This is a genomic window from Pseudomonas sp. GW821-FHT09A09 (assembly GCF_059418405.1).
On sequence record NZ_JBWKPU010000020.1, the window covers coordinates 1 to 111,790 of the forward strand.

General features: G+C 61.3%; 91 protein-coding genes. 38 read left to right on the plus strand and 53 right to left on the minus strand.

From position 1 onward, the window contains the following. Positions 1–97: 97 nt before the first annotated feature. From dctM to AC07OV_RS18100, 8 genes are all read right to left on the minus strand, one after another. Positions 98–1,378 carry a C4-dicarboxylate TRAP transporter large permease protein DctM gene (gene dctM / locus AC07OV_RS18065; RefSeq protein ID WP_495092701.1) on the minus strand — a complete coding sequence of 427 codons (1,281 nt, stop codon included), beginning with the start codon at positions 1,376–1,378 and terminating at the stop codon, positions 98–100. Beyond that, the gene (locus AC07OV_RS18070) at positions 1,378–2,010 is read right to left on the minus strand and encodes a TRAP transporter small permease (RefSeq protein WP_495092702.1); all 633 of its coding nucleotides are present in this window, start codon (positions 2,008–2,010) and stop codon (positions 1,378–1,380) included. The genes dctM and AC07OV_RS18070 overlap by 1 nt, the downstream gene beginning before the upstream one ends. A gap of 126 nt (positions 2,011–2,136) precedes the next feature. After that, positions 2,137–3,126, minus strand: coding sequence for a TRAP transporter substrate-binding protein (locus tag AC07OV_RS18075; protein WP_176995822.1), 990 nt, complete (start codon positions 3,124–3,126; stop codon positions 2,137–2,139). A 239-nt stretch (positions 3,127–3,365) separates the two neighbouring features. Beyond that, on the minus strand, positions 3,366–4,181 hold the full coding sequence (locus AC07OV_RS18080; RefSeq protein WP_495092703.1) for an HpcH/HpaI aldolase/citrate lyase family protein: 816 nt from the start codon (positions 4,179–4,181) through the stop codon (positions 3,366–3,368). 124 nt (positions 4,182–4,305) lie between these two features. Then, positions 4,306–5,499 (minus strand): CaiB/BaiF CoA transferase family protein, encoded by a 1,194-nt coding sequence (locus AC07OV_RS18085; protein WP_495092704.1) that lies wholly within the window; start codon positions 5,497–5,499, stop codon positions 4,306–4,308. Between the two features lie 9 nt (positions 5,500–5,508). Next, positions 5,509–6,858 carry an MmgE/PrpD family protein gene (locus tag AC07OV_RS18090; RefSeq protein WP_495092705.1) on the minus strand — a complete coding sequence of 450 codons (1,350 nt, stop codon included), beginning with the start codon at positions 6,856–6,858 and terminating at the stop codon, positions 5,509–5,511. Between the two features lie 10 nt (positions 6,859–6,868). Further along, on the minus strand, positions 6,869–8,032 hold the full coding sequence (locus AC07OV_RS18095; protein WP_495092706.1) for an acyl-CoA dehydrogenase family protein: 1,164 nt from the start codon (positions 8,030–8,032) through the stop codon (positions 6,869–6,871). A gap of 28 nt (positions 8,033–8,060) precedes the next feature. Further along, positions 8,061–8,879: an HTD2 family dehydratase gene (locus AC07OV_RS18100; RefSeq protein ID WP_495092707.1), complete on the minus strand. Its 819-nt coding sequence runs from the start codon at positions 8,877–8,879 to the stop codon at positions 8,061–8,063. Between the two features lie 243 nt (positions 8,880–9,122). On the opposite strand from AC07OV_RS18100, the gene AC07OV_RS18105 reads away from it, so the two are divergent. The 4 genes from AC07OV_RS18105 (at position 9,123) to AC07OV_RS18120 (ending at position 13,261) form a co-directional block, all read left to right on the plus strand. Next, positions 9,123–10,013 (plus strand): LysR family transcriptional regulator, encoded by an 891-nt coding sequence (locus AC07OV_RS18105; protein WP_494998028.1) that lies wholly within the window; start codon positions 9,123–9,125, stop codon positions 10,011–10,013. Positions 10,014–10,045: 32 nt separating this feature from the next. Further along, positions 10,046–10,534 carry a GFA family protein gene (locus AC07OV_RS18110; RefSeq protein ID WP_495092708.1) on the plus strand — a complete coding sequence of 163 codons (489 nt, stop codon included), beginning with the start codon at positions 10,046–10,048 and terminating at the stop codon, positions 10,532–10,534. A gap of 94 nt (positions 10,535–10,628) precedes the next feature. Further along, on the plus strand, positions 10,629–12,452 hold the full coding sequence (locus AC07OV_RS18115; protein ID WP_495092709.1) for a serine hydrolase domain-containing protein: 1,824 nt from the start codon (positions 10,629–10,631) through the stop codon (positions 12,450–12,452). A gap of 17 nt (positions 12,453–12,469) precedes the next feature. After that, positions 12,470–13,261 (plus strand): MipA/OmpV family protein, encoded by a 792-nt coding sequence (locus AC07OV_RS18120; RefSeq protein WP_176995813.1) that lies wholly within the window; start codon positions 12,470–12,472, stop codon positions 13,259–13,261. Positions 13,262–13,509: 248 nt separating this feature from the next. On the opposite strand, the gene AC07OV_RS18125 is transcribed toward AC07OV_RS18120, so the two are convergent. Both AC07OV_RS18125 and AC07OV_RS18130 read right to left on the minus strand, forming a co-directional pair. Beyond that, on the minus strand, positions 13,510–14,787 hold the full coding sequence (locus tag AC07OV_RS18125; protein ID WP_495092710.1) for an ATP-binding protein: 1,278 nt from the start codon (positions 14,785–14,787) through the stop codon (positions 13,510–13,512). Beyond that, on the minus strand, positions 14,788–15,495 hold the full coding sequence (locus AC07OV_RS18130; protein WP_176995811.1) for a response regulator: 708 nt from the start codon (positions 15,493–15,495) through the stop codon (positions 14,788–14,790). A 157-nt stretch (positions 15,496–15,652) separates the two neighbouring features. Between AC07OV_RS18130 and AC07OV_RS18135 the strand changes: the two genes are divergently transcribed. Then, the gene (locus AC07OV_RS18135; RefSeq protein WP_495092711.1) at positions 15,653–16,852 is read left to right on the plus strand and encodes an MFS transporter; all 1,200 of its coding nucleotides are present in this window, start codon (positions 15,653–15,655) and stop codon (positions 16,850–16,852) included. Here the strand turns inward: AC07OV_RS18135 and AC07OV_RS18140 are convergent. Further along, on the minus strand, positions 16,808–17,410 hold the full coding sequence (locus AC07OV_RS18140; RefSeq protein WP_105697059.1) for a MiaE family protein: 603 nt from the start codon (positions 17,408–17,410) through the stop codon (positions 16,808–16,810). The two genes, AC07OV_RS18135 and AC07OV_RS18140, sit on opposite strands and share 45 nt — an antisense overlap. A gap of 153 nt (positions 17,411–17,563) precedes the next feature. Between AC07OV_RS18140 and AC07OV_RS18145 the strand changes: the two genes are divergently transcribed. Next, positions 17,564–18,427, plus strand: a complete 864-nt coding sequence (locus tag AC07OV_RS18145) for a universal stress protein (protein ID WP_495092712.1) — start codon at positions 17,564–17,566, stop codon at positions 18,425–18,427. 89 nt (positions 18,428–18,516) lie between these two features. Here the strand turns inward: AC07OV_RS18145 and AC07OV_RS18150 are convergent, their stop codons facing one another. Further along, positions 18,517–18,990, minus strand: a complete 474-nt coding sequence (locus AC07OV_RS18150; protein WP_494998034.1) for a DUF1289 domain-containing protein — start codon at positions 18,988–18,990, stop codon at positions 18,517–18,519. Positions 18,991–19,384: 394 nt separating this feature from the next. Here AC07OV_RS18150 and acnB point away from each other — a divergent pair, with 394 nt between their 5' ends. Beyond that, positions 19,385–21,994: a bifunctional aconitate hydratase 2/2-methylisocitrate dehydratase gene (gene acnB, locus AC07OV_RS18155; protein WP_176996174.1), complete on the plus strand. Its 2,610-nt coding sequence runs from the start codon at positions 19,385–19,387 to the stop codon at positions 21,992–21,994. A 51-nt stretch (positions 21,995–22,045) separates the two neighbouring features. Here acnB and AC07OV_RS18160 read toward each other — a convergent pair whose 3' ends face one another. From AC07OV_RS18160 to AC07OV_RS18170, 3 genes are all read right to left on the minus strand, one after another. After that, positions 22,046–23,689: a SulP family inorganic anion transporter gene (locus AC07OV_RS18160; RefSeq protein ID WP_495092713.1), complete on the minus strand. Its 1,644-nt coding sequence runs from the start codon at positions 23,687–23,689 to the stop codon at positions 22,046–22,048. Beyond that, positions 23,679–24,296, minus strand: a complete 618-nt coding sequence (locus AC07OV_RS18165) for a ParB-like protein (RefSeq protein WP_494998036.1) — start codon at positions 24,294–24,296, stop codon at positions 23,679–23,681. The genes AC07OV_RS18160 and AC07OV_RS18165 overlap by 11 nt, the downstream gene beginning before the upstream one ends. Positions 24,297–24,972: 676 nt before the next feature. Further along, positions 24,973–26,250, minus strand: a complete 1,278-nt coding sequence (locus AC07OV_RS18170) for a serine/threonine transporter (protein ID WP_494998037.1) — start codon at positions 26,248–26,250, stop codon at positions 24,973–24,975. A gap of 284 nt (positions 26,251–26,534) precedes the next feature. On the opposite strand from AC07OV_RS18170, the gene AC07OV_RS18175 reads away from it, so the two are divergent. Both AC07OV_RS18175 and AC07OV_RS18180 read left to right on the plus strand, forming a co-directional pair. After that, positions 26,535–27,134: a TetR/AcrR family transcriptional regulator gene (locus AC07OV_RS18175; RefSeq protein ID WP_494998038.1), complete on the plus strand. Its 600-nt coding sequence runs from the start codon at positions 26,535–26,537 to the stop codon at positions 27,132–27,134. Between the two features lie 198 nt (positions 27,135–27,332). Then, positions 27,333–27,857, plus strand: coding sequence for a cysteine hydrolase family protein (locus AC07OV_RS18180; RefSeq protein WP_494998039.1), 525 nt, complete (start codon positions 27,333–27,335; stop codon positions 27,855–27,857). A 17-nt stretch (positions 27,858–27,874) separates the two neighbouring features. Here the strand turns inward: AC07OV_RS18180 and AC07OV_RS18185 are convergent, their stop codons facing one another. Further along, positions 27,875–28,195 (minus strand): hypothetical protein, encoded by a 321-nt coding sequence (locus tag AC07OV_RS18185; RefSeq protein WP_494998040.1) that lies wholly within the window; start codon positions 28,193–28,195, stop codon positions 27,875–27,877. A 514-nt stretch (positions 28,196–28,709) separates the two neighbouring features. On the opposite strand from AC07OV_RS18185, the gene AC07OV_RS18190 reads away from it, so the two are divergent. From AC07OV_RS18190 to AC07OV_RS18200, 3 genes are all read left to right on the plus strand, one after another. Continuing rightward, positions 28,710–29,663, plus strand: coding sequence for a 2-hydroxyacid dehydrogenase (locus AC07OV_RS18190; RefSeq protein WP_176995799.1), 954 nt, complete (start codon positions 28,710–28,712; stop codon positions 29,661–29,663). A gap of 129 nt (positions 29,664–29,792) precedes the next feature. Continuing rightward, a complete protein-coding gene (locus AC07OV_RS18195) occupies positions 29,793–30,860 on the plus strand; it encodes a phosphotransferase family protein (protein WP_176995798.1) in 1,068 nt (355 codons plus the stop codon). A 9-nt stretch (positions 30,861–30,869) separates the two neighbouring features. Beyond that, on the plus strand, positions 30,870–31,637 hold the full coding sequence (locus tag AC07OV_RS18200) for an SDR family oxidoreductase (protein ID WP_495092714.1): 768 nt from the start codon (positions 30,870–30,872) through the stop codon (positions 31,635–31,637). Positions 31,638–31,840: 203 nt separating this feature from the next. Here the strand turns inward: AC07OV_RS18200 and AC07OV_RS18205 are convergent, their stop codons facing one another. After that, positions 31,841–32,284, minus strand: a complete 444-nt coding sequence (locus tag AC07OV_RS18205; RefSeq protein WP_494998043.1) for a carboxymuconolactone decarboxylase family protein — start codon at positions 32,282–32,284, stop codon at positions 31,841–31,843. A 154-nt stretch (positions 32,285–32,438) separates the two neighbouring features. On the opposite strand from AC07OV_RS18205, the gene pdxR reads away from it, so the two are divergent. After that, the gene (pdxR, locus tag AC07OV_RS18210; protein WP_495092715.1) at positions 32,439–33,872 is read left to right on the plus strand and encodes a MocR-like pyridoxine biosynthesis transcription factor PdxR; all 1,434 of its coding nucleotides are present in this window, start codon (positions 32,439–32,441) and stop codon (positions 33,870–33,872) included. Between the two features lie 85 nt (positions 33,873–33,957). Then, positions 33,958–34,359: a cupin domain-containing protein gene (locus AC07OV_RS18215; RefSeq protein ID WP_176995795.1), complete on the plus strand. Its 402-nt coding sequence runs from the start codon at positions 33,958–33,960 to the stop codon at positions 34,357–34,359. Between the two features lie 109 nt (positions 34,360–34,468). Here AC07OV_RS18215 and AC07OV_RS18220 read toward each other — a convergent pair whose 3' ends face one another. Beyond that, positions 34,469–35,098 (minus strand): DNA-3-methyladenine glycosylase I, encoded by a 630-nt coding sequence (locus AC07OV_RS18220; protein WP_176995794.1) that lies wholly within the window; start codon positions 35,096–35,098, stop codon positions 34,469–34,471. A 217-nt stretch (positions 35,099–35,315) separates the two neighbouring features. Between AC07OV_RS18220 and AC07OV_RS18225 the strand changes: the two genes are divergently transcribed. The 4 genes from AC07OV_RS18225 (at position 35,316) to AC07OV_RS18240 (ending at position 39,451) form a co-directional block, all read left to right on the plus strand. Continuing rightward, the gene (locus AC07OV_RS18225; RefSeq protein WP_495092740.1) at positions 35,316–36,641 is read left to right on the plus strand and encodes a C4-dicarboxylate transporter DctA; all 1,326 of its coding nucleotides are present in this window, start codon (positions 35,316–35,318) and stop codon (positions 36,639–36,641) included. A 186-nt stretch (positions 36,642–36,827) separates the two neighbouring features. After that, positions 36,828–37,529: a FadR/GntR family transcriptional regulator gene (locus tag AC07OV_RS18230; RefSeq protein WP_176995793.1), complete on the plus strand. Its 702-nt coding sequence runs from the start codon at positions 36,828–36,830 to the stop codon at positions 37,527–37,529. Between the two features lie 16 nt (positions 37,530–37,545). Further along, the gene (locus AC07OV_RS18235; RefSeq protein WP_176995792.1) at positions 37,546–38,232 is read left to right on the plus strand and encodes a GntR family transcriptional regulator; all 687 of its coding nucleotides are present in this window, start codon (positions 37,546–37,548) and stop codon (positions 38,230–38,232) included. Positions 38,233–38,422: 190 nt separating this feature from the next. Next, the gene (locus tag AC07OV_RS18240; RefSeq protein ID WP_494998045.1) at positions 38,423–39,451 is read left to right on the plus strand and encodes a tetratricopeptide repeat protein; all 1,029 of its coding nucleotides are present in this window, start codon (positions 38,423–38,425) and stop codon (positions 39,449–39,451) included. Positions 39,452–39,538: 87 nt separating this feature from the next. Here the strand turns inward: AC07OV_RS18240 and AC07OV_RS18245 are convergent, their stop codons facing one another. Continuing rightward, positions 39,539–44,398, minus strand: coding sequence for an NAD-glutamate dehydrogenase (locus AC07OV_RS18245; protein ID WP_494998046.1), 4,860 nt, complete (start codon positions 44,396–44,398; stop codon positions 39,539–39,541). A gap of 480 nt (positions 44,399–44,878) precedes the next feature. On the opposite strand from AC07OV_RS18245, the gene AC07OV_RS18250 reads away from it, so the two are divergent. The 10 genes from AC07OV_RS18250 to AC07OV_RS18295 all read left to right on the plus strand — a co-directional run bounded on the left by AC07OV_RS18250 (position 44,879) and on the right by AC07OV_RS18295 (position 57,955). Next, positions 44,879–45,232, plus strand: coding sequence for a hypothetical protein (locus AC07OV_RS18250; RefSeq protein ID WP_176995789.1), 354 nt, complete (start codon positions 44,879–44,881; stop codon positions 45,230–45,232). Positions 45,233–45,534: 302 nt separating this feature from the next. After that, on the plus strand, positions 45,535–46,494 hold the full coding sequence (locus AC07OV_RS18255) for an AAA family ATPase (RefSeq protein WP_123718598.1): 960 nt from the start codon (positions 45,535–45,537) through the stop codon (positions 46,492–46,494). Between the two features lie 5 nt (positions 46,495–46,499). Beyond that, on the plus strand, positions 46,500–47,432 hold the full coding sequence (locus AC07OV_RS18260) for a DUF58 domain-containing protein (RefSeq protein WP_049712996.1): 933 nt from the start codon (positions 46,500–46,502) through the stop codon (positions 47,430–47,432). Then, positions 47,429–47,923 carry a DUF4381 domain-containing protein gene (locus tag AC07OV_RS18265; RefSeq protein WP_176995788.1) on the plus strand — a complete coding sequence of 165 codons (495 nt, stop codon included), beginning with the start codon at positions 47,429–47,431 and terminating at the stop codon, positions 47,921–47,923. The genes AC07OV_RS18260 and AC07OV_RS18265 overlap by 4 nt, the downstream gene beginning before the upstream one ends. Continuing rightward, positions 47,916–49,004 carry a vWA domain-containing protein gene (locus tag AC07OV_RS18270; protein WP_494998048.1) on the plus strand — a complete coding sequence of 363 codons (1,089 nt, stop codon included), beginning with the start codon at positions 47,916–47,918 and terminating at the stop codon, positions 49,002–49,004. The genes AC07OV_RS18265 and AC07OV_RS18270 overlap by 8 nt, the downstream gene beginning before the upstream one ends. Further along, entirely contained in the window at positions 49,001–50,740 is a 1,740-nt protein-coding gene (locus AC07OV_RS18275; protein WP_495092716.1) for a tetratricopeptide repeat protein, read from the plus strand. Before AC07OV_RS18270 ends, AC07OV_RS18275 begins: the two co-directional genes overlap by 4 nt. Beyond that, positions 50,737–52,377: a BatD family protein gene (locus tag AC07OV_RS18280; protein ID WP_494998050.1), complete on the plus strand. Its 1,641-nt coding sequence runs from the start codon at positions 50,737–50,739 to the stop codon at positions 52,375–52,377. Before AC07OV_RS18275 ends, AC07OV_RS18280 begins: the two co-directional genes overlap by 4 nt. Before the next feature lie 111 nt (positions 52,378–52,488). Further along, entirely contained in the window at positions 52,489–53,730 is a 1,242-nt protein-coding gene (locus AC07OV_RS18285; RefSeq protein ID WP_494998051.1) for an exonuclease SbcCD subunit D C-terminal domain-containing protein, read from the plus strand. Next, a complete protein-coding gene (locus AC07OV_RS18290) occupies positions 53,727–57,365 on the plus strand; it encodes an AAA family ATPase (protein WP_495092717.1) in 3,639 nt (1,212 codons plus the stop codon). The genes AC07OV_RS18285 and AC07OV_RS18290 overlap by 4 nt, the downstream gene beginning before the upstream one ends. Continuing rightward, a complete protein-coding gene (locus AC07OV_RS18295; RefSeq protein WP_495092718.1) occupies positions 57,362–57,955 on the plus strand; it encodes a glutathione S-transferase in 594 nt (197 codons plus the stop codon). Before AC07OV_RS18290 ends, AC07OV_RS18295 begins: the two co-directional genes overlap by 4 nt. Positions 57,956–58,082: 127 nt before the next feature. Here AC07OV_RS18295 and AC07OV_RS18300 read toward each other — a convergent pair whose 3' ends face one another. From AC07OV_RS18300 to AC07OV_RS18320, 5 genes are all read right to left on the minus strand, one after another. Continuing rightward, positions 58,083–58,262, minus strand: a complete 180-nt coding sequence (locus AC07OV_RS18300; protein WP_016980181.1) for a hypothetical protein — start codon at positions 58,260–58,262, stop codon at positions 58,083–58,085. Between the two features lie 156 nt (positions 58,263–58,418). Next, positions 58,419–59,594, minus strand: coding sequence for a lactonase family protein (locus tag AC07OV_RS18305; protein WP_495092719.1), 1,176 nt, complete (start codon positions 59,592–59,594; stop codon positions 58,419–58,421). Then, positions 59,581–59,877, minus strand: a complete 297-nt coding sequence (locus AC07OV_RS18310; protein WP_176995780.1) for a DUF5629 family protein — start codon at positions 59,875–59,877, stop codon at positions 59,581–59,583. Before AC07OV_RS18310 ends, AC07OV_RS18305 begins: the two co-directional genes overlap by 14 nt. A 79-nt stretch (positions 59,878–59,956) precedes the next feature. Further along, the gene (locus AC07OV_RS18315) at positions 59,957–62,332 is read right to left on the minus strand and encodes an efflux RND transporter permease subunit (protein ID WP_176995779.1); all 2,376 of its coding nucleotides are present in this window, start codon (positions 62,330–62,332) and stop codon (positions 59,957–59,959) included. A 15-nt stretch (positions 62,333–62,347) separates the two neighbouring features. Further along, complete coding sequence (locus AC07OV_RS18320) at positions 62,348–63,388, minus strand: WD40/YVTN/BNR-like repeat-containing protein (protein WP_495092741.1); 1,041 nt, start codon at positions 63,386–63,388, stop codon at positions 62,348–62,350. A gap of 306 nt (positions 63,389–63,694) precedes the next feature. On the opposite strand from AC07OV_RS18320, the gene AC07OV_RS18325 reads away from it, so the two are divergent. After that, positions 63,695–64,810, plus strand: coding sequence for a Gfo/Idh/MocA family protein (locus AC07OV_RS18325; protein WP_494998055.1), 1,116 nt, complete (start codon positions 63,695–63,697; stop codon positions 64,808–64,810). Between the two features lie 112 nt (positions 64,811–64,922). Here AC07OV_RS18325 and AC07OV_RS18330 read toward each other — a convergent pair whose 3' ends face one another. From AC07OV_RS18330 to AC07OV_RS18380, 11 genes are all read right to left on the minus strand, one after another. Next, positions 64,923–66,626: an AMP-binding protein gene (locus AC07OV_RS18330; protein WP_495092720.1), complete on the minus strand. Its 1,704-nt coding sequence runs from the start codon at positions 66,624–66,626 to the stop codon at positions 64,923–64,925. A gap of 31 nt (positions 66,627–66,657) precedes the next feature. Then, positions 66,658–67,956, minus strand: a complete 1,299-nt coding sequence (locus tag AC07OV_RS18335; RefSeq protein WP_495092721.1) for an acetyl-CoA C-acetyltransferase — start codon at positions 67,954–67,956, stop codon at positions 66,658–66,660. Continuing rightward, positions 67,953–68,843, minus strand: a complete 891-nt coding sequence (locus tag AC07OV_RS18340) for a MaoC/PaaZ C-terminal domain-containing protein (protein ID WP_494998058.1) — start codon at positions 68,841–68,843, stop codon at positions 67,953–67,955. Before AC07OV_RS18340 ends, AC07OV_RS18335 begins: the two co-directional genes overlap by 4 nt. Before the next feature lie 3 nt (positions 68,844–68,846). Continuing rightward, on the minus strand, positions 68,847–70,190 hold the full coding sequence (locus AC07OV_RS18345) for a 3-oxoacyl-ACP reductase (protein WP_495092722.1): 1,344 nt from the start codon (positions 70,188–70,190) through the stop codon (positions 68,847–68,849). A gap of 158 nt (positions 70,191–70,348) precedes the next feature. Then, positions 70,349–72,874 carry an acyl-CoA dehydrogenase gene (locus AC07OV_RS18350; protein WP_494998060.1) on the minus strand — a complete coding sequence of 842 codons (2,526 nt, stop codon included), beginning with the start codon at positions 72,872–72,874 and terminating at the stop codon, positions 70,349–70,351. Between the two features lie 279 nt (positions 72,875–73,153). Continuing rightward, complete coding sequence (locus AC07OV_RS18355; protein ID WP_495092723.1) at positions 73,154–74,611, minus strand: outer membrane protein transport protein; 1,458 nt, start codon at positions 74,609–74,611, stop codon at positions 73,154–73,156. A gap of 107 nt (positions 74,612–74,718) precedes the next feature. Then, positions 74,719–75,237, minus strand: coding sequence for an alkane oxidation protein activator PraB (gene praB / locus AC07OV_RS18360; RefSeq protein ID WP_494998062.1), 519 nt, complete (start codon positions 75,235–75,237; stop codon positions 74,719–74,721). A 140-nt stretch (positions 75,238–75,377) separates the two neighbouring features. Continuing rightward, entirely contained in the window at positions 75,378–75,884 is a 507-nt protein-coding gene (gene praB, locus AC07OV_RS18365) for an alkane oxidation protein activator PraB (protein ID WP_495092724.1), read from the minus strand. 136 nt (positions 75,885–76,020) lie between these two features. Continuing rightward, the gene (gene praA, locus AC07OV_RS18370) at positions 76,021–76,515 is read right to left on the minus strand and encodes an alkane oxidation protein activator PraA (protein ID WP_176995769.1); all 495 of its coding nucleotides are present in this window, start codon (positions 76,513–76,515) and stop codon (positions 76,021–76,023) included. Between the two features lie 132 nt (positions 76,516–76,647). Further along, a complete protein-coding gene (locus AC07OV_RS18375; RefSeq protein ID WP_495092725.1) occupies positions 76,648–77,928 on the minus strand; it encodes an alkane 1-monooxygenase in 1,281 nt (426 codons plus the stop codon). 318 nt (positions 77,929–78,246) lie between these two features. Beyond that, positions 78,247–79,245, minus strand: coding sequence for an alpha/beta fold hydrolase (locus AC07OV_RS18380; protein WP_494998065.1), 999 nt, complete (start codon positions 79,243–79,245; stop codon positions 78,247–78,249). 277 nt (positions 79,246–79,522) lie between these two features. On the opposite strand from AC07OV_RS18380, the gene AC07OV_RS18385 reads away from it, so the two are divergent. Genes AC07OV_RS18385 through AC07OV_RS18395 form a run of 3 tightly spaced genes read left to right on the plus strand, consistent with a single transcriptional unit; the run spans position 79,523 to position 82,812 of the window. After that, complete coding sequence (locus AC07OV_RS18385; RefSeq protein WP_495092726.1) at positions 79,523–81,061, plus strand: flavin-containing monooxygenase; 1,539 nt, start codon at positions 79,523–79,525, stop codon at positions 81,059–81,061. After that, positions 81,058–81,948, plus strand: a complete 891-nt coding sequence (locus AC07OV_RS18390) for an SDR family NAD(P)-dependent oxidoreductase (RefSeq protein ID WP_495092727.1) — start codon at positions 81,058–81,060, stop codon at positions 81,946–81,948. The genes AC07OV_RS18385 and AC07OV_RS18390 overlap by 4 nt, the downstream gene beginning before the upstream one ends. Before the next feature lie 15 nt (positions 81,949–81,963). Then, positions 81,964–82,812 (plus strand): metal-dependent hydrolase, encoded by an 849-nt coding sequence (locus AC07OV_RS18395; RefSeq protein WP_494998068.1) that lies wholly within the window; start codon positions 81,964–81,966, stop codon positions 82,810–82,812. Here AC07OV_RS18395 and AC07OV_RS18400 read toward each other — a convergent pair. Beyond that, the gene (locus AC07OV_RS18400) at positions 82,809–84,881 is read right to left on the minus strand and encodes a PTS sugar transporter subunit IIC/EAL domain-containing protein (protein ID WP_495092728.1); all 2,073 of its coding nucleotides are present in this window, start codon (positions 84,879–84,881) and stop codon (positions 82,809–82,811) included. The genes AC07OV_RS18395 and AC07OV_RS18400 overlap by 4 nt on opposite strands. 268 nt (positions 84,882–85,149) lie before the next feature. On the opposite strand from AC07OV_RS18400, the gene AC07OV_RS18405 reads away from it, so the two are divergent. Then, positions 85,150–85,482, plus strand: coding sequence for a DUF6388 family protein (locus AC07OV_RS18405; RefSeq protein WP_494998070.1), 333 nt, complete (start codon positions 85,150–85,152; stop codon positions 85,480–85,482). Here the strand turns inward: AC07OV_RS18405 and AC07OV_RS18410 are convergent. The 16 genes from AC07OV_RS18410 to tssA are packed head-to-tail and all read right to left on the minus strand — an operon-like array spanning position 85,475 to position 105,283. Continuing rightward, complete coding sequence (locus tag AC07OV_RS18410; RefSeq protein ID WP_495092729.1) at positions 85,475–86,305, minus strand: serine/threonine-protein kinase; 831 nt, start codon at positions 86,303–86,305, stop codon at positions 85,475–85,477. The two genes, AC07OV_RS18405 and AC07OV_RS18410, sit on opposite strands and share 8 nt — an antisense overlap. Continuing rightward, positions 86,302–87,015: a PP2C family protein-serine/threonine phosphatase gene (locus AC07OV_RS18415; protein WP_495092730.1), complete on the minus strand. Its 714-nt coding sequence runs from the start codon at positions 87,013–87,015 to the stop codon at positions 86,302–86,304. The genes AC07OV_RS18410 and AC07OV_RS18415 overlap by 4 nt, the downstream gene beginning before the upstream one ends. Continuing rightward, positions 87,012–90,392: a type VI secretion system membrane subunit TssM gene (tssM, locus tag AC07OV_RS18420; RefSeq protein ID WP_494998072.1), complete on the minus strand. Its 3,381-nt coding sequence runs from the start codon at positions 90,390–90,392 to the stop codon at positions 87,012–87,014. Before tssM ends, AC07OV_RS18415 begins: the two co-directional genes overlap by 4 nt. 15 nt (positions 90,393–90,407) lie before the next feature. Next, positions 90,408–91,271, minus strand: coding sequence for a type IVB secretion system protein IcmH/DotU (gene icmH / locus AC07OV_RS18425; RefSeq protein WP_495092731.1), 864 nt, complete (start codon positions 91,269–91,271; stop codon positions 90,408–90,410). A gap of 5 nt (positions 91,272–91,276) precedes the next feature. Continuing rightward, on the minus strand, positions 91,277–92,605 hold the full coding sequence (gene tssK, locus AC07OV_RS18430) for a type VI secretion system baseplate subunit TssK (RefSeq protein ID WP_495092732.1): 1,329 nt from the start codon (positions 92,603–92,605) through the stop codon (positions 91,277–91,279). Between the two features lies 1 nt (position 92,606). Next, positions 92,607–93,101 (minus strand): type VI secretion system lipoprotein TssJ, encoded by a 495-nt coding sequence (gene tssJ, locus AC07OV_RS18435; protein WP_494998075.1) that lies wholly within the window; start codon positions 93,099–93,101, stop codon positions 92,607–92,609. Then, positions 93,098–94,282: a type VI secretion system-associated FHA domain protein TagH gene (gene tagH / locus AC07OV_RS18440; protein ID WP_495092733.1), complete on the minus strand. Its 1,185-nt coding sequence runs from the start codon at positions 94,280–94,282 to the stop codon at positions 93,098–93,100. Before tagH ends, tssJ begins: the two co-directional genes overlap by 4 nt. A 15-nt stretch (positions 94,283–94,297) precedes the next feature. Beyond that, a complete protein-coding gene (locus AC07OV_RS18445; protein WP_176995754.1) occupies positions 94,298–94,429 on the minus strand; it encodes a type VI secretion protein in 132 nt (43 codons plus the stop codon). 51 nt (positions 94,430–94,480) lie between these two features. Then, positions 94,481–96,001 carry a sigma-54 interaction domain-containing protein gene (locus tag AC07OV_RS18450; protein ID WP_494998077.1) on the minus strand — a complete coding sequence of 507 codons (1,521 nt, stop codon included), beginning with the start codon at positions 95,999–96,001 and terminating at the stop codon, positions 94,481–94,483. Next, positions 95,998–98,526 (minus strand): type VI secretion system ATPase TssH, encoded by a 2,529-nt coding sequence (tssH, locus tag AC07OV_RS18455; RefSeq protein ID WP_495092734.1) that lies wholly within the window; start codon positions 98,524–98,526, stop codon positions 95,998–96,000. The genes AC07OV_RS18450 and tssH overlap by 4 nt, the downstream gene beginning before the upstream one ends. Positions 98,527–98,538: 12 nt before the next feature. Next, positions 98,539–99,546 (minus strand): type VI secretion system baseplate subunit TssG, encoded by a 1,008-nt coding sequence (tssG, locus tag AC07OV_RS18460; RefSeq protein WP_494998079.1) that lies wholly within the window; start codon positions 99,544–99,546, stop codon positions 98,539–98,541. Continuing rightward, positions 99,510–101,297 (minus strand): type VI secretion system baseplate subunit TssF, encoded by a 1,788-nt coding sequence (tssF, locus tag AC07OV_RS18465; RefSeq protein ID WP_494998080.1) that lies wholly within the window; start codon positions 101,295–101,297, stop codon positions 99,510–99,512. Before tssF ends, tssG begins: the two co-directional genes overlap by 37 nt. After that, positions 101,287–101,706 (minus strand): type VI secretion system baseplate subunit TssE, encoded by a 420-nt coding sequence (tssE, locus tag AC07OV_RS18470; protein ID WP_494998081.1) that lies wholly within the window; start codon positions 101,704–101,706, stop codon positions 101,287–101,289. Before tssE ends, tssF begins: the two co-directional genes overlap by 11 nt. Continuing rightward, positions 101,703–103,178: a type VI secretion system contractile sheath large subunit gene (gene tssC, locus AC07OV_RS18475; RefSeq protein WP_495092735.1), complete on the minus strand. Its 1,476-nt coding sequence runs from the start codon at positions 103,176–103,178 to the stop codon at positions 101,703–101,705. Before tssC ends, tssE begins: the two co-directional genes overlap by 4 nt. A gap of 27 nt (positions 103,179–103,205) precedes the next feature. Next, a complete protein-coding gene (tssB, locus tag AC07OV_RS18480; RefSeq protein WP_494998083.1) occupies positions 103,206–103,703 on the minus strand; it encodes a type VI secretion system contractile sheath small subunit in 498 nt (165 codons plus the stop codon). 32 nt (positions 103,704–103,735) lie between these two features. After that, positions 103,736–105,283: a type VI secretion system protein TssA gene (gene tssA / locus AC07OV_RS18485; RefSeq protein ID WP_495092736.1), complete on the minus strand. Its 1,548-nt coding sequence runs from the start codon at positions 105,281–105,283 to the stop codon at positions 103,736–103,738. Between the two features lie 477 nt (positions 105,284–105,760). Between tssA and AC07OV_RS18490 the strand changes: the two genes are divergently transcribed. Continuing rightward, positions 105,761–106,276 carry an Hcp family type VI secretion system effector gene (locus AC07OV_RS18490; RefSeq protein WP_495092737.1) on the plus strand — a complete coding sequence of 172 codons (516 nt, stop codon included), beginning with the start codon at positions 105,761–105,763 and terminating at the stop codon, positions 106,274–106,276. A gap of 52 nt (positions 106,277–106,328) precedes the next feature. On the opposite strand, the gene AC07OV_RS18495 is transcribed toward AC07OV_RS18490, so the two are convergent. Further along, a complete protein-coding gene (locus AC07OV_RS18495) occupies positions 106,329–107,150 on the minus strand; it encodes an aldo/keto reductase (RefSeq protein ID WP_176995745.1) in 822 nt (273 codons plus the stop codon). 106 nt (positions 107,151–107,256) lie between these two features. On the opposite strand from AC07OV_RS18495, the gene AC07OV_RS18500 reads away from it, so the two are divergent. From AC07OV_RS18500 to AC07OV_RS18515, 4 genes are all read left to right on the plus strand, one after another. Further along, on the plus strand, positions 107,257–107,751 hold the full coding sequence (locus AC07OV_RS18500; RefSeq protein ID WP_494998085.1) for a DUF1543 domain-containing protein: 495 nt from the start codon (positions 107,257–107,259) through the stop codon (positions 107,749–107,751). A gap of 104 nt (positions 107,752–107,855) precedes the next feature. Beyond that, positions 107,856–108,956 carry a polyamine ABC transporter substrate-binding protein gene (locus tag AC07OV_RS18505; protein ID WP_495092738.1) on the plus strand — a complete coding sequence of 367 codons (1,101 nt, stop codon included), beginning with the start codon at positions 107,856–107,858 and terminating at the stop codon, positions 108,954–108,956. A 25-nt stretch (positions 108,957–108,981) separates the two neighbouring features. Beyond that, complete coding sequence (locus tag AC07OV_RS18510; RefSeq protein WP_495092739.1) at positions 108,982–110,400, plus strand: aminotransferase; 1,419 nt, start codon at positions 108,982–108,984, stop codon at positions 110,398–110,400. Between the two features lie 65 nt (positions 110,401–110,465). Beyond that, the gene (locus AC07OV_RS18515) at positions 110,466–111,314 is read left to right on the plus strand and encodes a response regulator transcription factor (RefSeq protein ID WP_176995741.1); all 849 of its coding nucleotides are present in this window, start codon (positions 110,466–110,468) and stop codon (positions 111,312–111,314) included. The last annotated feature ends 476 nt before the right edge of the window (positions 111,315–111,790 follow it).

Consider the following 111,790-nt stretch of genomic DNA (forward strand, 5'->3'; position numbering starts at 1 on the left):
CCCCCCCCCCCCCCCCCCCCCCCCCCCCCCCCCCCCCCCCCCCCCCCCCCCCCCCCCCCCCCCCCCCCCCCTGCTCCCACATTGTTTGGGGTATAGGTTACATACCGAGCCAGTGCGGAAGCGCCAGCGAGATGAACGGCAGGTAGGTCACCATGATCAGGAACACCAGCAAGATCATCAGCCACGGCAGCGCCGCACGGATGGTCTGCCCCAGGCTCAGCCCGGTCACGGCGGATGTCACGAACAGGTTCAACCCCACCGGTGGGTGCACCAGCCCAATCTCCATGTTCACCACCATCACGATGCCCAGGTGAATCGGGTCGATGCCCAGCTTCATGGCAATCGGGAAGAAGATAGGTGCCAGGATCAGCACAATCGCCGAGGGCTCCATGAAGCTGCCCGCCACCAGCAACACGATGTTGACCATGATCAAGAAGCCGATCGGCGTCAGCCCTTCGGAGATCACCCACGCGGTGATTTCCTGGGGTATCTGCTCGGTGGTCAGCACATGGGCGAACAACATGGCGTTGGCGATGATGAACATCAGCATGATCGCCAGGCGCCCGGACTCCAGCAGCACCTTGGGGCAATCACGGAACTTCATGTCCTTGTAGATGAACAAGGCCACGAACGCCGAGTACACCGCTGCCACGGCCGCCGCTTCGGTCGGGGTGAACATGCCGCTGTAGATACCGCCAAGGATGATCACCAACAGCAACAAGCCCCAGAATGCGCGGCGTGCGCAGGTCAGCCACTCGCGCAAGGTCGCCCGTGGCTGGGCCGGCAGTTTCTTGATGCGCGCGACAATGTAGATCGCCACCATCAGCATCAAGCCCAGCAACAGCCCCGGGATGACGCCCGCCATAAACAGCTTGCCCACCGAGGTCTCGGTGGCCGCCGAGTACACCACCATCACGATCGACGGCGGAATCAGGATGCCTAAAGTACCGGCGTTACAGATGATCCCCGCGCCGAACTCCTTCGGGTAACCGGAACGCACCATGCCCGCCACCGCAATCGAGCCCACGGCTGCCACCGTGGCCGGCGATGAACCGGACAGCGCCGCAAACAGCATGCACGCCAGCACCGCCGCAATCGCCAGGCCACCGCGAATGTGCCCGACACAGGCGTTGGCAAAGTCGATCAGCCGCTGCGCCACGCCGCCGGTGGTCATGAACGCACCGGACAGCAGGAAGAACGGAATCGCCAGGAAGGTATAGGCGTCAGAGGTTTCAAACAGCTTGATCGCCAGGGAACTCACCGAGTCCTGGCTGAACATCAGGATCGACACCGCGCCGGACAACCCGAGGGAAATCGCGATCGGCACGCCAAGGAACATGAACACGAACAACAGCAGAAACAGACAGAGCACGGCCATCAGTGACGCTCCTCATGGCTGCCGGCCAACTTGCTGGCCTCACCGGCTTCATCGGCCAGCCCCAACCCGACCTGACGGTGGGTGAAGATGCGGTAGAAAATTTCCAGGTAGCGGATGAACACCATGGCGAAACCGATGGGCACGATCACCACGATGTCGCCGACGTCGACGCCGTACTGGTCGAGGTCTTCGGCACCGATGTGGGCAGTCATCACCGCGCTCACCCATTTGTAGCTGGCGAGCATGAACAGCCCGGCATAGGCCAGGCAGCACAGGCACGCGAGCATGCCGAGGATGCGTTGCACCGGGCGTTTGGTCAGCTTGACCAGGGCGTCCACCCCCAGGTGGCCGGCGGTGCGCACGCCGTAGGAAATGCCGAAGAAGATCAGCCAGCCGAACATGGCCTTGGTCAGCGCTACGCTCCAGGTCATGTCCTGGGCCCAGGTCATGGTGCCGTCGCCCAGGGCGTTGAAGAAGCCGCTGCTCAAGGCCCACTTGTCAGCCAGGGCGAAAAACAGTGTGTAGATGTTGTTGAGCATGACGTAGACGAACGTCACCAGGGTCATGGCGGCCAGCAGGAAGGCGATAAAGCCTTCCTCCAGGTGCTCCCAGACGCGCCTTAGGGTTTGCATGGCAAAACCTCGCAAAAGGACGGGAATTCGGATGGCTTTTGTAGGAGCCGGCTTGCCGGCGATGAGGCCCTTGAGCCTTGCGGCGACCTTGCGGCTGCCATCGCCGGCAAGCCGGCTCCTACAGGGTTATTGGGGCTGGTTGGAGGCGTCCGCCGCCTTGATCAGGTCAGCGCCGATCTCACCCTCGAACTTCTGCCACACCGGGCGCATGGCTTCGCGCCAGAGCTGGCGTTGCTCGGGGGTCAGTTCGATGATTTCGCTGGTCTTGGCGTCGATGATCTTCTGCTTGGCCGACTGGTTCAGCGCTTCGGCCTGTTTGTTCACCTCGACGGTGACCTCGACCATGATCTGCTCCAGGGTGGTGCGGATATCCGGTGGCAGGCCGTTCCAGAACTTGGCGTTGGTGATCACCATGTAGTCGATCAGGCCATGGTTGGATTCGGTGAAGTACTTCTGTACTTCGTTGACCTTCTGGCTTTCATAGTTCGACCAAGTGTTCTCGGTGCCATTCACGGTGCCGGTCTGCAAGCCTTGGTACACCTCGGCAAAGCTCATCTTGCGCGGGTTGGCGCGGATCGCCTTGAACTGTTCTTCGAGCACGCTGGAGGCCTGAACGCGGAACTTCAGGCCACGGGCATCCTTGGGTTCATGCAGGGCCTTGTTCGACGACAGTTGCTTGAGGCCGTTGTGCCAATAGGCCAGGCCGAGGATGTTCTTGTCCTGCATGGAGGTCAGCAGGGCCTTGCCCTGGGCCGCCTGGAAGCGGTCGACCGCCGCCAGGTCGTTGAACAGGAACGGCAAGTCGTAGATCTGCACTTGCTTGGTGTATTGCTCGAACTTGGCCAGGGACGGCGCCAGCATCTGCACATCCCCGAGCAACAGCGCTTCCATTTCCTTGCCATCGCCGAACAACGACGAGTTGGGGTACACCTCGACCTTCACTCGCCCCGGCAGGCGCTCTTCCGCGAGCTTTTTGAACAGCAGCGCACCTTGACCTTTAGGGGTGTTTTCGGCGACCACGTGGGCAAACTTGATGACAATCGGGTCCGCCGCCTGGGCCAGGCCTGCGGCAAACAAGGTGGCGGCGCACAGCAGCGCCCGGGAAAGCTTGAGCATGGGAAATCACCTTCTTATTGTTGTGTTGTAGGGCAAGGTGCCTGATGTGGCGCGTGTAGTGAATTTCGATTTTTTGATACCTGCGTTCGGCCTGGCCGAACGCAGATCCGAGGCGCAACATCAATCCAATGTGGGAGCTGGCTTGCCTGCGATAGCGGCATGTCAGGCAGAGCAGTTTTTGGCTTATACACCGCTATCGCAGGCAAGCCAGCTCCCACAGTTTGATTCGGTGGTGTCAGCTAGGGTTGGGCGGCCAGCAGTCTCTGGGCACGCAGCAACACCGGGGCATCCACCATTTGCCCATCGATCTGGTAGGCGCCTGCCCCGCTGGCACCGCCCTCTACCACGCGCTTGGCCCAGGCCAAATCCTCGGCACTGGGCGCCAGCGCCTCGTGAATCACCGCCACCTGTTTGGGATGAATACACAGCGCCCCGGCAAAGCCCATTTCATAGGCATGCCGGATCGAGCGGCGCAGGCCCTCGGGGTCGTCGATGGCCGGGTGCACACCGTCCAGCGGTGCCACTAACCCGGCAGCGCGGGAATGTACGATCAGCGCCAGGCGCGCCTGGTTCAGGGCGAACTCGGCGGCCGGTGAATGGCTGCTCAGGTTCAGGTCCAGCGCCAGGTCCAGGCCGCCGAACGACAGGCGTTCCACCTGAGGGGCGCGGGCAATCTCGGCCACGGCCAACAGGCCGCGTGCACTTTCGATGATCGGCCATATCACTTTGCCGGTGGCGGCCACCACGGCCACCTGGGCCGCGCTTTCGACCTTCGGCAACAGCACGCCCGCCACATTCGAGTGGGCTTTACAGAACGCCACGTCCTCGAAGTGCTCGGCATGTTCCGGCGCATTGATGCGCACCCAGACCTGGGCCGCCGGGTTGGCGCTGAGGAAGACGCCGAGGTTGTCCCGCGCCTGGCGCTTGAGGGGCTCTTCCACCGCGTCTTCGAAATCCACGATCACCGCATCGGCACCACTGGCCAAGGCTTTGGAAAATCGCTCCGGGCGGCTGCCGGGTACAAACAGCGCAGAGCGCACTAATGGCTTGGGCATCACACAATTTCCTTGTTATCACACACCTTGTAGGAGCCGGCTTGCCGGCGATGAGGCCCTTGAGCCTTGTGGCGACCTTTTGGCCGACATCGCCGGCAAGCCGGCTCCTACAGGGGGTGGCGGGTCAGATGACGCCGCGGGTTTTCAGGGTTTCGATGGCGTCGGCGCTGTAACCGAGCCTGTCGAGGATGGCCTGGCTGTGCTGCCCCAGTGCCGGTACGGCGTCCATGCGCGGGGTAAAAGCCGCGTTGCGGGCTGGTGGCAGTAGCGAAGGCAACGGCCCGGCCGGGCTGTCAACCTCACGCCAGCTGCCGCGGGCCTTGAGCTGCGGGTGCTCCCACACGCCCTGCATGTCGTTGACCCGCGCACTGGCGATCTGCGCATCCTCCAGGCGCTGGATCACCGCCTCGGCATCCAGTTGCGCAAAGCGGTCGACGATGATCTGGCGCAGCACCTCGCGGTTGGCCGAACGCTTGAAATTCGCCGAGAAACGCTCATCCGTCGCCAGCTCCGGCGTGAGCAGCACCTTGTCGCAGAACGCCGCCCACTCGCGTTCATTCTGCAAACCGAGCATCACAGTGCCGCCGTCACCGGTGGGAAACGGCCCATAGGGGTAGATCGTCGAATGCGCAGCGCCCGCACGCGGTGGCTGCGGCGCGCCGTCGAACGCGTAGTACATCGGGTAGCCCATCCACTCCACCAGGCTTTCCAGCATGCTCACGTCAATGCGGCTGCCCTTGCCGGTTTTGCCGCGCAGCAGCAAGGCCGAGAGGATGCCGCTGTAGGCGTACATGCCCGCCGAGATGTCGGCGATGGAGCAGCCGGCCTTGGCCATCTGCTCTTCACCCGGCCCGCCCGTCACCGACAGAAAGCCGCCTTCGCTCTGGATCAGCAGGTCATAGGCCTTCTTCTTTTCATACGGCCCGCCTTCGCCATAACCGGAAATGTCGCAGACAATCAGCCGCGGAAAACGCTCATGCAGCGCCTCGAACGACAGGCCCATGCGTGCCGCCGCGCCGGGCGCCAGGTTCTGCACCAGCACGTCGGCGTCGCCCAGCAGGGTCTCGAGAATAGCGCCCGCCTCGTCCTGCTTGAGGTCCAGGGTCAGGCTTTCCTTGGAGCGGTTGGTCCACACGAAATGCGAGGCCAGGCCGCGCACGCGTTCGTCGTAGCCCCGGGCAAAGTCGCCGGCGCCCGGGCGCTCGACCTTGATCACCCGCGCCCCCAGGTCCGCCAATTGGCGGGTGCAGAACGGCGCGGCAATCGCATGTTCCAGGCTGACGACGGTGATGCCGTCCAGTGGTCGTTGGTTAGTCATGATGATCCCTCAAAGCCAATCGGCCATGGACGCGGCGTTGCGCAAGTCCCAGACCTTCTCGATCAAGGCGCTGGCCTGGGCCGGCGTGCGGGCCGCGCTGAAGTGGATGAGGCGCTGGAACTTGTCCGCCAGCTCGGCACGGCTCAGGGTGTTGCCCGGGTCGCCCTTGGGTTCGTCGATGGCACCACGCAGCGTGCGGCCATCCGTGGTGGTGACCGTGACGCGGCCGAGCCAGCGCTGGGGGTAGGCGCCGTCGACTTCGGGGTCGAGGGACATGCTGACCTTGTCGCGAAAGGTAGCGACAGCCGGGTCGTTCAACGCCCGTTCATGAAACTCGGTGAGGCCCGCCTTGCCATGCACGGCGATCAGGCCAAGCACGGTGCCCATGGAGAACTTGGCCTGATGCACAGAGGCCGGCACCTTCACCCGGCCGAGCACGTCGATGGCGCCTTGGTGCACGTGGGTTTGCACGCGAACAATCTGCTCGGCGTGCAGGCCTTCGCGCTGCATCAGGTCCAGCAAGGCATCGGCGGCCGGATGGGTGTGGCGGCACGAGGCGTGGAACTTGAACGAGGTTTCCAACAGCGCCCAACGGCTGCCGAGGTTGGCGGACAGCTTGGCGGGTTCGGCATCCGTGGACATGCCTGCGGCCAACCCTTGATCACCTTCAAGAATGTTGCGCGCACCGGTCAGCCCGTCGGCCGTCAGGTAAGCGGCCAGCAGACCATCCGCCGCTGCCTTGGCGGTGTGCAGTTGCTTGGAGTCGGCGGCATCACGCAGGAACTCCCACAGCCCAGCCGCCTGGGTGCCGGCGCTGCCGAGCAGGTTGATGAATTGTTCTTCGTTGAAATCCAGCAGCTTGCCCACCGCCACAGCGGCGGCGAGCGTGCCGACAGTGGCCGTGGTGTGGAAGATGCGGTAGTGGGAACGCCCCATGAATTCGCCGATGCGAATACCCGCCTCATAACCGGCCACCGATGCCAGCAGCAGGTCGCGGCCGGATTTGCCGAGGTCTTGTGCTGCGGCCAACGCCGCCGGAAACACCACGGTGGCCGGGTGCAGCACCGAGCTGTTGTGCAGGTCGTCCTGCTCCACCAGGTGGGATGAGGCACCGTTGACCAGCGCAGCAAAATAGGCGCTGCTGCTGCCGCCACTGACAATCACTTGGGCTGGGCCACTGGCAGGGCCCATCTTCTGCGCATAACGTTCGAACAACGGGATCGGGTGCGCACCTTTACTGGCCAGAGCTGAAGCCAGCCAGTCCAGGTAAAGGTCTTCGGTGCGCGCCAGCACGTTTTCAGGCAGTTGCGCGTAATTGAGCTCCGCGAGGAACCGGCACAGCGCTTGGGTATGGCTCATGGTCGGCCCCTCAGAAGCTGCGTGGCAGTTCGAGCAGGTGCTCGGCCACGTAGGACAGGATCAGGTTGGTGGAGATCGGCGCCACCTGGTACAGGCGGGTCTCGCGGAATTTGCGTTCCACGTCGTACTCGCAGGCAAAGCCGAAACCGCCGTGGGTTTGCAGGCAGGCGTTGGCCGCTTCCCAGGACGCCTTGGCCGCCAGGTACTTGGCCATGTTGGCGCTGGCCCCGGCATTACGGCCGCTGTCGTATTCCTCGCAGGCACGCCAGCGCATCAGGTCGGCCGCTTCGATTTCGATATGGGCTTCGGCAATCGGGAACTGCACGCCCTGGTTCTGCCCGATGGGCCGGCCGAACACCACGCGGTCGCGGGCATAGGCGCTGGCTTTTTCGATGAACCAGCGGCCGTCACCGATGCATTCGGCGGCGATCAGCGTGCGCTCGGCGTTGAGGCCGTCGAGGATGTACTTGAAGCCCTTGCCCTCCTCGCCAATCAGGCTGTCGGCGGACAGCTCCAGGTTGTCGAAGAACAGCTCATTGGTTTCGTGGTTGACCATGTTGGCGATGGGCTGCACGGTGAGGCCGTTGCCGATGGCCTCGCGCAGGTCCACGAGGAAGATCGACATGCCTTCGGATTTTTTCTTCACCTCGGCCAACGGCGTGGTGCGCGCCAACAGGATCATCAGGTCGGAATGCTGGATGCGCGAGATCCACACCTTCTGGCCGTTGATCACGTACTTGTCGCCGCGCTTGATCGCGGTGGTCTTGATCTTGGTGGTGTCGGTGCCGGTGGTGGGCTCGGTTACGCCCATCGACTGCAGGCGCAATTCGCCGCTGGCCAGCTTGGGCAGGTAGAAACTTTTTTGTGCTTCGCTGCCATGACGCAGCAGGGTAAACATGTTGTACATCTGGCCGTGCACGGTGCCGGAGTTGCCGCCGCAACGGTTGACTTCTTCAAGGATCACCGAGGCTTCGGCCAGGCCCAGGCCCGAACCGCCATACGCTTCGGGGATCATCGCCGACAGCCAGCCTGCGTCGGTCAGGGCCTTGACGAAGGCTTCCGGGAAGCCTTTTTCTTCATCGATCTTGCGCCAGTAGGCGGCATCGAATTCGGCGCACAAGGCGCGCACGCCTTCGCGGATGGCATTGAGTTCTTCATTGTCATGGGGGTTCATTTACGGCTCTCCGCCTGTTGTTCTCTGATTATTCGAAATGCACGTGTGCGGTCTGCGCCAAGCCATCGCCGTTACCCGCCCACAGCTCGGCAACGCCGTTTTCAGTGAGGCGTCCGCCCACTTCAAAAGCCTGCGGCGCGATCAACGGGCGCACACCGCGATAGGCGAAACGGCGCAGGGTCTTGTCGGGGTGGGCACGGCAGAAGGCGCGCAGGTTCAAGGTGGCGATCAGTGGCCCGTGCACCACCAGCCCGGCGTAGCCTTCGGTGCCGGTGACGTAGGGGTAGTCGTAGTGAATGCGGTGGCCGTTGAAGGTCACGGCGCTGTAGCGAAACAGCAAGGTAGGGGTGGGTTCGACGCCTTCGCGCCATTCGCCCGCCGCCAGGGCCTCACCATTGCCTTGTTTGGGTGGCGTGGGCTCGCGGTAGACGATGTCCTGTTCTTCGCGGATGGCCAGGCGGCCTTGCTGGGAGTAGTCGTGGCGCACGGTGACGAACAACAGCGAACCGCTGCGACCGGTTTTTTCTTCGACCTGGGTGATGGTGGATACGCGGGTGGCTGCCTCACCGGCACGCAGGGGGTGCAGGAATTCGAGGCGCCCACCGGCCCACATGCGGTTGCGATTGTCGGCCGGCGGCAGGAAGCCGCCTCGGGCCGGATGGCCGTCGCTGCCCAGCGCCGCTTCTGGCACCGGGTCCTGGAAAAAACACCACTGCCACAGCGGGGGCACGGGCGCGCCGTCTTCAGGCACGCGTTCACCGAACGTGGCGGCAATGCGTTTGAGCAGGTTATGGCTCAAATGGTCGTGGGCGGTTTCGCTTCGGCCGATCCAGTCTGTGACGCTCATCGGGTGCAGATCCTCTGGCAGTGGGTGTCTGCCCCGGATCATGCAAGCGCGTGCCCGTTCTGAGAATTTGCATTTCAATAAAGCAGCGTTCGGTTATGCTGAACGCCACCTACCCTGTAGGAGCCGGGGTGGGGGGGGGGGGGGGGGGGGGGGGGGGACGGAACCACCAGGAAGGAAGTGTCAGGGTGGCCGCAATCGCCGGCAAGCCGGCTCCTACAGTTCTGGAATGCCTGGGAGTTTTGCATGCACTTCGATCTTGCCGACCTGCGCCTGTTTATTCATATCGCCGAATCCCCCAGCCTCACCCAGGGCGCCAAGCGGGCGTTCCTCTCACCAGCCGCCGCGAGTGCGCGGATCAAGGCGCTGGAAGGCCAGTTGGACACGCGCCTGCTCTACCGTGACAGCCGGGGCGTGGAAATCACCCCGGCCGGCGAGCGGCTGCTGCACCATGCGCGGTTGATCATGCGCCAGGTGGATTACCTCAAAAGCGAGTTCACCCAATACGGCGTGGATTCGGCCGGGCACATCCGCATCTTCGCCAACACCACGGCCGTCACCGAGTTCCTGCCGGAAGTGCTGGCGGGTTTCCTGTCCAAGCGCCCCGGGGTGACGGTGGACCTGCAGGAGCGCCTGTCCCGCGATATCGTGCGCGGCGTGCTGGACGGTACCAGCGACATGGGCATCATCGCCGGGCCCGTGGAAGCAGCGGGTTTGCAGGTGCTGCATTTCAGCACCGACGAACTGGTGCTGATGGTACCCGTGGACCACCCCTTGGCCGGCCACGCCAAGGTCACCCTGGAACAGACCCTCGCCTTCCAGCACATCGGCCTGCACGAAGGCAGCACGCTGCTGAGCTTTTTGCGCGAACACGTGGAGCGCATCGGCAAGCATTTGTCGCTGCGTATCCAGGTCTCGAGTTTCGAGGCGATCTGCCGGATGGTCGAGGCGGGCGTGGGGATCGGGATTATTCCGGAGTCCGCTGCCGTGCGGCACAGCCGGACCATGCAACTGGTCGCGGTCAAGCTGGACGAGCCCTGGGCGATTCGCGAGCGCAGCATCCTGGTGCGCGAGCTGGAAGCCTTGCCGGGGACGATCCGCGCACTGATCGCCACCTTGATGCCCGAGAGCGCCTAAGCTCAACAGTCACCTTGCCAAAGGAGACAACCATGCATTTAGAAGGATCCTGCCATTGCGGCGCCGTGACGTTCAGCCTAACGAGTGATCACCCCTACCCTTACCAGCGTTGCTACTGCTCGATCTGTCGCAAGACCGGCGGCGGTGGCGGCTACGCGATCAACTTGGGCGGCGACGCTTCAAGCCTGAAAGTACGCGGGCGCAAATACATTTCGATCTACCACGCCAGGCTCAAGCCGGACGGCGCCAGCCGCGCCCATGCGAGCACGGCCGTACGACACTTCTGCTCGCAGTGCGCCAGCGCCTTGTGGGTGTTCAGCCCCGAGTGGCCGGAGCTGATCCACCCGTTTGCCTCGGCCATCGACACGCCGTTGCCGGTGCCGCCGGAGCACACGCACCTGATGCTGGGCTCCAAGGCACCCTGGGTTGAAGTGAGCGTGCGCAAGGGCGACCTGCAGTTCGACGAATACCCCGAAGAGTCCATCGCCCAATGGCATGAGCGATTGGGACTGGCCCGTTAACAGTCTTTGACAGTTTCCCGACAAAGCTCTCAAAGATTGTGGGCAAGCGCGGCCCTAGCATTCGAGCATCCAAACCACCATCCGGGTGCTCTTCATGTTTCGCACATTGCGCGGTATTCCACTGCTGGGTTGCCTGCTGGGCAGTATCGGTTGCCACGGGCAACCGCCTGCCCCGCCGCCGATTCCCAAGGGTGACTACGGCGCGATCATTCGCTACCTGCAGGCGCGCATTCCCCGGGACATGGCCCGGGAGAATGTGCCCGGGCTGTCCATTGCCCTGGTCAATGGCCAGGAACTGATCTGGGCCCGAGGGTTTGGGCTGGCCGACAAAGCCCAAGGCGTGCCGGTCACGCCCAATACGGCGTTTCGCGCCGGGGGTATTTCCAAGCTGCTGACCGCCACGGCGGCCCTGCAACTGGTGGAGCAGCAACGCCTGGCGCTGGATGCGCCGATCCAGCAGACCCTGCGCGAGTTCTATGTGCGTTCGCGCTTTCACACCGATCAGGCCGCCGCTGACCGCGATATCACCCTGCGCCGTTTGCTCAGCCACCAATCCGGCTTGCCCAGCGAACACCTGCGCGACCTGCGCAGCAGCTTTGCCATGGGGCAGATGCCGGCACGCGTGTCGGGCGTGTGGCTGAGCAGCCCGCCCGGCTCTCAGGTGGCCTATTCCAACCTAGGTTACTCGCTGGTCGGCGCCGCCATAGAGCGCAGCAGCGGCAAAAGCTTTGAAACCCAGTTGCAAAACAGTCTGCTCAAGCCGCTGGAGATGAAGCAGTCGAGCTTTGTCGGCACCCGCGCCGAACTCGGCTACCGCGCCCTGGGTTACGAGGATGGCGTCGCGAGTACCGACGCCCAGGTGCGCGACCTCGCTGCGGGCGGTCTGTGGACCAGTCCCAAAGACCTCGCGCATTACGTGCAGATGTTGTTCGCCCAAGGCGTCTACAAAGGCAGCCCGGTGTTGAGCCGTGCTTCGATCGACGACATGTTCACCCAGCAAAACACCGGCAACGCCCTGGACTTCGATTGTCAGGTAGGGCTGGCCTGGTTCCTTGCGCCCTGTGGCGACGAGCCGATTGGCCCAGGCGTGCGCACCTATCAGCACAGCGGTGGTGGCGATGATTTTGCCGCGCAACTGACCCTGCTGCCCGACCAGCAACTGGCCGTGATCATCATGGCCAACGACAGCAACGCCGAGGACATGGTGGTGTCGTTGTCCACTGACACCCTGCGCATGATGCTGCAGGCACAAACCGGCGACCCGGTATGCGCCGACGACTGCCAGGCGCCCACCCACGGCCTCAAGCTGCGCCATGTGCCGGCGGCCGTCGACCGCAAGCGCCTGGCCGGTTTTTACGCGACGGCGTGGGGCGTGTTCCGGATCAAGGATGAACCTGATCGGTTGACCGGTGAGTTGGCCGGGTTTGATTTCGAATTGCTGCGTGACGATCACGGCTGGCTGCGGGCGCAGAAGAAAATCCTCGGTTTCTGGCTAAAAGACCTCGGCGAACTGGGCCGCGTGCAGCTGGACGTGGTGACGGTACAGGGCCGCCAGATGCTCACCGCCCGCAGCCACGGCCAGCGCATTGCGATTGGCGAACGCATCGACCCGCCGCCCCTGCCCCTGGCCTGGGCCGACACCATCGGCACCTATCAAGTGCTCAATACCCATGAACCCGACGCGCCCTTGAGCGGGATCAGCGTGCGCCTGGAAGAAGGTTTCCTGGTGATTCGCGGCCAACTGCATGACGAGCCACTGACCGACTACATCCTGCTCCCCGTCGACAACGCTCACGCAGTACTGGCCGGCAACGGCTATGGCCTGGGCGACACCGTGAGCCGTCAGGTCAACGGTTTGAGCGCTTCGGGCTACTCCTTCAAACGCACGCATTCCCCCAACAACTCTCTGATTTTCTAATACGGAAGACCACCCTGATGCGCTCAAGAAACCTTTGCCTGTCGCTGACCTCGCTGTGCCTGCTCGCGGGGGCCAATACGGCATTTGCCGACGACTGGGAATACAGCCTCAAGGCTGGCGTGGCCAATGCGCCGCGCTACAGCGGCAGCGACGAACGCATGACCGCGCCGCTGCTGGGCGGCAAAGTCGTCAGCCCCTGGGGCATCTTCCTCGACACCGATAAGGGCCTGGGCTGGGGTTATGAAGGTAATGCCTTGAGCTTCAGCGCCTATGTCGGCGCCAGCGGCTCGCGCAAGGATAAAAATGACAGCCTGCACGCAGGCTCCAAGCGCCTCAAAGGCATGGGCGAGATCAAGTCACGCCCGCAGTTGGGTGTGAGCGCCAGCTACAACCTGGGCGGCGTGATCGTGGGGGCGACGCTGGAACATGCGCTCAAGGAAAACGATCGCAAGGACACCGGCAAGGCCTATACCCACCTGGAGTTGAGCCTGGGTACCAACCTGTATGAAGGCCGCTATGGTTCAGTCGATGCCGGCCTGAGCAGCCACTTCGGCGACCGCGAGTACTTGCAGACCTGGTACGGCGTGACCACCGGCCAGGCGGCGCAAAGCCGCTTCAAGGAATACAAGGCTGGCGCGGGCAACATCAGCAATGGTATGAACCTGACCTGGAGCGTGCCGATCAGCGAACACACCCAGTTCTCGACCTTGCTGGACGTGCAGTACCTGGCAGATGAAGCGGGCAAGAGCCCGATTGTGGAGCGACGGTTGCAGACGTCGGTGATGGGAATGGTCGAGTACACCTTCTGACCTGACAGCTGTGAGCTGGCTTGCCGGCGATGGCGGTGTATCAGTGACGAATGATGCTGTCTGAACCACCGCTATCGCAGGCAAGCCAGCTCCCACATTTGATCGCAGCCGCTTCCGAGCCCCCACCTTTCCCTGTAGGAGCCGGCTTGCCGGCGATGGCGGGGCATCAGTGACGAATGAGCTGGCTGAACCGGCGTTATCGCCGGCAAGCCGGCTCCTACAAGGGGGTGGCGTTCACGAGGTCGAGGTTATTCGGCGTACGCCCAGGTCATGCGGAACGATGCCCCGCCCCATTCCGAATCCAGCACTTCCACCTGCCCGCCGTGCCACTGGCTGACGCGCTGCACCAGCGCCAGGCCCAGGCCGAAGCCGCCGGTGCGCCGGTCGCGGCTGGCGTCCAGGCGCATGAAGGGTTCGAAAATCTTGGCCCGGCCGTCCAGCGGTACGCCCGGGCCATCGTCGTTGACCCGCACTTCGTAGCCGCTGCCGAACTTGATCAGCGACACCTCCACGCGTCGCTCGGCATAGCGGATGGCATTGCGCAGCAGGTTGATCACCGCACGCGCCATGAAGCGCGGTTCGATCTGGATGAAATCCACCTCGCAGGTGCGCAACGACAACTGCACACCGGCCGCCTCGGCCTCCAGCGCCACGCTGCCGATCACGCTGTCGAGCCAACTGTGGGCCTCGATGCTTTCCCGGGTGACCTGGGTGGCACCGCGCTCCAGACTGGCGTAGGTCAGCAGTTCCGAGACCATTTCCTCCAGCTCGCCGAGGTCGGCATACATGTCGGAAATCAGCTCGCGGCTCTGGCGCGGATCAGCCTGTTGCTTGAGTTGGTCCAGCTCGAACGACAACCGCGCAATCGGTGTACGCAGCTCGTGGGAGACCGCATTGGTCAGTTCGCGCTGGTTGGCGATCAGGCTTTCGATACGCTCGGCCATCTGGTTGAAGTGCCCGGCCAATTCGCGCACGGTGGAGCGGCGCGGCAGCAGGATGCGTGAACCCAGGTCGTTGTCGCCGAACCGTTGTGCGGCCAGGCGGATATGCTCCAGGTCGCGCCAATGGGGGCGTACCCAGAAATACAACACGATCGCCAGGCTCACGCCGAGGAAACCGTAGGCCCACAGGTACAGCCACTTGGGCTCTTCCGGCAGTTTGATGTCCAGCAGTTGCGGGCCACCGTCGATATTCGTGATGAACTCCATGAAGTCCCCGCGCACCACCAACTGGCCGTCGGCGAGCAGCTTTTGCTCGCGCTCGTTGAGGGCCATGGCATCGCGTTCCACCAGTTTGAGGTGCAAGCCGTAATGGGGTTGCAACTCGGCCAGGCGCGCCTCACGGGCCGCGCCCTGCAACGGGCGCAGTTGCTCCACCACGCCATAGGCCGGGCCGCGCAGCGCTTCGCGGTTATAGACTTCGTTGGCTTCGGGCAGCAGTTCGTCGAAGGTGTAGTTGACCAGCCAGATCGCCCCGGCCAACCCCAGCGCCAGGATCACATACAGGCGCAAAAACAGCCGTAGCATCTAGACCTCCCACGCAAAGGGATTGAACAGGTAGCCCTTGCCCCAGATGGTCTTGATGCACACCGGTTCCCGGGGGTTGTCGTTGAGCTTGCCGCGCAGCTTGCTGATGTACACGTCAACGCTGCGGTTAAGGCCGTCGAAGGCGATGCCACGCATGCGGTTGAGGATGTCATCGCGCGAGAGGATGGTGCCGGAGTGGCTGGCCAGCAACCACAGCAGTTCGAATTCCATAGTGGTGAGGTCGACCTTCTCGTCGCCCAGGCTGACCACCCGGCAGCTGCGGTCGATCGACAACCGGCCGAACTCCAACGAGCCGCGTACCGTGGGTTCGGGCACTTGGCGACGTTGCAAGGCACGCAAACGGGCGAGCAGCACGGGCGGCTTGATGGGTTTGATCACGTAGTCGTCGGCACCAGACTCCAGGCCCAGGATATGGTCCAGGTCATCTTCCTTGGCGGTGAGGATCACGATGGGCGTGTCGGACACGTTGCGGATTTCGCGGCACACGTGCAGGCCGCTCTGGCCCGGCAACATCAAGTCGAGCACGACGATTTTTGGCTTGAAATCGAGAAACGCCGCCAAGGCTTCATCACCCCGGTGCACCACCCGCACCTCAAAACCGTGTTGCGACAGAAAGTGCGCGATCAGCCCCGCCAGCTTTTCATCGTCCTCGACGAGCAGGACCTTGCCCAGACCCAGGTTTTCCATAAATTCTCAGTGTGGATGCGCGAATTGAAGTGTGCGCATTATAGGTGGCAAGCCGATACACAGAAGCGGTTGGCCATTACGCGCCGACGAAGCTTCATGCTTTTAAGAGTTTTTAACAAATACCCCGCACTCTTTAACGCCATTCACAGGGAGTTGTATGCGCAAGGATTACCTGGCGTTCTTCGTTTCGCTGTTTTTGTCGCGGCTGGCAGACCAGATCCTGCTGTTTATCGTGCCGTTGATCGTGTTCCAGAGCACCGGCAGCGTTTCCTGGGCCGGCCTTGCGTTTTTTGTCGAGTCGCTGCCGCGCTACCTGGCTTTTCCGGTGTGCGGGGCATTGTGCGACAAGTACCCGCCTGCGCGCATCCTGCATATCAGCCAGGTATATCGGGCACTGGCCTGTGTGGCGGCGGTGGCGCTGTACGGGGTATTCGACGGTATCTACTGGATCGTACTGCTCTCGGCGTTGTGCGGGGTATTGACCACCCAGGGCATCATGGCCCGCGAAGTGCTCATGCCCCACGTCTTCGCGCAGTACAGCTATGCCAAGACCCTGTCCTATTCACAAATCGCCGACCAGAGCGGGCTGGTGCTGGGCCCGCTGGTGGCGGCGCTGATGCTGGAGGTGTGGGCGTGGCACCTGGTGGTGCTGGGGGTGGCCGGGCTGTTTGTGATGGCCGATGTGGCGATGCGCGTGTGGCAACGCCACAGCACGGTGAACCTGCAAGTCTTTGCCCAGCATCGGGATATCTGGCTGCAACCGTTGCGCACGGCGCTGGGGCATATCCGCAACCTGGCGGAGTTGAAGCGCGTAATCACCCTGGCCGTGGGCGTGAACCTGATCATCGGCGTGACCCTGGCCACTTCGGCGGCGATGGTCACCGGCCAGTTTGGTGCGGGCAAGGACGGCTATGCCGTGCTGCAGGCGGCCGGCGCCGGGGTGACCATCGTCATCCTGTTTTACCTGGCGCGCGCGACATTGCCCCTGAAGGTGCTGGGCGGCCTGTCGTATTCGATGATTGCCGTGGGTGCACTGATCATGGCGATCAGCCCCAACCTGTGGGCCTACGCCCTGGGGTTCCTGCTGGTGACCGGCTTCGACAAGATGTTCAACGTGTACATGCGCAGCACGCGGCAACGGGTGATCCCGGTGCAGGACTTCGGCAAGACGGTGGGCGTGATCACCCTGTTCAACAACTTGGCCCAACCACTGGCCGGTTTGCTGATTGCCGTGTTGGCGGCGCCCCTGGGCACGCAGACGGTGATCCTGCTGCTGACCGGGATCACCGCGCTGATCGGTGTGGCCGTGGCGTCAGGCTGGCACGCCACTGTGAAAGCGGAACTCGACGTCGGGTGACTCGATCAGCTCCTGCTCGGCCGCCCTCACCCGCTCGATCACTTGGGCGACATCCTTGGCGTCACCGTACTGGTAGGCCAGTTTCAGGTACCCCTGGAAGTGCCGGGCTTCGCTTTTCAGCAAACCGAAGTAGAACTTGCCGAGTTCTTCGTCCAAATGCGGCACCAGTGCTTCGAAACGCTCGCAACTGCGCGCTTCGATAAACGCGCCGACCACCAGCGTGTCCACCAACTTGACCGGCTCGTGGGTGCGCACCACTTTGCGCAATCCCGAGGCATAACGCCCGGCATTCAGTTGGCGCAGCTCTATTTTGCGCTTTTTCATCAGGCGCATGACTTGTTCGTGGTGCACCAGTTCTTCCCGGGCCAGGCGCGACATCATGTTGATCAGGTCGACATGGCTGTAGTACTTGGCGATCAGGCTCAGGGCGGTGCTGGCGGCTTTGAATTCGCAGTTCTTGTGGTCGATCAGCAGGGTTTCCTGATCGGCCAGTGCGGCCTGGACCCAGGCGTCGGGGGTGCGGCAGCCGAGGAATTCGTGGATTTCGGGCAGGTTCATCGGGCTCACGGGCAAAAGGATCACAAAAGGCCGGCGATTATACCGACCACGCCGCAGACCACCAGCCACCGCCCTTGATGTGCATCAACATGACGGCGGCGTGGCAGCAACTATAGTTGTTGCACGCCCGCCCTCTTCCTGGAGTCCCCGATCATGCAAGCCATCCGCAGCATCCTGGTGGTCATCGAGCCCGAGCATTCGGAAAGCCTGGCCCTCAAGCGTGCCAAGCTGATCGCCGGGGTGACCGGCGCGCACCTGCATTTGCTGGTGTGCGACAAGAAACACGAGCACTCGGCGCTGCTGAGCCTGCTCAAGGCCGGCTTGCTGGAAGACGGCTACAGCGTGACCACCGAACAGGCGTGGAATACCAGCGTGCATGAAACCATTGTCGATGTGCAGCAGGCCGAAGGCTGCGGGCTGGTGATCAAGCAGCACTTTGCCGACAGCCCGCTGAAAAAGGCCCTGCTGACCCCGGCCGACTGGAAACTGCTGCGCTACTGCCCGACACCGGTGCTGCTGGTCAAGACTGCCACGCCGTGGGCGGGCCGGGTGATCCTGGCGGCGATCGACGTGGGCAACAACGACGGTGAGCACCGTTCGCTGCACAATTCGATCATTGACCATGGCTTTGATATCGCCCACCTGGCCAAGGCGCAACTGCATGTGATCAGTGCCCACCCGTCGCCCATGCTGTCGGCGGCCGACCCTACCTTCCAACTCAAGGAAACCATCGAGGCGCGCTATCGCGAGCAATGCAGGGCGTTTCAAGCGGAGTTCGATGTGGATGACAAACACCTGCACATCATGGAAGGACCTGCGGATGTGCTGATTCCGCATACCGTGCACCAATTGCAGGCGGCAGTGACGATTATCGGCACGGTGGCGCGTACGGGTATTTCGGGGGCGTTGATCGGCAATACGGCCGAGGTGGTGCTGGATGCGGTGGAGAGCGATGTGCTTGTGCTCAAGCCGCAGGCGTTGATGGATCATCTGGAAGAACTGGCGTCTCAGCAATAACGCGTCCTCTGTAGGAGCCGGCTTGCCGGCGATGGGGGCCTTTGTCTTTGCGCAAAACAAACAGGCCCCATCGCCGGCAAGCCGGACTCCTACAAAGAGCTGAGTGCATCCTTGAGAAACCCGGGGGCGATGTAGCGCTGGTAATGCGCCTCGGAGAGGATAAAAAACTCGCGATCAATGGCATCGCGCAAATCCGGCAAAGGCCAATCGCGAAACTCGGGCAACAGCACCATGCCATAGGCCTCCAGATTATTGATCACCCGAGCCCCGCGAGCGATCAACTGGTAGGCCCAGCAGTATTCGGACTGGTGCGGCACGAAGCGGATCTTGCGCTGCTCCAACTGCCCGCGCAGGGTCTTGGGGTCAAAAACCTCCAGTTTTCCGGCCATCACCTGCACCAACAGCTGCTCCAACCGCAGCCAGACCGCACGTTTTTCCTCTTCGCCGTAGCCATTCCACTGGATCACCTCATGGTGGAAGCGCTTGCAGCCTCGGCACACGAGATCGCCGTAGACCGTGGAGCACAGGCCGACGCAGGGGGTCTTGATGGTTTGGTTGGACATGGGCAACAACACGCCGATCAGCGAAACAATGCGCCATGTTAGCCCTTTGTCTAACGGCGATCACCCCGCAAACTTGGTTAGGCAACTTACCTTTAGAAATTTTTTGCCGTAGAATCATCCGGCCTTGTAAGGCGCCAATAATCCATTGGAAGCTGTTTTCAAAGCGTCACGAGCACAGTCGTTCCTTCAGAGCGGTGTTGGCGACGGTTATTTACGCGGTAAATAGCCAGCGCCAACCCTCATCAGCTCCGCTCTGCAGGCGTAAAACTTTGAAAGCAGCTTCTGTGAGGAATGCCGGCAGCGCTGGCTTTGCGGCCCAAAAAGCCCCCGAGCGCATGCGTGCCGTTCATTTCTGGATGAGCGTCCCGTGGGACCACTGATGAGGGTAATAACTGTGCTTGAAGCCTACCGCAAACATATCGAAGAGCGTGCAGCACTGGGTATCGTTCCCCAGCCGCTTAACGCCGAACAAACCGCAGGCCTGGTCGAGCTGCTGAAAAATCCTCCGGCTGGCGAAGAAGAATTCCTCGTTGACCTGATCACCAACCGCATTCCACCAGGTGTTGACGAAGCTGCCTACGTCAAGGCCGGTTTCCTGTCTGCCCTGGCCAAGGGCGAAGCCACTTCCCCCCTGATCAGCAAACAGCGCGCCGTTGAACTGCTTGGCACCATGCAAGGCGGCTACAACATCGTGACCCTGGTCGAGCTGCTGGACGACGCCACCCTGGCTCCTGTCGCCGCCGCCCAACTCAAGCACACCCTGCTGATGTTCGATGCGTTCCACGACGTGGCTGAAAAAGCCCGTAACGGCAACGAACACGCCAAAGCCGTGATCCAGTCCTGGGCTGACGGCGAGTGGTTCCGCAACCGCCCTACCCTGGCCGACAAGATCAGCCTGCGCGTCTTCAAGGTCACCGGCGAAACCAACACCGACGACCTGTCCCCTGCGCCTGACGCCTGGTCCCGCCCAGACATCCCGCTGCACGCCCTGGCCATGCTGAAAATGGCTCGCGAAGGCATTGTGCCGGACGAGCAAGGCAAGACCGGCCCGATGAAGCAGATCGAAGAAATGCGCGGCCAAGGCTTCCCGATCGCCTACGTGGGCGACGTGGTCGGCACCGGTTCGTCGCGTAAGTCGGCCACCAACTCCGTGCTGTGGTTCTTCGGCGACGACGTTCCGTACGTGCCGAACAAGCGCGCCGGCGGCTTCTGCTTCGGCAGCAAGATCGCTCCAATCTTCTACAACACCATGGAAGATGCGGGCGCACTGCCAATCGAATTCGACGTTACCAACATGAACATGGGCGACGTGATCGACCTGTACCCGCATGCTGGCAAAGTCTGCAAACACGGCACCGACGAAGTCATCACCACCTTCGAAATGAAGACTCCGGTGCTGTTGGACGAAGTCCGTGCTGGCGGCCGTATCCCGCTGATCATCGGTCGCGGCCTGACCGACAAGGCACGTGCCGAACTGGGCCTGGGCCCAACCGACCTGTTCAAGCTGCCTGAAGCGCCTGTCGATACCGGCAAAGGCTTCACCCTGGCACAGAAAATGGTGGGCAAGGCGTGTGGCCTGCCGGAAGGCAAAGGCGTTCGTCCTGGCACCTACTGCGAGCCGAAGATGACCACCGTGGGCTCTCAGGACACCACTGGTCCCATGACCCGTGACGAGCTGAAAGACCTGGCGTGCCTGGGCTTCTCGACCGACCTGGTGATGCAGTCCTTCTGCCACACCGCGGCCTATCCAAAGCCGATCGACGTGACCACCCACCACACCCTGCCTGACTTCATCATGACCCGTGGCGGTGTATCGCTGCGTCCAGGCGACGGCATCATCCACAGCTGGCTGAACCGCATGCTGCTGCCGGACACCGTGGGTACCGGTGGTGACTCCCACACCCGTTTCCCGATGGGCATCTCGTTCCCGGCCGGTTCTGGCCTGGTCGCGTTCGCCGCAGCCACTGGCGTCATGCCACTGGACATGCCGGAATCGATCCTGGTGCGCTTCAAAGGCAAGATGAAACCTGGCATCACCCTGCGTGACCTGGTTCATGCCATTCCTTACTACGCGATCCAGTCGGGTCTGCTGACCGTAGAGAAGAAAGGCAAGAAAAACGCCTTCTCCGGCCGCATCCTGGAGATCGAAGGCCTGAACGACCTGACGCTGGAACAAGCGTTCGAGCTGTCCGACGCCTCGGCTGAACGTTCGGCTGCCGGTTGCACCATCAAGCTGTCCAAAGAGTCCATCACCGAGTACCTGAACTCCAACATCACCCTGCTGCGCTGGATGATCGGTGAAGGCTACGGCGATGCACGTACCCTGGAACGTCGTGCCCAAGCGATGGAAGCCTGGGTCAAGAACCCTGAGCTGATGGAAGCCGATGCCGACGCCGAATACGCCGAAATCATCGAGATCGACCTGAACGACATCAACGAGCCTATCCTCTGCGCACCGAACGACCCGGACGATGCCCGTCTGCTGTCGAGCGTTGCTGGCGAGAAGATCGACGAAGTGTTCATCGGTTCGTGCATGACCAACATCGGTCACTTCCGCGCTGCCGGTAAGCTGCTGGAACAGGTCAAGGGTCAGCTGCCAACCCGTCTGTGGCTGTCGCCGCCGACCAAGATGGACGCTCACCAACTGACCGAAGAAGGCTACTACGGCATCTACGGCAAGGCTGGCGCGCGCATGGAAATGCCGGGCTGCTCGCTGTGCATGGGTAACCAGGCACGTGTAGAGCCGAACTCGACGGTTGTGTCGACTTCCACCCGTAACTTCCCGAACCGCCTGGGTGACGGCGCGAACGTCTACCTGGCCTCGGCTGAGCTGGCGGCGGTTGCCTCCACCCTGGGTCGCCTGCCGACTGTCGAAGAGTACATGGGCTACGCAGCGAAACTGGACACCATGGCCAGTGACGTCTACCGCTACCTGAACTTCGACCAGATCGCCGAGTTCCGTAAAATCGCAGCAAGCGCCAACATCCCGGTGATTCAAGCCTAAGGTGTGTTGACGTAAAAGGACGCCGCGTATTCCACGATACGCGGCGTTTTTTTAAGGCTGGGATTTGGCCAGTTGCACCGCGCCATCGACACTCAAGGCGCTGAGCTGAACCTGCGGTGCCTGTGCTTCGGGCAAGGCCCGCAACACGTCCATCGCCGGATGCCGCACACGCGCCAGCACCAGGCGCTTGCCCTCCCCGCGCACCTGGGCAAAGAACGCCGCCAGGGCTTCAATACTGGTGCCATCCAGGTCCGGCGACTCTTCCAGGCTCAACACCACGGCGTCCACCGGCGACTGGCGCATCAAGCGCAAGGCGGCGCCGAGGATACGCTCGGCATTGGCGAAGAACAGCGCCTCGCTGGGCCGCACGATCAATACACCGGGCACTGCCACCACATCGGCGTGGTGCTGGCAATCGACAAAGTCATGGCTGTTACCCAGACGCCCGAGCACCTGGATGTCCGCCGACGACATCTGGCGCAGCATCAATACCACGCTGATCGCCACCGCCAGCAGCAAGCCATCCAGCACGCCCAACACCAGCACCGCCGCCACAGCACAGACCACCAGCAAACGGTCGCGCCGCCACAGGAAATAACGCCCCAGGGGTTGCAAACTCAAGCCCCGCGCCAAGGCATACACGACGATAGCTGCCAACACCGGCTCCGGGGTCAGCGCCACATACGGCAGCACGGTCAACACGATCGCCAGCACCACCAAGGCCGCGACAATACCCGACAGGCGCGAGTTGGCCCCCGCCGCTTCATTGGCCGAGGTGGCCGAATACCCGGCACCGGCCGGCATGCCATGGAACAACCCGGACACCAGGTTGGCCGCGCCCAAGGCCAGCAGGTCGCGGTTGGATGACACGCGATCGCCGTGTTTAAGCGCAAACGAGCTGATGGAGCCGTAGGACTCCGCATACAGGATCATCACCAAGGCAAACGCCAGTTCGCCCAACCGCAGCCAGTCGGCGAACGGCAAATCCGGGAAGTGCCCCAACGCCAGGCGCAGGTCGATCAGACCGATCAGTGCAACGCCGTGGGCCTGCAGGTCCAGGTATTGCCCGGCAACGATGCCCAGCACCACCACCAACAGCCCGCCCGGCAAGCGCGGAATCCGCGCGCACACCCACAGCACCAGCAAGGCCACCCCGGCCACCGTCGCGGCCGGCCAGTTCCAGCGGGGCAACTGCTCGAGCAATTGCGGCAGGAAGCGGATCAGGTTGTTGTCGGTCAGGTGCACGCCGACCACGCTGGCCAACTGTTTGAGGATGATGGTCAGCGCCAATCCGAAGGCAAAGCCGCGCAACACCGGTTTGGCGATGAACGACGTCACGCCTCCGAGCTTGAACAACCCCGCCAGCAGGAACAGTAGCGCAGTGATCAGCACCAGGCCGAACGCCAGGGACAACCTCAACGCCGGGTCACCACCGGCCAAGCTGGCCGTAGCCGCCGCCAAGACTGCCGCCGAAGACGAGGTGGCCGAGACAATCGCAAAGCGACTGGTGCCGAACAGGCCGTAACACAGCAGCCCTGCAAACAGGGCAATCACCCCAGCCTGGGGCGGCAATGCGGCGATGCTGGAATACGCCACCGCTTCGGGCAGCAGCAACCCGGCAATGGACAACCCGGCAAGCAGGTCCTGGATACGGTTGGGCGATGCAACAACAGGCGTATTGGTTTCAGTTTTCAATCGGCCCTACCCATCCCGGCAAATAACGTGCTTCCTGGCTGCGCGCCAGGACCATGGCCTTGGCCAACACCTTGGCACTCGGCTGGCTGACCACATCGCTACCGATACGGGTGCGGAAAAAGTCAGCCCAGAGAAACTCGCTGAACGGCGTAGCATCCTTGGCGTAACCACCCGCCGTACGCAACAGGCCGGCCAGACTCCGGTAGGGATCGTCCTGCAAGTCGGTAATCTTTCGGGGGATAGCCTCGTAGGAGCGACGCAGCCCCCGGGCATCGTAGGGGTGCACCCATTGGTTGAAGGCCATGACATTCCAGAACGTGCTGCGCTCGACAAACGACAAGTCCTTGAGCATCAGCAACGACACGCTCTTGACCTCCTCAAGCAGCAGGGCCAGCCCAAAGTGGTGGTGATCGGTAATGTAATAGCGCTCGTCCGGCCCCAGCACGCAGGGAAACCAATGTCTATCCAGCGCAGCGGCGCGCTCCTTGCGCTTGAGCTTGGTCCAGGCTTCGCGCTTGGCAGCGACCTCAGCCAGACCGACGGTGAGTTGCGTGGGGTGCAGCTTTTCCAGCTTGCCGGTGACCAGTTGCGGGCGGGGCCGAGCCATGGACAACTCCAAAAAGGAATCTATAAGCCGACAAGCTTAGCCCTCATTGCAACGCAGGTATCTACAGAAGTTCTGGCTTTGGCTTTGGCTTTGGCTTTTGATCTTGATCTGAGGCGCCCCGTCAACCACGCTGGCCGAACGCAGGCTTGAATCCGTGGGTAACCCGGCAGGACGCCGGGTTAGCCGTCCTGGGCCAAGGATGGCCCATGACGGCGGCCCACGGATTCAAGCCGGAGTGAGGGCATGTCGAGCCTAGGCGAGACACCGAGTGGTGGGGCAAGAGCGCTTTGGTTACTTTCGCGCTTTTCGAAAGTGACCCGCCGTAAGGGCGGAACCCTAAGCCGCCGTTACCGCAGCAACGGATATGTACTCCGGCCAAAAATTTATAGCGCCCAGCCCACAGTCATCGCAGGCAAGCCAGCTCCCACAGTTGGAATGCGGGGGTGTCAGGTAGGGGTGGGTTGGCTGAGTGACCGCCATCGCTGGCAAGCCAGCTCCTACATTAGAGCGCAGTACATCCAATCAAGCTTAGTCGCCTGACAGGCCGCCTTCGCGAGCAAGTCGAATCGTCGCAACGCCGCTCCCACAGTTTGAATCGATTGACACCCATGCCGCACGCACAAAAAAGGCCGATTCGCGGTGCACGCGAATCGGCCTGTGTCGTTGCCGCCTGGAATCAGGACAGCAGCGAGTAAATCAGCGCAGTAATCGCCACCAGGCCCACCGCCGTGACAAACACATTGGACGCCTGCCCACGGTACTTGGCCATGGCCGGCACCTTGCGGATGGCATACATCGGCATCAGGAACAGAATCGACGCGATGACAGGGCCGCCCAGGGTCTCGATCATGCCGAGGATGCTCGGGTTAAGCGTGGCGACGATCCAGCACACCACCAGCATGAAGGCTGCGGTCATGCGGTCCAGGGTCTTGGGTGCCGGACGGCGACCGGTCTTGACCACCAAGCCCTTGAGGCCTTCGCTGGCGCCGATGTAGTGGCCCAGGAACGACTTGGCAATCGCAACGAACGCGATCAGCGGCGCGGCGAAGGCGATGGTCGGGTTGTCGAAGTGGTTAGCCAGGTAGGACAGGATCGACAGGTTCTGCGCTTTCGCCTCGGCCAACTGCGCCGGCGACAGGGTCAGCACGCAGCTGAACACGAAGAACAGCACCATCACCACCATCAACAGGTGGGCGCGGGACAGGATCTGCGAGCTGCGCTCATCGGCGTGGGCACCGTACTGGCGCTTCTGGTCCACCGCAAACGCCGAGATGATCGGCGAGTGGTTGAACGAGAACACCATCACCGGAATGGCCAGCCACAAGGTGTTGAGCAGCGCCGAGGGGGCCGGCACTTCACTTGCCGTGCTGAGGATGCCGCCGGTCCAGTGGGGGATCAGGTACACGGCCAGGAACAGCAAGGCCACGATAAACGGATACACCATCAGGCTCATGGCCTTGACGATCACTTGCTCGCCGCAACGCACTACGGCCAACAGGCCGAGGATCAGCACAAACGCCAGGATCGCCCGGGGCGGCGGCATGATGTGCAGCTGGTGCTCCATGAAGCTGCTGACGGTATTGGTCAGTGCGACGCTGTAGATCAACAGGATCGGGAAGATCGCAAAGAAGTACAGCAAGGTGATCAGCGCGCCGGCCTTGATGCCGAAGTGTTCTTCAACCACGTCAGTGATGTCGGAGCCTTCACGGCCGGACAGGACGAAACGGGTCAGGCCACGGTGGGCAAAGAACGTCATCGGGAACGCCAGCACGGCCAGGATCAGCAGCGGCCAGAAGCCCCCCAGGCCGGCGTTGATGGGCAAGAACAAGGTGCCGGCGCCAATGGCGGTGCCGAACAGGCCAAGCATCCAGGTGGTGTCCTGGCGGCTCCAGCTTGTGAGGGTTGCAGGTGTCGTCTCATAACGTTGGTCGACGCTATTGGCCTGATCATTCATCCGGTCGGATCTCCGCATTTCCATAGCCGGGACGAGTCAGAAAAACCTGACAGGCAGCGCCCCGACCATAACAGGGGCGCGATTGTCCGGGATTCTCCTGAATAAGCAAAGACTTAGCTGAGGAACGGTTGTGCGGTGCAGACGTTCAAGGGTGGCTAAAAGCGCCGGTTTACGCTGGCTCCAGCGCCGCTGCCAGAATACATTCCCCAACAAATCTATTTTAGATTGCCGGGCATTCCTGTACTTTTTAGCGCAGTGCCCGCCTTTCTCCCGAGAACCCCGCCATGCCTCGCGTCTCCCGCAAACAAGCCGAACTCAACCGCGAAATCATCGTCGAGGCCGCCACGCGCCTGTTCCGTGAACGCGGGCTGCATGGCATCAGCCTGTCGGACGTGATGGCCGCCGCCGGCCTGACCCACGGCGGTTTCTACGGGCACTTTGCCTCCAAGGAAGCCCTCGCGACCGAGGCGTGCCAAAAAGCCTTCGAGCAATCGAACCTCGGCTGGCAGGACAAGATCAGCGCCAGCGCTGACGCCCAGGCCGCCCGGGAAGCGATCCTGCGCCCGTACTTCTCGACCCACCACCGCGACAACCCCGGCGACGGCTGCCCGATCTCGGCCTTTACCCCGGACATGTGCCATGAACCGGCCGACACCGCCTTGCAGCACAGTTTCATCAACGGCGTCGAGCAGTCGCTGGAGGTCTTCGACCAACTGCGGGATGACCGCCGTGAGGCCATGCTGGCGGATTACGCAATGATGGTCGGCGCGTTGGTGCTCGCCCGTGCGACTCGAGGCAGTGGCTTGTCAGAAGAATTCCTCAGCGCCGCCCGAAACACGCTTCTGCCCGAGAAGAAAACGGACGCATCCGTTGACAGCCACTGACCCGCCACAGCATGATCGGGCCATGAATCTTATCCAGCTGTTCCTCACCCGCACCACTACCACGACCGCTTCTGGCGGGTCGTGCGGTGACCGTGGGTGCATGAACTAGACACACCCCGGAATCACCCCAAGGCCCCGCCAGCAATGGACGGGGCCTTTTTATTGCTCCGTCACCTGGCACACATAAGGAGCACCCCCATGGCTAACGCCCTGCTGATCATCGACATGCAAGTCGGCCTGTACGACGGCCCGGAAAAACCCTTCGAACGGGAGCGCGTGCTCGATACCATCAACCTGCTGATTCAACGCACCCGCGCCGCCCACGCACCGATCTTCGTCGCTCGCCACACCGGCCCGGCTGGCTCCCCCATCGAAGCGGGCAGCCCGCTCTGGCAACTGTGGCCGGGCCTTGAGGTAGACGAAGCCCGCGACTGTCTGTTCAGCAAAACCCGCCCCAGCTGCTTTTTAGGCACTGACCTGGCCGAGCGCCTGGCGGCAGCAAACGTCGATGAGTTGGTGATCGTCGGGATGAAAACGCAGTTCTGTGTCGACACCACTTGCCGGGTGGCGGTTGAGCTGGGGTTTTCGGTGGTGTTGCCGGAGGATGGCCATACCTGCATGGACACCCCGGCGCTGTCCGCCAGGGCGATCATCGAGCATCACAATGCGACGCTGGCAGGGACATTTGTGAAGCGGGTCAAAGCGGTGGATGTCTGGCGTTAGGCCGTGGCTACCGCCGACTAAAAAGCCGAGGTCTTGCGCAGTTCGCCATTGATGGCGTCCTGCGCAACGTTCAGTTGTTCTACAAGCTCTGTGGTTTCGTGTGCCGTCAATGCCACGACCGGACGATCCCAGTCGAAATTCTTGATGACATTTATCCGGAAACCACCCGAAGCATCAAACTCAGGGTACCAACCCACATCCAGTAGTAGTCCACCGGCAAACTCCACCTGGAGCATATCTTCTTTCAGCAAGTCGGTTTGTTTTGCCACCGCAATGTCCTGCAACAGTGACAGATCGTCATGGGTGACTGTGCCACCGCTAAAGTTGAACGCGATCAATTTGTTAACCTCATGAATTCCTGTTCAGAAATCGGGTGGCCATGTATAGCGCCAGCACTGAGTTCTACTCGCACCCAGCGGCTGAGCTTTCCATGACTGGCTCCGATGCAATGCTGGCATTCCATCACTTTCCAGGGTTTTCCGTTGGTGGTGGGCACTCCATTTTTATAGGCCTCTCGTTCCAGCTTTTCAATAGCGATGCCGGGCCGGTATTTGGCCGGGCCGACCACTGTACTGGCGATGACCGTTCTCCAGGGGACAAGCGTTGAGGGGCAGTGTTTGTAACCGTATGGCGTCCATTCGATCTCTTCAGGTGTGGCAGGAACAAAGCATCCATGTCGTCTCTGCAGGTGGGAAAGTCGACAAAGTCTGGCTCAGTACACCCACCTTGGACGGACGGTTTTGAAATTCAGACAGGCCTTACGAAAGAAGAAAATTTTCTATCCCAACAAAACGCTCCGTCTTACAAATCACGCATACTGCCCCTCTCAAACCCTTCAGGAAGAGCCTTCCGATGTCCACCACCGTTCTGGTCCTGGTTGAAACCATCAACGAATACCTGCAAATCATCGAGAGCAATGACTTTCATGTGATTCTGGCGCCGACGCCTGCCGAACGCGCCCAGGCGATCAAGGCCCATGGTGGGCAGATCAAGGCGGTGCTGACCCGTGGCCCGCTGGGCTTGTATGCCGAAGAAATCGCCGCCTTGCCGCTGCTGGAGATCATCTGCGTGATCGGCGCTGGCTATGAGCACGTGGACCTGCAAGCGGCGAGCAACCGTGGGATTGTCGTGACCAACGGCGCGGGGGTGAACGCGCCGTCGGTGGCCGACCACGCCATGGCGCTGTTGCTGTCGCTGGTGCGCGGCATCCCCCAGACAGACGCCGCCGTGCGCCGCAGCGAATGGCCCAAGGTAATGCGCCCGTCACTGGGCGGCAAGCAACTGGGCATCCTCGGCCTGGGTGCGGTAGGCATGGAGATCGCTAAACGTGCGTCCCTCGGGTTCGGAATGGAGGTGAGTTATCACAACCGCCAGCCCCGCGATGACGTGGACTACACCTATTGCGCAACCGCCGTGGAACTGGCGCGCACCTCGGACTTCCTGATCCTGGCCACGCCCGGCGGGGCCAGCACCCGTCACCTGATCGATCGCCACGCCCTTGACGCACTGGGGCCCAACGGCTACTTGGTGAACATCGGCCGTGGCAGCGTGGTGGTCACCGCCGACCTGGTGACGGCACTGGAGCAGCGCCGGATCGGCGGCGCCGCACTGGACGTGTTCGACGATGAGCCCAAGGTGCCCGACGCGCTCAAGAAGCTGAGCAATACCGTGCTCACCTCCCACGTCGCCGGCCTGTCACCGGAAGCCGCCCATGACACCGTGCAGCGCGTCGCCGACAACCTGGTGGAATACTTCGCCGGCCGCCCGGTGCTCACGCCGGTCGCCCTGCCCCCGCCCACTAAATGACCGATCAGGCACGCTGATCATCATCCAACACGCTAACCTATAAAGCCGCCCCGACCTTGTCGCTGGGCGGCTGCGCGCATTAGATTAGGAAATAGTCCGAGGCCTTTAGAATAAGCAGAAGGGATAAGCATGGCGCTTAACGACCAATCGACCCAGATTCGCCCAGGCGAAGAACTTGATGCCAGCCTGATCGATCCCTACCTCAAGGCCCATATCCCGGGCCTGAGCGGCACGCCCAAAATCAGCCAGTTCCCCGGCGGTGCGTCGAACCTGACCTACCTGCTGGAATACCCGGGCCAGGAATTCGTGCTGCGCCGCCCGCCTTTTGGCCACAAGGCCAAGTCAGCCCACGACATGGGCCGCGAATACCGCATTCTCAATCAGCTCAAGGACGGCTTCCCGTATTGCCCCAAAGCCTACGTGCATTGCACCGATGAGTCGGTGATCGGCGCCGAGTTCTACGTGATGGAACGGGTCAACGGCATCATCCTGCGCTCCGACCTGCCGGCCGAACTGGGCCTGGATGCGGCCAAGACCGAGGCCCTGTGCAAAAGCTTCATCGACAAGTTCGTGGAGTTGCATCAGGTCGACTACACCGCCTGCGGCCTCGCCGACCTGGGCAAGCCGGAAGGCTACGTGGAACGTCAGATCCGTGGCTGGAGCGACCGCTACGAGAAGGCCCTGACTCCCGATGCGCCGCGCTGGGAAGCCGTACGCGCCTGGCTCAACGACAAGATGCCGGCCGACCACCCGACCTCCAGCATCGTACACAACGACTACCGCTTCGATAACGTGATCCTCGACCCGCACAACCCGATGCAGATCATCGGCGTGCTCGACTGGGAGCTGACCACCCTCGGCGATCCGCTGATGGACCTGGGCAACACCCTCGCCTACTGGATCGAAGCGGCGGACCCGGCGCCGGTGCAACTGATGCGCCGCCAACCGAGCAATGCCCCCGGCATGCTCACCCGCCGCCAGTTCGTCGACTATTACGCCGAACGCGCAGGCATTGAGATCGACAATTTCGACTTCTACTACACCTACGGCCTGTTCCGCCTGGCCGGCATCGTGCAGCAGATCTACTACCGCTTCTTCCATGGCCAGACCCAGGACAAACGCTTTGCACAGTTCATTCACATGAACAAGCTGCTGGAGCAGATGAGCCTGAACGTCATCAGCAAATCGTCCCTTTAAGGAACCGCTATGTCCAAGACCCACCTGTTCGACCTCGACGGCAAGATCGCTTTCGTTTCCGGCGCCAGCCGTGGCATCGGCGAAGCCATCGCCAAGTTGCTGGCCCAGCAAGGCGCCCACGTAATCGTGTCCAGCCGCAAGCTGGAAGGCTGCCAGCACGTGGCCGATGCGATCGTTGCCGACGGCGGCAAAGCCACCGCCGTGGCCTGCCACATCGGTGAAATGGAACAGATCACCCAGGTGTTCGCCGGTATCCGCGAGCAGTTCGGGCGCCTGGATATCCTGGTCAACAATGCGGCTACCAACCCGCAGTTCTGCAACGTACTGGACACCGACCTCGGTGCCTTCCAGAAGACCGTTGACGTGAACATTCGCGGCTACTTCTTCATGTCGGTAGAGGCCGGCAAGCTCATGCGTGAGAACGGCGGCGGCAGCATCATCAACGTGGCGTCGATCAACGGGATCTCCCCGGGTGTGTTCCAGGGCATCTACTCGGTGACCAAGGCCGCCGTGATCAACATGACCAAGGTGTTCGCCAAGGAGTGCGCCGCGTTCGGCATTCGTTGCAACGCCCTGCTACCTGGCCTGACCGACACCAAGTTCGCCTCGGCGCTGGTCAAGAACGACTCGATCCTGAAAATGGCCCTGGCGCAGATTCCCCTCAAGCGTGTGGCCGACCCCAGCGAAATGGCCGGCGCGGTGTTGTTCCTGGCCAGTGATGCGTCCAGCTACACCACGGGCGTGTCGCTGAATGTGGACGGTGGTTTCCTGTCCTGATTCCGCGGGCATCACCCACCTCAATGTAGGAGCCGGCTTGCTGGCGATAGCGATCCATCAGTGAACAGCGTTGCAGCTGACCCACCGTCATCGCTGGCAAGCCAGCTCCTACAGTGGATCTTCTTCGTTACGCAGCCTCCCGTGGGAGCTGGCTTGCCTGCGAAAGCGGCGGGCAAGCCCCACATTGTTGATCGGCGGTGTACTCAAGGGTTTGGCGGTTGTTGCCGAAAACTCACCGCGAGGCGGTTCCAGCCGCTGATGCTGGACACCGCCATGGTCAGGTCGACCAGTTCCTGCTCACTGAATTCTGCGCGCACTGCCGTGTAGAGCTCATCTGAAACCCTTGAAGTCGGCAGCGTTGCCACCGACTCGCACCAGGCCAACGCGGCCTTCTCCCGCCCGTTGAAAAACGGCGAATCGCGCCACACGCACAGCGCGAACAGGCGCCGCTCCGTCTCCCCCCGCTGCCGTGCTGCCATCGAGTGCATGTCGGTACAAAACCCGCAGTGGTTGAGCTGCGAGACGCGGATCTTGATCAGTTCCAGCAACGGCTTTTCGATGGACAACCCAAAGGTGGCAGCTTCCAGCATCAACATGCCCTTGAGCGCTTGCGGTGAGGCGGTGTAGTAATCCAGGCGGGGTTCCATGGGCGGTTCTCGTGCGGCCGGTGCGATGACAGCCCAGCCTAACGCCCAGGCGCTGCAAGCCCTATAGCCAATCGGGCGGATTCTGGACAGACCATTTTGAGGGCGCCACGCGAGCGAGTAACCTTGGGGCAGATTTAGCGCCTCAGGATAAAACATGGAACTGCACGTGGTGATCAACGGCCGCAAGGACCTGGCCGAACAGTTGTACCAGCAGCTGCGTGAAGCCATTGGCTCCGGGCGCCTGGCGGCGGGCGCGCAATTACCCCCCAGCCGCCTGCTGGCCGAGCAACTGGGCGTGTCGCGCAAGACCGTCTCCGACACCTATGCCACCCTGACCTACGAGGGCCTGCTGGTGGGCAAGACCGGCCGGGGCACGTTCGTCAATGCCCATGCGCCCCAGGCCGAGCGCGTGCAAACCGCCACCGACCTGGCCTGCGCCGCCAACCTGGGCAAATGGGCGGCGCTGCCCTCACCCATGCGCCACCCCACCCGTGACAGCACGCTGCGCTACGAATTTATCGGCGGCGCCACCAGCCGCAACCAGTTCCCCCAGGATGAATGGCGTCGTTGCACCCAGGACGCCTTGCGCCGTATCGCCCAGAACAGCGGTTTCTACAGTCAGCCCGAAGGTTTGCCAGCGCTGCGCGAGGCGATTGCCGGGCATATCGCGTTTTCTCGCGGGGTCAAATGCCGCGCCGATAACATCGTGGTGACCAACGGCGCCCAGCAAGCCCTGGACCTGATCGCCCGCGTGGTGTTGGAGCCGGGCACCATCGTCGCCATGGAAGATCCCGGCTACAGCCCGGCACGCCAGTTGTTCATGGCGATGGGCGCCCAGGTGGCCAGCGTCCCGGTGGACGAACAGGGCATCGAGGTGGACAAGATTCCCGACGGCACACGGCTGATCTACGTGACACCGTCCCATCAGTTCCCCCTCGGTATGCCCATGAGCCTGGCGCGGCGCGAGGCGCTGCTGGCCCGCGCCTTCGTGCTGGGCGCAATCATCATCGAAGACGACTACGACAGCGAGTTCCGCTACGAAGGCCGTCCCACCGATTCCCTGCAAAGCATAGACACCCGAGGCGTGGTGACCTATGTGGGCACCTTCTCCAAAACCTTGCTGCCGGAACTGCGCCTGGGCTACGCCGTGCTACCTCCGGCGATTTATGGTGCGGTGCTCAAGGCCAAGCAACTGACCGACCAGCACAGTTCCACCCTACCCCAGTGGGCCCTGGCCAAGTTCATCAGCGAAGGCTACCTGCTCAAGCATATCCGCCGCTGTCACACGGTGTACGCCGGACGCCGCGAGCGCATTCTGCAACGTCTGGCGGGTGATCTGTCGCCGTGGTTCGAGGCCGTGCCGACGGTGGCGGGCTTCCACATGGCGGCGCTGTGCAAGGTGCCGGTGAACATCCCGTTGCTGATGGAATTGGCGCGGCAGGTGGAGGTGGGGCTGTACCCGGTGGATGTGTTCTTCCATGACGTGCCGGTGCGATCGGGCCTGGTCATCGGCTTCGGCGCTATTGAGCTGTTGGACATCGACCCGGCGCTGGACCGGGTGCGCGATATCCTGCAGCAGATTGGCTAGGCTGTTTTCCGCAGGATTGGTCATTGGTCGAGCACGGGGTCGGGCGTAGGGTGAAGGGGTCTCGAACTACGCGGAAACCCCCATCATGAAACGACTGCTCGCTGCCACGCTGATGCTCGCCTCCCTCAGCGCCTTTGCCCACGAACCGGTGTACAACCAGGAATCGATCAAGGTCCTGCAAGAACACGCCCTGACCAACGTGCCGGGCAAGAAAACCATCATGCTCACCGTTGACTACGCCCCCGGCCAGGCCACCGTGCCCCATAGCCATACCGGCACCGCCGTGGCGTACGTGCTGCAAGGCGCGATCACTTCACGGGTGAATGATGAGCCGGCAAAAACCTACCAGGTCGGCGAAACCTTCTACGAACCGGCCGGTTCCCGGCACTTTGAATCGAGCAACGCCAGCCAGACACAACCGGCGAAGTTGCTGGTGGTGATGGTGCTGGATGACAAGGCCGAGGTGCTCACTCCATTGAAGCAATGACTCCGACCTGTAGGAGCCGGCTTGCCGGCGATCGGGCCTCAAGTGATGCAGTGATACCCAGGCCGCCATCGCCGGCAAGCCGGGCTCCTACAGGTTTGAGCGTGGGCTGTCAGGGGCGTTTGAATTGATGGCGCAGTGCTTCGATCTGTGGCCGGCAAGCGCAGCCTTCGAGGTGGTCATTGACCATACCCATCGCCTGCATCAGCGCATACATCGTGGTCGGGCCCACATAGGTCCAACCGCGTTTCTTCAAGGCCTTGGAGAGGCGCACCGAGGCCGGTGAGGTTGGGTTCGTCGTCCAATAAGCCATGTCCACCACGGCCGGGCGCTCTTCCTCAGCGGGCTCGAACGCCCACAACCAGCGCGCCAACGAACCCGTCTCGTCCACCAGCTCACACGCCCGCCGCGCATTGTTGATGGTGGACACGATCTTCGCCCGATTGCGCACGATGCCGGGGTCGCTCATCAAGCGTTCGATATCCGCCTCGCCGTACTGCGCCACCCGGCGAAAATCAAAACCGTCGAACGCCGCCCGGAACTGCTCGCGCTTGCGCAGAATGGTGATCCACGCCATGCCCGCCTGGAAACCTTCCAGGCAGATCTTCTCGTACAACAAGGTGTCGTCCCCTACCGGCACGCCCCACTCGTGGTCGTGATACTGCGGGTACTGCGGTGCCGCCGTTCGCCATGTGCAATGGGTGCGCCCGTTTTCGTCCGTTGTCAGCCCTGGTTTGTCCATCCATCACCTCATCTACTCAGCCGTGGATGATAAGCGAAAAAAATTTGAGCCCGCCAACCGCTCAAGCATCGCCCTCACCGACCAACTGGTCAGACCGGGACCGGTCAACCCCTGAATATTTACTTGTGATTTCAAAAAAACCCGGCGTAGACTGGCCCCGCACTGGACTTACCGGTATGACCACAACAATTAAGCCCTGGAACCACCAGGGCACCGAATAGAGATCCCTCCCATGCTCAGATGGTGCTCGCGTTCGATTTTCCTGCAAGTCGTGATTGGCCTGATGCTAGGCATAGTCTGCGGCCTGGCCTTTCCCGAATTCTCCTCGCAACTCAAACCCCTGGGTGACGGCTTCATCAAGCTGATCAAAATGCTGATTGGCCTGATCGTGTTCTGCGTGGTGGTCAGCGGTATTTCCGGCGCGGGCGACTTGAAAAAGGTCGGGCGCATCGGCCTCAAGTCGGTGATCTACTTTGAAGTGCTCACCACCGTCGCCCTGGTGATCGGCCTGGTGATGGCCTTCAGCACCGGTATCGGCCAAGGCGCCAATATCCACCTGGAGCAGCTGTCGTCCGCCGGCCTCAATGAACTGGCCGACAAGGGCCAGCACATCCGCGGCACCAGCCAGTTCCTGATGGACCTGATTCCCAATTCGGTGATCGGCGCCTTCGCCGACAACAACGTGCTGCAAGTGCTGTTGTTCTCGGTGCTGTTCGGCAGCGCGCTGAACCTGGTGGGCGAAGCAGCGTCGGGCATTTCGCGCCTGATCAACGAACTGAGCCACATCATCTTCCGCATCATGGGCATGATCGTGCGCCTGGCGCCGATTGGCGTGTTCGGTGCGATCGCTTTCACCACCAGCACCTACGGCCTGGATTCCCTGCAACACCTGGGCAGCCTGGTAGGCCTGTTCTACCTGACCTGCTTTGCCTTTGTCGGGCTGATCCTGGGCCTGGTGATGCGCCTGTCAGGCCTGCGCATGTTGCCGCTGCTCAAGTACCTGCGCGAAGAACTGCTGATCGTGATGGGCACCGCCTCCTCCGACGCGGTGCTGCCACAGATCATGCGTAAACTGGAGCACCTGGGCATCGGCAGTTCCACCGTGGGCCTGGTGATTCCGACGGGCTACTCGTTCAACCTTGACGGGTTCTCCATCTACCTGACCCTGGCCATTGTGTTCATTGCCAACGCCACCGGCACGCCGCTGTCGATGACCGATTTGCTGACCATCCTGCTGGTGTCGCTGATCACCTCCAAGGGGGCCCACGGCATTCCCGGCTCGGCGCTGGTAATTCTGGCGGCGACGCTCACGGCAATCCCGGCCATTCCAGTGGTGGGCCTGGTGCTGGTGCTGGCGGTGGATTGGTTCATGGGCATCGGCCGTGCGCTGACTAACCTGATCGGTAACTGCGTGGCGACCGTGGCTATCGCGCGCTGGGAAAAAGACATCGATATCCAGCGGGCCAACAAGGTGCTCGACGGCCAGCAAGGCTATGCCTTCCAGGCCAAGAAACCGGTACTGCCGGCCCACCAAGAGTTCTGACCCGCTCTCAACCGCTGCATAAATCTAATGTGGGAGCTGGCTTGTCGGGTCGCCGCATCGCTGCGATAGCGGTGGGTCAGCAACGGAGCTGCTGGCTGACAGTCAGTCATCGCAGGCAAGCCAGCTCCCACATTTTGACCGTCGCCCATTTGACAATCGTATTCGCAACATCAAGGAGAGGTAGACGTGATCAGCACCTCAACCGTCGTCAATTCAGTGGTAGAAAAACTGCGCGCCGCCTTGGCGCGTGGCCAGTGGCGCCGGGGTGAAATGCTGCCCGGCCAGCGCGAACTGGCCGAACAGATGGGCATCAGCCGTCCGAGCCTGCGCGAAGCCGTGATCGTGCTGGAAACCCTCGGCCTGGTGCGCTCCATGCCGGGCAAAGGCGTGGTGGTGCTGGAAACCAGCGTCAACGAGCCGCAATCGAGCGATGCCGTCGCCGACGCGAGCCTCGAAGACATCCTGCAACTGCGCTACACCCTCGAGCCCTTCATCGTCGGCCTGGTGGCCCAGTCCATCAGCAGCAAGGAAGTCGGCCAACTGCGCCTTACCCTCATGGACATGCGCGAAGCCCTTGACGCCGAAGACGCCGAAGCCGGCATGAATGCCTATATCGGCTTTCACGAAGAACTGTTCGCTCTCACCTCCAACCCGATCTTCCAGAACGTGGTGCAACAGACCAGCAACGCGCTCAAGCAAAGCGCCCAAGTGCTGCGTAACTCCCCTGAACATCTGGCGGAACGCTTGCAGGAAAACGAAGCCGTGGTGCGCGCCATTCGTAACAAGAACAGCGCCCTGGCCAGCGCCGAGATGCGTCGGCACATCCTCCAAGAAGGCCTGCGCATGGGCATTCGCTTGAACATCCCGGACGACCACCTGGGCAGCTGACTTTAGGAGACTGGCCATGACCGCTCACGCCTTGCACTACGAACCTACTCTCCCGACCCTGCGCCTGGTCGCGGGTAAAAAACCTTCGGTGGACGACATCTACCCACGCCTGTTCGACGCCATTCTCGAGCAACGTATTGCGCCAGCCAGCCGTTTTACAGAAGAAGGCCTGGGCGAAATCTTCGGAGTGAGTCGCAGCGTGATTCGCCGCGTGTTGGCCAAGCTTTCCCATCAGCAAGTGATCATCCTGCGCCCCAACCAGCGCGCCCAAGTGGCCGCTCCAGATGCCCAGCAAACGCGGCAGATCCTCGAAGCCCGACGCCTGACCGAAATTACCGTGGTGCAATTGGCTTGCGTGCACGCCACACCGACCCAGGTGCGCCAGCTGCGCGAGCTGATCACCCGTGAGCGCGAGTGTATAGAGCGCGACCAGCGTGGCCCGGCGATTCGTTTGTCCGGCGAATTTCACCTGCAATTGGCGGCGATGGCACGCAATGCCCCCCTTGCGCAGTTTCTCAACAGCCTGGTACCGCTAACCTCGCTGATCATCGCCCAGTACGAAGCGCACGCCTGCACCTACTGCGCATGGCAGGACCATATGGCCATTGTCGACGCCGTGGAACAGCGAGATGTGACGGCCGCCGTGGCCTTGATGACGGAGCACCTGGATCATTTGGAAACCCGGCTACTCAAGCTCAACTGACGGCGGCTGTCACCTGCAGCGCCACCTAAAACGGCCGCGTGACCAACCCGCACGTTGGGTGCGACCTGCACCGGGCGCAATAACAAACCGGCGCCTGGTGCCGCTCACCCTAGTTATGTACCGACTATGGCTCTAACCGCGACCGTAACCTGTTCTGGCACAACTCAAGTGCTCAATGACAGGTAAAAACATGAACATGGATACTCAAACACTGCCAGCGCTGTTCGCACTGCTCACAAAACTGGACAGTGAAGAGAACACACAGACCGCCGCCGCCACCCAAGCAGCACTCGACCACCTGAACACCACGGCCACCAAAACAGGGTTTGAGTTGTTTTCTCTTGAGAATTACGCGCAAGCCGAACTCCCACTGACGGTCGCAGCAGCACAGGGTAACGCAGAGGCGCAGTACGCACTGGCAACCTGTGTGAGCCGTCGCGATGGCGGTTTTCGCAGAGCGTCTGAAGCAACGCGAAAATGGCTCTGGTTGGCAGCCGCTCAAAACCATGTCCCGGCACTGATGAGGCTGGGCGACGCTGCCTCCCTGAAAAAAGCGAATGAACTGCTGACGCCCGCAGCACTTGCTGGCGACGCTGAAGCCATGGTGCTTCTTTTCAAACTCACTGATAACGTGAAATGGTTGAGCATGGCCGTAGCCAAGAACCACCACCACGCCCAATTCCTGCTCGCCGTAGCCTACCGCAAGACGCCGGAACTGGTTCCCAATAGCGTAGAACGTAGCGCGCTCATTGAAGAGCTTTTGCAAAAAGCGGCAGATGGCAACGATATGCTTGCATTGGCTGACCGAGTGTTCCCCTCCGATTCCACTGCTGACGTCAAAGAGAAGCAAGATAGGCTGATCCAGCTAGCGCAGTTGGGTCAGATCGACGCACTCCTGGAGTATGGGTATGCGTTGGCGCACCTGCCACGCAGTGGCAAAGGAACATCTAACTTTCCGCGAAGGCACGCGACAGCCGCACGTACGTACGGGCTTGAAAAGGATCTCGCTCGTGCTTATGCCACTCTGAATTTCGTCATGCCTAAACTGGCTAGTGACGCAGAGGCTGAAGTACTGGCACAAGACCTCGACGCAATCCGGCATCAAATGAACCCAACGCAGTTTGCAGGCGCCGAACGCATTGATCACGACCTGAAAAGAATCATCCCATCGCTATTCAAGTCAATGGAGCGTCTGATCATCGTAGGGGCGCCGTACTGATCACAGTGCGTCGCTTCGACGGATAGGCCGCCCATAAAAAATCCCCGCATCGTTGAATGCGGGGATTTTTTAACGCAGAGCCAGGCTTTAAAGCACTGACTGACCGCTCAACGCCAGGTCCAGCAACTCACGGTTAGCCACCGCGTACATGGCGTAGTCCGTGCCAACCGCAGCACGAATTTCAACCATCATCGCCACCCAACGATCGGCCATGTCTTTGTGCTGCTCAAGCCACAGGGCCACGCGGGCTTCCATGTCTTGTGGCGCGTCGGCCATTTGCAGAACAGAGATAGTGATCGCCCGTTGCTGCCAGTCCACGTCGTCGCGGAAGGCTTCGCGGGCCTGGGCCTGCCAGTTGTTGGCCACTGGCAGATCGCTGATCTGCTGCAGGTACCATGGCAAGTCCAGGGCGCTGCCGACGGCGAAGTAGGCCTTGGCCACTTCGGCGGCGTCATGCCCGGTCACGTCCGCGGCTTCGATGATCGGCAACAAGGTGTACAGGTGAGTCGTACCTGCAACCATGCGCGCCAACAGCTCAGGCACACCGGCTTCGGTGTACTTGCCGTAGCGGTTCTGCCAGCCTTCGCGGGTCGGGCCCTCCAGCAGTTCGTCAAGCTTGAGGCCCAACGCCGCCAGGTGCGGACCGAAGTGCGCGGTGTCACGACCAGCGTCCTGCTCGTTGCGACGGCTGCGCAGGAACCAGCGCGTAGCACGACGGCCCAGGCGCATCAGCTCGTCCATCAGCTCCAGTTGCACGTCAGCGGAAACCTGGTGGTCCAGGGCTTCGATCTGACGGAACCAGTGCGGGAGGTGGAAGATGTCACGCACGATCACATAGGCGCCCGCCACGTTCGCCGGGCTCATGCCGGTCGACTCTTTGAGTCGTTGAACGAAAGTGATGCCCATGTGGTTGACCAGGTCGTTAGCGATCTGGGTGCTGACGATCTCGCGCTTCAGACGGTGACGACGCATGGCCTCGCCGAACTTGGCGACCAGGCTCGGTGGGAACGCGGTCTCCATGTCACGGGTCAGGTAGTCGTCATCCGGCACCAGCGACTTGAGCAGGGCTTCCTTGAGGTCGATCTTGCTGTACGAGATCAGCACCGACAGTTCCGGACGGGTCAGGCCCTTGCCGGTCGCGGCGCGCTCGGTGAGCTGCTCCTCGGTCGGCAGGTACTCGATGGCGCGGTCCAGCTTGCCACGGCCTTCCAGATCGCTCATCAGGCGCTTGTATTCGGCGGCACGTTCGTAGGCACGGCGCGCGGCCAGGGACAGGGCCTGGGTCTGCTTGTAGTTGTTGCCCAACACCAGGCTGCCGACTTCGTCGGTCATGCTCGCCAGCAACTGGTTGCGTTGCTTGTCGGTCATGTCGCCGGCCTGCACCACTTCGTTGAGCAGGATCTTGATGTTCACTTCGTGGTCGGAGCAGTCCACGCCACCGGCGTTGTCGATGAAGTCGGTGTTGGAACCGCCGCCATTGAGGCCGAATTCCACACGACCCAATTGGGTCATGCCGAGGTTACCGCCCTCGCCCACCACCTTGCAGCGCAGCTCGTTGCCGTTGACGCGCAGGGCGTCGTTGGCCTTGTCGCCCACATCGGCGTGGCTTTCGCTGCTGGCCTTGACGTAAGTGCCGATGCCGCCGTTCCACAACAGGTCTACCGGCGCCTTGAGCAAGGCGTTCAGCAGTTCGGTCGGGGTCAGCTTGTCGGCCGAGATGTCGAAGCGCTCTTTCATCTGTGGCGAGATGGCAATGCTCTTCGCGCTGCGCGAGAAGATACCGCCGCCTTCGGACATGATGCTGGTGTCGTAGTCGGTCCAGGCCGAACGCGGCAGCTCGAACATGCGCTGGCGCTCGACGAAGCTGGTGGCCGGGTTCGGGTTCGGGTCGATGAAGATGTGCAGGTGGTTGAAGGCCGCGACCAGTTGCAGCTTGTCGGACATCAACAGGCCGTTACCGAACACGTCACCGGCCATGTCGCCGACGCCCACCACGGTGATGCTGTCTTCCTGCACGTTGATGCCGCGCTCACGGAAGTGACGCTGCACGCCGACCCACGCGCCCTTGGCGGTGATGCCCATTTTCTTGTGGTCGTAACCGGCCGAACCACCGGACGCGAATGCATCGCCCAGCCAGAAGCCGTAGTCGATGGCAATGCCGTTGGCGATGTCGGAGAAGGTCGCGGTGCCCTTGTCCGCCGCGACGACCAGGTACGGGTCATCGTCGTCATGGCGCACGACGTTGGCCGGTGGCACCAGGGCGCCGTCTTTCAGGTTGTCGGTGATGTCCAACAGGCCAGAGATGAAGATGCGGTAGCAGGCGATGCCCTCGGCCGCGATCTCATCCCGGCTGCCGCCCAGTGGCAGGCGACGCGGCAGGAAGCCGCCCTTCGCACCCACTGGCACGATGACCGAGTTCTTCACTTGCTGAGCTTTTACCAGGCCGAGCACTTCGGTACGGAAGTCTTCTTCACGGTCGGACCAGCGCAGGCCGCCACGGGCCACGTTGCCGAAACGCAGGTGCACACCTTCAACGCGCGGCGAGTACACGAAGATTTCAAACTTCGGCACTGGTTTTGGCAGCTCGGGAATGGCACGCGGGTCGAACTTGAAGCTGAAGTACGACTTGTTCTGGCCGTTGGCGTCGGTCTGGTAGAAGTTGGTACGCAGGGTGGCCTTGATCAGGTCCAGGTAGCGACGCAGGATGCGGTCTTCGTTGAGCACCTGAACATCGTCCAGGGCGGTGAGGATCGCTTGCTCCAGGCGCTGCTGCTTGTCTTCCAGGTCTTCGCTGGTGAGCTTGCGCGCCAGGTAGAAACGGGTCTTGAACAACCGGGTCAACTCGCGGGCGATGTCGGTGTGGTTGTTCAAGGTGCTGGCGATGTAACCCAGGTCGAAGCCCAGGCGGATCTGCTTGAGGTAACGGGCGTAGGCACGCAGCAGGGCCACGTCGCGCCACGGCAGGCCAGCGGTGAGTACCAGGCGGTTGAACGCATCGTTCTCGGCGTCGCCATGCACGATGTGCACGAACGCGTCCTGCAGGGTGTCGTTGAGCTGCTGGATATCCAGGTTCACGCCTTCGGCGGCGATGAACGCGAAGTCATGGATCCAGAACTCACGGCCATTGGCGTGACGCAGGCGATACGGGAACTCGCCCAGCACACGCAGGCCGAGGTTTTCCAGGATCGGCAGCACGTCGGACAGCGCCAGCGGGGTGTCGGCGTGGTAGAGCTTGCAATGCAGCTCACGCTGGCCGGAGACCTGGCCCAGCGGCTGGTAGAAGCTCATCACCAGCGGGTTGGCTTCGGTCAGGCTGTTGAGGTGCTGCATGTCGACCACGGCCGAATGCGCGGCGAAACGCTCGCGGTAGCCCGCTGGGAAGCCTTTCGGGAAGTCGGCCAGCACGTTGGTGCCCTGGGCTTCGCCGAAGCTTTCCACCACCAGGCTGGAGTAGTCGTCCTGCCAGCTGCGGCAAGCCTGCACCACTTCTTTTTCCAGTTGCAGCGGGTCGATGTCCAGGCGGTTCTTCGGGTCGACCCGCAGAATCAGTTGCACACGGGCCAGCACGGACTCGGAGAAGAAGGTCCAGAACTCGCAGTCCGAGGCTTTCAGGCGATCCATCAGCACTTGCTGGATCTTCTGGCGCACTTCGGTGGAGTAGATGTCACGCGGCACGTAGGCCAGGCAGTAGCAGAAACGACCGTACGGGTCTTTGCGCAGGAACACGCGGATCTTGTTGCGCTCCTGGATCTGCACGATGGACATCACGGTGCTGAACAGCTCGTCGACCGGGGTCTGGAACAGGTCGTCACGTGGCAGTACTTCAACCACCTGCGCCAGTTCCTTGCCCAGGTGAGCCTTGGCCTGGAAGCCCGAGCGACGCTCGATTTCCGCGACCTTGCGACGGATGTACGGGATCACTCGCACGCTTTCGCCATACACCGAGGAGGTGTACAGGCCCATGAAACGGTGTTCCTTGATGACCTTGCCGTCGGCGCTGATCTCACGGATCGACACGTAGTCCGGATACGCCGGGCGGTGTACGCGGCTTGGGTGTGCAGCCTTGGCGAACGACAGCACGGTCGGTTCACGCAGGTAGGCCACGGCGTAGTCTTCGATGCGGGTGTCTTCGGCGGTGAGGCCGGCACGCAGCAACTTGGTCAGGCCGAGGAACGAACCGGCGTCATATTCGATATGACCGCCATCCGCCTCGTCACGTACCACAAACTCTTCATAGCCGAGGAAGGTGAAGTGGTTGCCCACCAGCCATTCCAGGAAGCTCTTGATCTCGGCTTTTTCTTCGCCGTCGATGGCGAACTGGCTGGCGTCGATACCGGCCAGCAGGTCCTGGACCTTGGCTTTCATCGGTTCGAAATCGGCCACGGCCACGCGCACTTCGCCCAGTACCTGCTCCAGCTCTTTGCTCAGCACGTTCAGTTCGGCGGCGTTGGCGCAGCGGTCGATCTCCAGGTACATCAGCGATTCTTGCTGGATGCCTTCGCCCTGGGTGCCTTTTGGCAGGATTTCCAGCAACTCGCCCTTGGCGCCACGGCGCACGCTGAGCACGGTGGTTTGCAGGGTGTGGATGCTGTAGCCACGGCGGTTCAGCTCGGTGCGTACCGAGTCCACCAAAAATGGCAGGTCATGGTGCAGCACTTCGACCGCGGTGTGGGTCGACTGCCAGCCATGACGTTCGTAATCGGGGTTGTAGACCCGCACTTGCGGTTGGGTGTGATCAAAGCGCTCAAGCAGGCGCCACGCAGAGAGGGTGCAACCGGCCAGGTCGGAAAGGCGACGTTGGGTCAGTTCGTCGAGGGAAATGATGCCGAAGAATTGTTCAGCGAACAGCGCCACTTGTGGCAGTGCCTGTTCACTGATGTGCTGCGCCAGTGCCGCTTGCAGTTGATGCTGGAAGTCGGCCTTGCTGGCTGCGGTGAAGAACGCCATCTGTGGTACTCCGCTTGGGCTTGTTATTGATGGAAGCGTCGCGTGTTATCCCCTTGCGGGGAGACCGTCAGCTCTGTTCGCAGGTTAACCATAGCGAATCGGAGTGACAGGTGGGTGAAGCTGGACAAGACAATGAGGTCACATACAACTTCCATAAGATGCACACCTTTCCGGGTGACGGTACGACGGGCAGGTCAGGCGCCAGGCACGTGCACATCCATTGCGCAGCTTAACGAGTGTAGGAAGACAGCTGCTTGCGACGCTGCGACATATTCGGACATCGGTACGCAGGCTTGGAGTTGCGACTCTTGCAACCCTGACTTTGCGGTGAAAAAACGGGTGTCTTTCACGGCCACGAGTACCGAAAATGACTGATAGCTACCTTAAGGTCATGCCAAAGGTCTGACACAGGATGCAGCACAAAATTCGCGCCAGTGGCACAATTGCCCCTATTACGCCTTATCCCAGACAGGATTGCCCATGCTGCAACTGAAAACCGACGCCCTGATGGCCACCCCGTGCGACGACGAAGAAGACAACATGGCCATGCTCTGCTGCCATGGCAAGAACGGCGAGATGTTCATGCTGAGCCGTTACCCGGACGAAGAGGAAGTGGAGCTGACCTGGGACTACGAGCCGTCGACCCTGGACGGGCTGAAGATCACCCTGAGCGCCACGACCCTGCTGGTAGAACTGGCAGCCGGCGATGCCGACGCACTGGGCGGCAAGGACCAGTTGGAGATCACCCACGCCACCGCTGCCTCGGACCTGGCCGAAGTGGAAGAAACCCTGCAAAACATCCTCAAGGGCACCGGCACCTACATTCGCACCTGACGCGGCCCCATTGCCTGTAGTGAGCGGGCTTGCCCCGCGCCGGGTGGCGAAGCCACCCCGATTGGGGCGTCGGGGGTGTTTCAGGGAGATCGGGGTGAGGGGTTTTGGATCGCGGCGCTGCTGGCGCGGGGCAAGCCCGCTCACTACAACAATTGCGGGCGCCCACACAATATTCCTACAAGTTTTCCTAAAAATACTCCGCGCGCCGTTAGTCGCCACCCCCTTCGATGCATTAAAGTAAGCCTCCCAAGCCCGGTGTTTTTGATCGACACCCGGGCTCATCTCTCCAGGAACCGTCATCGATGGAACATCGTGAAGCGCTGCTTGCGCTGCGAACCTTTCTTTCTACGCAGATTCTCGGCCAGGAAAAACTCATCGATCGCCTGCTGATCGCCCTGCTCGCCGACGGCCACATGCTCGTCGAAGGCGCCCCGGGCCTGGCCAAGACCAAGGCCATCAAAGAGCTGGCCGAAGGCATTGAAGCGCAGTTCCATCGTATCCAGTTCACCCCCGACCTGTTGCCCGCCGACATCACCGGCACCGAGATCTATCGCCCGGAAACCGGCAGCTTCGTGTTCCAGCAAGGGCCGATCTTCCACAACCTGGTGCTGGCGGACGAAATCAACCGCGCCCCGGCCAAGGTGCAATCGGCGCTGCTCGAAGCCATGGCAGAGCGCCAGGTCAGCGTCGGGCGCAGCACTTACGACCTGTCACCGCTGTTCCTGGTGATGGCCACGCAAAACCCGATCGAGCAGGAAGGCACCTACCCGCTGCCCGAAGCTCAGCTCGACCGTTTCCTGATGCACGTGAAAATCGGCTTCCCGGACGCCGCCGTCGAGCGGCGCATCCTGCAACAGGCCCGTGGCGAAGCCCTCAACGGTGAAACCAAGCCCGAGCGCCGCGTCAGCCAGCAAGCCATCTTCGCCGCCCGCAAGGAAATCCTTGGCCTGTACATGGCCGACGCGGTGGAGGAATACCTGGTGCAACTGGTGATGGCCACGCGCACGCCAGCCAAGTTCGACCCGGAAATGGCCGAGTGGATCGCCTACGGTGCCAGCCCCCGGGGCTCCATCGCCCTCGACCGCTGCGCCCGCGCCCATGCGTGGCTGGCCGGTCGCGATTTTGTCAGCCCGGAAGACATCCAGGCGGTGTTGTTCGACGTGCTGCGTCACCGCATCATTCTGTCGTTCGAGGCCGAAGCGGCCGGTGTTGACCAGGACCGTGTGGTGCAACGCATTCTCGACGTCGTTGCCGTCGCTTGAACCCCATGAACGCAAGCGATGGTATCCGCGTCACCCTCAGCGAATTGATCGAGATGCGCCATCGCGTGCGCGAAGTACAGCTGTTTTCCACCCCGAGCCAGCGCAGCCCGTTGATCGGTCTGCACCACTCCAAGCTGCGCGGGCGCGGTGTCGACTTTGACCAGGTGCGGGTCTACCAGGCCGGGGACGACGTGCGCACCATCGACTGGCGCGTCACCGCACGCACCCAGGAGCCGCACACCAAACTGTTCCACGAAGAACGCGAACGACCGATCTTCATCATGGTGGAACAAAGCTGCCGGCTGTTTTTCGGCTCCGGTCAGATGTTCAAATCAGTGCTTGCCGCGCAGGCCGCCAGCCTGATCGGCTGGGCAGCCCTGGGGCACAACGACCGCGTCGGCGGGCTGGTGTTCGGCGACAGCGAGCACTACGAAATCAAACCCCGGCGCAGCAAGCAAAGCCTGCTGCAACTGCTCAACCGCCTGGTGCGTGTCAACCAGAGTTTGAACACCGAGAGCCGTCCCGAAGCCGATGCGCTGGGCATGGCCCTGCGCCGTGGCCGCGAAGTGCTGCGCCCGGGCAGCCTGGTGATTGTGATCTGTGATGAACGCGCTCTCACCGAGGGTGCCGAGCAACAGCTGAGTCTTTTGTCACGGCACTGCGACCTGTTGCTGCTGCCCATCTCCGACCCGCTGGACCACGCCCTCCCCGCTGCCGGGCTGCTGCGTTTCGCAGAAAGAGGCGCACAGCTGGAACTGGACACGCTGAACTTCGATTTGCGCCAGGCCTACAAGGCCCAGGCCGAAGCACGCATTGCCCGCTGGGAACTGCTCGCGCAGAAACTGCGGATCCTGCTGATGCCCTTGAGCACCCAGAGCGAAATGGTCGAGCAACTGCGCGAATACCTCAACCCGCAACGTCCGGTTAAAAAGCAATGAGCAGCCTCGACCAACTGCAACCGCTGATCGCGCCGCCCGCCATCGGCTTCTGGCCGCCTGCGCCGGGCTGGTGGCTGTTGCTGCTGTTGATCCCGCTGTTGGGCTGGGGTGCGTGGTCGCTGCGCCGCTTCCTGCCGTCCCGGCGCCCGGTGGCCCGCGCCGAACAGCCCCTGGACCCGTTGCGCATCGCCGCCCTCGCCGAACTGGCACTGATGCCCAAGCCCTACGACGGCGCCCCTGCCGGCGCCTGGCTGCAGCAACTCAACGGCCTGCTCAAGCGCTTGTGTCGCAATGACTACCCTTACAGCCAGAGCCATACCCTCAACGGGCGCAAATGGCTGGCCTTCCTCGACAACCGCTGCCCGGCGGCGGGCCTGACGCGCTGGATGGTGCTGGTGGAAGGCGCCTACAAACCCGAATGCAAGCTGGACGACAAGGCCATCGCCGGCCTCACCCAGGCGGTCGACACCTGGATTCGCAAACATGTTTGAGTTCGCCTGGCCGTGGATATTCGCCCTGTTGCCCTTGCCGTGGTTGATGCGGCTCGTGCTGCCGGTGGCCGACAGCGGCGAACCGGCGCTGAAAGTCAGCTACCTCAGCGACCTTGAAGGCCTGGCCCGCCGCCGCGCCCGCGTGAACCTGCCGGGCTGGCGCCAACAGGCGCCGTTTGTGGTGCTGTGGCTGCTGCTGTTGACCGCCGCCGCGCGCCCGGAATGGCTCGGTGAACCGCTGCCGATTGCCGCCAGTGGCCGCGATTTGCTGGTGGCGGTGGACGTGTCCGGCTCCATGGACTTCCCCGACATGCACTGGCAGGACGACGATGTGAGCCGCCTGTCGCTGGTCAAGCACTTGCTGGGAGACTTCCTCGAAGAGCGCGAAGGTGACCGCGTAGGCCTGATCCTGTTTGGCAGCCAGGCTTACCTGCAAGCCCCGTTGACCTTCGACCGCCGCACCGTGCGCGCCTGGCTGGACGAAGCGCGCATCGGCATCGCCGGCAAGAACACCGCCATCGGCGATGCTATCGGCCTGGCCCTGAAGCGCCTGCGCCAACGCCCGGCGCAGAGCCGCGTGCTGATCCTGGTCACCGACGGCGCCAACAATGCCGGGCAGATCGACCCGCTGACCGCCGCCCGCCTGGCCGCTGAAGAAGGCGTGAAAATCTACCCGATCGGCATCGGCGCCGACCCCGAGCAAACCGGCTCATTGGGCATCCTCGGTGTGAACCCGAGCCTGGACCTCGACGAACCCGCCTTGAAGGCCATTGCCGAGGCCACGGGCGGGCATTACTTCCGTGCCCGTGACGGCGAAGAACTGCAACAGATCAAGGAAACCCTCGACAAGCTCGAACCCGTCGCCCAGCAACCCACCCAGGCCCGCCCGGCCCAGGCGCTGTACAGCGCACCACTGGCGCTGGCGTTGGTGCTGAGCATGCTGCTGGTGATCCAGGAGCGCTGGCCGAACAACGCGTTGCAACGGCTGTTCAACAAACTCTCGAGCAAGGGCCATTTTCTGCAACAGCACCCGGAATGGCGCCAACGCCTCAAACGCCTGCGCTTGCGGAGGCGTCGATGATCGACCTGTGGCCGCACCTGTTCCGTCCCTGGTGGCTGTTGCTGCTGCCCTTGCTCGGCTGGTTGCTGTGGCAACTGTGGCACCGGCAGAAACGTGCCGGGCGCTGGCAGATGATCCTGCCACCAGCCTTTCACGCGGTATTGCTCAGTGGTGGCAACGGCCGCGAAAGCAAATCGCCGTGGGTGGTGCTGGGCATCGCCTGGTTGCTGGCCGTACTGGCGCTGCTCGGGCCGAGTTGGCAACGGGTGGAGCAATCCAGCCAGAAACCTTCCGATCCGTTGGTGGTGTTGCTGGAACTGACCCCGGAAATGCTCGCCACCGACAGCCCGCCCAACCGCCTGGAACAAGCACGGCGCAAGCTGTATGACTTGCTGCAGGCGCGGGACAACGCCCCCACCGCGATTGTCGTGTACGCCGGCAGTGCCCACACGCTGGTGCCGCTGTCGGACGACCTGGCCACCAGCCGCAACCTGCTCGAAGCCCTGCGCCCCTCGATCATGCCGCAGCCAGGCCATCGCGCCGACCTGGCGGTTGAAAAGGCTTTGGGCCTGCTCAAACAAGGTGGCCTCGGCCAGGGGCGTCTGTTGCTGGTCGGTTCATCACTGTCCAAACAGGAGCGCCAGGGCATTCGCCTGCTGCTGCAAAGCAACCAGTCGCCAAGCCTGTCGATCCTCGGTATCGGCAGCCGCGAAGGCACGCCCGTCACCCAGGAAAGCGGCGAGTTCCTTAAGGACGAACAAGGCGCGATCCTGGTGCCGCGCCTCGACAGCCCGACCCTCAAGGCATTCGCCAGCGAAATGGGCGGCCGCTACCGAGCCGCGCGCCTGGACGACAAAGACCTGCGCCAGCTCGGGATGCTCGACGGCCCGCAAAGCCTGCGCAATGACGGCCAGTTGTTGCACCTGGACACCTGGGCCGACCAAGGCTATTGGTTGCTGCTGCCACTGTTGCTGCTGGCCGCCTGCGCCGGGCGCCGTGGCTGGTTGTTCTGCCTGCCGTTGCTGCTGCTCGGCGCACCGCAACCCAGCTATGCCTTTGAGCTGCAAGACCTGTGGCTGCGCCCGGACCAGCAAGGCCAGTACCTGCTCAAGCAAAAGCGCCCCGCCGAAGCGGCCGAGCACTTCCAGGACCCGCAGTGGCAGGGCGTGGCGCTGTACGAAGCGGGCAACTACGCCGAGGCGATCAAACGCTTTGCCGAGGGCAACGACGCCTATTCCCACTACAATCGGGGTAATGCCCTGGCCAAGGCCGGTGAACTGGAGGCCGCCATCGATGCTTACGAGCAAGCCCTGGAAGCCCAACCCGACCTGCAACCGGCCCTGAAAAACAAGGCACTGGTGGAAACCCTGCTGCAGGAACAGGCGCAACCCGAGCCGCCCCAGCCTGCAAAAAACGAGGATGACGAAACCACGCAACCCGGCCAAACTGCGCAACCGGGCGCAACCGGGCAAAGTGCCACTGGCGCCGAACAGTCGTCACAGGGCCAGGACGAGGCACAGGCCGGCGATACCCAGACCGGCGCCACGCCGCAAGCAGGCGGTAACGAAGTACCCGGCAGCGAGTTGGGCGACGAGCAAACCACCACCCCGCCCCTGCGCCCTGCCGATGCCAGCATCGACGGCGAACACCGCCAGGCCCTGGAACAATGGCTGCGGGAGATCCCGGACAATCCTGGCGAACTGCTGCGCCGCAAATTCTGGTACGAACAGCAACAACATCAGGACAAGACTCGATGATCCGCCGTCCCACCCTTCTGCTTCTGCTCGCGTTAACGGCAGGCCACGCCCAGGCGGCGAACCTGGTTGCCAGCGTCGACCGCAGCCGCCTCAATTCCGGGGAAACGGTGGAACTGACGGTGGAATCCAGCGACGTGACCCAGTTCGGCAAGCCTGACCTGACGCCCCTGGACGCGCAGTTTGAAGTCAGTGGCACGCGCCAGATCAACCAACTCACCACCCTGGGCGGCGACAACCACGCGACCACGCGCTGGATCATCACCCTGCTGCCCAAGGAAAACGGCAGCGTGGTGATCCCGCCGCTGCAAGTCGGTGAACTCAAGACCCAGCCCATCACCCTGCAAGTGGTAGAGACCACCAGCCAGGACACCGCCGCCGAACTGGCCCCGGTGTTCATCGAGGCCAACCTCGACCAGAGCGCGGTGTACGTACAAGCCCAGGCGCTGCTGACCGTGCGCGTGTACCACTCGGTGTCGCTGTATGACGACAGCAGCCTCACGCCGCTGCAGATTCCCGATGCGCGCATCGAGCAGTTGGGTGAGTCGCGCACCTACGAGAAAGTCATCAACAGCATCCGCCACGGCGTGATCGAAACCCGCTACGCGATCTACCCGCAACACAGCGGGGCCCTGGTGATACCGGCGCAGACCTTCAGCGCGACGCTGGTGGAGTCGCGCCCACCCCAGGAGAACACGCTGCAGGGCACCAAGCCGGGCAAGCTGATCCACGTAAGTTCTGCCGAACTGGCGCTGACGGTCAAACCCAAGCCCGCCCTGTACCCGGCCGACGCGCCTTGGCTGCCGGCGCGCAGCTTGAACCTCACCGAAGGCTGGAACCCGGAGCCTGAGCATGTGCAGGTCGGCGACTCGCTGACCCGCAGCCTCACGGTCAAGGCCGAGGGGCTTTCCAGTGCGCAGTTGCCGGCCCTGCCCAGCAGCGATATCAATGGCCTGCGCCGCTACCCGGACCAGCCGGTGCTCGGCAACCAGAACAATGACCGTGGTCTGATCGGCAGCCGCGAAGACCGCGAAGCCCTGGTGCCGACCCGGGCGGGTGCAGTTGAACTGCCGGCCGTGGAGGTGGTGTGGTGGAACACCCACGAAGACCATCTCGAACGCACCACCCTGCCCGCCCGCACGCTGCAAGTGGCCACCAACCCGAGCCTGGTGGTGGACACCCCCGCCACGCCCACCGTGATCACCGCGCCGGACGATGAGCGCCTGTGGCTATGGCAGCTGAGCACGTTGATCCTGGCCTGCACCACGCTGCTGGGTTTCGGCCTGTGGTGGCGCGCGCGTCGGCAACCCGCCGTGCAACGTGCCGCGCAGACCGGCCCGAGCCCACGCACGCTGCTCGACGACCTCAAACGCGCCACCCAGGCCAACGACCCTCAGGCGACACGCCAAGCCCTGGATGCCTGGGCCCGCCAGCAACCGGAAACCCTGGCCGACATGGCCGCGCGGTTTGTGCCGCTGTCGGATGCGCTGGATGGGTTGAACGGCGCGCTGTACAGCGAAAGCGGCCAGTACTGGCTGGGCGAAGAGCTGTGGCGTGCGGTAAAGGCCATCCCTATCGCCGAACGCGAAGCAGACCCGGCCACCGACACCACCAGCTTGCCGCCGCTGTACCCCAAATAATTCGCCGCCCCCCTGTAGGAGCCGGCTTGCCGGCTCCTACAGGGGGTGAGCAGCTGCGGTGCTTTTACGGGTAAACTCCCCCTCCTTTTCATCTATTCCACGGAGTTCGCCTTGCGTCTGTTTCACACCTCCGACTGGCACCTGGGCCAAAATCTTCACGGCCAGGAACGCGACTTCGAACACGCCTGTTTTCTCGAGTGGCTGCTGGGCCAGCTCAAGGCCCAGCTGCCGGATGTGTTGCTGATCGCCGGCGATATTTTCGACACGGTCAACCCGCCGCTCAAAGCCCAGGAGCGGCTGTATGACTTCATCATCAGCGCCCACGAACAGAACCCCAAGCTGACCATCGTGATGATCGCCGGCAACCACGATTCCGGCTCCCGTATTGAACTGCCCGCGCCGCTGATGCGCCGCCTGCGCACCCATGCGCTGGGCCGTGTGTTGTGGCTGGATGACGGCCAGCTGGATGCCGAGCGCCTGCTGATCCCGCTGCCGGATGCCAAGGGCAAGATCGCCGCCTGGTGCCTGGCGCTGCCCTTTTTGCGCCCGGCGGAAGTCACCGGCGCTCACCTGGGTGACGACTACCTGCAGGGTATCGGCCAGGTGCATGAATGGCTGATCGCCGCCGCCAACGCCAAGCGCAAGAAAGGCCAGGCACTGATTGCCATCAGCCATGCGCACATGGCCGGTGGTTCGGTATCGGAAGACTCCGAGCGCAGCCTGATCATCGGTAATGCCGAGGCACTGCCCGCCAAGCTGTTCGACAGAAGCGTGGCGTACGTTGCCCTCGGCCATTTGCACAAGCCGCAAAAGGTCAACGGCGAAGAGCGTATTCGCTACAGTGGCTCGCCAATCCCGCTGTCTTTTTCCGAAATCGGCTACAAGCATCAGATTCTCGACGTGACGTTCCAGGGCCAAGCCCTGGTAGGTGTCGAACCGATCCTGATCCCGCGCTCGGTCGACCTGCAACGCCTGGAAGCCGCGCCCCTGGCGGATATTCTTGCGCAGCTTGCCGAGTTGCCGGACATCGACCTGCTCGCCGAAACCCAGCGTCACCCCTGGCTGGAAGTGCGCGTGCGCCTCGACGAGCCGCAACCCGACCTGCGCCAGCAGATCGAAACCGCCCTGCAAGGCAAGGCAGTGCGCCTGGTGCGCATCGCGGCTGAGTACGCCGGCAAAGGCAGCCGTGAGGAGGAAGGCGAAGATCGCTTGGTCGAACTTGACCAGCTCACGCCCCAGGAACTGTTCAGCCGTGCCTGGCAGGACAGCTATGGCAGCGAAGTGGACGAACAAACCTTGAAGGACTTCGCCGTGCTGCTCCAGGAAGTGCAACAGGAGGGCGAACAGCCATGAAGATCCTCGCCATCCGCCTGAAGAACCTGGCCTCCCTCGCCGGCCCGTTCGAGATCGATTTCACCGCCGAGCCCCTGGCCAGTGCCGGGTTGTTTGCCATTACCGGGCCGACCGGTGCCGGTAAAAGTACTTTGCTGGATGCCCTGTGCCTGGCGTTGTTTGGCGCCGTGCCGCGTCTGGGCGATACCGGCCAGGCGAAAATGCCGGATGCCGACAGCGATATTTCCATCGGCGACCCACGTACGTTGCTGCGTCGCGGCACCGGCGGCGGGTATGCCGAGGTGGATTTTGTCGGCGTCAGCGGCAAGCGTTACCGTGCGCGCTGGGAAGCCAACCGCGCCCGTGACAAGGCCAGCGGCAAGTTGCAGAACAGCCGCCAGAGCCTGATCGACCTGGACAGCGAACAACTGCTGGCCAGCCAGAAAACCGAATACAAGACCCAGCTGGAATTGGCCCTGGGGCTGAATTTCGAGCAATTCACCCGTGCGGTGTTGTTGGCGCAAAGCGAGTTCAGTGCCTTCCTCAAGGCCAACGACAACGAGCGCAGCGAACTGCTGGAGAAGCTCACCGACACCGCCCTTTACACTCAGCTCGGCCGGCGTGCCTTCGACAAGGCTAAAGAGGCCCGTGACGTACACAAGCAGTTGCAGGACCAGGCGGTTGGCGTGGTTCCCCTGGCGCCCGAAGCACGCGCTGAACTGGACCAGCAGTTTGACGCCGCGCAGCAGCAGCTCAAGACCCAGCAAGCCCAGCTCAAACAGCTTGAGCTTCAACACACCTGGCTCAAGGAATTGCGCGATTGGCAGGAGCGCCAGCTGGCTGCCACCGAACAACTGCAGCGCGCGCAAGCCGAATGGGAGAACCAGGGCCAGCAACGCGAAGACCTGAACCGCCTGGAGCAGTTGGCGCCGCAACGTCATCAGTTTGCGCGCCAGGCCGAACTGGGCAGCCTGCTTACGCCGTTGGCCGCGCAGATTCAATCGCATAGCCAGCAACAAGCCGAACTGCACACCCAGCAGGAACAGGCCCGGCAACAGCAAGCGAACGCGCAAAGCGCCTTGACCGACGCCCTGAAACAGCAGACCGATGCCGGGCCTTTGCTGCGCCAGGCCTTTGAAGCGCAAAGCACCCTCACCCGCTTGACCCACGAATTGGCCAAGCGTACCGAGGACAAGCAGCAGCAGGAACACGCCTGCACTGAAGGCCAGACCCAACTCACCGGCCTGCTGGACACACAGAACCAGGTCGCCGAACGCCTGCAACGCCTGGCGACTGAGCTAGAGCGCAGTGCCGAACTCGCCCCCCTGAGCGACGCCTGGACCGCGTACCGCGACCGCCTGCAACAGCTGATGTTGATCGGCAACCGCCTGAACAAAGGCCACGCCGAACTGCCGCAACTGGAAGAACGCGCCACCCGCGCCGCCGAGCAGTTCACCGGGCAACGCAAAGCCCTGGACCTGCTGTACCAGGAAGCCGGCGCTGAACCCCATGCGGTGGCCGAGCAGATCCAATTGCTCGCCAGCCTGCTGCAGGACAATCGCAAACAGCAGCGCGCCTTCGAAGACCTGACGCGTTTGTGGGACAGCCAGCAACAGCTTGACCAGCACGCCGCCACGCTGACGCAAAAACTCACCGATGCCCAACAGCAGCGCGAGCAACTGAACCAGACCGGCCTGCAAACCAAAGCCGAATTGACCGTTGCCGAACAAACGCTGAGCGTGACCAAACAGCTGCTGGAACGCCAGCGCCTGGCGCGCAGCGCCAGTGTCGAAGAATTGCGCGAGCAGTTGCAGGACGACCAGCCGTGCCCGGTGTGCGGCAGCCACGAACACCCGTATCACCAGCCCGAAGCCCTGCTCCAAAGCCTGGATCGGCATGACGAAAACGAAGAGGCCTCGGCACAGAAAGCCGTCGACACCCTCAAGGAAAAACTCACCGAGCTGCGCGGTGAAGTGGGCGGCCTGATCGCCCAGCAAAAGGAATACCTGCAACAACAGGAACAGCTGGCGACGCAACAGCAAGCCCTCAAGCCAAGCCTGGACGCGCACCCGTTGTCCGCGGCCTTGTTCGACCAGGACGCGGCCAAGCGCAGCGCCTGGCTGGACCAGCAACTGGGCCAACTGACCCAGAGCATCACCCAGGACGAACAACGCCAAGGTGCCCTGCTCAACCTGCAACAAAACGCCGGGCGCCTGCAGCAACAAGTGCAAGCCGCCCAGGAAGCCAGCCAACAGGCGCGCCAATTGCTGGTGGACCAGCAACGCGAGTTGGCCAACGACCGCGAACGCCTCGACGAGGAACTGAACGCCTTCGCCAACCTGCTGCCTGCGCACACCCTGGAAGGCTTGCGCACCGAGCCGGCCGCCACCTTCATGCAGCTGGACCAGCAGGTCAGCCAGCGCCTTGAACAGCTGGGCCATCAACGCGATGAGCTGGCTGAGCGGCAAGAGCGCCAGCAGGCCATCGAGAAAGAACAGACCCACCAACAGCATCGCCAGCAACAACTCGATGTGCTAGTTCAACAGGTCAGCGACCTGGCGGCCCAGCAACAGGCAGCCCAGGCCACGCTCGGCGCGTTGCTCGGCGAGCACGCCAGTGCCGAACAGTGGCAACACCAGCTGGATCAGGCTGTCACGGGCTCACGGCAAAGCGAAACCGATGCCAGTAAACAGCTGCAAGAGTTCCACAACGCACTGATCCAACTGGCGGCCGACCTCAAGGCCCAGCAGGAGCGCGAGCAGGCATTGCAAGCCGAACAACAGACCCTCGCCAGCCGCCTCGGCGAGTGGCGTGCCCTGCACCCGGAACTCGACGACGCCGGCCTGGACCGCTTGCTGGCCTACGACGACACCCAGGTGAGCCAGTTGCGCCAGCAACTGCAACACAGCGAAAAAGCCGTCGAGCAGGCCAAGGTCTTGCTGCAAGAACGCGAGCATCTGCTGGCTCAGCATCAGGCCCAGCACAATGGCAACCTCGACGCCGAGGCATTGGACAGCGCCCTGGCCACCCTCAACCAGCAGTTGGCCGACAGCGAAAAACACTGCGCCGAATTGCGCGCGCGCCAATCCGAAGACCAGCGCCGCCAGGATGCCAACCAAGCCTTCGCCGAGCAGATCACCCAGGCCTACGACGAGTGGCAGCGCTGGGCACGCCTGAACGCGTTGATCGGCTCTGCTACCGGCGACACGTTCCGCAAGATTGCCCAGGCCTACAACCTCGACCTGCTGGTGCACCACGCCAACGTACAACTGCGCCAGCTGGTTCGGCGCTACCGCCTCAAGCGCGGCGGCAGCATGCTCGGTTTGTTGGTGATGGACACGGAGATGGGCGATGAACTGCGCTCGGTGCACTCGTTGTCCGGCGGTGAAACCTTCCTGGTGTCCCTGGCGCTGGCTCTGGGCCTGGCGTCGATGGCGTCGAGCACGTTGAAGATCGAGTCGCTGTTTATCGATGAAGGCTTCGGCAGCCTGGATCCGGAATCACTGCAACTGGCGATGGACGCGCTGGACGGCTTGCAGGCCCAGGGCCGCAAGGTGGCCGTGATTTCCCACGTGCAGGAAATGCACGAGCGCATCCCGGTGCAGATCCAGGTCAAGCGCCAAGGCAATGGCTTGAGCACCCTGGAGGTCAAGTGAGCGAGGCGCTGCTGTATTCGTTCCGGCGCTGCCCCTATGCGATGCGCGCGCGGCTGGCGTTGCGTTACTCGGGCGTGCCAGTGCGTATTGTCGAGGTGAGCCTCAAGGCCAAGCCCGCCGAGATGCTGGCGTTGTCGCCCAAGGGCACGGTGCCGGTGTTGAGCGTTGACGGGCGAGTGATCGAAGAAAGCTTGGAGATCATGCAGTGGGCCTTGGCCCAGAACGACCCGGATAACTGGTTGTTGCAAGGCGACCCGGCGATATTGGCGTTGATCGCCGAAAACGACCAGGACTTCAAGTATTACTTGAATCGATACAAGTACGCCGAGCGCTACCCCGAGCAGCCGATGGAACATTATCGGGCCGGGGGCGAGGTGTTTTTGCAGAAGCTGGAGGGCTTGCTGGCTGAGCGGGATTACCTGGTGGCCAACCACCTGACCCTGGCGGATGCTGCACTGGCGCCCTTCGTGCGTCAGTATGCCCATGTGGATCGAGTGTGGTTTGCCGGAACTTCGTATAAGCGGTTACAGGTTTGGCTTGAGCGGTTTCTGGATTCCGCGTTGTTCATTTCGGTAATGGCTAAGCCCTGAACACCGCGCCGCCTGCATCGCCCGCAAGCGGGCTCCTACATCAAGCGGCGTCGCCAAAATTGTAGGAGTCGGCTTGCCGGCGATAGCGCCCCAAAGAACACCATCGCCCTCAGCAGGCTTCTACAGCTCACTGCTGGGTCTTGTGATCCAGGGCAGCGTAGAAGTTGGCGCTCTGTTGCAGGTATTTCTGGGTGTAGGCGCTGGTGCTGGATTTTTTGCCGGAGACTTCCACACTGGCGGCGGCAGGCAGGGCAACAGTGGCGGAAACGGCGGAAGCGGCGATGATCGAGAAGAGATTCAAATTCATGTCGGTAACCCTTGTGTTCGTCTGGTTGAGTGGCCGGTGAAGGCCTTGGAACCAAACTTACGCCCGAGGGTTGAACCTTAGAAATGCTTTGAAACAGTAGCCGCTATTAATGGAATTAATAGAAAGGGTCAGGCCCCGCAATACGGGGCCTGCGGCTTACTGACGCACCAGGAACTTGAGGTCGCTGGGCGCATCGATGGCCAGTTTTTGCACGGTTTTGCCGAGCAGACCGGTCTTGGGATCGCGCTCGACCACCACGATTTCGTTACTTTTCTGGTTGGCGATCAGCAAAAACTTGCCGCTCGGGTCCAGGCTGAATTCGCGCGGGTGGTCGCCTTCCACGGAGCGGCGCTGCAGCTCCTTGAGGTGCGCGGTGGCCGGATCGATGCTGAACACCAGCATCTGGTTGGCGGTGCCACGGTTGCTCACGTAGAGGAACTTGCCGTCACTGGACGCATGCAACGCGGCGCCGGCCTTGTCGGACACTGGTTGGCCAGCGGCGAAGTCCACCAGTTGGGTCTGGCTGAGCTTGCCGTCGGTGTAATCGAACACTGCGACTTGCGCGCTCATCTCGGTGGTCAGCCAGGCATGCTTGCCGTCGGCGCTGAACAACAGGTGCCGAGGGCCACCGCCCGGAGGCAGTTGCACCGACGCCGGATTGGCCGGGGTCAGCGGCAGTTCAGGGTTGGCCTTGGGGTCGTAACGGTAGGCAAACACCTTGTCTGCACCCAGGTCCTGCACAAACACGTACTTGCCGTCTGGCGAAGACACCACCGAATGCACATGGTTGGACGCCTGGCGCTCAGGGTTCACGCGGCTGGCCGGGTGCCCGCTCAACTGCACCGGCGCCGACAGCTTGCCATTGGCGTCCAGCGGCAGGATCGCCAGGCTGCCGCCCGGGTCTTCCAGTACCGAATAGTTGGCGACGAACAGGTAGCGGCCATCGGCGGCTACGCTGGAGTGCGTGGGCTCATTGCCCAGGCTCTGCACCTGGTTGATCAGGGTGAGCTGATGGTTCTGCGGGTCGATGCTGTAGCTGCTGACACGTCCCACCGGGTCTTTCTGGCCCGGGCCGTTCTCGTTGACCACATACAGGTGCTTCTGGTCTTTGGAGATCGTCAGCCACGACGGGTTGGCCGCCTTGGCCGCCAGCACCGGCTTGCCGCTGAACTGTCCGGTACGGCTGTCGAATTGCAGGCGGTAGATCCCTTCGCTGGTACCGGCGGTGTAGCTGCCTACCAGCAATTCGTAGGTATCCGCCGGGGCGGCTTGCACCGACATGGCACCGACACTGCCCGCCATCAGCAGGGGCCAGAATTTACGCATCATCATCCGCTTCGTCCTCGTCGTTGTTATTGTCGCCCTTGATCGCGCTCAAACAGACTAGACGGTGTTCACCGTCTTCGTTGTTCAAAAGCCAGCTCTGCAAGCTGTCGTCAAAGGTGGCGGCATTCAGTTGTTCTGGACTGAACTTCCAACGCTTGAGTTCCCGGCCATCCATGCTTTCGATCAGCAGATGCTGGTCAAACGTGAAGTCGAAGGCGTGCAGCCCGTTGATGATCAGCATGTCGCTGTCGTTGAGGGCTTTGCTCAGGTCTGGTGTTGCGTCGGTCATGATGTGAAGTCACTGCGGGGGAAAAGACACATGATAGGTCAATTCCCCCGCCGTGCCTTGCGGCAATGGTCTAAATCGATCAGTGCGCGAAGAGTGAATTGCCCTTCTGCCCCGCCAACTTCTCCGGCTTGATCAGGAACCGCGCCAGCGCCGGCAGCAGCCACAGCGCACCGAACATGTTCCACAGCAACATGAAGGTCAGCATCAGGCCCATGTCGGCCTGGAACTTGATGGCCGAGAAGATCCAGGTGCATACGCCGATCGCCAGGCACAGGCCGGTGAACAGCACGGCTTTACCGGTGGACTTGAGCGTCTGGTAGTACGCCTCTTGCAGCGGCAGACCGGCACGCAGGAAGCTTTCCAGGCGGCTGTAGATGTAGATGCCGTAGTCCACGCCAATCCCCACGCCCAACGCCACCACCGGCAAGGTTGCGACCTTGACGCCGATGCCCATGAACGCCATCAGCGCGTTGCCCAGCACCGAGGTCAGCACCAGTGGCAGCACGATGCACAGGGTGGCGGCCCAGGAACGGAAAGTGATCATGCACATGGTGGCTACACACAGGTACACCAGGATCAGGATGGTCAGTTCCGATTCCTTGATCACCTCGTTGGTGGCGGCTTCGATCCCGGCGTTACCGGCGGCCAGGATGAATTCCAGGCCGTCCTTGTTGTTTTCCTTGGCGAAGTCCTGCACCGCATGCACCGCGCGGTCGAGGGTTTCGGCCTTGTGGTCGTTGAGGAACACCAGCACCGGCGCCAGCGAACAATTGTTGTTGTACAGGCCGTCAGCCCGGGCGATGGAGTTGTTCAATACATCCGGGTTACGCGACAGGGTTTCCCATTTCAGGTTGCCCTCGTTCATGCCCTTGATCATCTGCTTGGACACAGTGACCAGCGAGATGGCCGACTGCACGCCCTCGGTGTTCTGCATCTTCCACATCAACTGGTCGATGGGTGCCATGGCCTCATAGCGTGAGCAGCCTTCGGCCTTGGTCTTGACCATCACCACCAGTACGTCGGAGCTGGTGGAGTAGTTGCTGATGATGAAGTTGTTGTCCTTGTTGTAGCGCGAGTCCGGGCGCAGTTCCGGCGCGCCTTGGTCGAGGTCGCCGATCTTGAGGTTCTGGCTGTACCAGAGGCCGCCGCCAAAGGCGACCACGGCCAGGGCGATGGAGATTGGCGCGACTTTGGGGCTGGCAAAGTTCGACAGCAGGCGCCAGAACGAGTGTTCGCGGTTGGCGTCCTTTTTGCTCTTGGCGATGGCGCGCTTGCTGATGCCCACGTAGGAAATCGCTACCGGCAGCAGGATCAGGTTGGTGAACACAATCACCGCCACACCGATGGAGGCGCCGATGGCCAGTTCGCGGATCACGCCGATATCGATGATCAGCAGCGTGATGAAGCCCACCGCGTCGGCGAGAATCGCGATCATCCCGGGCAGGAACAGCTGGCGGAATGTGCGTCGCGCCGCTGTCAGCGCGTTGTCGGCTTCACTGGATTGCAAAGCAATGCCGTTGATCTTCTGCACGCCGTGAGAAATACCAATGGCGAAGATCAGGAACGGCACCAGCATCGAATACGGATCAAGGCCGAAACCGAAGAAGTGCATCAACCCCAGTTGCCAGATCACCGCCACCAGCGTGGTGCTCAACACCGCGACGGTGCTGCGCAGGCAGTTGGTAAACCACAGCAGCAGGATCAGGGTGATGACAAACGCGACGCCGAAGAACATCACCACCATCACCAGGCCATCGATCAGGTCGCCGACCTTCTTGGCGAAACCGACGATGTGGATCTTGACGTTGGGGTTCTGCGCTTCGAACTTGTCGCGGATCTTGTCTTCCAGTTCGTGGGAGAACTTGCGGTAGTCCAAAGCGAGCAACTTGCCCTGGTCCTGCGGGTCCGGGTAGGACTCCAGCAGCGGGATATCGACGATGCTCGACTTGAAGTCGTTGGACACCAGGCGCCCGACCTGCCCGGACTTGAGCACGTTGTTGCGCAGTTGATCGAGGCTTTCCGGCGAGCCGTTGTAGCTTTGCGGGATCACTTCGCCGCCGGCAAAGCCTTCTTCGGTCACTTCGGTCCAGCGCACGCTGGGGCTCCACAGCGACTTGAGGCCCGAGCGGTCGACGCCGTTGATGTAGAACACCTCGTCGTTGATCTGACGCAGGGTCTCCATGTATTCCTTGGTGAAGATGTCGCCGTCCTTGGCCTCCACCGAGATGCGCACGGTGTTGCCCAGGTTCGCCAGGTCATTACGGTGCTCCATCATCTTCTCGATGAAGGGGTGCTTGAGGGGGATCATCTTTTCAAAGCTGGTGGACGGGCGAATCAACGTCGCCTGCCAGAACAGAAAAATACTCACCAGCAGGCAGATCACGATCACTGCCGGGCGGTTGTTGAAGATCAGGCGCTCAAGAAAGGTCGCTTTATCGTTGTGATGACTGCTCATTCTTTCCCCGCCTTCTTATTGTTTTGTCGGTTCGGCGCCGGTCGGCGTGACCACGCGAACGCCACCCTGCCCGGCCAGAATCAAGTTGCCATTGCCTGCCGCCGTGACGGACGACAGCGAAATGCGGTCCGGGCGGTTGAACACGCTGAACGTCACCCCGTCGTCATGGCTGACCACCACACTGCCGCCGTTACCGACGACGACGATGGCGCCGTCATCCAACAACGTGGCGCCCGACAGACCAAACTCCAGCGCTCCCCGCGCCGCGTTCAGTTCAACCTGCTCCCAGGTGCTGCCGAAATCCGTGGAACGGTACAAGTTGCCGCGCAAGCCATACGCCAACAGGGTTTGCGCTTGCGCCGTGCCGATCACGCCAAACAACGAGCCCTCGTAGGGGCCTTCGAGTTTTTCCCAGGTCTGGCCGTCGTCGCGGGAGCGGAACATGCTGCCCTGCTCGCCCACGATGAACAGGCCGGCGTCCTTGATGTGAGCGATGGCGTTGAGGTGGAACTGGTCTTCGTTGTTGAGGCGGTCGCTGACGTCTTCCCAGGTTTTGCCGCCGTCGGTGGTTTCGATCAACGCGCCGTAGGCACCGACCGCCAGGCCGTGGCTGGCGTCGTTGAACCAGATATCGAGTAAGGGGGCTTCGCGCTTGAGGTCTTGGTATTGCTGGGTCCAGGTGGCGCCGCCGTCGGTGCTGGCAAGGATTTGCGCATCATGGCCCACCGCCCAGCCTTGTTTGTCATCGACAAAAAACACGGCGGTGAGCAGTTGGCGGGTGGGCACTTTGGCTTGGGTCCAGGTAGCGCCCTGGTCATCGGAATAGAGGATATGCCCGCGATCACCGACCGCCACCAGGCGCTTGCCTGCGTGGACCACGTCGATCATCAGGCCTTTGGCGGCCTTGGGGGATTCAATCGCAAACACAGCTGCGGCGGGGGTATCGCTGGCGGCCTGGACGGCGGTCGGCAACGCGACGGCTCCAAACAGCGAGAGCGCTGTGGCCAGCAACGCAACCCTGCGTGCGGCGCGCGGGCGGCAAACAACCCAACCCATGACAGGCTCACTCATAGACCTTTCTCCCATTTATTATTGTTATTGCCTGCCTTCCTGGGCCGTGAAACCTGCAACCTAGAGCGCCTGGAGGAAGCTGCGGCCATCCTATCGGGCTTTGGAATCGTCTGACAATCGGCGCTACGTTATCTTTTGTTAACTGGTGGCAATTCACCCGCAGCTGAATATAGCGGCATTCGTCAGGCTGATCAGTGCACACAAATGAATTTTTATTCTATCTATTGAATTTCGGGAATTTTTATTCCATTAATAGCATTCTTGAAAACAATAATTCAAAGGACCTCGGCTATGCGTGAACTCGGAATCGGCCTGATCGGTACAGGCTTCATGGGCCGCGCCCATGCGTTGGCGTTCAACAACGCCCGGGCGGTGTTCGAACTGCCGGTAACCCTCAAGCTGGCCGCCCTGGCCGATGCCGACACCGAGCGTGCCCAGCGCTGCGCCACGGCCTGGGGGTTTGCGCAGGCCCATGGCGACTGGCAAGCCCTGGTCAACGACCCCAACGTTGACGTCGTCGCCATCACCACGCCCAACCACTTGCACTACCCCATGGCCATGGCCGCGATTGCGGCGGGCAAGGCGGTGTATTGCGAAAAACCCCTGGCCGTCAGCCTGGAACAGGCCGATGCCATGCGCCGCGCCGCCAGTGCGGCCGGGGTGGTGACGCGGGTGGGTTACAACTATCAGCACAACCCGATGATCCTGCTGGCCAGGCAGATGATTGCCCGAGGCGAACTGGGTGAGATCATCAGCTTCCAGGGCGAGTTCAGCGAAGACTTCATGGCCGACCCCGCGTCACCTTGGTCGTGGCGCTGTGAAGTGGAGCATGCCGGTGGCGCCCTCGCGGATCTGGGCAGCCACTTGCTGTCGATGGCCCGTTATTTGGTCGGGGATGTGGTGAGCGTGTGTGCCGATACCCAGACCGTGCATGCCCGCCGCCCGGCTACCAAAGGCAGCAGCGAACACAAAGCCATCGCCGTGGACGATCACGTGCACGCGCTGCTGCGCTTTGCCAATGGCGCACGTGGCACGGTGAGCAGCAGTTGGCTCAAGCACGGCTACAAGAACCACCTGAGTTTCGAGATCAGCGGCACCCTGGGTACCTTGGCGTTCGACCAGGAACGCTTGAATGAACTGCGCCTGTGCCGCGTCGGCCAAGACGGTTTCCAGCGCCTGCTCGCCGGCCCGGCCCTGCCCGGCTACGCGGCGTTCAGCCCGGCTGCGGGGCATCAGTTGGGGTACAACGAGTTGAAGACGCTGGAGGTGCAGGAGTTGATCATGGCGTTGGCGGGGCAAGGCGCGGATGGCACTGATTTTGAAGCGGCGTGGGCAGTGGAGCGGCTGGCGACGGCGATTCGTGTCGCCGCCAAAGAAGAGCGCTGGGTCAACGTGAACTCACTCTAAAACTCACCACAAAACCTCTGTGGGAGCTGGCTTGCCTGCGATGGCGGTATAACTGTTACACCGCTATCGCAGGCAAGCCAGCTCCCACATTTGGATCACCTACATTTTAAAATCAGCGCAACGCGCGGCGCAGGACTTTGCCCACGGTGGTCTTGGGCAGTTCGGTGGTGCGGAACTCAACGTATTTGGGCATCTTGTACCCCGTCAGGTATTCCCGGCAGTGGGCGAGGATTTGTTCCTGGGTCAGGTTCGGGTCCTTGCGCACCACGATGATCTTGACCTTCTCGCCGGTCACCGCATCTTCCACGCCAATCGCCGCCACTTCACCCACCCCCGGGTGCATCGCGACCACGTCTTCGATTTCATTGGGGTACACGTTGAAACCGGAGACCAGGATCATGTCCTTCTTGCGGTCGACCAGGCGGATGAACCCGCGCTCGTCCATCACCCCGATATCACCCGTGGACAACCAGCCCTCGGCATCCAGCACCTCGGCAGTGGCTTCCGGGCGTTTCCAGTAGCCTTGCATCACCTGCGGGCCACGCACTTGCAACTCGCCCTGCTCGCCAATCTCGGCCAGTTCGCCGTCTTCGCGCACAAAGCGCACCCAGGTCGACGGCAAGGGCACACCGATACTGCCGGTGAATTCCATCTCGCGCATGCGCGCAATGTTGATCGGGCTGATGCTCACCACCGGCGAGCACTCGGTGAGGCCGTAGCCTTCGATGATCGGCAACCCAGTGACTTCCTTCCAGCGCTTGGCCACCGCCGTGTGGGTGGCCATGCCGCCCGCGATCACCATGCGCAGCGCCGAAAAGTCCCGCGCACAAAACTCTTTGTTCTCCAGCAAACCGTTAAACAGCGTGTTGACCCCGGCGATGCCGTTGAAACGTTCCTTGCGCAGGATCATCTGCACGCGCTTCACATCCCGCGGGTTGGCGATGAGGATGTTGCGCCCGCCCAGGCACATGAACATCAGACAGTTCACCGTCAGGGAAAAGATGTGGTACAGCGGCAGCAAGGTGACGTTGGTTTCCTGCTGATCCTGGTCCAGTTGGTCACCGACCCAGGCCTTGGCTTGCAGCAGGTTGGCGATGATGTTGCGGTGGCTGAGCATCACCCCCTTGGCATCGCCGGTGGTGCCACCGGTGTATTGCAAAAAGGCCAGGTCATCCAGGGCCATGGCCACTGGAAAATGGTTGAGCGCCCGCCCTTCTTTCAGCACCTGATTGAAGCGCACCGAACCACGCAGGTTGAACGCCGGCACCTGCTTTTGCACCCGGCGCAGGATGAAGTTCATCGCCGCGCCCTTGAAGGTGCCCAGCAAGTCGCCTATGGCCGCCACCACCACGCGCTTGACGCTGCTGCCGGCCACGACTTTTTCCAGGGTGTGCGCGAAGTTCTCGAAAATCACCACCGTTTCGGCGCCGCTGTCCTTGAGCAAATGCTTGAGCTCATGGGCGGTGTACAACGGGTTGACGTTGACCACCACCGCACCCGCCATGATCGTGCCCAACAAGCAGATCGGGTACTGCAAGCAGTTGGGCATCATCAGTGCCACGCGGTCGCCCCTCTTCACCCCCTGCCCTTGCAGCCAGGCGGCAAAGGCAACGCCCTGCACTTTCCAGTCGGCGTAGGTCATTTCGGTGCCGATGCTGACGTAGGCCACCCGCTCGCGAAACTTCTCCAAGTGCTCCAGAAACACCTCGCGCAACGACGGGTAGTCCTCGATACCGGCATCAATGTCGGCCGGAACGCCCGGCAAGTAAGCGTTCAACCAGATCCGCTCGGTTTGTTCCAGGCTTACAGCGTTCATGGCAGTCTCCTTGTTGTTGTTTTTGATAGAGCTACTTTTCGACGATGGCGGTAATGCCCAACCCGCCGGCCGCGCAAATCGAAATCAGGCCGCGTCCGCCGCCGTTCTCGTGAATGGTCTTGGCCAAGGCGGCCAATTGCCGGCCACCGGTGGCTGCAAAAGGATGGCCGCAACCGAGCGAGCCCCCGTTGACGTTCATCTTGCTGCGCTCGATAGCGCCCAGAGGTGCGTCCAAGCCTAGACGCTCCCGGCAATAATCGGCGTCTTCCCAGGCCTTGAGCGTGCACAGCACCTGCGCGGCAAACGCTTCATGGATCTCGAAGAAATCAAAATCCGCAAAGCTCAGGCCTTCGCGCTTGAGCATGCGCGGCACCGCATAGGCCGGGGCCATCAACAGGCCTTCGGTGCCGTCAACGAAATTCACCGCCGCCGTTTCGCCCGTGCGCAGGTAGGCCAGCACCGGCCAGCCGTTCTCGGCCGCCCATTCTTCACTGGCCAGCAGCACCACCGACGCACCATCGGTCAGCGGCGTGGAGTTGCCCGCGGTGAGCGTGCCGTTCTGCCGGTCATAGGCCGGGGACAAGCCCGCGAGTTTTTCCAGGCTGGCGTCGGCACGCAGGTTGTTGTCACGGGCCAGGCCGCGATGGGGGCTGATCAAATCATCGAAGAAACCCCGAGCATAGGCAGCCGATAGACGTTGGTGGCTGGTGAGGGTCAGTTCGTCCTGGGCCAGCCGCTTGATCTGCCAGCGCTTGGCCATTTCTTCGCAGTGCTCGCCCATGGACAGGCCGGTACGTGGCTCACCGTTGCGCGGCAGCAACGGTTTGAAAAACATCCCCGGACGCACCTTCAGCAGTGCCTTCAACTTGTCGCCCATGCCCTTGGCACGGTTGGCCGACAGCAGCGTATGGCGCAGGGATTCATTGATGCCGATGGGTGCATCGGAGGTGGTGTCGGAACCGCCGGCGATACCCACGTCGATCTGGCCCAGGGCGATTTTATTGGCCACCAGCAACGCGGCTTCCAGGCCCGTGCCGCAAGCTTGCTGCACATCGTAGGCGGGCGTGTCGGGGGATAAGGTGGTCGACAGCAGCGATTCACGCGCCAGGTTGAAATCCCGCGAGTGCTTGATCACCGCACCGGCGGCAAACTCCCCCAGGCGTTGGCCGTGCAGGTTGTAGCGGTCGACCAAGCCCTGCAGGGCCGCCACCAGCAAATCCTGGTTGCTGTCGTTCGCATACACCGTGTTGGAGCGGGCAAAGGGAATACGGTTGCCGCCGATAATCGCGACGCGACGCACCGGGGCCGGGTTGAAGCTGTAGTCACTCATCGACAGGTCTCATTCCAGATAAAGAGGCCGCGCATATGGGGTTTGTCGCCGGCAAAATTGCGCACTTCGAACTCACGGCGCGGGCCCGTCACGGGTCGGCTCCAGAGCGCCACCTGGCCAGGCAGGAAGATCGGCAGCTTGAAATCGCAATGGGCCTCGGCCTGCTCCAGCCCTCCGGGGGGTTGCTGGGCGGCGAGTGCGCGGCCCAGGGTCCACATGCCATGGGCAATGGCGCGGCGAAAACCGAAGATCTTCGCGCCGATCACCGACGTATGGATCGGGTTGAAATCCCCCGACACCTTGGCAAAGCGCCGGCCCAGGTCGGCGGGCAACACCCAGCGCTGGGTGCGCAACAAACCCTCCTCCTGCAACGGCAACACGTCGTCCCACGGCTCGCCAACCGGCGCCTTGACGTCTCGGCGCAGGTACAGGCTGTCGCTTTCCCACACCAGGGCGTCGGCGCCGTAGGCACGGGTGGCGATGCTTAATGCCTGGCCCTTCGGATGGGCAACCCAACGCTCGCAATACACCTCCAGGCGCAGCGCCTGGCCTTCGTGCAGACGCTGATGCTGCCGGATACGATTGGCCAGGTGCACCATGCCGCTGGCCGGGTACGGGAAGCTCGGGCGAGTGAGCAACATCAGGTGCAGCGGGAACGCCAGCACATGGGGATAGGACAGCGGCACGCCCTGCTCGCGGCGAAACCCGCAGGCGCGGCCATAGGCCGCTATCCCGCTGGCCGACAGCTCCACCGCCGAACGCACCAGGCGTTCCCTGGGCAACACCGGTGCGCCGTCGAGTTTGGGCTTGCGCAGCGCACGTACGCCATCAAGCAGCAAGCGTGTACGCGACGGCGGTGGGTCGATGATCTGGGTCACGTAGTCCATGGCTCAGGCTCCCAGCAGGCTTTGGCCACACACGCGTACGACTTGACCATTGACCCCGCCGGACGCCGGGTGCGCCAACCAGGCGATGGTCTCGGCCACGTCGATTGGCTGGCCGCCCTGGGACAGCGAGTTCATGCGCCGCCCCGCTTCGCGGATCATCAGCGGGATCTTCGCGGTCATCTGGGTCTCGATGAACCCGGGCGCCACCGCGTTGACCGTCACCTGCTGCGCGGCCGCCTTTGGCGCCAGGCCTTGCACCAGGCCAATCACGCCGGCCTTGGAGGTGGCGTAGTTGCTTTGCCCCAGGTTGCCGGCGATACCGGAAATCGACGACACGCACACGATGCGCCCACCCGGGTTCAGCCCCTGGCTGTCCAGCAAGGCGTTGCTCAACTGCAGCGGCGCTTCCAGGTTCACCGCCAGCACGCTGCGCCAGGCCGCTTCGGTCATTTTGGCGATGGTCTTGTCACGGGTGATGCCCGCGTTGTGCACCACCACGTCAAACGCGCCGTATTGGCTTACATGGGCTTGCAGCAGCGAAGCCGCGTCGGCGGCGGTGATGTCCAGCGGCAACGCCGAACCGCCGACACTGCTGGCCGCCTGCTGCAAGGCCTCCTGGGCTTGGGGCACGTCCACGCACACGACATGGGCGCCATCACGCGCCAGCACCTGGGCGATGGCCAAACCGATGCCACGGGACGCGCCGGTGACCAAGGCACGGCGACCGACAAAGGGTTTATCCCAGTTGATCGCGCTGTTGCCGTCCACGGCTTTTTCCAGGCGCACCACTTGCCCGGACACGTAGGCCGAGCGGCGCGACAGGAAGAAGCGCAGGCTGCTGTCCAGCGCGGCTTCGGCGCCCGGCGCCACGTAGATCAATTGCACGGTGATCGCCCGGCGCAGTTCCTTGGCCAACGACCGCACCAAGCCTTCCAGGGCGCGCTGTGCGATGGCTTGGGGCAAATCCTTGCACTGCTCCGGCGTCGTGCCGAGCACCACCACACGGCCATGGTGGCCAATGCGCATGGCGTTGGCGTGGAAGAACACGTAGAGCTCGTCGAGTTGCTGCAAATCGGTGACGCCACTGGCATCGAACACCGCGCCCTGCACCTTGACCGTGGACGGCGCCTTCAAAGTCGCCGGGGTAGCGGCCACGGTATCGGTGGCCTTGAACACCTGTTGCACCTGATCCATCAGGCGCCCTGCCCCGGAGATGATCACCGGGTTGACCAGCCCTTGCTGGCCACTGCGATGGCGCTGCAGCGGCAGCGGTTGCGGCAGGCCGACGGCCTTGGCCAGGCGTCGGCCCCAGGGGGAATTGACGAAGGAAAGGTAGCTGTCACTCATAAAGACATTCACTCACAACGCATGCTGACCATGTAAACCCGGTCCCCTGTGGGAGCTGGCTTGCCTGCGAAAGCATCACCTGGGTGTGACTGACACACCGAGTTGTCTGCATCGCAGGCAAGCCAGCTCCCACAGTGACCGTGTTCATTCAGTACCACTCAATTGACCGAGGCATTTTCGCTCTGGCTGTTGCGACGTTTCACCGCCGGCTCCAAGGCTTGCTTGCGCTGCTGCAACGCTTCCAGCAAACCGAAATCCTGCGGGAAGTCGTCGACCTGGATGCCATGGTCGGCGTACTCCACGTAGCGCCCCAGCAAGGCGTCTTCGTCGTCGCTGATCAAGTCCAGCGCCCGCGCCTTGACGCGCCAGGCGGTAAACGCGGTGGTGGAAATCGGCATCGGCTCGATCAAGCCCTGCTTCACGGCAGGCTTGAGGCGCGCGTCGATCAGCTCTACCTGCGGCAACAGGCGGAAACCCAGTTCGCCGTAAGCCAGCTTGTCGATTTCCGGACGCGGGATGTAGGAATTGGCCAGCAGGCGGTCGCGGGTCTCGCCCGGGGTCTGGACCACGTCCGCCACCTGGGCCAGCAAGCGGTCCGACGGTTTGCGCAGTGGAATGCCCAGTGGGAAGCTCAAGCCGCGCACCACCGCTGCTGCGGCTTTCGAAGGGTAGTTGTCGAGCACTTCGGCCAAGGCTTCATGGGCACGCAACAGCGCATCCTGGGCCGACCAGTGCACCAGCGGCAGGTCGGCCTGGGGCCGGCCGTCATCTTCAAAGCGCTTGAGCACGCAGGACACTATGTACAGCTGCGACAGAATATCCCCCAGCCGCCCGGTGATACTTTCCTTGCGCTTGAGGGCACCACCCAGCACGCCCATGGACACGTCCGAGATCAACGCCAGTACCACCGACAGCCGATTGGCCTGACGGTAGTAGGACGCCAGCGCCGGGTCGGTCTTGGCCGGCGCCGAAATCAGCCGCCCACCGGTCAGCGAATGCACCGCAGCGCGGACGGTATTGGCCAGCACAAAGCTCACGTGGCCGAACATCGCGCTGTCGAAGGCTTCCAGCGCCTTGCGCCGATCCGGGTTACGCGCCGCTTCCATTTCGCGGAACACATAGGGATGGCAGCGAATCAGGCCCTGGCCAAAGATGATCAGGCAGCGGGTCATGATGTTTGCGCCCTCCACCGTGATCGCGATGGGGCTTTGCTGATAGGCACGGGCCAGGAAGTTGTTGGGCCCCATGCAAATGCCTTTGCCGGCAACGATGTCCATGCCGTCATTGACGATGATGCGTGCGCGTTCGGTGACGTGGTACTTGGCAATCGCCGAGATCACCGACGGTTTTTCACCGGCATCCAGAGACGCCACCGACACCTTGCGCACCGCATCGCAGGCGTACAAATGCCCGGCCATGCGCGCCAGCGGCGCCTGTACCCCTTCGAACTTGCCGATGGGCAGGCCGAACTGCTTACGCATCGCTGCGTAGGCCGTGGTCCCGCGTACCGCCACCTTGCCCAGGCCGACGTTGGCCGATGGCAGGGAAATCGCACGGCCGGCCGCCAGACATTCCATCAGCATGCGCCAGCCATTCCCCACCTGTTCGCGGCCGCCGATCACCCATTCCAACGGAATGAACACATCCTTGCCGGTGGTCGGGCCGTTCTGGAACACCGCGTTGAGTGGCCAATGACGACGGCCGCTGTTGACGCCCGGATGGGACGTTGGAATCAGCGCGCAGGTGATGCCAAGCGAACCGGGTGCGCCAAGCAAACCGTCCGGATCTTCGGCACGGAACGCCAAGCCAAGCACCGTGGCAATCGGGCCGAGGGTGATGTAGCGCTTGTCCCAGGTCACCTTGAAGCCCAGCACTTCTTCGCCTTCGTGGGTACCTTTGCAGACGATGCCCAGGTCCGGGATCGCACCCGCATCGGAGCCGGCATATGGGCTGGTCAACGCAAAGCATGGGATGTCTTCACCCCGGGCCAGGCGCGGCAAGTAATAGTTACGCTGGGCATCGGTGCCGTAGTGCAACAGCAACTCGGCCGGGCCCAGGGAGTTGGGCACCATCACCGAAATCGCCGCCGCCGAGCAGCGCGTCGACAGCTTCATCACCACTTGCGAGTGCGCGTAGTGGGAGAAGCCTTTGCCGCCGTATTGCTTGGGAATGATCATGCCGAGGAAGCCGGCGTCCTTGGTGTATTGCCAGCCTTCGGGCGACATGTCCTGCCAGACTTGGGTGGTTTCCCAGTCGTTGGCGATGTCGCACAGGGTTTCCACTTCATTGTCGAGGAAGGCTTGCTCTTCGGCGCTGAGGCTGGCCGGTGCGGCCTGGAGCAAACGCTGCCAGTCGGGCTTGCCGCTGAACAGCTCGGCGTCCCACCACACGGTGCCGGATTCGATGGCCGCGCGTTCAGTGTCGGACATCGCCGGCATGATGGTGCGAAACAGGCCCAGGGCCCTGCTCGTCAACAACGCACGGCGCAAGGGCTTGATGGCCATCAACAAGGCCGGTGCGATGACCAGCACCGCAGTAACGGTGATGCCGAGGGTGGCGATCACATTGAACAGATAGCCCACCGCCAGCCAGATCAGGCCAGCACCCAGCCACAGGGTGGCGGCAGCTTGTCGATACGCCAGGGCAATCGCGGCTGCGAAACCCACCAATAACCAGATAACCATGGGGATACCTCTACTCGATTCAGGGTACGGCCAATGCGCAGGCAGGTCGAAATGCGCTGCGACGTAAAGCCACACTACAAACTTGGAAAGCTAAATTCAAATTTTGTTTTGAAATTTTTATTTAATGCGCAGACAAAAAATTGGGCCGAACTGGTCAGCCTTGCTCATTACGTTGAAAAGGAGAATGACGGGGCGCGGAGCGCCCCGTCGGCGCAGGTAAACGCGGATAAAAGCGCCAAGATGCGCTTAGCGCTTCATCCTCGATAGTGCGTTATTGGTTCAGAACGCGTAGGTCGCCGAAACAGCCACCACATCCCCCGACGACTCAGCTTTGCCGTTCAGGCTGGCGGCACCGAGCCGATCCACGTTCTTGGTTTTCAGGTTGACCTCCTGCACAAATTGGTGGGAGTACGCGAGATCGAGCGACAAGCCAGGAATGGCCTTGACCTCATAACCTGCACCCAGCGACAGGAAGTAGCGATCACCGTCCGGAATCCGTGGATCCCGGGTGGAGTTACGGGTTGGCGTCTGGTCGGAAGCGACACCGGCTCGCAACGTCAACTCGTCGGTGGCCTTGAAGTCGCCGCCCACCGAATACATCCAGGAATCGCGATAGTTGTAGGGAATGGAGACGATCTGAATATCACCGGACTTGAGCGTCAGGTCTTTGAAGGATGACCATTGAGTCCACACAGCACTGACACCGAGTGTGAAACGGTCATTGAATTGGTGGACCCAGTCAAAGGCCGCAGTGGCCGGGATATCCAATTGGGTGCTGGCATGTGCTCCGTCCGGGAACAGTTTCAGTCCAGGGTAGGCTTCTTCTACAAGGGTCCCGCTGCCACCGAATGGGCTGGGCTGAGTCATCAGGTTGTAGGAGAACTGATCGGCACGGATGTTGTACTTGCCGGTCATTTTGTTTTTGATCTTGGCGTGGTAGTTGAGGCCAAGACTGTCTTGCGCGGTCGGTTTCCAGACGACACCGGTAAACCAGCCCGTGGAGATATTGTCGACCTTGACCCGCATCAGCGCGCCACCCACCCCCGATGGGAAATCGATGCTCCCCAGCAGCGGCGATTGCGAGTTGGACGCGGCAGACAGCAAATCGATGTTCTGGCTGACAAAGCCCTTACTGTGCTGAACGATGATCCCGCCACCAATGGAGAAGTCGTCGCGGACCTTGAACGAAAGCGACCCTGTCAGCCCCACTGTTTCAATTTTGGTATCGACGGCAAAATCCCGCAGCTTGGAATCTTCATTCCAGGTTGAGCGCATGCCCTGCGGTACTACCTGCGACAAGCCGAAAGCAAACCTGTCGCCCAGTGGCATCACCATGAACCCCGTCGGCAACCACGCCGTGAAGCCACCTTGGCCGCCGTCGTTGTTGTTGGCACTGCGGTTACCCGGATCGAAACTCCCATCGGGCGCTACCGGTGTATTGGTAATCGGCTGCCCGAGATAATCGTTCGCCTCGCCTTTGTACTTGATTTTGATACGGGCATAGTCGACCGTAAATTGCGCCACATTGTGCTCTACGAATGCCATCGCTGCCGGGTTGTTGTACGCCGAACTGGGATCATTCTTGAACAGCGAACCACCACCAAAGGCGCGCCCCCAGCCCGGGGCGCCATAGGTCGGCGTGGAAAAACCACCGGCCTGGACCGGCGCGGCAATCATCACCCCCCCCATTAATGCCAAGCCCAGCAGAACCTGTACCTGTTGTTTTTTATTATTCATGCGGCACTCCTTATTGTTATCTCACTGAACCGGCCCCAGCCGGCTCGTCTTGCGACTTGGCTTGCCTTTTAAAAGGCAAAAACACTCCTTACCGTGCGACACGCACCTCAAGGAACAATGATGATGTTGGGAATATGAGCACTCAGCGAAACCACCGTGCAAAAGCCGGAAAGCGGCTGGTTCGCTGCAGAGAGCTCAACGCCGCCTGCGCCATTGGCCAACACACCGACAATCGATGAAGGGCCGCAATTCGTAGCAGGAAGAGAACTGGCCGCAATGGTGTAACCCACGTTAGCCAGGCCTCCGGTGCCACCCGATGAAGCGGGAGGCGTCAGCACCCAAGGCAAGTTATTCAGGGTTGGCAGCCTGCACAAAGCATTGCTGCCCGAAAGGGTTGCGCTGAGAACGTCGGCAGCTGAACCATCACCGCGCACCAGGCCGGACAATTGAATATTGCAGGTAATCGGCGCACCAAACGTACTGGGCGATTTGATCGTAACGGTGCCGCCCGGACTGGAGGTAAATGCCACTCCCCCAGGGCTGAAAACTCCAGCATGGGCCATCGATGCAGTACCGAAGCACAGCGCCAATGAGCCGATAAAAACGAAGGCATTCAAGCGCTTCATTATTCCTTCCTCACATTCATGGCGATTCATTTCGCCAGGAGCCTCAGCTCGTAGGCCCAACCTATCTGCCGTAAACAGGCGCCTCATCAGAGGCGCCTGCCCTGCAACGGGTGATCAGCCCTTTTTACGGAGTACGTCTATCAAGGAACGATGCTGACGCCTGGAGCGGTGACACTCAGGGTCACCACGGTGCAGCTACCCGAGAGCGGTTGGTTGGTAGCGCTCAGTGCTGCGCCACCGGTCACGTTGGACAGCGCCACGGCAATAGTGGATGGACCGCAGTTGGTGGCAGGGATCAGTGGCGGAATGGCTGCAATGGTGTAACCCACATTGGTCACGGTGCCGGCTGGCGACAGCACCCATGGCAGGTTGGTCAGGTGAGGCAGGGAGCAGAGTTGGTTAGAGCCGCTGACAGTAGCAGCAGTAATATCTGCCGCCGAACCATCGGCACGCACTTTACCGGTGAACGAGATATTACAAGTTACCGCTGCACCAAATGAAGAAGGTGACTTGACTGTAATCGTGCCACCCGAGTTAGTCGTGAACGACTGGTTAGCGGGGCTGAAAGTTTGTGCTGAGGCCATGGAAGCAGCGCCCATGCAAACAGCCAAAGCAGTCAACGACACGAGAGTTTTCAAGCTTTTCATTGTTTTTCCTCACATGTTATGGCGAATTCATTTCGCCAGGGGTAATGGCCATGATCGAGAGGTCACGGTGAAACTGCAGAACTTCCCTTTCCAGCCAAATCTCAATTCAATTACCGCTTACAACAGTCGGACAGTCTTATTCGACAACTTTGAAGTTAGGCGGCATCTTGATCGACACCGTCTTGATCTTGCAGTCTTCGCCAATCGGTACATTGGCGGCTTCCAATTTGCCGGTGGCGTTATCCCACGTACCGTCGGCCGTAGAAGGACCGCACTTGCCGCCCAGGCCGAAGGCGTGAACATCTACGCTGATCTTCGACATGGAGCCGCTCTTGGTATCTTTGGCTACTAATATCCACGGCAAGTTGGTGGCTTCGACCCGGCTGCACTTGAGGCCTCCGTCGAATTCAACTTTGTCGACATTGACCGATGAGCCATCGGCCGCCACTTTGCCGGCCACCTTGATGGTGCAGTCGGCGCTGATCAGGGCGCCCTTGGAAAAGCTGATCGGCCCCTGGGCCGTGAAGGCACTGCCGGCCGGTTCGATACGGGCAGCCTGGGCCTGGTGGTAAACGATCAGGCCCAGGGCGGCCAATACAATGTGCGTGGTGAACTTGGCAGGGTTTTGCATGGTGTACGTCCTTCCCTTGAAATTATTGTTGTAGGGTCAAACAACTTTTTGCCACGAAACCGGTAAAGCTTGGGCGTAGAGGACCTGCGCGGTACACAGACCCCGAGTACGCCCACAACATGTCCATTCACATCAAAACGGCCTGGCGCTGTTGCTGTACTTCTCCAGGTACTTCAAACGTTGTGACGGCTGAAGATTGGTCAGGGTGATATCGCCGGCATAGTGATTAAGCACCCGATGGTCCATGCGACGTCGCCACAAGTACGGTACATAGGCCCACACAATCATGCTCGCGTAGCCATACGGCAGTTGCGGCGACTCATCAAAGTGGCGCAGCGACTGATAACTGCGCGTGGGGTTTGCATGGTGATCAGAGTGCCGCTGCAGTTGGAACAAGAAGATATTGGTGACAATACGGTTGCTGTTCCAGGAGTGCCGTGGCGAGCAACGTTCATAACGACCGTTGGGCAACTTCTGACGCTTGAGGCCGTAGTGCTCCACATAGTTGACCACTTCCAGCAGCGAGAAACCGTAGATGCCCTGGATGATCAGGAACGGAATCACCGCCATCCCCAACCACATGATCATCGCGCCCCACAACACCACGCTGTACATCCAGGCGCTGAGCACGGCGTTCTTCCAGTGCAGGGCCGGCAGTCCGAGTTTGCGCAGGCGTTCGCGCTCCAGGTTCCAGGCCGAGCGTGCGCTGAACCATACCGAGCGTGGCAGGAAGGCCCAGAAGCTTTCACCCAGGCGCGAGCTGGCAGGGTCTTCCGGCGTGGCCACACGTACATGGTGACCGCGGTTATGTTCGGTGTAGAAGTGCCCGTAGAACGTAGGCGCCAGGGTGACCTTGGCCAGGAACACTTCCAGGGGATTGGGCTTGTGCCCCAGCTCATGGGCGGTGTTGATGGCAATCCCGGTGGCGGCCCCGGTGGACATGGCCATACCCAGGTAGGTAAACCAGCTGATTTCGCCGTGCAATTCGGTGCGGGCGGTGATGAACGCGGCGGTTTTCGCCAGCCAGCTGGAAGGATCAAGCGCAGCCGTGGCGTGCAGCAGGCCACCGTTGATGATCCAGTCGATGCCCCCTGCCGCCAACCAGCCGGTGATCACTACCGAAGAGATAACGAACAGCACACCGGTGTAGACGATCCAGCGATAGTAGCGTTGGGATTCGAGGTTGCTGACAGCGGACTCGGACGGGTTGCTGACGTCTTCGCCCAGCAGGCCGTCGATCAAGGGGATCAAGCCGAAGATCACCAATACGCCGACCCACCACAATTGCTGTACACCCGTGGTAATCGCCAGGGAGCCGGAAAGTAATGGAGTTGCCAGGGGCATGATGCCAAGCCACCAGAGGTGACGTTTGCCGTCGGTCCAGACGTGCGGTGCAGCCAGGGTCTGGTTCATGGCAGCCACCGTACGCAGCGGGCTGGCAGGGAACGAATGTGAGCGGTAAACAGGTACACGGAGCGCTGACTGCCCCGAGAAATCAACCATGCGATAAAAGACGTTTTTTTCATTATTTTATTCGCTCTTAGGCATTTCAAAAATTGTTTCAAATAAGACATTGAAATAATTTTTTTAAATAAATAGCGCGGAATCGTTAGGTCGTCAACTAGTTTTTCGGAGCCTTTTTTACGTGACCGAGCAGTCTCTTTTTCAGCCGTTTGGTCAGGTGTCTAAAGCAGGCATCGACGCCGTTGAACCGCGAACCGGACAACAAAATTATTTACTCGCCAAGGCAAATGGCGGGTGCAACACCGTGGCGCTTTCAGGCGGTCGAACACGCTTGGCCACCTGCTCCACCAGCGCGGCTACGCGCTCTGTGGCGGTGATCGGCAGCATGTGCCCGCGCCCTTCCACCACCTGCAGCTTCAACCCCGGCACCTTGCTGGCCAGGGCCTGACCGTGCTTCTGGAAGTCCAGCACGCGGTCTTTGGCGCCATAGATCAGCCCGATCGGCAGGGTCAGTTGCGGGTAGCGCTTGACCATGTCGGGCAGGTGGTCGTTGACCTGGTTGATCTCGGTGGAGGCGGCATAGAAGTTGTCAGGCCGCATACCGAGCAGCCCGCCACCACGGGTGGCAAAGTCGGGAGGTGCAGCATCGGGAGCGAACACGCCCTTGACCACTGAGCCTTTGGTCAGCAGACCAACCGGCATGGTCAAGGTGTGGGACATCCAGCGCCGCAACCAGGCCGGGCGTACCGCCAGCGACAGGAACACCAGCGGCAGCATGCGTTGGGGGTGAGTCAGCGGTGCCACCAAAATCAACCCGGACACGGCATGCGGATGATCAAGGGCCAGCGCCAGGGAAATCGCGCCGCCGAGGGAATGCCCGAGTACCAGCGGCTTATCCAGGTCCAGTGTCTTGATAAACGCCGCGATTTGTCGGGCCTGGCCTGGCAAGTCTGACGCCGTGCCAGCGTGCCGGGTGGAATAGCCGGAGCCCGGACGATCCAGCGTGATCACCCGAAAGTGCTCACGCAATTGGCCAGACAAGGCATACGTCAGGTTGCGACTGCTGCCCATCAGCCCGTGAATCATCACCAGCGGTGGGCCCTTGCCCTCTTCTACATAATGAAAGCGCTCGCCATCGACCTCGACGAAACGCCCGTTGATCGCAACAGCCGCTTCGATACGCCGTGTCATCCAGGCACTGAAGCCCCACAACACGGCGCTCGCGCCTATCAACACAGCCGCAGCAATAACCCATTCAACAGCCATAGCTCGGTCCTCTGCTTCCCTGCTGCTGGCGACCTGACCGGAATTGATCAAGGCCTCAGCCATCGTCCACACCCTGGACCTAAACTTCATGCATACCGTGCTCGTCCGTCGGACAAGTCGCACATGCGGAACAAGGTCCTAGCGTAGGCGATATTTTCAGGTAGATTATTTAAAATCTTTTTTAAAATAAATAATTCAATTTTCCTTTGCAATGGTGTTCTATCTAAAAGACAAAACAAAAAACAGGAGCACATCTGATGCCCACGAAGGACAGCCTATGAATGCCCACAGTGATTCAATCGACATCGCTATCATCGGCTCAGGCTTTGCCGGCCTGTGCATGGCGATCAAACTCAAGGAAGCCGGCCTCACCGACTTCTTCATCGCCGAGCAAGCCGACAGCCTCGGCGGCACCTGGCGGGACAACCACTACCCGGGTTGTGCCTGCGACGTGCAATCCCACGTGTATTCGTTTTCGTTTGCGCCCAACCCCAACTGGACGCGGCAATTCGCGCCGCAGGCGGAGATCCGCGCCTACCTTGAGCAATGCGCAGCGCATTTCGGGCTCGCGCCCTTCCTGCGCTTCGGCATGGACTTGCAGCGCGCGGTGTTCGATGAGGTACAACAGCGCTGGCAACTGACCTTCAGCAATGGTCGCCAGGTGAGTGCGCGGGTGTTGGTGTCGGGAATGGGCGGGCTGTCGCGCCCGGCACTGCCGGACATCCCGGGGCTCGACAGCTTCAAGGGCAAGCGCTTCCACTCCCAGCAGTGGGACCATGACTATTCGTTGAAAGGCAAACGCGTGGCGGTGATCGGCACCGGCGCCAGCGCCATTCAATTCGTGCCGCAGATTGCACCGCAGGTGGCCCACCTGGACCTGTTCCAGCGCACGCCGCCGTGGATCATGCCCAAGCCCGACCGGCCGATTTCGCCCTTTGAACGCTGGGCCTTCAAGCACCTGCCCTTCACCCAGCGCCTGGTACGCGGCGCTTTCTATTGGGCGTTGGAAGGCCGTGTGGTGGGCTTTGCCTTGCACCCGCGCCTGATGAAAATGGTGCAGAAGATTGCCCAACGCCATCTGCATAAACAGGTGGCCCGCCCTTCCCTGCGCAAGACCCTGACGCCGGACTACACCATCGGTTGCAAGCGCGTGCTGATCTCCAACGACTATTACCCGGCCCTTTCGCGCAGCAATGTGGAGGTGGTGACCGACAAGGTGCTGCGCATCGAAGCCGACGGCGTGATTACCGCCGATGGCATCAAACATCCGGCCGATTGCCTGATCTTCGGCACCGGCTTCCAGGCCACTGACCCACTGCCCCGGGACTGCATCATCGGGCGCGACGGTATCGACCTGATGGACACCTGGCACGACGGTGCCCATGCCTATAAAGGCACCACGGTGCCGGGGTACCCGAACCTGTTCCTGATCGTCGGCCCCAACACGGGCCTTGGGCACAACTCGATGATCCTGATGATCGAAGCCCAGGTCACCTACATCCTCGATGCACTGCAGCAGATGCAACGGCACCGCATCGCCACCGTGGACGTCAAGCCTGCCGTCGAGCTGGCTTATAACCAGCAACTGCAAGACAAACTCAAGCGCACCATCTGGAACACCGGTGGTTGCCAGAGCTGGTACCTCGACCCGCGCACCGGCAAGAACACCACCTTGTGGCCCGGCTCCACCTGGCGCTTCAAACAGGTCACCCGGCAGTTCGCGCTCAAGGACTATGTGGCAGACCTGCTACCCGCCAGCCCAGCCCCACGTCCTGCCCCTGCGCCCCACTCCACCACAGAAGGCAGCCTGTCATGAAGTCATTCAACGGCCGCGTGGCGGCGATTACCGGTGCGGCGTCCGGCATGGGCCGCGCCTTGGCATTGGCCCTCGCGCGCGAAGGTTGCCACCTGGCCCTGGCCGACAAGAATAGCCAGGGGCTGGAGCAGACACTCGCCTTGATCAAGACCTCGACGCTGTCGCCCGTCTCCATCACCACCCAGGTGCTCGATGTGTCCGACCGCCAGGCCATGGAAGCGTGGGCCGCCCGCTGCGTGGCCGACCACGGCCGCGTCAACCTGATCTTCAACAACGCGGGCGTGGCGCTGTCGAGCACCGTGGAAGGTGTGGACTACGCCGACCTTGAATGGATCGTCGGCATCAACTTCTGGGGCGTGGTGCATGGCACCAAGGCGTTCCTGCCGTACCTTAAAGCCAGTGGCGAAGGCCATGTGGTCAACACCTCCAGCGTGTTCGGTTTGTTCGCCCAACCGGGCATGAGCGGCTACAACGCCACCAAATTTGCGGTGCGCGGCTTCACCGAATCCCTGCGCCAGGAACTCGACCTGCAACGCAGCGGTGTCTCGGCCACCTGCGTACACCCCGGTGGCATCCGCACCGATATCTGTCGCAGCAGCCGTATCGACGCGAACATGACGGGCTTCCTGATCCACAGCGAGCAACAGGCCCGCGCCGACTTCGAAAAGCTGTTCATCACCGATGCCGACAGAGCCGCCAAGGTCATCCTGCAAGGCGTGCGCAAAAACAAGCGCCGCATACTGATCGGCCGCGATGCCTATTTCCTCGACCTGCTCGCCCGTTGCCTGCCCGCTGCGTATCAAGCCCTGGTGGTGTTCGCCAGCAAGCGCATGGCCCCCAAACAACGCACGCCGGTGTTTGAAACCAACGACGAAACCCGTCTCTGAACAGGAGCACGCACCATGCTGCCGATCCGTCGCGATATTCGTTTTGCCTTGCCCGCCGAGCGCATCAAGAACTGGCACGAACAGGGCCCGTTCATCACGCATTTCTTCAACGCCTTGTCACTGTTGTTTCCCCAGGGCGAGCTGTTTTTCATGGACAGCGTGCGCCACTACCGCCAGCGCATCGACGACCCGCAGTTGAAAAAGGAGATTCAGGGTTTCATCGGCCAGGAGGCCATGCACAGCCGCGAACACGTGGCCTATAACGACCTGCTGCAAACGGCGGGCCTGCCGGCGCACACCCTGGACCGGCGCCTCAAGTTCATCCTCGACCTGCAGAAAAAACACTTGCCGCCGTCGTTCAACCTGGCGGTGACCATCGCCCTTGAGCACTACACCGCGATGCTCGCGGAAATCCTGCTCAGCGACCCGTCGCGGTTCGGCGATTCACTCAAGGGTTACCAGCAAATGTGGTACTGGCATGCCCTCGAAGAAACCGAACACAAAGCCGTGGCCTTCGATGTGTGGAACACGGTGATCGCGCCCGGGCCAAAGCGCTATCTGCTGCGCACCGGCACCATGCTGACCACCACGGTGTTCTTCTGGCTGGTGGTGTTCGACTTTCACGTGCGCCTGTTGATTGCCGACCGCAAATCGGTCGGGTTTCTGCAGGGCTTCTGGCGCATGTTCAAGTTCCTGTATGGCCCCAAAGGCGTGTTCCCGCGCATGCTGCGCCCCTGGCTGCACTACTTCAAACCAGGCTTTCACCCTTGGGACCACGACAACCGCGCACGCCTGGCGCGCATCGATGGGCTGGTCGAAGAGATCGAACAAACCCGGCGCGACTACGCGGCGGCTCAGGCTTAGACCTGCGCCGCCGCGCGCGCACGTACGAACCCCTGCAACTGATCGCCGGGCAGTGCCTTGCTGAAATACCAGCCCTGGATAAACAGTTCGGTGCCGGTATTGAGGAACGCCAACTGCTCGGCTGTCTCCACGCCTTCGACCACTACGCCCAGGTTCAGCGCCTCACAGAAGCGCAGCATGCCGGTGAGTACCTGGGCGCCCTTGGGGTCGTGCTGGGCCACCACAAAGCTGCGGTCGATCTTGATGAAGTCCACCGGAAACTGGTGCAAGTAGCTCAAGGCGGAGAACCCGGTGCCAAAGTCGTCGATATACACCTTGGCGCCGATCGCCTGCAGCTTCTGGATAGTCCGGCGCGTGACCTGGATGTCACTGACCAGGGCATCTTCGGTGATTTCCACCGACACCTGACCATGGGCCTGGGTGAGGATTTCCACCAGGCGATCCCCATAGGCGGCGTCCGTCAGGGTGGCGCTGGAAATATTGATGGTCATCGGCAAGGCGAAGCCGATTTTCTGCCACTTCTGGTATTGGCGCACGGCCTGGGACGCTACCCACACATCCACGTCGGGCATCAACCGTGCCTGAGCCAACCATTGCAGGAACTCCCAGGGCGAATGCACCTTGCCCTGGCTGTCACGGGCGCGCATCAATGCTTCGCAGCCGGTGCACAAGCCCGTGCGCGTGGAGACCTGGGGTTGGAATTCGAGATAGAACTCGTAGTCGCTGATCTGCTGGATGCGGCTCAGTTCCACCGCTTGACGGGCCAAGGTCTTGTGGGACGCCAGCACCGGGTCCATTTCCAGCAGGCGACCTTTCTCTTCGAGACCGCGAAAGGTCATGTCCAGGGACTTGAGGTACACCGTGCCGCCCTCGGTGGATTGGCGGTGAATCGCTCTAACGTAGGGGGCGTAAACCAACGTGCCGACGCCCAGGAGCGCCACTTGCAGCACTACCGCTGCCACGTCCCCGTGGGTGCTCAAATACGCGTTGAGCAGTACCGGCGCCGTGAACGGCACACTCGCCACCGCAGGCGACACCCAGCCCAGCTGCACCACCGTCAGCGCCAGCATGGCGTTGATCGCCGGCACCAACAGAAACGGAATGAACAACCGCGGGTTGAGGATGATCGGCAAGCCAAACAGCAGCACCTCGCTGACGTTGAATAACGATAGCGGCAGGCTGGCCATCGCCATCAGTCGCATGGACTGGCTCTTTGAAAACAGCAGGATCGCCAGCAACAGGCACAACGCACCGCCTGAGCCGCCGATAAACGCGAAACACCCGAGCAAGCCACTGTTGAGCAGGTATTTGATCGGTTCGCCCGCCGCCAACGACGCGCCATTGAGCACCACGGCCTGGTCCAGCACATCGAACAACGGCTGCATGGCATACACGCCGTGGATGCCGAAAAACCACAGCAGCGAGTTCATCAGGGTCACGAACAAACCACTGCCATAGGGCGCTTGCAGCGCATCAAGCACCTGCGGCCCCTGCAGTTGTGCCACATACGGAATCTGCAGCAGCAACGACAACACCATCACCAGGCACAGCGCGGTGATCGCACCCGGCACCACCATGTTGATGGTGCCTCGCAAGTTGTGCCCCACCAGGTCCTCGTTGACCAGGCGGGTCCAGCGAAAGTGGTGCAACCAGGCAACCGCCGGCACATTGATCAGCGGCGAGGCAATCGCAATAAACAATACAAAGGTGGCCGAGGCCCGGGGGTATTCACGCAATACAAAGGTGGCGACCACCACATGGGCCAGGCACAGAAAGGCGACCGGTAACTGCGGCAAGCGGTATTGGATCGCGAGCATGTAGCCAATCGAAGCCGCTACCAGCAGCGGAATCACCGAGCTGATCTGGTTGTGCAACCCGGCCAGGAACGCCACCACCTGCGGGTCAAACCCCAGCACCTTGGCGCACTCGGACAGGATCAGAAAACCCGCCGATACCAACAGGCAAGGCAAGATCCACAGCAGCCCTTCACGGATAGCGCGCAGCGACTCCGTGCTGGCCAAGGCCGCCAGGCGCTGAGTCAGGAACAGTTTGAACAGCGTTTTCGCCATGACCCATCCCTCTGCCCATCGCTCTGTGCCTCTTGAGGCATCCCCCCGTAAATCCTGGGTAACGCTACACGTCCTGGCACCGGGAGCGAAAGGCTTTTGCCGCACTGCAGGCATTTTTTCAGTATTCAGTGCTTCTTTTGCTTGCACACGAGGCAGCCGAAGCACTGCCACTCTTTGTATTTCGTGATTCGGGGCTATCCGTGGGCTAGCCTTAATCGGCATCATCCAGCCATTGAATGATGCCCTTCACACAACCTGGAGCATGCCCTTGTCCCAACCCGGCGATAATCACCAACTGGCCCTCGACAGATTCTTGATAGAGCACCCAGACGTTGCCACCGAACTGGATTCACTGAACCCCTTGGCCGCCCAGGCCAAAGGCGAAACCCTGGCGCAGTACCGTGCCGAACGCTTGCATGAAGCCTTTGAAGCTGAAGCCGAGAGCCAGGGGTTGTTCGCTTGGGAACTGACCCTCAAGCTCACCGCAGAATCGCCGCACGCCTTCGAATCCCAGCGCCTTGAAGTGCACAAGGAAGTCGCCCAGATGGCCGGTTTGAGTTGGGCCGAGTACTGCCAATTGCATGACCTGCCCGCTACCTGAACCAGCGTCGCCCCGACCCCGCCATGGCCTCCCCCAGTTCCGCCACACTGAGGGTTCGCCGCTCGGGGTCCAGGGCCAACGCCGAACGCAACGCGGTCCAACAATGCCTGGGTAATTGCCAGGGCCTCGGCAGCCGCTCGGTTGGGCGGCGCCCACCCAGACGTTTGCCATGGGCCAGCTCGAACAGTACACAGGCGACGCCATACAGGTCGGCGCTGGCCGTCAAAGCATTGCCGGCCAGCAACTCCGGGGCGGCGTAGGCCGGGGTACAGGCGTTGATGCGCTCGCGGCTCAAGCACGGCAACCCCGCCTCAATCTGAGCCTGGCAATGGCCGAGGCCAAAGTCGAACAAGCGCACGCCCTGTTCGCCCATCATGATATTTACCGGTTTCACATCGCCATGGAGCACACCTTGTCGATGTACATAGGCCAGCGCCTCAAGCAATTGCACCGCGATCGGTTGCAAGGCTTGCCAGGGCAGGCCGCTTGAGCATTCCTTCAGCAGTTGCTCAAGGGTGATCCCGTGCATCAACTCCATAGTAAAAAACGCCGTGTGATTGTGGGTGTCGACGTCAAACGACAACACCCGTACGACATGGGGGTGCAGCAACCTGCGCGTCAGGGCAAATTCACTGTAGAGCAACGCAGATGCATCAGGCACCTGGGAAAGGTGCTCGCCCAACACCTTGAGCGCCAACGTTGAATCCGGCTCGCCAAACTGTTCATGCAACAGATCGCGCGCACGGTACACCACCCCCATTCCGCCGGAACCCAATAAGCGTTCCAGACGATAACGCCCCGCCAGCAGCTCCGGCCGTTTCATGAGCGTACCACCACGGCAGTCAGGTCATCGCGACAGGTCCCGCGAGAAGCGGCTGAGAACAACTGGTCCACCACCTGCTGCGGCGCGCCTTGCCCTAACGCGCTGCCGAGTTCGGCATGGCTCAGGCCCTGGTAAATCCCATCGCTGCATAACAGAAACACATCACCCGGTCGGGCGCTGAGCTCCAACACTTCCAGATTAAGCAGGTGCCGCGCACCGACAGCGCGGGTCAACGCCCTGGCACCGGGATAGGCCTGGGCCTGCTCTAAGCTCAAGTGTTGCTCATCCATTAACTGCCGAAGCCGTGAGTGGTCCCGCGACAGCTGATACAGGCGCTTTCCCCGCCACAGGTAACAGCGACTGTCCCCCGCCCACAGGCACGCAGCACGGTGGTCATCCAGCAGCAAGACAATCACCGTACTGCCAATGGTTTCATGCGCGCCTTGGGCGCCCAGGCGCCGGCTGAGTTGCTGCAAACACTGGCGAACGGCGTCGATCCGCTGATCAAAACTGTCCTGGCCCGGCAGTGCAGCAAGGCACTCGACCACCGACCGGCTGGCGACATGCCCGGCCCGATGGCCGCCCATTCCATCCGCCACAGCCCAACAACCGGTTTGCGGGCTCTCAAGGAACGCATCCTCATTGCGCAGCCGTCCCTGACCTTGTTCGCTGCGTGCAGCACTGCGCCAGGCACGTTTGAGCAGGCTCATAACTGCTCCGGCAAGCGGAAAGTGCGCCACGTGTCCATTTGGAACGGGCTGGGCGTACGCTGGCTGACCAACAGGTAGTTGGCACGCAAGCCGGCAAGGTCGGCCTTGAGTATCTGCGTGTCACGCCCGTGAGCAGGTTCGCGTTGCATCAAATCGAAGAAGCGAAACAACGACCAGGCTCCGCTGTTTTTCTCGATACCCAGCGGTTGCTCGGCCCCCCGTTCTAGAACCAGGCTGCTTCGGCCATTTTCAGCCTCGATCGGCCAAATAAACGCCAAGGGCACGATGGGACCATGACGGTACTCCAGTTGCTGGTCACCGATACGCAGGATCGAGCGACTGACCGCCTGGTCCAGGCTATAGGACGCCAGAGTGAAACGAACCGACCACTCTCCCAGGTCCTCGCTGAAGAAGCTGCGGCGCACAGTGTGTGCCTTGCTCAACTGATCCAACAACGAGCGAGACATCGGCAGGCTGCGGCCTTCCAGCCTACGCAAGTGGTAACGGCTAGAGTCGGCAGTGACAAATGGCTTCAAGTAAGTGTCGTGGAACCGCGCCAGAACACCCCGGGGTTTGAAAAAATCCTGAAAATCACTCAATGCCACGTCGCTGGCCGCATGGGCGTTGAAGGGGTAGCGCTGCCGAATCGCCTTGGCATACAGGCCATACACCTCTCCCTGATAACGCTGGTTCACATGCACATAGGCGTCATCAAGCAAATGGCGCCAGTTGTCGTCGGCAAGACCTTCGAACCACCCCTTGAGTGGCACCGGCAAGCGCGCCGCAACATTGCGCACCTGGCTCAACGCATCCGGCTGCCCCTCCATGCGACGCTTGGCCAGTTGGAACGCAGCTTGCTCGGGCGTGCCCTCGCGGTCCAGGGCTGTCAGCTGCAAATGCAGTGCGTCGAGCTGGCGCAGCGCCTGGGTCAATTCGTTGCCGGGGCTCTGTTGCTCGTCGAGCAGTTGATGCAAAGGTTCGAATCGACGCTGTACGGCACGCCGCGCAGTGTCATCGCCCCCCTTCGCGAACAACTGGCTGACCCGTGCATTGCTTTTCGCCGACTGTATGACGGCGCCGAGGTCACCACTCGCCTCCTGGGCAAAAGCCTCCAACCGATCGTTGCCAGGCAGCAAGCGCGTATTTTCACGAATCTGCTGCAGTATCAGCAGCAACGGGGACTGCGCCGAGGTCAAGTTCGACAACTGCTCGCTGCCCTGCTTGAGATCATCGGTGCTGCGCAGCCGGATACGGCCCAGCGCACTGGCCCAGGCGTCGGCGTACTCGTTGAAATAGCGCTGTTCCAACTCCATCATTAAACGACGCAAGTCCATTGCACTGAGGTCGGTGGCCTCCCCCAACACCCAATTGTCCTGGGCAATGGCATTGACCAGCCGCGGTCCTTGTTTGTCGAAATACTGCAGGTACCGTTTGCCATAGAACCCCGGAATGGGCGGTTCGAGCGCCGCAAACACGGTGCCGTCCGTGAGGCGATAGGGTTCCAGATCGCGTGCCTGCTCGCGCAGGACACGATAGACCACACCTGCCAGTGACTCGCCGCGAAGGGCCTGTCGCGCACGGGCGACCAGATCTTCGTCCAGCGGTGCCACAAAGGGTTGCGCGAGCAAATGCCCGAGGTGTTCATTCAAGCGCCCCTGTACCGCCGTTTCACCGGTATAGCGCAAAGACCACTGGTTGGCGACACGCTGCGCAAGCCACTCCGTGTCACGGCGCGCAGGCAGGCTCAGCATCAGGTACGCACGCAAGTTGTCCAGCAACTGTTCACGCTCGCCCAGGCTCGCACGCACCTGCTCCTCAAGAAGGCTGGTCACTTGCGACAACAGAGGCTGCAGCAACACCGCTTCATAGGCCTTGACCAGCGGCTCGCGCACGACCTCGCCTTGATACAATCCGGCCCGTTCTATCAGCCGTGCGTCTGCTGCGAGAGGGAAAACCCGCGTTGATGCCAGGCGATTGTCCAGCAAGGGGAGCAGCGCAAGCGTTTCATCCGAACCGGGTGCTGCCGAGACGGGCTCTGCCAGCAAGGTCAACTGCGCAAGTCGTTGATGATTGACTGAATAGCTCTGCCCCCAAAGTCCTGCGGCGATACCCACCACCAGGGCAACCGCCAACGCCAACATGCCCTGGCGCCTTTGCTGACGGCGACGTTCGGGAGCCTGCAGCCCCGCGAGATCCGCTTCGGCGAAAATCACACGGCTGAAGAGCCCACGCACAAAGTAGCTGCGGCGCTCAGCGGTGCTCGTTACGTAGAAGCCGCGCAAGCCGTTGATGCGCTGAAAACGATGAGCGCAGAACGCCAGTTCGATGAATTGGCACAAACGTTCACCGATTTGCGCCACCTGCTGTGGAAAATCGACCATCCGCGCACGTCGCTCCACGCTGCGCTCCTGGTGCAAACGCGTGACCAGTTCGCTGCTCAGGCGCCGCAGCAGTGCCTCGAATGCCTGACGGACCTTGGCGGCGTCGGCGCAGGCTTTGTCGAGCGAGATCGGCTCCCCCCAAACACAGTCCCCCCCCTCGCCCAAGGGCGTATCAAAGAATTCGGAGAACCCCGGCAGGTGGTCAGCGTGGGTCAGCACCAGATAGATCGGCATATCCACCTGCAAGGCCTGCTGGATTTCCTGCAGCCGGGAATGGACCTGTCGGGCATGCAGGTTCAGGTCATGTTCGTTGCTGCCCAGCAGTGTTTCAATCGACAAGGTCACGATCACACCATTGAGCGGCCGTGTCCGGCGCCGAACCTTGCACAGGCCCAGCAGTGTCTCCCAACCCGCAGCATCGACCGCGCTGTCTGGTTGGTCGAGGTAACGCCCTGCCGTCTCGACCAGCACGCCCTGCTCAGCGAAATACCAGTCACAGTAGGCCGTCCCCTGCTTGCGCGTGCCCTCGGCCTGATCAAGTGGCCGTTGCACCCCGCTGGCCGCCAGCACGCTGGACTTGCCACTGCCCTGCTGGCCGATCAGCAGGTACCAAGGCAAGTCGTTACGCCAGCGTATGCTGCGCCCCGCATAATGCCCGGTCGTTTTCAGGGTATGCAGCGCGTCCTTGAAACGCCCGCGCATGTGCCTGCGCTCGTTGTCGATAAGCCCCTGATGCTGACTGCGCGCCAGGTGTTCGGGTTTGCCAAGCCGTGCGGTGTGACGTGCACTGACGATGACCATCGTCAAACCCCACAGCAGAAACAACACGCTGATGGTCAAGAGTCGTGCCGTCGGGCTTTCCCAGAACCTGTGGTCATCCACCGCCAGCAATGGCCCGAAGAACCAGACCACACAGGCCAGCGACAGCACCAGTAACAGGCTCCATACCCAAATTTTGCGCAGCACGGTGCCCGCGCTCTTGAAGAATGCGTTCATTGAATGCTCCCTGCGTTACATAGTCGCCCGAGTCAAAACCGGCGCTGAAGATTGATAGCGTTGCAGCACATCGGCCCGCTGTTGTCCCAGTACCCAGGTGAGTGCCGAATACAGTGCCAACACCATGAACACACCCAACACGGCGAACCCGGTGGCCGAGACGAGAGGCCATCGCCTGCGCCGCGCCTTCCCCGCCGAAGGCGGTAACCTCAGAAGAGGCGGGTCACCGCGCACGTGCTTGATCTGGCGATACAAGGCATCTCGCACGGCCTCAAGCTGCTCTGTGCCTCGGGTCATCACTCTGTATTTGCCCTCGAACCCGAGCGCCAGGCACAGGTACATGAGCTCCAACATGGCGAGATGCTTGACCGGATCGCGTGAAAGGCGATCCAGAACCTGGAAAAACTTTTCGCCACCAAAGGTCTCGTTGTGAAACCGACTCAGCAAACTGACCTTCGACCAATCGCTGTGATTGCCCCAGGTCGTGGTGACCACGGCTTCATCCAGGACGCTGCATAACACGTAGCGTGCGTACTTCACCTGGCTGCTCTCCACCCCTTCATGAGCGGCGCGCGTTTCAAAACGGGCGATGCAGGCACCCAGGCGATCATTGAGGGGCTGCGTATTTTCACGTCCGGTACCGAGCTTGAGCTGAACCACTTCCGACAGAACTTCCCAGCTGGCAGATACCAGCGTGCTGGGCCCCACGTTGAAAGGGTGTGCGTCATGCAATGCCGCGGCATAGATCATCCGGTCTTCCAACTGCTCGAACCGGGGCGTCGAAACGAAGTCCGTCAGGGGGCCCTGTGCCGGGCCATGCCCTTCCCGGTCCAGCAGTACGGTTTTCTCGTCCTGCGGGTATTCATTGTCCTTGTTCATCGTAATCAGTTCCTGATGGCCCAGAAGTTGAGCTCCAACTCGGAAAATTCGCCGCTCACATGGAAGGCAAAGCCGCCCGACTGCTCCAACTGCGAGACATCCGTTGCAGTGAGTTCGAGCATGAAATAGGTCTTGCCTGCGTGAAACGGAATCTGCCGTGGCGCAACGGGCAGTGGCCTGACCTTGATGCCCGTCAATTGCAGGTTGACCAACTCACGTATGCGCTCCACGGGACCAATCTTCAGATGGGCCGGCAATCGATACCGAAGCCCGTCCCCATCGCACTGGGCCTCTGCAGCCAAGATGAACGTTGCAGTACCCAACAGCTTGATATCACTGATCGGGCACACCATTACCCCGTATTGGCGTCTCTGCAGGATCAGCTCGATAGCGTGCTGTTCCAGCACAACCGACAGTGCGGCCCGCATCCCGCCCATCAGCGCGCGAAAACTCGCGCCTTGGTCATCGTGCTGGTAGTACATGTCCAAAGGTGCACGTTTGTTTTCACCCGCATAGGTGGACAACTCACCCAGGATCGACAGCAGGTAACGGTAAAGCAGTTCCGGGCGCACTTGCGCCTGGGCAAGGAAGTGGCGCAATACGGGCTCTGTGCGGTTGATCAGCTGCAACATCAGGAAATCCCCCACCTGCGTGCTGGCTGCGACGCCGCTGCCACAGATCCGCTCGGCAATCGCATCACCTCGGCTGGCCAGCAGGCTGATCACTTCCTTGAGGCAGGACAACACATACTGCGAACCCTGGAGGTAGAGGAACGTCGGGGAAAAATCGGCATCCAGGTTGACACTGCCACCTGTGCTGGAATCCAACACCTGGGCAATCTTGAGTTTCACGAAGGTGTGATCGCTGTGCTGCTCACCAAGCAACAGGCGCAGGTCCGGGTGCGCGCAATCTATCCGGCAGCGCGAATCGGGGCCGTCATTTGAATCACTGACCTCTGTTTCGCAGGCGATGTAACGAGCGACCACATCGGACTGATTCCGTGTACGGGTCTCAACCCTGTTGCCGGTTGCCAGCGTCAAGGCCAGGTAAATGCCCTGGCTTGCGCAGTTGGCTGGAATGTCCAGTACCAACGGTTCCATCGTCGTACCCAGCTCAAACAGGCTGCCGTCCGGCAACACTCCGCTGGCCTGATGGACCACCACCTTGCCCAGATTGAGGTACTGCAGGTCGATACCCAGGGTCAGAAAGCCCCAGGCATCGCTATCGAGCAAGCGTGTACGGTTGAGTTGCTGGTCGTAGTAACGATCGCTGTGTTGCAGGTGCTGGGGCCGCAACAGCATACCCTCGCGCCAGATAACTTTATGAGCCTGCATGTTAATTCTCCCCCTGGCCAATGTTCGGGCTCACGGCGCGTATCCCTGCCTGGTCGAGCAGCAAGTGGCTATGAGTGTGTTGCCGTTGGGCCAAGGGCACCACAAACCGCCATTGCACATGAGGCAGGTCACGATAAGCCGCCAACACCCCGATGTAGCGGCTCTGCGGCTCGACGCTGAGTTTTAATACCTGGTGTTCCCCTGGGCGCAATTCCAGCTCCTCGCTGCTCACCCAATCCTTGGGCAGCGCCTTTTCCCCACGCCCGTAAAGGCTGAAAAAATCCGCATGCTCGAACGCCACCGGATGGGTCAGCTCAAGCAGTTGCACCACCACTGGGGAGGGACGCCCGTGAAGATCCGGGTTGACCTGCTCACTGGCAGTCAGTGTCAGGTCCAGTTTGGTCACCGTCGAAAAGGGCGAAAGGCTGCTGCACCCCACCATCAGGCCCAGCACGGCCGGTATAGAAACAACCGCGACTCGCTTCGTGAACGTCATCCTGAATGTCCCGCGTACAGAGTGGAGACCAGGCGTACCTGATCGTCGTAGGCCCTGGCGAAGTCCGCTTGCAACTGGCGCTCGCCAGAGCCGTCTTCTTCGATCCGTTGCTGGTAGTGGCGTCGATAGGCACGCCAATACGCCCCATCCACAGCAAACCTGGGCGGCTTGCCCTCACGCTCGAAACACAGCTGCAGGTGCCCCGGCGAGAATGCCGCCAGTGCGTTACGCATCGCGGTTCGGCAGGCCACCAGTACGGCGACCTGATGCACCTGGATATCCCGGCATACGTGAGCAATGGCCAATTCGGCGGACAACTGGCCCAACTCTCCGGTGCCCAGCAATGCGCGGAGCGCGTCATGGGCCCCCATACTGTCTCTCAGCGGGTTCTGGCTTTTGACCCAGCGACCGGCCTGCCCCAGGTTGAATTCGCTTTTCAACTCTTCGTGAGTGCGCAGGCTTTGCTGCAACCCGTCCACAGACTGCCTGAGCAGGTTCGCTGCCTTGATCGCCAGCGCTTCGCGGGCTGGTGCATCAAGCGTATCCAAGCTCACCCCCAGCGCCTCGGCGAATTGCGTCCAGAACGCCTGATCCTGATTGATGGATGCGTTAGCTGTGCAAAGCTCCAATGGAGGCGCTTCTGCACGGGGCGCAGCCCGGGTAGGCACAACCAGGTGATCACGCTCCACAGCGTTATGTCCCGTCCACGGCACATGGGCTTCGACAGCCTCGTTCATCCCACTCAGTTCCTCCGACATTGCGTCGTGCAGCGGTGCGAGTACCAAACGATCGACTGAATTCAAGTAGGCATCGTCAGGGATGATCCCTGCGAAAGCGGAGGATGCCTTGCTATGAGGTGCAGCATTCGCGACCAGCCGGGCACGTATCGACAGCGCGCCCAGCTGGAACACTTCGCCCTCCCCGATCAGATGGGCCTGGCCCTTGGGCAGTGGTGTGTCGTTGCCTGTCGAACGGATTCCATTGCTACTGATATCGGTCAGGAAATACTGCACGTCACGGTAGCTGACCAAGCCATGATGGCTGGACAGCAAGCGGCTGGCGTCCGGGATAACCCAGTCGCAAGTAGCCCCGCGCCCGATCACACCACCAGTGCTGTCAAACACCTTGCGTTCGGGCGTCTGGCCGGCATCGGCAACGCACAGTTCAAAGACGAGTTGCATGGCAGGTCTCCCCTCTCATTGGCCGCGACGCGTCGCGTGGGGGTCACCCAAAGGACGATAGTCGGCATCATCAAACACGTAATTGGCGTTACAGCCGCTCAGCAAGCACAGTGCAAGCATCAAGGCCTGCCATGGACGATCAGGCATCGGGTCTCTTCCAGAAAGGTAAGTCGGCAACGTGCAGTGAACGTAGGGGGTTCATTCAGCATTCCCCCGTGCGTCGCCGAAAGGGATGTTCAGACGTGCAAGGCGATAGAGCAGCGTACGTCGGGCAACACCAAGCTCGCGTGCGGTGCGCGTGCGATTGCCACGGTTCTTGTGCAGGCAATCAATCAGGAATACCCGCTCGACCCGTTCCAGGCGTTGGCGCAACGTTGACTCAACCGCTGCAATAGCAGGTGCGGGCGACAGCGAGAGATGCTCCGGCAGGATCACTCCGTCATCGCACAGCAACACCGCACGCTCCACCAGGCATTTGAGCTCGCGCACATTGCCGGGGAACCCATGGCTGGAGAGTTGATCAAGCGCCGCGCTGGACCAGCTCACGGGGGGCTTTTCCAGGGAGGAGCAGGCCTGCTCAGCGAAGTGGCGCGCCAACAGCAGGACATCCCCGTCCCTGTCGCGCAATGCCGGTAGCTCGATGGGAAATTGCGCGAGGCGATAATAGAGGTCCTCACGAAAACTGCCCTCGGCCACCATCGCTGCGAGGTCACGGTGGGTGGCTGCGATGATGCGCACGTCAACCTTGTGGGCGGTGCTGGCACCCAGCGGGCGAATTTCGCCCTCCTGCAACACTCTCAGCAACTTGGCCTGAAGGGAGAGCGGCATATCGCCAATTTCATCCAGCAGCAGCGTGCCCCCGTGGGCGGCATCAAACAGGCCTGCATAGTTACGCTCGGCGCCGGTAAACGCGCCTTTGCGATAACCGAAAAGCTCACTCTCGAGCAAACCTTCGGGAAACGCCGCGCAGTTCTGCACCACAAACGGTTGAGCCCCACGCGGGCCGGCGCGGTGGATGGCGCGTGCCACGACCTCCTTGCCGGTGCCCGTTTCACCGCGCAACAATACGGTATAAGGCGTCAGTAATACCTTGCCCATCAAGCGACAGGTTTCGTCCATCGCCGTGCTGTTGCCGATCAAGCCATAAGCCCCCCTGAGGGACGTGTCGCGTTTGTGCCCCATTGCGGCTTGCCCTGGCCGAGCAATACGCGAGCCCCATTGGTTGAGAACGAAACTGCCCAGTTGCCCCAGCGACGCTGCGAAGCCTTGCAACGGCATCGCGCGTTGGCTTGCGTACAGCAACACACCACAGATCGCCTTATACCGATTGAACAGTGGCAGGCAGGCCAGTGAGCGCCACGGTGTGCTCGCGGCCGGCAGAAAACCGCTGTCATAGACACTGCCGCACAACTCATCAAGGTTCAGGGCACAACGCTGATTCACCACGTAGTGCAGGAGTTGCTCATTCTGAAAATCCTCACCCGCCTGCGTGGGCGATGAGCCAGGGATATGCTGGGCGATCAGCCCGAGCCGCCCCGTCGTTTCATCTCGTTCATAGAGCTGGCAGAGTTCGCAATCGCTTAGCTGTGCGACGGCGGCCACACACAGTTCGAGCAACGACGACGCATCATCGTCAGCCCCCAAACGGGTATACCAACCCAACAAACGCTCGGCATACACCAGCGGCTGAGGTAGCTGATCCAACAGATTGTTCGTCATTGGCTGAACTCGCAGACTGGCTGGCCGGCGTCGTTCAGCGTTGCGTGAACCCGTGAGAAGGGTTCGCCAACCGCCATTGCGTCGAGCAGCCTGTCGACCACCTGAGGCAGCAGGTTCAGCTCGATCCATTGGTCAATATGCCTGGCGCCACTGTCGCTGTGCAGGCAACGATCGGTCATGTGCGCGACCAACTCGCAGGTGAAGCTCAGTGTCAGCCTGCGTTGCTGCAAGCGGTGCCCAAGCCGTTCCAGCTTGAGTCGCACCACGCCCTCCAGCCTTTCACTGGCAAGGGGGTAATAGGGTACAACCCGCATCCGAGCGAGCAACGCTGGCTTGAAGTGAGCACGCAACACAGGATGAATGGCTTCTTGCAGAACCTGCGGATCAGGGCGCTGGCCATTCGCGCAGAGTGCGGTGATGGCGTCACTCCCCAGGTTGGACGTCATCAGGATCAGTGTATTGCGAAAATCGATTTCCCGGCCTTCGCCATCGTTAGCCAAGCCTCTGTCAAAGACCTGGTAAAACAGGTTGAGCACTTCCGGGTCGGCCTTCTCCACTTCGTCCAGCAAGAGCACCGAGTAAGGCCGTCGGCGCACGGCTTCCGTCAGTACCCCGCCCTCACCAAAACCGATATAACCCGCCGGGGCGCCGATCAACCGCGACAGGGAGTGCTTCTCCTGGTATTCCGACATGTTCAACGTGGTCACAAACCGCTCACCGCCATACAGCAGGTCCGCCAGTGCCAGGGCTGTTTCGGTCTTGCCCACACCACTAGGGCCCACCAGCAAAAACACCCCCACAGGCGCACCCGGTGCGTTGAGCCCCGCAGCAACGGCACGCAAGTTTCGATCAAGCGCGATCACTGCCTGCTCCTGCCCGAGGATGCGTTTGCGCAGCGCATCGGCGAAACCGAGAATCCGTTCACTGCTGTCAAACGCCAGCTGCTCGATCGGAATACCGGTCCAGGCGCTAATAACCTGTGCCACCAGTCGAGGGCATACCTCGTGGCTGACCAACCGTGGTTCATCGCAAGCAGGCACTTGCCGGGCGCCCTCGACACACTCGCCCTCAAGACGCTGTCGGCGTTCGGAAATGGCCTGCTCTGCCAGACTCTTTTGTTCGACCCAGCAACCTTCCAGTCGCTGGCACTCAAGTTCCAAGGCGTTCAGTCGCACGTTCAAGGCTTGCAAAGCCGGTTCGTCAATGGCCAGGCCCGCGTCAAGATCCCGCGAGATCGCAACGCGCTGACGCGTGCCTTCGGCCAGCTCGGATCGCAGGCGTTGCAACGCCTCGGGCGCCGCTGCGAGGCTGATACGAACCCGTGCACACGCGGTGTCCAACACATCCACGGCTTTGTCCGGCAACTGCCGCCCAGCGAGGTAGCGAGCACTCAGCTGCGCCGCCGCCACGACCGCGTCATCGCGCACATACACCCCATGGCCGGCCTCATAAACCGGAACCAGCCCACGCAAGATCGACACAGCGGCTTCCACACTCGGCTCCCCCACCACCACCGGTTGAAAGCGCCGTGCCAGCGCCGGGTCTTTTTCAAAGTATTTTTTGTATTCTGACCATGTGGTCGCCGCGATGGTGCGCAGTTGCCCGCGGGCCAGGGCCGGCTTGAGCAGGTTGGCCGCATCGCTCCCCCCCACTTGGGCCCCTGCCCCCACCAGGGTATGTGCCTCATCGATAAACAGGATCACGGGTTGAGCGCTGGCACTCACCTCGTCGAGCACACCTTTGAGTCTACGTTCGAACTCGCCCTTGATGCTGGCACCGGCCTGCAGCAGGCCCATGTCCAGCGTCAGGATGCGCACATCCTTGAGCGGCCCGGGGACTTGTGAGGCAACCACTTGCAGGGCCAGGCCTTCGACAACGGCCGTCTTGCCAACCCCGGCCTCACCTACGAGGATCGGGTTGTTCTTGCGACGACGCACGAGGATGTCGATCAACTGGCGGATTTCACTGTCCCGACACAGCACAGGGTCAATGCGCCCTTCGCGGGCCTGGCGTGTGAGGTCATGGGTAAAGCGTTCCAGCAACGACGCCTCGGAGCGTCGAGGAATACGTTGTGCTGCCTGGCTTTGCACAAACTCGCGCACACGGTGAGCATCCAGTCGACTCAAAATCTGTTGATACCCACTGCCCGCATGCTGCAGCGGGTGATGCAGGAGAGCCAATATCAGTGCCGCGGGATCCACCTCGACCTGCCCCAGTTCAAGGTGCGCGACCATCAACGCTTGCTGCAACCAATGGACGAGCGCCTGGGCGAACACGGGGTTATGCGTCGCGCCTTGATCTGCCTTGAGTTGCAACGTTGCCTGCAGCGTGCCGACTTCGATATCCGCATCCTTCAGCGCCTTTGCCAACAAACCGTCGGGATATTCCAGCAGCGTCATCAATACATCTTCTACCAATACTTCTTTGCCGCCCCGCGCCACGCAGCGCTCGGCAGCACGTTCAAGGTCGCGGCGAGTGTCGGTGGTCAGCGTTTGGATCAATTGCTGTAGATCTACATTCATCATAATCATCAGTCCCTAATGAGAGTTGCTGCCAAGCGTGAGCACGCCATCAGCGCGTTCATGTCCCAGCCAACTGGTCCAGCCCAGGCCACAGACATTGCGTTCACCGATGTGCAGTGGCTTTGCTTCCCCTGCTGCCAATTCCAGGCGCAGGTCATATTCCAGGGGGGCTCGAACGCTGAGGCGAACCAGTGCGCACAGCGGCTGATAACTGCTGCCCGTCGTCAAGAAGTCATGAAAACGCTGCCAGGACAGCGCCTGCAGATGCACCCTGAACTTGCCGCTGCGATCGATGACTCGATGCCCCAGTACGAGGTCCTCCCCCAGCCTGCTGTTGTCTGCGCCCAGCCGATTACGTTGCTGATGGGTGATGACCACCGAGCGCTCTACCCATTGCTCGATAAACACAAGGCGGTACTTGAAGTAGTACCGAAGCACGGTCTCGACCAGTGAGGCTGAATGCGCCCGCAAACTCAGCAGCCCCAGATAAGGCAGCAGCCGAGTGCAATCCAGCCGCGCGGCTTCGCGAACCTGCCGCCCTCCCAGACCGACCAGTGAGAACATCTGCTCGGAAAAGGCATCGCTGGCGCCGTCGCGAAAGCACATGCGGTAGCGGTACTTGCGCCAGATCGGCAACATCAACCGCTGCAGGCGATGGTGAAAAACATCCAGGAAGTCCCGGGCAGTGTTTCCTCCTACATGTTCAGTTGCAGCCTGCTCGGCATAAAACGCCGGTAATGGCGAACCGGCGCCGTGCAAGCCGAGTACATTGAGGCGAAGGCGCGCTCGCAATTGACCGCGCTCTACAAAAAACTCCGCTCGGTCGATGTCATGCCCCGGAAACCCAAAACCCGGGTTCGCCTGAAACTCAACAAGGTCATACAGTGCGTCGTCATCCAGCTGCGGATGAGCATGGCGCAGGTGCTCAATCACCTGCAGAACTGCTTGAAATAGCGAGTGCTCACGGATGACGCGGGATAACTCGTTTAAAGCAGGGGCTGCTGGCCCTTCCGGGGTGGCCATAGGTACACGTCTCCTTGTGTGCTGATGACCCGCATTTCGTGGTACGAATTCAGGCTGGAATAGAGGGCAAAAAACTCATTGAGCGCAGAGGCGAATACAAACAGATCGCCTTGACCAGTGAAGCCCTGGGGGTCAATGCTCAAGTCGATCCGCAAACCACGCACTGGCAACCCGCGGTACAACCGGTCGACCGTTTCATGACGAATGGATCGCAACGCCCCCAGCCTTCGTTGGCTGATGACCTGCGCTTGTCTGTCGTGGTATCGGGGTATGTCGTAGTTTTCCAGGGTGACTTTCAAGGCACTGATATCGGTCAACGACAGGTAGTTGAGCGACAGGTTGCTAATCAGTTTCCAGAGAAAGTCCTGGTCCAGAGGGGGACTGAAACTGGGTGTTGGCACACAGATATTGCGAAACGACAGAAACTCCGGCGTCTCTTCGCACGGCTGGTTGATATCCCCTACCTGCAATTGCCGCGGCAGATTGTTGTTCGTGCACGTCAATTCAACCGAAAGCGTCTCCTGGTCCTGGGCCAGTCCAGCGCCGAAACTCAGCCAGGTGTCCAACCCGCCGTGCTGTACCGATGAGCGTTGACGAATGCTGTAGCTGGGCGCTTTTGAGTTGGCACCGCCATCCCCGTCATGTTCAAAGGTTTCAAACGGGACGTAGGTCCGATGACCCAGCCCGCCAGGGCACCAGCCGGTGACGCTGTCGATGGAAAATACCGCCGCATTGCCCCTTTCGAACTCTGCCGGCACCAGCAGGTATTCGTCCCTTTTGCCGTCCAGCCGAATCGGCACCGCATCATGTTTGAACAGGTTGACGATGGGTGTGCAATACAGCTTCACGTTGTCCAGGTTCGGGGGGGATGGCTCATGCTCCCGCGTGCGGAGTTCGAAACGCAGCTCCATGTGGCGCGCTTGTTTGAGCACAGTGCTGGGCAGTGTCTGCAATACATCAAGCCCACACACATCGACAAACAGGTACTTCTCCGGAAACGCAAAGTACTCCTGCAAATGGCGATACCCTTTGAAGGTATTCATCGGGTACGGAATCAACGCTTGATCGTCATCAAACCCTGCCGGCTGAACCTGACTGGCGCCCAGCCGCAACGATGGCAACTGCCCGTCAGGCCCGTTAACCGGGCGTCCTTCCTGATCGAAAAGCAACACCTCGATACCCTCCAGATGGCGCAACAAACTCAGGTATAACCCTTGGCCGACATACCGATCGCCCGCCAGGTGCAAGCGCAACTGGCTGAAGGTCCATTCGCTGAAATTGCCCTCGGCGCTCATTTCCAGGCGCAGGTTCAGCAATGCCCGGCCTTCCATGGCGCGATATTCCAGGCCGCTCAGTTGCAGTGGCAGGACCTGGGTTGCATAGCACGTGCGAAAGCGGCAACGTTCGCCATTGATTGCCACGCTTTCCACCGATGTGTCCCGCTCAACAAGCACAGGAGTGCTCGCGTGCTGCAAAGGTGCAAACTGCAGGATGCTGAAAGACGGTAATGGCCGCATGTAGTTGGGCCACAACAGATGCATCATCGAGTGAGTCAACTCGGGAAGCTCGTCGGCAAGCTTCTGCCGCAAGCGCCCGGTCAGGAACGCAAAGCCTTCCAGCAGCCGCTCGACATCGGGGTCTTGGCCCGCCTCGGCGAGAAACGGCGCCAAGGCGGGATTGCGCTCCGAAAAACGCCGCCCGAGCTGCCGTAAGGCGCTCAGCTCACTTTGGTAAAAACGATTAAAGGACATCAGGCAATACCTCGACCTGTCCTGCACCCATCAAGCGCGCACTGAATGCAACCGGCTGCATGACACCCGCAACAAGCAACGCGGCATCAATACGAAATGCCAGGGACAAAGGATCACTTTCACCGGGCAACCCCCTGACACGCACATTCACCAAGCGCGGTTCATATGCCTGGATAAATCGCTCGATCGACAGGCGCGACTGAGTCAGCGATTCATGCAGGCTCAAGCGCATGTCGTTGAGGTCGGGCAGCCCATAATCGGGCAGCGTAAGAACGCTGCCCGCGCGGGTACTGAGCATCTTCCCCAAATGGGCGGCAACAGACGCCGCGCTGCTGGTCCGACTTGACGTTTGCCCTTCAAGCCGCTCGAAGAGGCTGCGATGCTCGGACAGTCCCTGACCCCTGCTCATTCTTTGTCGAGCTTGCCGACCAGGGACAGCGTGAAGTCAGCCCCCATGTACTTGAAGTGCGGGCGCACACTGAGGTTGACGCGGTACCAACCCGGCTCTCCTTCGACATCACTCACGACAACCCGCGCAGCCCTCAACGGACGTCGCCCACGAACTTCGGCGCTGGGGTTCTCTTGATCCGCAACGTATTGACGGATCCACTTGTTGAGTTCCAGCTCCAGGTCGGTGCGCTCTTTCCATGAACCTAGCTGCTCGCGCTGCAAGACCTTTAGGTAATGGGCCAGGCGATTAACCACCATCATGTAGGGCAACTGCGTGCCCAGGCGGTAGTTCAGCTCAGCCGCCTTGCCCTCGGCACTGATGCCGAAATTCTTCGGCTTCTGTACGGAACTGGCAGAAAAAAAGGCGGCGTTGTCACTGCCCTTGCGCATGGTCAGGGCGATAAACCCCTCTTGAGCCAGCTCATATTCTCGGCGATCAGAGACCAGCACTTCCGTCGGTATCTTGGTTTCGATTTCACCCATGCTATGGAAGTGATGCAGCGGCAGGTCCTCCACAGTTCCACCGCTTTGCGGGCCGATGATATTTGGACACCAGCGGAATTTGGCGAAGCTGTCAGTGAGTCGGGTGGCAAACGCGTAGGCCGTATTTCCCCACAGGTAATGTTCGTGGCTGTTGACCACGTTTTCCTGATAGGTGAAGGTCTTGACCGGACACTCCAGCGGGTCGTAAGGCGTCCTCAGCAAGAACCGGGGCACAGTCAGCCCTATGTAGCGGGAATCCTCGCTTTGGCGAAAACTTTGCCATTTGGCAAATTGCGGGCCTTCGAAGTGATCCTTGAGATCTTTCAGATCAGGCAGTCCGTTGAAGCTTTCCAAGCCGAAGAAGCCAGGCCCGGCCGAAGCGATGAAAGGCGCGTGAGCCATACAGGCAACACTGGCGGCGTACTGCATCAGCTTCACATCCGGCGCACTCGGCGAGAGGAAGTAGTTGGCAATAACGGCTCCGACGGGCTGGCCACCAAACTGACCGTATTCTGCGCTGTAGATATGTTTGTAGAGCCCGGATTGACTGACTTCTGGCGAGTCTTCGAAGTCGTCAAGAAGGTCTTGGCGCGAGACATTCAGGAGCTCGATCTTGATGTTTTCACGAAAGTCGGTGCGGTCGACCAGCAATTGCAGCCCCCGCCATGATGCTTCGAGGGCCTGGAAATCGGGGTGGTGAAGAATTTCATCCATTTGCAGGCTGAGCTTGGTGTCGATCTCGGCGATCATGCGGTCAACCAGGCGCTTCTTGACCGGTTCGTCCTTGTTCTGTGGCTTGACCAACTCCTCGATAAAGGCCGAGATACCTCGTTTGGCGATGCTATACGCCTCGTCGTCGGCACTCAGCAGGGTCTGGGCGATGATGTTGTCGAGAATGCTGTGCTCGCCTGCTGCTTGAGTCGGTAATGGGTTTTGCTGGGTAGTCATGGCATCAGTGTCCTTTTACTGAAAATGTCAGGCCGTGGGGTTGTTCAAGCCCAGTTCTGCCAGTACCCGGGCGCGGGACTCGTCATCGGCCAGCGCCTGCTCAATGGCTCTACGAAAACTGGGTGTATTACCCAGGGGCCCTTTCAACGCCATCAACGCATCGCGCAGCGCCATCAGCTTTTGCAATTCGGGGATCTGCTCCACCAGGCTCGCGGGGTTGAAGTCCTTCATGGAATTGATCCGCACCTGAATGGCCAGCTCCTCAACCTCAGCCGACTCCTGGAGCCGATTGGGTACGCTCAGGGTCAGTGCCAACGCCTGCTTGGCCAGTACGTCGTCGAGGGTGTTCTTGTCGATGCCGATGGGCTTGCGGTCTTCGAGCTTGCGCAGGTCCTCACGCTGGGTGAAGTCACCCAGCACCAACAGTTTCAGTGGCAGTTCGACTTCTTCCTGCGCACCTCCCACTGCGGGTTTGAAAGTAATATTGATACGTTCCTTGGGTGCTACCGAACCTTCTTTGGCCACGGTCGTTCTCCTTTTTCGAGTGAGTCGAAAACCTATTCAAGTACCGCTTCGAGATCGAAGCGGCATAGTTTTCGGTGAGTGTCTTCCTTGCGTTCACGCACAGCGTGGCTTTGTGGCAACTGTTCACAACAGCGGTACAAGAGTTGCGCCACCTGGAGGGCCAGTTCGGGCTCCCAGCGGTCTATACCCGCTTGCTGCAATTCATCATCCAGCTGTTCCAGCTGGACCTTCGCCAGCTCCTGCTTGCCGGCCAACACACACAGGCGTGCCATGGCCAACCGCCAATGAAATCGCGCACGCTCGCTACGAGCTGCATGCAAGCCTTGCTTGAGTTCACTCACGGCGACTTTAAGCCCCTCCTTGCGTAGCCTGGGCATGACTGCCTGCAGGGCCGACTCCCAGGGTTCGGCCCTCGCTTCAACCTGCACGCCCGGAGGCTCGGGAGCTTGAAGATGTCGATTGACCTGGAGCGAGATCCAGTCGCGAGTGGCGGCATCCGCAAACGGCGTGCCGTCGTGAAACCGAAACTCAGGCAGGGTTGGCAACCGCTGCAGCAACAAGGCGAAGCTGACCTCCAGTTCGGTCATCGCCAGATCGGCGTGCAAGGCTTGCAGGCACTCCCAGGCGATTCGCACGCCATCGAACCAGAACATAGACCCGGCCAGGCTCGTCTCCAGTTCAATCAACAGATCCGCGTAATGCCCTTGGACAAAGCGCTCCTGGTAATGCGTAAGCTTGTCGGGTGCCGGACCTCGGAGCGCGGTAATCCGCTCGCTGTCAGCGTCCGGGCAACGCGTAAGCGCCAGCCAGACCAATGTTCGATTGAGGCGCTGTGCACGCAGGTCGCCCGCATTTTGACGCTGCCACCACGCGCTCAGCGGCCGCGCCTGCTCCTGCAATGCGCGCAGCCATTTGTGAGCATCTTTTTCGTTATCTATCACAGGTTCGATACTGAACGGCTGAGTCACAGCCTGCTTGGCCGGGGCAACAGGAACGGTCGACGGGGTGTCGCCCTGCTGCTCTGCATGCTCCAGTTTCTGCGCCAACTGTCGGCGCATGGGCAGCAATGATGGGGCTTCATCCCCCAACTGCCGGGTCCAGAGATCATCAAGGCACGCGAGATGCTCCAACACGCTTTGAAACAACGGTTGCTGATCCTGAAGTGGCAGGCTTTGCGCAAACAATGGTTCCAGGCGCAATACCAACCAGCCGAGAACAGCGCCGCGGGTACGCGGCTTTTTCGGAAAAACCTGCGCCCAGTGATGCTCGCAGAGGTAGCGCATCAACCCCAGACCAGCCAGCAGGCCTGGAAAGGATTCACGCTGGTGCAATGCCCATGTCAGCCACGCCGCTACCCGAAGGTCTTTGGAGTGCTGACGCAACAGGCACTCGCAGACTTCCAGCACCTTGATCCAATCGGGCAGAGAGGCACCATGAATCGACTGGGTTTTATCCAACTCGAATTCCAGCACTTCGTATTCAGTTGAAAAACGCATATCACTGCCCACAAAACTTATTTGCGAGCACGGAAGACGTGCGAGCTCAACATAATAATCACAAAGCTTACTTGAATAGACCATTTAAGATCACACATAACCATTCGAGGCAGTCAAGGCCAACTAACCGCACCCATAGTGCAAATCAGCTCACCCTCTAAACCTCGCAAACCCATAACGAAGTTCGCAAACTTTAGCCACGCACTCGGCATTCATCAAGCGACGGAAGCGCACTTAAGTAATTTCCTACAAATCAACAAAATCAAGGCATGCGCAGCATTTTGCGCACCTTAAAAATCAAAACACACTTTATTCACCGACACACACTCAACACCAGGCCAAATAGACTACTGAGCAACTAAATGCACACTCATGCGCAAATAAAAACCTCTAAAACCCCAAAATCAACATAACACCCATACAAATAAAAAACATTTTAACGCCACACCCCTTATTTTATTGACCAACACACTTTCAGGCACGCTTCTTGTTATAGCCAACTACCCGACCGGCACAATCGTCGTTCGGGACTACCTCATCAATCAGGCAAGGAAACCACTCATGCCAACACCCGCGTACCTTTCAATCACCGGTGTAAAACAGGGTTTGATTACGGCAGGCACATTCACCCAGGACTCGGTAGGCAATATTTACCAGGAGGGTCATGAGGACCAGATCCTGGTCCAGGCGTATTCCCACCAGGTGATCATCCCCCGCGACCCGCAATCGGGACAGCCAACCGGTCAGCGGGTCCACAAGCCGCTGATGATCAGCAAGGTGTTTGATAAATCATCGCCACTGCTGTTCAGCGCGCTGACCAGTGGCGAAGAGGTCAAATGTCGACTGGAGTGGCTGCGCACTTCATCGGCGGGTACCCAGGAGCACTACTTCACGATCGAGTTGGAAGGCGCAACTATCGTGGATATCCAGTCTCGCATGCCCAACTGTCAGGACCCGGATAACGCTCATTTCACCCACCTGGAGGACGTATATTTCACCTACCGCAAGATCGTGTGGACCCACGAAGTCTCCGGTACTTCCGGCTCGGACGATTGGCGTAACCCTGTAGCCGGCTAAGCCGCAACAACGCAGGGACGGCGCCACGGACGGCACCGTTCCTGCCTATCGGCTACACCATTGCCAGTGGGTGTTTGCGCTTGGGCGCACCAAACACGCGATCGATGGCGTCGAGATCGTGTTCATCAAGCACTAACTTGGCGGCAGCTGCGTTAAGCCGCACATGCTCTGGGGTTACGGCCTTGGGGATGGCGATCACCCCGTCCTGACGCAATACCCAGGCCAGGGAAACCTGGGCGGGTGTCACTTCATGGCGACGGGCAATTTGCTTGAGTGTTGGACTGGACAGTAACTCACCGCCTTGGGCAATCGGGCAGTACGCCATCAATGGCAAGTGATGTTGTTGCCACCAAGGCAGCAAGTCATATTCGATCCCGCGCTCTTCGATGTTGTAGAGCACCTGGTTGGTCGCGCAGGCTGGAGAGGCAAGTTCCTGCAGGTCTGCCACATCAAAATTGGAAACACCCCAGCGGCCAATCTTGCCGGCCTCACGCAAGCGCTCGAACGCGTCGACCGTTTCTTCCAGCGGGTATTGACCCCGCCAATGCAACAGATAGAGATCAATATAATCGGTGCCCAAACGATGGAGACTCGCCTCGCAGGCACGGGGCACGCCCTTGTGGCTGGCATTGTGCGGGTAGATTTTACTGACCAGGAACACCTGGTCGCGGCGACCGCGAATGGCTTCACCGACCACCGTTTCAGCACCGCCTTCACCATACATTTCAGCGGTATCAATCAGGGTCATGCCCTCGTCGATGCCCAGTTGCAACGCGGCGACTTCAGCACGTTGCTGGCTGGGGTTTTCGCCCATGCGCCAGGTGCCCTGGCCGATGACAGGGACGGGCGAGCCCGCCAGATCAATGGTTCGCATGACAACCTCCTGATGCGTTCGCGGATTAACACTGTGGCATTGGCCGGACAAAAGGGTTCAATCGCAGTATGGTTGCCCCCTGCCAAGTCGCCAGGAAGAATCTGCCATGCTGTTTGTCGTGATGCTCGGGGGCAAGCACCCACGGGCCAGAATCGAAGTCCATGATGTGGTATTCGCCGTAGCGGATACGCTGGAGGGCACTTACTCGCAACTGCGCGATGGCTGGTTCGGCAGCCCCAAGGGCGTGCATATCGATTCGTGGATGGCCGTTGATGGCGTCGACGGCTGGAAAGTCGAACTCAGCCACCTTGCGCCTCAGGCCGGCGCGCATCACCTGTATTTCATCAACCTTGGAGGCTACGAGACGAACAGCTTTGGCGAGGCTCATCACTACCTGCTGGTGGTGGCTCGCAACAAACAGGAGGCAACGAGCAAGGGCAAGCAACAAATGCTGCGCCATTGGTCCCAGGCGCACACTGACGCCGTCATGGATATCGATGACTGCCTGCCCATCGACCTGGTGGACGGCCGTTACCTGCACCTGGTGCAAGGCCCACACCGGCCGATCATCCGGCAGAACGACTACATCGTCCTGCCCTGAACCGCCTCCCCTACCCGAACGGGGTATGGCGCACACCCCCCACCTGCCTGACAGTGCAATCAGTCCCTCAGCCTGATAACAAGCACAACACAAGGTGGGTCCCCATGCATAAAGCCTTTATCGCCCTGTTCAGCGCCGCACTGTTGGCCACTTCAACCCTGAGCCACGCCGCGGATGACCCGGGCAACACCTTGCGCATTTACAACTGGGCGGACTACATCGGCGACACCACCCTGGCCGACTTCGAAAAGGCCACGGGCATCAAGGTGACCTACGACACCTACGATTCCTACGAAACCGTTCAGGGTAAATTACTCTCCGGGCGTTCCGGCTATGACTTGGCGCTGCTCAACGCCTCCCTCGTGCCGCTGTTGATCAAGGGCAACGTGTTCCAGCCGCTGGACAAGACCCAGCTCCCCGATTGGAAAAATCTTGACCCCGTGGTGCTCAAGAGCCTGGAGGCACACGATCCGGGCGTCACCTATTCGGCGCCCTATACCTGGGGCAGCAACGGCGTGACGTATAACGTCGACATGATCAAGGCACGCATGCCGGATGCGCCTATCGGGTCCCTGGCGATGATCTTCGACCCCAAGGTCATCGCCCGGTTTGCCGACTGCGGCATTACCTTCATGGACTCACCCACCGACATGATTCCATTGGCCCTCACTTACCTCGGCCTGGACCCCAACAGTGTCACGCCCAAAGACCTGAAGGCCGCCCAGGACGTACTGATGGCGGTGCGCCCCTACATCCGCAAATTCGATTCCAGCGGTTTCATCAACGGCCTGGCCAATGGCGACCTGTGCCTGGCTACCACCTGGTCGGGCGATTACGCCACCTCCCAGGCTCGCGCTACCGAAGCCGGGGCCAAGGTCAAGCTGGACTACTTCATTCCCAAGGAAGGTTCGCTGATCTGGTTCGATAACTTCTACATCCCGGCCGACGCGCCCCATGTGGCCAATGCCCATAAGTTCATCGAGTTTCTGTTGCAACCGAGCACCATGGCCGGCGTCAGCAACACCATCCATTACGCCAACAGCAACCTGGCGTCCAAGCCGCTGGTCAACGCCGATATTCGCGATAACCCGGCCATCTACCCCGATCCGGCGACGATGCAGCGTTTGTTCACGCAAAAAAGCCAACCCCAAGCTGCCGTGCGCCTGATCACCCGTACCTGGAATGCCGTGAAGACCGGCAAGTGAACCCCAGCCTTTGAAGGTAAATGCCATGACTCTGCCAAATCCTGCTTTTTTCGCCCAGTTTGACCACGACAAGCTGGACGCCGCCGACAAAGCCCACTACATGCACGGCTTCCACATGTTCGACGAACACCGTGAGCAAGGCTCGCTGAATATCGCAGTGGGTAACGGCGCCTACATCTACGACACCCATGGCAACCGCTACCTGGACGCAGTGGGCGGCATGTGGTGTACGAATATCGGCTTGGGCCGCGAGGAAATGGCCGAGGCCATCGCCAACCAGGTGCGCCAACTGGCCTACTCCAATCCGTTCTGCGACATGGCCAACACCACGGCCATCGAACTGTGCGCCAAGCTCGCCAGCCTGGCACCCGGTGACTTGGACCACGTATTCCTCACTACCGGAGGTTCCACCGCTGTGGACACCGCCTACCGGTTGGTGCAGTTCTACCAGAACAGCCGTGGCAAAACGGCCAAGAAGCACATCATCTCGCGCTTCAGTGCGTATCACGGCTCCACGTTCCTGACCATGTCCATCGGCAACAAGGCCGCCGACCGCGCGCCCGAGTTCGACTTCATGAGCGACCTGTTCCACCACATCTCCTGCCCCAACTACTACCGGGCGCCGGAGGGGATGAGCGAGGCGGAGTTCCTTGACTTCCTGGTGAATGAATTCGAAGACAAGATCCTGACCCTTGGTGCGGACAATGTGGCGGCGTTTTTCGCCGAACCGATCATGGGCTCCGGTGGCGTGATCATCCCGCCCAAGGGCTACCACCGACGCATGTGGGAAATCTGCCAGCGCTACGACTTGCTGTACGTCGCCGATGAAGTGGTCACTTCGTTCGGGCGCCTGGGGGCATTCTTTGCTTCCGAAGACGTGTTCGGCATGCAGCCCGATATCATCACCACCGCCAAAGGCCTCACCTCCGGCTACCTGCCGCTGGGTGCGTGTATTTTCTCCGACCGTATCTGGCAGGTCATTGGCGAGCCGGGCAAAGGCCGCTGCTTTACCCACGGGTTCACCTACAGCGGGCACCCGGTCAGCTGTGTGGCCGCATTGAAAAACATCGAGATCATCGAGCGCGAACAACTGCTGGCCCATGTGGAAGACGTTGGCGTGTACCTGGAGCAGCGCCTGCAGACCTTGGCCGACTTGCCGCTGGTGGGGGATATACGCTGCCAGCGCCTGATGGCGTGCATCGAATTCGTCGCGGACAAACGCACCAAGGCCTTGCTGCCGGATGCGGTCAACATCGGTGAAAAAATCCACCTGCGCGCCCAGGCCAAAGGTTTGCTGGTACGCCCCATCGGCCACCTGAACGTGATGTCGCCGCCGCTGATCATCACCCGTACCCAGGTTGACGAAATCGTGGAGACTTTGCGCCAGTGCATCCTCGATACGGCCGCTGAACTGCGCGAAAGCGGCGAGTATCAAGGCCGATGAGCCATAACGCCGAGCCTGTCTCGGCGTTTTTGCCTGGGCGTTGGCAGCCGGGTAGACTGGCTGCCATGACCACAGCCAGCCCTGCCCCGACCCTGCAGCAACTGCAAACCTGGCACCACGCCCTGGCCCAGGCGTTGATCCATGTGGATGAAGCCTCATTCCTCGAACACCTGGCCGCCGCGCTGTGCACCCTCACCCCGATCGAATCGATGATGATCAGCCTGGAGCGCCAAGGCCAGCCACCGCACCTGCTGTATCAGCAAGGCATCCCTCGGGCGTATCAGGATGAAATCATCCACCGCTATTTTTCCCGCGGCTACCTGCTGGACCCGTTTTGCCTGGCGGTAGACAAGGGTTTGGCGGAAGGTTTTTACCACCTGGCCCAAATTGCCCCGGATGACTTTTTCAACAGCGAGTACTACAAGACCTACTACCTGCGCAGCGGCGGCGCCCAGGAAAGTTACTACATCGTCGACCTGTGCCCCCAGAGCAAGATTTCGCTGTGCATGTTCCAGGGCCTGAGTGCCGGGCAGTTCACCGAGGAACAACTGGCGGTGCAGCAATCGACCCAGGCTATCGTCCGGGAGTTGCTGCGGCGGTTTGGCACCACCGGCGGGCTGGCCAAGGTGATCAGTGACGAGGCGTACACCCAGACCCAGGCGCACCAGCAGATCGAAGCGGCGTTCATGGGCTTTGGCAGCGGTGTGCTCACCGTACGCGAGCGTGAAATCGCCCACCTGATCCTGCGCGGGCACTCGGTAAAATCCACCGCCCAAGTGCTCGGCATTTCCCCAGAAACCGTGCGCATGCACCGTAAGAACCTGTACACCAAGCTGGCAATCAATTCCCAGGCCGAGCTGTTCGCGCTGTTCATCGAATGGCTGACCCGCAGCGGCGCCATGGCCCGGGCGTGAGCCGCTAAAGCGGCTCTGCTGTGCTGTGCTTTGCTTTTGATCTCAAGCGCCCCCCCAATCACTGTCGGATTACAGGCACACCGAGCCTAAGCGAGGTGCCGAGTAGCTGACCTGAGTGGTTAGATCAAAAGCAGGTACGTGTGGGAGCTGGCTTGCCGGCGATGCAGACACCTCGGTGAATCAGGCATACCCGGTTGATGCCATCGCCGGCAAGCCGGCTCCTACAGTGGACCGCATTTGCCGTTGCTTTTGCTCTACACCACTCCAGCCGGCTGTCAGGCCGCTGTGCTTTTGATCTTAGGCGCCCCGTCAAACACGCTGGCCGGAATTCGGCAGGGATTTGGGGGGGTAAACCGGCAGGGATGCCGGTTTAGCCGCCCCGCGCCATGGAGGGCGCGTGGCGGCGGCCCCCCAAATCACTGTCGGATTACGGGCACACCGAGCGTGAGCGAGGTGCCGAGTGTTGGGGCAAGAGC

Bases quoted from the DNA above. Each gene is read 5' to 3' on its own strand.
- AC07OV_RS18350 (WP_494998060.1), bottom strand. From the start codon at position 72,874: ATGGTTATCTGGTTATTGGTGGGTTTCGCAGCCGCGATTGCCCTGGCG.
- AC07OV_RS18250 (WP_176995789.1), top strand. From the start codon at position 44,879: ATGCTGCAACTGAAAACCGACGCCCTGATGGCCACCCCGTGCGACGAC.
- AC07OV_RS18095 (WP_495092706.1), bottom strand. From the start codon at position 8,032: ATGAACCCCCATGACAATGAAGAACTCAATGCCATCCGCGAAGGCGTG.
- AC07OV_RS18115 (WP_495092709.1), top strand. From the start codon at position 10,629: ATGTTTCGCACATTGCGCGGTATTCCACTGCTGGGTTGCCTGCTGGGC.
- AC07OV_RS18270 (WP_494998048.1), top strand. From the start codon at position 47,916: ATGTTTGAGTTCGCCTGGCCGTGGATATTCGCCCTGTTGCCCTTGCCG.
- AC07OV_RS18320 (WP_495092741.1), bottom strand. From the start codon at position 63,388: ATGGGTTGGGTTGTTTGCCGCCCGCGCGCCGCACGCAGGGTTGCGTTG.
- AC07OV_RS18410 (WP_495092729.1), bottom strand. From the start codon at position 86,305: ATGAAACGGCCGGAGCTGCTGGCGGGGCGTTATCGTCTGGAACGCTTA.
- AC07OV_RS18130 (WP_176995811.1), bottom strand. From the start codon at position 15,495: ATGGAAAACCTGGGTCTGGGCAAGGTCCTGCTCGTCGAGGACGATGAA.
- AC07OV_RS18070 (WP_495092702.1), bottom strand. From the start codon at position 2,010: ATGCAAACCCTAAGGCGCGTCTGGGAGCACCTGGAGGAAGGCTTTATC.
- AC07OV_RS18345 (WP_495092722.1), bottom strand. From the start codon at position 70,190: ATGAGTGACAGCTACCTTTCCTTCGTCAATTCCCCCTGGGGCCGACGC.
- AC07OV_RS18265 (WP_176995788.1), top strand. From the start codon at position 47,429: ATGAGCAGCCTCGACCAACTGCAACCGCTGATCGCGCCGCCCGCCATC.
- AC07OV_RS18445 (WP_176995754.1), bottom strand. From the start codon at position 94,429: ATGCCTGATCGTCCATGGCAGGCCTTGATGCTTGCACTGTGCTTGCTG.
- AC07OV_RS18190 (WP_176995799.1), top strand. From the start codon at position 28,710: ATGTCCACCACCGTTCTGGTCCTGGTTGAAACCATCAACGAATACCTG.
- AC07OV_RS18325 (WP_494998055.1), top strand. From the start codon at position 63,695: ATGCGTGAACTCGGAATCGGCCTGATCGGTACAGGCTTCATGGGCCGC.
- AC07OV_RS18170 (WP_494998037.1), bottom strand. From the start codon at position 26,250: ATGAATGATCAGGCCAATAGCGTCGACCAACGTTATGAGACGACACCT.
- AC07OV_RS18400 (WP_495092728.1), bottom strand. From the start codon at position 84,881: ATGGCGAAAACGCTGTTCAAACTGTTCCTGACTCAGCGCCTGGCGGCC.
- AC07OV_RS18245 (WP_494998046.1), bottom strand. From the start codon at position 44,398: ATGGCGTTCTTCACCGCAGCCAGCAAGGCCGACTTCCAGCATCAACTG.
- AC07OV_RS18355 (WP_495092723.1), bottom strand. From the start codon at position 74,611: ATGAATAATAAAAAACAACAGGTACAGGTTCTGCTGGGCTTGGCATTA.
- pdxR (WP_495092715.1), top strand. From the start codon at position 32,439: ATGGAACTGCACGTGGTGATCAACGGCCGCAAGGACCTGGCCGAACAG.
- tssA (WP_495092736.1), bottom strand. From the start codon at position 105,283: ATGGTCTATTCAAGTAAGCTTTGTGATTATTATGTTGAGCTCGCACGT.
- AC07OV_RS18205 (WP_494998043.1), bottom strand. From the start codon at position 32,284: ATGGAACCCCGCCTGGATTACTACACCGCCTCACCGCAAGCGCTCAAG.
- AC07OV_RS18180 (WP_494998039.1), top strand. From the start codon at position 27,333: ATGGCTAACGCCCTGCTGATCATCGACATGCAAGTCGGCCTGTACGAC.
- AC07OV_RS18135 (WP_495092711.1), top strand. From the start codon at position 15,653: ATGCGCAAGGATTACCTGGCGTTCTTCGTTTCGCTGTTTTTGTCGCGG.
- AC07OV_RS18300 (WP_016980181.1), bottom strand. From the start codon at position 58,262: ATGAATTTGAATCTCTTCTCGATCATCGCCGCTTCCGCCGTTTCCGCC.
- praA (WP_176995769.1), bottom strand. From the start codon at position 76,515: ATGCAAAACCCTGCCAAGTTCACCACGCACATTGTATTGGCCGCCCTG.
- AC07OV_RS18090 (WP_495092705.1), bottom strand. From the start codon at position 6,858: ATGAGCCATACCCAAGCGCTGTGCCGGTTCCTCGCGGAGCTCAATTAC.
- tssF (WP_494998080.1), bottom strand. From the start codon at position 101,297: ATGTCCTTTAATCGTTTTTACCAAAGTGAGCTGAGCGCCTTACGGCAG.
- AC07OV_RS18500 (WP_494998085.1), top strand. From the start codon at position 107,257: ATGCTGTTTGTCGTGATGCTCGGGGGCAAGCACCCACGGGCCAGAATC.
- AC07OV_RS18080 (WP_495092703.1), bottom strand. From the start codon at position 4,181: ATGCCCAAGCCATTAGTGCGCTCTGCGCTGTTTGTACCCGGCAGCCGC.
- AC07OV_RS18075 (WP_176995822.1), bottom strand. From the start codon at position 3,126: ATGCTCAAGCTTTCCCGGGCGCTGCTGTGCGCCGCCACCTTGTTTGCC.
- AC07OV_RS18195 (WP_176995798.1), top strand. From the start codon at position 29,793: ATGGCGCTTAACGACCAATCGACCCAGATTCGCCCAGGCGAAGAACTT.
- AC07OV_RS18490 (WP_495092737.1), top strand. From the start codon at position 105,761: ATGCCAACACCCGCGTACCTTTCAATCACCGGTGTAAAACAGGGTTTG.
- AC07OV_RS18120 (WP_176995813.1), top strand. From the start codon at position 12,470: ATGCGCTCAAGAAACCTTTGCCTGTCGCTGACCTCGCTGTGCCTGCTC.
- AC07OV_RS18105 (WP_494998028.1), top strand. From the start codon at position 9,123: ATGCACTTCGATCTTGCCGACCTGCGCCTGTTTATTCATATCGCCGAA.
- AC07OV_RS18165 (WP_494998036.1), bottom strand. From the start codon at position 24,296: ATGGCTCGGCCCCGCCCGCAACTGGTCACCGGCAAGCTGGAAAAGCTG.
- AC07OV_RS18515 (WP_176995741.1), top strand. From the start codon at position 110,466: ATGACCACAGCCAGCCCTGCCCCGACCCTGCAGCAACTGCAAACCTGG.
- AC07OV_RS18125 (WP_495092710.1), bottom strand. From the start codon at position 14,787: ATGCTACGGCTGTTTTTGCGCCTGTATGTGATCCTGGCGCTGGGGTTG.
- AC07OV_RS18240 (WP_494998045.1), top strand. From the start codon at position 38,423: ATGAACATGGATACTCAAACACTGCCAGCGCTGTTCGCACTGCTCACA.
- AC07OV_RS18305 (WP_495092719.1), bottom strand. From the start codon at position 59,594: ATGATGATGCGTAAATTCTGGCCCCTGCTGATGGCGGGCAGTGTCGGT.
- dctM (WP_495092701.1), bottom strand. From the start codon at position 1,378: ATGGCCGTGCTCTGTCTGTTTCTGCTGTTGTTCGTGTTCATGTTCCTT.
- AC07OV_RS18145 (WP_495092712.1), top strand. From the start codon at position 17,564: ATGCAAGCCATCCGCAGCATCCTGGTGGTCATCGAGCCCGAGCATTCG.
- AC07OV_RS18375 (WP_495092725.1), bottom strand. From the start codon at position 77,928: ATGAACCAGACCCTGGCTGCACCGCACGTCTGGACCGACGGCAAACGT.
- tssJ (WP_494998075.1), bottom strand. From the start codon at position 93,101: ATGACGTTCACGAAGCGAGTCGCGGTTGTTTCTATACCGGCCGTGCTG.
- praB (WP_494998062.1), bottom strand. From the start codon at position 75,237: ATGAAGCGCTTGAATGCCTTCGTTTTTATCGGCTCATTGGCGCTGTGC.
- AC07OV_RS18335 (WP_495092721.1), bottom strand. From the start codon at position 67,956: ATGAGTGACTACAGCTTCAACCCGGCCCCGGTGCGTCGCGTCGCGATT.
- AC07OV_RS18175 (WP_494998038.1), top strand. From the start codon at position 26,535: ATGCCTCGCGTCTCCCGCAAACAAGCCGAACTCAACCGCGAAATCATC.
- AC07OV_RS18235 (WP_176995792.1), top strand. From the start codon at position 37,546: ATGACCGCTCACGCCTTGCACTACGAACCTACTCTCCCGACCCTGCGC.
- AC07OV_RS18255 (WP_123718598.1), top strand. From the start codon at position 45,535: ATGGAACATCGTGAAGCGCTGCTTGCGCTGCGAACCTTTCTTTCTACG.
- AC07OV_RS18495 (WP_176995745.1), bottom strand. From the start codon at position 107,150: ATGCGAACCATTGATCTGGCGGGCTCGCCCGTCCCTGTCATCGGCCAG.
- icmH (WP_495092731.1), bottom strand. From the start codon at position 91,271: ATGAACAAGGACAATGAATACCCGCAGGACGAGAAAACCGTACTGCTG.
- tssM (WP_494998072.1), bottom strand. From the start codon at position 90,392: ATGAACGCATTCTTCAAGAGCGCGGGCACCGTGCTGCGCAAAATTTGG.
- AC07OV_RS18450 (WP_494998077.1), bottom strand. From the start codon at position 96,001: ATGACGAACAATCTGTTGGATCAGCTACCTCAGCCGCTGGTGTATGCC.
- AC07OV_RS18200 (WP_495092714.1), top strand. From the start codon at position 30,870: ATGTCCAAGACCCACCTGTTCGACCTCGACGGCAAGATCGCTTTCGTT.
- AC07OV_RS18085 (WP_495092704.1), bottom strand. From the start codon at position 5,499: ATGACTAACCAACGACCACTGGACGGCATCACCGTCGTCAGCCTGGAA.
- AC07OV_RS18315 (WP_176995779.1), bottom strand. From the start codon at position 62,332: ATGAGCAGTCATCACAACGATAAAGCGACCTTTCTTGAGCGCCTGATC.
- AC07OV_RS18385 (WP_495092726.1), top strand. From the start codon at position 79,523: ATGAATGCCCACAGTGATTCAATCGACATCGCTATCATCGGCTCAGGC.
- tagH (WP_495092733.1), bottom strand. From the start codon at position 94,282: ATGCAACTCGTCTTTGAACTGTGCGTTGCCGATGCCGGCCAGACGCCC.
- AC07OV_RS18415 (WP_495092730.1), bottom strand. From the start codon at position 87,015: ATGAGCCTGCTCAAACGTGCCTGGCGCAGTGCTGCACGCAGCGAACAA.
- AC07OV_RS18140 (WP_105697059.1), bottom strand. From the start codon at position 17,410: ATGAACCTGCCCGAAATCCACGAATTCCTCGGCTGCCGCACCCCCGAC.
- AC07OV_RS18510 (WP_495092739.1), top strand. From the start codon at position 108,982: ATGACTCTGCCAAATCCTGCTTTTTTCGCCCAGTTTGACCACGACAAG.
- praB (WP_495092724.1), bottom strand. From the start codon at position 75,884: ATGAAAAGCTTGAAAACTCTCGTGTCGTTGACTGCTTTGGCTGTTTGC.
- AC07OV_RS18290 (WP_495092717.1), top strand. From the start codon at position 53,727: ATGAAGATCCTCGCCATCCGCCTGAAGAACCTGGCCTCCCTCGCCGGC.
- AC07OV_RS18260 (WP_049712996.1), top strand. From the start codon at position 46,500: ATGAACGCAAGCGATGGTATCCGCGTCACCCTCAGCGAATTGATCGAG.
- tssG (WP_494998079.1), bottom strand. From the start codon at position 99,546: ATGGCCACCCCGGAAGGGCCAGCAGCCCCTGCTTTAAACGAGTTATCC.
- AC07OV_RS18150 (WP_494998034.1), bottom strand. From the start codon at position 18,990: ATGTCCAACCAAACCATCAAGACCCCCTGCGTCGGCCTGTGCTCCACG.
- AC07OV_RS18100 (WP_495092707.1), bottom strand. From the start codon at position 8,879: ATGAGCGTCACAGACTGGATCGGCCGAAGCGAAACCGCCCACGACCAT.
- AC07OV_RS18310 (WP_176995780.1), bottom strand. From the start codon at position 59,877: ATGACCGACGCAACACCAGACCTGAGCAAAGCCCTCAACGACAGCGAC.
- AC07OV_RS18280 (WP_494998050.1), top strand. From the start codon at position 50,737: ATGATCCGCCGTCCCACCCTTCTGCTTCTGCTCGCGTTAACGGCAGGC.
- AC07OV_RS18340 (WP_494998058.1), bottom strand. From the start codon at position 68,843: ATGGACTACGTGACCCAGATCATCGACCCACCGCCGTCGCGTACACGC.
- AC07OV_RS18395 (WP_494998068.1), top strand. From the start codon at position 81,964: ATGCTGCCGATCCGTCGCGATATTCGTTTTGCCTTGCCCGCCGAGCGC.
- AC07OV_RS18110 (WP_495092708.1), top strand. From the start codon at position 10,046: ATGCATTTAGAAGGATCCTGCCATTGCGGCGCCGTGACGTTCAGCCTA.
- AC07OV_RS18380 (WP_494998065.1), bottom strand. From the start codon at position 79,245: ATGGCTGTTGAATGGGTTATTGCTGCGGCTGTGTTGATAGGCGCGAGC.
- AC07OV_RS18275 (WP_495092716.1), top strand. From the start codon at position 49,001: ATGATCGACCTGTGGCCGCACCTGTTCCGTCCCTGGTGGCTGTTGCTG.
- AC07OV_RS18390 (WP_495092727.1), top strand. From the start codon at position 81,058: ATGAAGTCATTCAACGGCCGCGTGGCGGCGATTACCGGTGCGGCGTCC.
- AC07OV_RS18220 (WP_176995794.1), bottom strand. From the start codon at position 35,098: ATGGACAAACCAGGGCTGACAACGGACGAAAACGGGCGCACCCATTGC.
- AC07OV_RS18330 (WP_495092720.1), bottom strand. From the start codon at position 66,626: ATGAACGCTGTAAGCCTGGAACAAACCGAGCGGATCTGGTTGAACGCT.
- AC07OV_RS18215 (WP_176995795.1), top strand. From the start codon at position 33,958: ATGAAACGACTGCTCGCTGCCACGCTGATGCTCGCCTCCCTCAGCGCC.
- tssE (WP_494998081.1), bottom strand. From the start codon at position 101,706: ATGAGCAGGGGTCAGGGACTGTCCGAGCATCGCAGCCTCTTCGAGCGG.
- tssK (WP_495092732.1), bottom strand. From the start codon at position 92,605: ATGCAGGCTCATAAAGTTATCTGGCGCGAGGGTATGCTGTTGCGGCCC.
- AC07OV_RS18505 (WP_495092738.1), top strand. From the start codon at position 107,856: ATGCATAAAGCCTTTATCGCCCTGTTCAGCGCCGCACTGTTGGCCACT.
- tssC (WP_495092735.1), bottom strand. From the start codon at position 103,178: ATGACTACCCAGCAAAACCCATTACCGACTCAAGCAGCAGGCGAGCAC.
- tssH (WP_495092734.1), bottom strand. From the start codon at position 98,526: ATGATGAATGTAGATCTACAGCAATTGATCCAAACGCTGACCACCGAC.